The sequence below is a fragment of the Bradyrhizobium frederickii genome (genome assembly GCF_004570865.1).
Classification (GTDB): domain Bacteria; phylum Pseudomonadota; class Alphaproteobacteria; order Rhizobiales; family Xanthobacteraceae; genus Bradyrhizobium; species Bradyrhizobium frederickii.
Window position 1 is genome coordinate 1 of record NZ_SPQS01000008.1, and the last position, 111,849, is coordinate 111,849.

The window sequence follows — 111,849 nt, forward strand, 5'->3', positions numbered from 1 at the left end:
ACGGTGGGTTCGGCGATCCGACTCCCGCCGCCCGGACCGAAAACATCGGCAGCGCTGCCTTCGAGCTGGGCCTTCCACGATGTGATCTGATTGGGGTGAACGTCGAACTGCTCCGCCAGTTGCGCCAGCGTGCGGTCACCCTTGACGGCGGCAAGTGCCACCTTCGCCTTGAAAGCCGGAGTGTGGTTCCGCCGTGCTCGTCTGCTCATCGTCTCTCCTGATTCGCGGGTCAATCTTGCCCGCCGTCAGGCAGAAACTCCACTTATCGCGCTGTTCAGATTTGCGGGACCAGCTCACAGCACCTACCTCGGTGCGGCTGGTGATCAGTTGGGATCGGCCGGCGGCGCTCAAAGCCACACGCTCTCCACCTCGGAAATCCCGTCTCACAATCACACTCTGACAGATCCTGGTCACGGTCACACCATTTCTCCTCCACTCTTCCGCGGCTTGGCGCCTGCAAATTCCGGCTCTTTTGCTTGGCCCGCCGGATCTACGGCTTCTGCCGATCTCGCGCTCTCAAACAACACAACCGGAATCTCGATTGCTGCGGCTGGTGGCGGAGGCGCCCACAACAACGTTCAGCCAACGATCGTTGCCAACAAGCTGCTGAGGATCATCTAGATCGCTAACAGATCCCGCGCGGTGCTACGGCTGGCATTGGTCGATCATCAAATGCGGCTGGGCTCGGCTTCCGTTCGTGTCTTATTCCGGCAAGCGCGTTCTTTGGTATGCCGGATGGCGCCCGCAAGCGGCGGGCTGGGCATAAAATTTATCATTCATCTGAATTGACTACTTGCGGCGCCGAAACGGCAACACCCGTCCGGCTGAGTTCGATGGCGGTCTGGGGGGAGGATCGGGCTCGGGTGTTTCGGGATCAATGCCGTACAGATCAACCAGCGAGTGACCTACCTTTCGCCAGCGAGCCTTTTTGTAGAAGCCTTCATAGTACCAGAGTTCGGTAAACCGAGCATCTTTCCACGGAACGTCGCTGCTTTCTTCCTCGTCATCGTCGTCATCGTCCTTGCTTCTCGGCAGGGGGATTTTCACAGCCGGCCCGTCCCAGATCACTCCCCCGGGACCTAGCAGGCGATATTCGCAATGCTCGGGGTCTAGGACTTCATCAATGAGGTAAGCCAATTCAAGCGTATTCGACGCGAAGAACACGCCTACAAGGTCATGCTCCTTGATTGTTCGGACGAGGTACGCAGGCATAACCAGCTCCAAAAGGCCGGATCATTCCTCAGAAGAGGAGGCAAATCAATCTGGCCTCGCCTACGACCCTTCGGATATTTCCGAAAGTTCGCCTGCTACCCGGACAAATTGCGTACAATGTGGAATGCGGAGGGGGACGATGATCTATAGAATCGCATTGGCAATCTTTTCGACCGCGGCAACCTTTATAAGCGGGCCGGTGAAGGCGGACACGCTTCGCTGGGTTTGCAAGTACGATGTAATGGCCTCGCCGGCAGGAGTGCAGCGAGAAAGTTTTAGGCTCGAGTTTGCCTTAGACAGTTTGACGAAAAAGGCCGTCCTGATCGGCAATGCCGGAATGTCCGATGTTGCCGTGCTCAACGGTGATCAGGCCATAACATTTGCAGAGACATTGGGTACAGGCGTAATTCAGACGACTTCAATTAGTCACAGGGACGGAAAGTCGGTGCACAGCCGACATTCCATCTTGGGAGGCAGCTTCGTTCCTTCCCAATACTACGGCGTCTGCAAATAACGCCCACGCCTACAGTTCGCGCGCCATGGCTGGATGGCTGCGATTCTTTACTTTGATCCAGAACTTCTGCCGTCCGCCGCGGTATGGCCGATCGCGGTGTTTGGAAACAAGCCCTTCAAGTCCCATCCGGCAAGCGGCGCGGAATAGGTCTGGCCCGATCTCACCACGCTCAAAAGGCGCAACGGTGATACCGTCCGGACGGCGCGCCAACAATCGCTGCAAGTTCGTCTTGCGGAGGTGAAGCGGCAGATCGCGCAGATCGTCGCCTGCCATGGCGAGCACGTCGAAAGCATAAAGCTGGACTTGGTGGTCGTGCTTGCGGGAGTGGAGTGCATTGAAGTCCGAGACCCCATCCACGCCAAGGATTACCGCTTCTCCATCGATGACAAATTGCTTCTGCCGATTTTTCAAGGCGGCCTCAGCGACCCAGGGATAGCGCTTGGTCCAATCGCTCCCGTTGCGAGAGAGCAGACGCACGCGATCGTTCTCCCGGATGACCAGCATCCGGTAGCCGTCGTGCTTTACCTCATGGATCCAGTCCGGTCCTGACGGGACCTGCTTGCCGGCGGTGGCCAGGCAGAGCTCGTACGCCATACGCATAAACCGAAGATAGGCACTTCGGCTGCATTTTACGAATCAGGAACAAGCAGCAATGGCGCGCGTGGTTGGGGCACTCGCAAATGCAACGGCCCCAGCCATCTAAGGCTGAGGCCGTTTTTTATATTCCGTTCGGAACGACTCTCAACCTCGCGAGTCGTATCCAAGCTCCCGATCAACCCCAAGTCAAAAGCCCCCCATCGGGAGTAAACCTTCCCCAAGGTTGGCGACCTCTGCGTCCCCACGCGGAGGTCGTTTGCGTGGATACAAATAGAAAAAGGCCACCCGAAGGCGAAACGCTGGCCGCGCTTTCGGTAAAATGGTGTGCTGCGCCGACGTGGCCATCCAAAGTGCGGGTGGTGACCATCTCGCCGCAGAAACAGCGCGCGTCCCGTCCGGGCGTTGAGTCGGCAACGGCATAGGGGCTTCAGTTCCTTCTTTCAGCGCGTGAGCGCGCCGAAGATTAGAAACTCGCACTCGACAACAACAGAACTGCACCGATTGCCACAAGTAGAATGCCCGGCCAGTTTGCGCCAAGCCCCAGGAATCGCACGCCCCGCCTTGAGGGCTCGAGAGTGTCGGGAACCGGTCCGGAGGAACGTGGGCGGCTGAGCGATCCCGACCAAATAGCACTGCGCGCCATATATAAGATGCCGCCGAGAACGAGCAGCGCGCCGAACACCAGCAGGATATCGCTCATAACCCGAAACTCCCGGGTTCGTGGTCGCCCCGATCACAACCTCCCTCAACGCGCGCGGCACTTCAAAGGTCCTACGCGGCAACATCAGCACATCATCGACGAGCTCGCGCGCATCTGAGATCGGAGCACGATTGATCTTATGAAGGAGAAGCTTGAATGCGCCTGATCCAGCTCCTCACCTGGACGCTCAAGCTCAAGGCGTACCGCTATCTGCTCAAGGCCAGCATGTCGCTGGCGCTACTCCTTTGAGCCCTAAAGATTGAAAAGGGCGCTGCCGGACTCCAAATGCCAGTCCCTCCGGCAGCGCCTTGTCTCAAACTGAGTTCTGAAATCCCAGTTCGTTTCGACTGGGCAATGGTCATGCCACAGGCTTCTGACAGCGCCCGCCGGTTCACGCTGGCGGGCCATTGTTCTCCGTTGCTAGAAAGTTCCTATTCGGGGCTGGGTACTGTCCGTATTTAACCCCCAGTGTCCTAAGTTGAATTTGGGGGTGTCCTAATTCGCAATCGGGAACCGAACCGTTGATGTGCATCAATCGTTTCCGACTACAACCGGCCGCGATTGATGCATGGGCAAGGAAACCCCGAACGCACCCAAGGACCCGAACGCCGATCAAGAGAAGGCGACGGAGGACCTTAAGCAGGTTGTCCGCGAGGACATCGAGGAGCAGCGCGCCCTTATTGAGAAGCTACGTCGCAAGATGCAGTAAGGCCGGCACAACCGGATAAATCGCTTTTAGGTTGTTTACAGAACAAAAAAAGCCGCCTCAGTTGGCGGCCTCTTTCATCAAGCCCGTAGTTCTCCGCTCGGAGAACAAAACCCCGTGCCCCGTAATTCTCCGGCCCAGAACAGATGGTGAGGAATAACGCACCCGCTTTGTTCTTTCTGTGTGTATTTATAAGCGGAACACTGAGCTAAGGCCGCCTCGGTGGCGATAGGAACGACTCTTCAGCCGAGAGAATTGAGATTTCGGTCTGTGGCGCGACACTCCAGATGTTGCGACATCCACCCGGGACGGCCCATCGTCCGAACGCGCGTTTGGCGGTGGGTCGGTTCTCGCGGCTAGTTGGCTCTCTTTCCCACTCCGGGAACTAGCGGCAATCGGGTGGATTGGTGCTGTGCTCCGGTTCAAAGCCCCCTTGGTGCCGGAGCGTTTCCAACGGCCCCAGCCGCCGCCCCCTGCTGGGGCCGTCGTTTGTGCGCAGCGCTCCGCTGATCCGGCGGTTCACGCTGGCGGGCCAACGAAAAAATGACCCAGCCGCTGTCTGGACGGCTGCGAGCTACCGAAGGAGGGTCACCAGTTCTTCGGCAGACGTGAGAGGCCAACCGCCGCGAGGAGGGCACGTTCCTAGACGAGTGCTTTGCCGCGCGAAGCGTTGTCGCCACTGTGATTTGGGCCGGTCGGCGACCTATGGTAGTATGACAGCGGTTCTCACCTATAGTTATTTTTGGCAACGGAGCCCGAAATGATTACCGCCGCAGCCTGCCAAGAAGCAGCAGAGCGCTACAAAGCACTTTCCACAAATCCAGGTATTTCAGCCTCGCGGGCTTCCCTTTTGAAGAACATCGCAAAGAGCTTCGCCGGCTTGGCCACCCAATTGGACAGACTAGCAGCACTCACAAGAGACGAAGGTCGTCGCTCTGTAAACGGTCCGCCTTAGTGGGCGGTGTCTTTCGCGCCCATGATCGCAAGCCGTGGGTTGCCCCGATCAAAGTCAGGCCGCACGTCCGCACCGCGGCTGCCGCACCCCTGACAGACGAACTTGGGCTCGATATCAGACAGCCGCACCGCGTCCGGCCACGGGGCGGCGTCCAAGGCGACATGGTGGCCGCAATGGCAATAGACCAAGACTCCGGACAGACCCATTGAGCGCATCTCGCCAAAGGTGATCTTCATTGGCCGCCCGTCAGGGTGGGTAGGTGTAGGGCGTCGGCGGGGGAGGGGCATACAAGTAACGAATCCACGTTCTGAGTCGAGATCCGATGTCAGTAAAATGATACCTCCCGGGCTCAGTCATTCTTCCACGTTGGCTTGTTCAGCTTTGCAAGGTAATTACGCTGGTTGTGCCGCCTGGGGGCCGGGGGATAATGATAACCATTGATCTGAACGCGCGAATTTTAACGGAAGAGCATAATGTTTACGTCGTCCGACCAGGAAAGGGGTTCCGCCTTTACCGCGAGTTTCGAGAAAACAGTAGCCTCATAGCCGAACTACCGGGGCTCAAACTAGAGCCCGACGCACCGCTCAATGATCAAAACCTGAGGCGGCGTGTCAACCGCTCCAGGGCCTTTCGCGCCTGGTACAGGCGCGGCCAGCCGGCCGATGATCGTCCGTCCGGCAAATTGGGTGATTACGGCGACGGGGGCGGCAACAGTGCGGCCCAGCTAGAGGGGCTGGTTCGGACATACTACGAGAAAATAAAGCGGGGCGATCTCGTCATCGTACCCCCGAGGGCCTATATGGATGAGGTCCTGATCGGGGAAGTCCGCTCTTCTGGTTCCAAGTACGAGACCGAGAAGGTGCCTCGCCTGTTTGGCAACGAAGACCTTCCGGCGCGAAATGTTCGTTGGTTGGCTAGGCTGCCCAAAACCGAGCTTCCTTTTGCAATCTTGGATGCGCTACAAAAGCCGAACGCCGCGTTCATTGTGGAGCGCTCTCTACGAGGACAGTTCTACAAGCTGGCGTACGGCAACTACTCGATCAATGATCTCTATTCGGCTCGCTTCGAAGTAACCAGCGCGGATTTCGATACCTTCGATGACGCCTTGCTTCAAGGCTTTTTCAATTTCGCTGCGGCGAATACGAAGGCGATTGCCGAGGATAGAGAAGATGAAGTCAAACACTTTGAGCAAGCTGCCTTCATTGATTCAGGCGACTATCTTGCTCAGCTGCAAACAAATATTAATTCGCCCGGATTTATTTCTCTCATTGGGCAGAGAATTACTCCTCTCGTTACGTCCGTTCTGTTCATTATCGCGATCGACATCGGAGCGGACGCAGTGGCCCAAACCGAGGCGGGTAATATGATCATGACAAACTCGAAAGCTGCCGCCAACGATTCCTGCACGGCAGAAGTGGCGAAGCAGGCATTTCGGCAGATCCAGCTTCTGGGTCTCGACGGATGGCCGGCCGCATGCGAGCGAGCAAGAGAAGTGGCCAAGCGAACCGGCCTCAGGAGTCCAGCAACTGTTAAACGGGATAACTAGCCATGATCGAAGCGATCAAAAAGCTCTTTAGAGAGCATTGGTTGGCTGCGCTCACAGGCGTGATCGGCCTGTTGATCGGCGGCCTGTCATCCGACTACGCCAACTTTCGGGCCGCGAACCGTGAGGCACTCAAGAAGCAGATTGAGGCTAGCGAGAAAGCTGATCATGACATGAACTTGGTGCTTCAGAAGTTTGCCGACAAGGCTCTAGGCAAGAGCGCAACGTCGCCTGAGGACTTGCAGGCGCTCAAGTCAACTGTTCAAGATTCTTTTGCCGCTGCTGAGCGATTGAGAAATCACTTCCCAAATGCGAAGCATGAAGTAGACGAGTTTGCCGACGCTCTGGTGCGCCTACAGAAATCAGCGGAAAACCTTTCTGGTCCCGCCAACGGCAAGGACTTCGTTGAGTCCGTGTCAAAGTACTATGCGTCTAAACAAAACCTCTCGAGCCGAATTGTTGATGCTCAAACAAAGTGGCGACCGATTTAAGACCTCTGCCACGACGGTAAGTCGGCAACTGCCGGCGGCAGATCGTGCCCCCGCTCGTAAACCAGATCCCAAAGCTCCCAAGCGACCGCATCATTGACGTCTGCGAGCTTTGCGCCCACTGCCTTTGTGAATGTCCCGTCAAAGGGTGGCCTGCTGCGGATGATCCGGTAGCCACTTAAGTAGGGATTCGTCGGCATTGGCATCGACGTACTGAGCCGGATGCAAATCAGCGCGGCGAGCTCGTTCGCTTTGAGGGGCGAGAGCCTGGCGTCATCCCGTAAAATTTGTGAAACGATGCGCTCAATGCGGGCGCTATCCAATCGGATTTCAGGCACGATCATCTCCAATTTCGCATTCTGAACGTGGGAAATTCACCAATCCCGTCAATGCGTGAACGGATCGGGAAAGTTCAGAATGAACGTTGGCGATGCTTAGGGACTGGGCGGATTTCGATTCCGAGGGTCGGAGGTTCGAATCCTTCCGAGCGCGCCAGTCCTCATTTTGTCCAGCCCGTTCCAGATATGTTCCGAACCGGCGCTGAGGCCGGCGCCGTCGCAAGGGCTCGCTGGGTCAGTCAGCCCTAGCGGACACCGCTTTGCCGTCCACGGGCCAGCGTGTCGGAGGGCGTCTCGTGGAAGATCGCGCGGTAAGCTGCGGCAAATTCACCCAGATGGTGGAAGCCCTGGGCGCGCGCGCATGTGGTGACGGTGGCGCCGCCGCCCTTGAGGAGGCGGGCGCGGGTCGCCCACAGCCTCTTGAGCCGGATGTACTGATGCAGGCTCATGCCCCGCACCTTGCTCACCGCGCCGCCGAGCGTCCGGATCGAGACGCCGAACTCGCCGGCGAGATCAGCGGTATAGATCGCAGCGGTCGGATGGGCCGCGACGTAATCGTCGATCCGCTGCACCAGCTTGATCGAACGCTCGGCCTGGGCCGAGGCGCTCAGGTCCGACATCGAATCGGTTTGAAACAAATCGTCGAGCGCGAGCAGCAGGCCTTCCTGGAGATGGAGCGCAACCTCGGTGGTTTCGAACAGGAGCGGCTGCACCGAGGCGGTCCGCAGGATGTCGAGCAGGAGTTGCCGCGTGTGGAGCAGAGCCGGCCGGTTCGCGACATGGGCCCGCAAATCGTCGGCGCGATCGAACCGGCCCCGGTCTTTCAGCCCGGGGGAGAAGATGATCATTGCGTAATGATTGGTCTGCGGCTCGACGAAATGGCATTCATCGTTGCCGCGGAGCGTGACGAAGAAGCGCGCATCGAGATCCAGGCCCTTGAGGTTGACCTGGAGGTCGTTGGTCATGGACAGGATCACCATCCCGCCCGGCATCCGATAGGCCGCGTCCAGGATGCGCGCGAACGATCTCATCACGATGATGCGGCACGCCGGAAGGGAGACGACGGCGCGGGCCGCGGCGAAGTTCGGGATGTCGAGCGGAATGCTTCTGGCATCCTCCATCGACTCGATCGGTCGAAACGCGTCGACGTCGGCAAAGCCGATCAGCTGAAGCGCGGAGGACGGAGTGAGAGCGTCGAACAACATGGGTCTGACCGGCTGCTGAAAAGTGACAATCACATGAACGTCGATGCAGTGCCATCAATGGCGAAACATCGCGTTCCAGTAAACCGAATTTCAGGCCGTAGTATTGCGGACATCATGCCATGATGTCCGTCGGATCAATGTCGCGTCCACGCTCCCCGCTCATCGGCTTTCCGGAAGCGAGGTCGATGAAGTGCAGACGTGGGCAGACGGGGCAGGCAAAGGACGCAAAGCTCCGCCCCTCTGTTCTCTCCTGCTTCTCCAGATGCGTCTGCACGTTCATGCCCGTCTCGGGGCATCGAAAGACGATCAACTCGGCCATCACCGCAGAATGACGGTGTGGGCGGTTTCATCTTTGATCTAGATCAGTTCTTGGAATCGCTTCAGGCCGGCGACAACGGCGCAAGACGTGATCTCGCAAGAGCGAGGGGCCCGGAGGGCCCCTTCACATGTTACCAGCCGCGATAGCCGTAATAGCCATAATGGCGCGGGCCGTAATAGCGCGGCGGCCCATAATATCGAGGGCCGTAATACGGCCGGGGCCTGTAATATCCATAGTAGTTCGGGCGCCACCAGCAGCGCCCCCAGGCGTCGCAGACCATGCGCACCTGCTCGACGCCGGCGATATCGGCTGTTGCAGGCGCGGGCGCGATAGGCATGGCGGACGCCGTCGGCGAGGCCGCCAGAGCACCAAACATGGCACTGAACAGGCCTGCGGCGACGAGGCCAATCTTGCGAGTCATGATGTCTTCCTCCGCTTACGCAAAACAGGATATCGAAGTTGTTCTGATCAAATTGTGGCGGAGCCGAAATGTAATGCTGATGAACAGATCTTCAGCAAATCCGCCCACCGGGCTGGGCTTGGCCGCATGCCTAATGCCGTGCCGACCTTGATCCTGCGCAATTCGCAAATCCGCCTCGGCTCATAGTGTTGCTGTGTGGCGGCAGCATGGGGCTCGCTGCCGGGCAAGGTGAACTGGATGCGAGTCATTCCAAATCTGTCGATCTCGCCGGAGAAAGTCTTCTTCGTCATCTCGAAATCGCGCCGGTCCGACAGCGAGGCGGCCGGAGGCGGCGTCATCCTGGAATCCGGCGACGATGACATGAGCTATGGCCGCAACGGGCGCGGCGGGACCACCGACCGTGCGGAGCTCACGGGCTTCATCCGCGATCTCAATGTCGACGAGCAGATCGATCTGGTGGCGCTGGCCTGGCTTGGTCGCGGCGACGGCGATCTCTCCAATTGGCGCGAATTGCATGCCCAGGCCGCGCAGGCGCACAACGCGCGCACAGCTTCCTACCTGATCGGCACGCCAATGCTCGCCGACTATTTGGAGGAGGCGATGGCGCAGTTCGGCAAGTCTTTCGAGGAATTCGAAGACCATCTCTGATGCTGGATGCGCGTCCATAAGTTTCAAGGAGAGTTGCAATGGATAAAATGAGAATCGACAAGGGCGACTGGCTGGTGGTGTGCGACGGGCGCAAGGCGCTGATTCTGGAGAACCTCGGCGACGAGATGTTTCCCAACCTTCACACCAAGGAGGTGCACGAGCAGCCGAATCCGTCGACCAGCGCGCAAGGGAGCGACGCGCCGGGGCGAGTGCATGCCGCTGCCGGCGGCGCCCGCAGCTCGGTCGAGCAGACCGATTGGCACGACGAGGCCGAGCGCGCTTTCCTGCGAAGCCTGGCCGGCCGGCTCAATGCCGCCGTCAGCTCCGGCGAGACCACGGCCCTGACCATGGTGGCCTCGCCGCGTGCGCTTGGCATGATCCGCGCCGACTACTCGGACCTCGTGCGCAAGGCGCTTCAGGGCGAGGTCGGCAAGGATCTCGTCAAGCTGCCGGTCTACGAGATCGAGAAGCAATTGCTGCTGTCGGGCGCCGCCAAATAGAGGCGCCCGGAAACAGGCCGCGGCCGGCGTCCCTCAGTAGCAGGGGTGCCGGCGGCGGTCCTGACCGAGATAGGCGGCCGCGCTCTGGTAACAATGGTTGGTCGAGGGGCCGTCGTAATAGGCGAAGGTGCCGGGGGTGATGCCGGGACCGTAATTGTGCAGGTAGCTGATCGGGTAGGGAAGCGGGTTGGCGTAGGCGCGGTGGTGCCGGTGATGGCCCCGCGCCTCCGCCAGGCCAGGGGCTAGGATTGCGGCCGACAGGGCCGCAACCGCGGCGACTAGCGTCAACTTGCTCATCTCGATTCTCCGGGACCCGCGCGAATAGGTCAGCCCTTTATAGCCATTTCGAGCCGCCGGGACACCCGTCCGGCGCCCGGAAATCCGGGGTAAACCCGCAGATTCCCGGGTGGGTGTGACAGAATTGCCCGAAGTGGCGGCAGGCCTGCCCATTTTTGGCCTTGTCGGGATGCTTAACGAATTCCCCACACAAGTATGACCAAAGACTATTCGGTAAAGAATCCTGTCGCCGGCCTTTTGGGGGTCCTTCGAGGCCGGTGCATTCCTGAAGGCTAACGCCGTCACCTCGCCATGCGCATCACGCTCCTGAGCCTGCTGTTGCTCTGTCTCGCCGCCGCTACGCCGGCGCGGGCCGAGCTGCATATCACCCGCGACCACGGCGGCTATGTCGAGGAATACAAGGCCAAGTACAAGCGGGTCCGCGAAAAGGGCGAGCGCGTCATCATCGACGGCATCTGCAATTCGGCCTGCACGCTGGTGCTCGGCATCGTGCCGATGAACAAGATCTGCGTGACGCCGCGCGCAAGCCTTGGCTTCCATCAGGCCTATTACGACAAGGCCTTCACCTTCGGCATCAAGGTCACCAGCTCCGAGGGGACCTCCGACCTGATGTCCTACTATCCCGATACGGTGAAGGACTGGATTCGTCGCAATGGCGGGCTCACCACCGACATGAAGAAGATCAAGAACGGCGTCGAGCTCTGGAAGATCATCGACCCCTGTCCGGAAGAGTGGTGAGCGGCTGCGCTGAGTCGCAAGCCTCCATCGCAACGCAGCATCGTCCGGACGAAATTCGCATTGCCGCATAGCCCCCGGTGGGGCAATGAGGGCGGCAATGAACGATAATCAAGAAGCCCTGACCGCCCGCGCCGCGCCGATCCTGTTCGTCCTGCTCTGGAGCACCGGCTTCATCGGCACCAAATACGTCGTCAACAACGCCGATCCCTTGACCTATCTCGCCATCCGCATGGCGATCGTGGTCGGCCTGATGGCGATCATCGCCGGCCTCGCGCGGCCGAAATGGCCTGACAGCACCGGCATCGCGCACAGCGCGGTCGCGGGCATTCTCGTCCATGGCTTTTATCTTGGCGGCACCGCGATCGCGATCGCGCATTCGATTCCCGCCGGACTCTCCGCGCTGATCCCGGGCCTTCAGCCGATCCTGACCTCGACCATCGCCAACCGCTGGCTCGGCGAGAAGGTGACGCCGGTGCAATGGGCCGGGCTCGTGCTCGGCCTCGGCGGCGTGATGATGATTCTGCACAACCGTCCCATGACCGGGGACGCCGGGCTAGGCTGGCTCGCCTCGGTGGTTTCGCTGATCAGCATCACGCTCGGCACGCTCTATCAGCGCCGCTATTGCAACCAGATCGACTGGCGCGCCGGCAATCTCGTGCAGTATGTCGCGGTCACGATCTTCTTCGCGATCGGGGCCTTCCTGTTCGAGGAGCGTGTGGTGCATTGGACGCGGGAGTTCGTGCTCGCGCTCGCCTGGCTCGCTGTGGCGCTCTCGATCGGATCGATCGGGCTGCTGTACTGGCTGATCCGCCACGCCGCGGCGACCTCGGTCGCGAGCCTGTTCTATCTGGTGCCGGCCGTGACTGCGCTGATGGCCTACCTGCTGTTCGGCGAGAAGCTCGACGCACTGGCGATCGCCGGCATGGCGATGTGCGGCGCTGCGGTGTTCGTGGTCAACCGCCGCTTCTAGGTCGGAATCCGGAAAGAGCGCGGCGGGACAGGGTCTCCGGAGGCGCTCGCATCCGGAGACCCGTCTGAGCGGCTCGATCAGCGCTTCGCCTTCCTGGCTTTCTTCTTCTTTGCAGCTTTCTTGGCGGTCTTCTTCACGGCCTTCTTCACGGTCTTCTTGGCCGCTTTCTTCGAGGATTTCTTGGTGGCCTTCTTGGCGGCCTTCTTCGAACCCTTCTTCGCGGCCTTCTTGGCCTTCTTCTTGGAAGCCTTCTTCGGCGCTACTTTCTTCGCGACCTTCTTGGCGGCCTTCCTGACCTTCTTGACGGCGGTGACTGCCGCGTCCTTGGTCGCTTCCACGGCATTGGTGATCGTTTCCATCGCCTGTTCGGTGATCGGCTTGTCGTCGTCCATATCGTGTCCCCCACGGTTTGTATGGAGCGACGACGATAGCGCGTTTCATAATTGTGTCAAAGCAACGCTCAACCTTTGCGGATCTTCGCGTAGGCTGCGAGCGCACGTTCGCGTCCACTGGCATGATCGACGATCGGGTGCGGATAGGTCTCGCCGAGCGTGCCTGCGCTCGCGAGCTCGATCGGCGTTGCCTGCCAGGGGCGGTGGATCAGCTTGGCCGGCATCTGATTCAGCTCCGGCACCCAGCGCCGGACATAGGTTCCATCCGGATCGAACTTCTCGCCCTGCAGCTGCGGATTGAACACTCGGAAATAGGGCGCAGCGTCGGCGCCGCAGCCGGCGACCCATTGCCAATTGGCGGGATTGCTGCCGGCGTCCGCGTCGACCAGCGTGTCCCAGAACCAGGCTTCGCCCTCGCGCCAGTCGATCAAGAGGTGCTTGACCAGGAAGGAAGCCACCACCATCCGCACCCGGTTGTGCATCGCTCCGGTGTGCCAGAGCTGGCGCAGGCCGGCATCGACGATCGGATAGCCGGTGCGGCCGCGCTGCCAGGCGGCGAGCGCCTTGATGTCGCGCGTCCAGGGGAAGCCGTCGAAATTCGCTTGCAGGTTTCTGGTGGCGAGGTCGGAGTGATCGTGGAGGAGGTGGCGGCAGAACTCGCGCCAGCCGAGCTCGCTCAGGAATTTCTCGATGCCGGGCCGGAGTGCCGGGTCTTCGTCCGCCGCGAACCGTGCCGCGTGCCAGATCTGGCGCGGGCTGAGTTCGCCGAATCTCAAATGCGGCGAGAGCCGTGAGGTGCCGTCCCGGTCCGGACGGTCGCGGTCGCCGACATAGGCGCGCGCGCTGTGCCTGAGGAAGTCGCGCAGGCGCTTCCGGGCCGAGGCCTCGCCCGGGGTCCATGCTTCGCGCAGGCCGCCGGCCCAATCCGGCTTGGCCGGCTCCAGTCGCCAGCTCTCCAGCACATCGCCGGCGATCTTCGGTGCGGGGCGCAGCTGCTTCGGAGCAGGCAGCGGTTTTGCCGGATCGCCGAGCGACAGCAGGCGCCGCCAGAATGGCGTGAACACGCGCAGGCCGCGGCCCTCCTTGGTACGGATGGCCGAGGGCGGGGCCAGCAGATCGCCGGGGAAGCTTTGCGAATCGATGCCGAGCTTTGCCAGCGCCGCCTCAAGCTGGCTCTCGACGGCCTGATGCGGTGCCTGTGCAATTCCATTCCAGTAGACGGCGCGGGCACCGCTTTCGCGCGCCACGTCCGGGATGATCCTGGCCGCCGGTCCCTTGCGCAGGACCAGCGATCCGCCGCGCGCAGCGATTGCGGCACCGAGCGCCCGCAGCGACTGCGCCAGCCACCAGCGCGTCGCGGCGCCGGGCGGTCGGGCGAGGCCGTCGTCGAGCACGTACAGGCAGACCACCGGCGCACCGGTCTTCGCCGCGGCGTGCAGAGCAGGATGGTCGGCCAGGCGAAGGTCGTCGCGGAACCAGACGATGATGGACGGCACGCTCGGCGCGGTCAGGGGATCCTCGTTTACGATTTGGAAAGCATGCCGGGGACGGCGGTAGGGAACCGTCGTTAATGGGACTGTAATACCACTGCAGGATTATGCAGGGATTACGGGGGTAGTTCCATTCATGTCCAAGGTTCTGACCGGGAAGTTCTTGCCGCAGTTCAAGCTGGGCACCAAGGCGGTCCTGTGCGCCGTGTTGCTGATCGCCGTGAACACGGCACTCGTGGTCGGCGCCGGCTATTGGTCGCTGACCTCCGCCTTCAATGACCGCGCTTTGCGCGACATCGAGGTCAACCTGCGCACGCTAGCACTGGCCTTCACCGAGATCGTTCCGGCCGCCAAGATCACGATGCGGGATGGCGCGGTGGTGCGCGCCGAAATCCCCAACATGCCCGACTTCAAGGATCATGCCATCGTCGACCGCGCGGTGTCCTATGTCGGCGGCAATGCAACACTGTTCGTGTTCGACGATGCGAGCGGGCAGTTCGTCCGCCGCTCCACCAACGTGAAAAAGGAAAACGGCGACCGCGCCGTCGGCACCCAGCTTGCCGCCGACCATCCAGGACAGGCGCCGCTGCGCCGTGGCGAGGCCTATAAAGGTCCGGCCACGCTGTTCGGCAAGACCTTCATGACCGCCTATTTCCCCATCGCGGACGCGGCCGGCAAGGTCGTCGGCATTCTCTATGTCGGCATTCCCATGGTCCAGTACGAGAGCATGCTGGCCCACGCGATCGAGAGCATGGCCGCGGCCGCCGGACTTGCCGCGCTTCTGGTGCTGGGCCTGACCCTGCTGCTCGTCCGCCGCGTCACCCGACCGCTCACCTCCGTCACGCACTCGCTGACCGCACTTGCCAACGGCCAGAGCGACGTCACGATCGAATGCGAGGATCGCGCCGACGAGATCGGCGAGATCGCCCGCACGGTCGCCGTGTTCAAGAGCAATTCGCTGGAGCGTGCGCGCATGCGCAGCGAGCAGGCGGCGGCCTCGGCCGCGGCGGCCGAGCAGCGCAAATCCGACCTGCGCAACTTCGTCGAGGAGTTCCGCGGCAGCGTCGGCGGCATCCTCGACAAGGTGCTGACATCGTCGGGCGAGTTCGAGCGCGTGGCGCGGCAACTGACCGACGTCGCACGCTCCACCGCCGATCTGTCGGCGCAGTCCGCGGGCGCTTCCGAAACTGCCTCCGAGCACGTGCGTTCGGCGGCATCGGCCTCCGACGAGCTGTCTCAGTCGATCTCCGAGATCACCCGGCGCGTGCAGGAATCGAACGAGATTTCCGCCGAGGCCGTCCGGCAGGCCGAGGCCACCGACCAGCGCATCGCGCAGCTCTCGGAAGCCGGCGCGCGCATTGGCGACGTCGTCAAGCTGATCACCTCGATCGCCGAGCAGACCAACCTGCTGGCGCTGAACGCCACCATCGAGGCCGCGCGCGCGGGCGACGCCGGCCGCGGCTTTGCGGTGGTGGCCCAGGAGGTCAAGACGCTGGCCGGCCAGACCGCGAAAGCGACCGACGAGATATCGAACCAGATCGAGAGCATGCAGCTTGCGACCGAGGAATCGGTCGCCGCCATCAAGGCGATCAGCGAGACCATCGAGCGCATCAGCGGGATTGCCGGCTCGATCTCGGCTGCGGTCGAGCAACAGAAAGGCGCTACCCACAACATCGTGGCGAGCGTTCGCGCGGCGGTCTCAGGCACGGCCGAGGTCGCCATCAACGTCCGGCACGCCGCCAAGGGCGCCAGCGAGACGGGCGAGACCTCGAGCCGGATGTTTGCCTCGGCCCAGGCGCTGTCCGGCGAGAGCCTGCATCTGAAGGCCGAGGTCGACGGTTTCCTCGACCGCGTGCGGGCGGCCTAGTCGCTACGGTCATTCCGGGGCGGTCCGGAGGACCGAGCCCGGAATCTCCAGATCCTCGCGGGCGCAATTGCGCACCACGGTTCGATGCTAACGCATCGCCCGGGATGACAGCGTTGTTATTTCGGCTGCGGCACGATGCGCAGATAAGGCTTCGGCTCCTTCCAGCCCTGCGGATAGATCGTCTTGGCCTCGTCGTTGGAGACCGAGCCGGCGATGATGACATCTTCGCCCTGGGTCCAGTCGGCCGGGGTCGCGACGCGATGCTTGGCGGTGAGCTGGAGCGAGTCGATGACGCGCAGGATCTCCTGGAAGTTCCGCCCCGTGGTCATCGGATAGACCAGCACCAGCTTGATCTTCTTGTCCGGCCCGATGATGAAGACGTTGCGGACGGTCTGGTTGTCGGCCGCGGTGCGCTTGAGGGGATCGCCGGAGATCGCGGCCGTCAGCATGCCGTAGAGCTTCGAAACGTTGTAATCGGTGTCGCCGATCATCGGATAATTGGGCGCTGCGCCTTGCGTCTCCTTGATGTCCTCCGACCAACGGGCATGGTTGTCGACCGGGTCGACCGAGAGTCCCATCAGCTTGACGCCGCGCTTGTCGAATTCCGGCTTCAGCCTGGCGAGGGCGCCGAGCTCGGTCGTGCAAACCGGCGTGAAGTCCTTGGGGTGCGAGAACAAGAGCGCCCAGCTGTTGCCGATCCAGTCGTGGAACTTGATCTTCCCTTCGGTGGTCTCGGCTTCGAAGTCGGGTGCGGTGGTGCCGATCGGGAGTGTCATGATGTTACCTCATCGCATTGAATCTACTGGGGAATTTTTCTCTGGCCGTCATCCTCATTATAGGGCCTTAACAAGCCAAGTGAACGCCCGCTGAACCGGTTCAAGTAAAATGTGAATTTCTTCCTTGAAGGCCCGATTTCCTAGCAACTTATTGTTACAGCGGCACCTGCGGCGAAACATCTCCACCCGGGGTCGCACGGTCTCGCTCGCCCCTATTATGCCTTTTATGACTTCCATCACGCTCGCCCGGCGCGTGCTGGAACCAAAACGGTTCTGACAGCGACCAATTGGCAACCATCTCGAAAAGTCGCGATCGCCGTATCGAATCGTTAACCACCCCTTTACGCCGGCATGAAAATGCTGGCCGATCAGAAGAAGTCTGGAAGTGAACTATGTCTGCCGCTGCGCCTAAATCTGTCGAGTCCTCGTCCCTCGAACCGTCCTGCCGCGACACCGCGGCCCATGCACTCTCCATCGTGCGCGACGGTGTGATCACCGGCGAAGGCCCGACCACCAAGGGAAGGGTGCACTTCTCCCGTTCGCTCGATGCCGATGACACCGCCTGGTGCACGCGGATCCTGACGGCCACCGCCGTCAACGATCAGCCGGTCAGCCGCGCTGAGGCCGAGGTCCTGTTCGAGATCAACGAAGCCGCGACCGAGCGCAGCGATGGCGGCCGCTTCGACGACCTGCTCGCCAAGGCCGTTGCCCATTATGCCGCGAGCGCCTCGGGCCTGAAGGTGCCGCCGCGCAGCGTTGCGCTGTCGGCCGACACCGAGATCGAGAGCTGGGCGCCGTCCTACGCCTCCAAGGTCAACAGCGAGATGCTGGAATGGATTGCCGGCCAGATGCGCGGCAAGCGCCACAACAACCGTCGCCTGATGGCGATGGTGGCGACCTTCCTCGGCGCCACCGCGCTGCCGCTGGCGGGCCAATTGCCGAACGTGTTCGACATCGGCATGTAAGACTTGGGCCCGTAAAGACTTGGGCATGTAACATCTAAGCGTCCCTGATGCGGACGCGATCGAACGGCGGGGTCATTTCCCCGCCGTTTTTTGCTTGCCGGTCTCCGGCTCGAGGCCGAGCGTGCGGCCCGGAAAACCGGCGGCGTCGAAATAGCGCTGGCTGCCGACGCGCTGGAAGTTCAGCACGGTGATCAGGCCGCCCTCGGCGGGCTTGGACTTCACCGTACCGACATAGGCCTTCGGCACGGCGCCGTTGGGCAGGGCTTCCGACATCACGCGACCGACCAGCTCTCCTTTCTGGGTGGCGCGCAGGCCCATCAGCCGGGCGGCCGTCATGCCGACGTCGGCATTGCTGACCGGCAGCTCGTCGACGAAGCCGGTCTTGAAGTCCGGACCGATCGCGGCCATGAAGTTCATGGTGTCGCCGCGGCTGAAGCTGCCATGCATGCCCTGGCCCTGGCGCAGCACGGTGTCGGCGACCTGCACCGAGCAATTGGTCGGCGCCTCGCCGCAATCGCTGGCATAGGAGCGGAAGTTGACGACGATCGACGGCGTCGGCGTCGCCGCCTTGCCGCGCAGATTGATGCTCGACAGCGGCAGCGTGCCCGGGAAGCGGCCGAGCGACTCCTCGACGAACAGGCCGGAGACGTAGTCCTGCGTGAGCAGCGCCTTGATGGTCTTCGCCGCCAGCTTCTTGTCCTTGTTCGGGAGATAGATGAGGTCCGAGCCGCCGTTGGTGGCGACGATGAGATCGGGCTTCTCCGGATCCTTGCCGAGCACGCCGTTGCCGAACTTGGGATGCTTGTTGCCTTCGATCTTCGCGTTCTTGTCGTTGGGATCGAACAAGGGCAGGTCGAGCGCCTTGGCGAGATCGAGCGCCAGAAACCCCATGGGCAGAAAATCCTTCGGCGTGTCGTCGTAGCTGACCTTGGCCGAGGGGCTGGTCTTGCTCTCCTTGGAGATGGTGGAGAAGCCGTGGTCGGCCGAGATGATGATGTTGGTCGAGGCGGCGAGCCCGAGCTCGTCGAGCGCCTTGCGGAGCTGGGCGAGGTTGTTGTCGGCATTCCTGATGCCGGCCATCGAGGTCGGGCCGTTGATGCCCGGCATGATCTGGTTGAGGCTGTCGCCAGTGTTGTGCTGGCTGCCATCGGGGTCGCGCGACCAGAACACCAGCACGAACGGCTTGTTGCGGGTCTTGAACATTGGCAGCACCACCTTGGCGGCGACGTCGGCGAAATAGGCCTGCTGCGCGACGTTGGCGACATTGGTGCCCGGCGTCTTGGCATCGCCCGCCTTGGAATTGTCGCCGCGCGGCGGCGGAACGGCGGGCAGGCCGGCCTTGGTCAGGGCGTCCTTCACCTCATCGGACAGGGCGACCCCGTGCTTGCCGCCGGTGGCGTCGTCGAACACGATCGAATGCAGGCCGGGCTTTTCGGGCTTGTCGGTGTGGTCGAACTGATAGGTTGGACCATGCTTGCCGAGCGCGGCGGTGCTGTACCCCTTGTCGCGCGCCAGCTTCAAGATGGTGTCCTCGTTGAGGTAGTTGCCGCTGAAATGCTCGTCGATGTCGCCGAGCACGGCATCGTTCTCGATGAAGGGAACCACGGTATCGCCGGCGGGGGCAGAGGTGTAGCTGGTCCAGATCGTGTTGGAGAACACGCCGGTGTCGCCGAGATAATGGCCGGTCGACATTGCCGAGCCGTTGGCCATGGTGAAAGTCGGGAACAGCGAGTGCGGATTCTTGAAATTGACGCCCTTGTCGCGGACCTCGGCCATGGCGGGTGCCGTCTCGGGGGTCACCTTCAGCGCGCGCAGGCCGTCCGGAATGAACAGGATCAAATTGCGGGGCGTGTTGTTCTCGGCGGAGGCAAATCCGGTGGACAACATCGTCAATCCGGCGGACAGCAACAGCAGCGAACGGCGCATCAGATCTCTCCCTGCGGTGAGGCGGCATGGCCGCACTCCGCGGCCCCGGTTTCGTTTAGTTTCGCTGCATGACGGTTGTGTTACAAGGCCTGCCGCCGATGCAAGAGGGCCGGGGAGGGATGCGTCACTCTCTCGTGTCCCGGACGCGCCGCAGCGTTCTTACGCTGCTGCGCAGAGCCGGGACCCAGCGGGCCGCGGCACTCGCTGCTGCATGGGCCCCGGCTCAGCAGCGCACCGTCGAAGGGACGCTGCGCTGCGTCCGGGGCACGAGAGCGGGGTGTCGCGTACGAAGGCGCAAGCAAGCCAGACTCTTTCCGCAGAGACAGTATCAATCCCGTCATCCTGAGGTGCGAGGCGTGCGATGCGAATGCATCGCATGCGGAGCCTCGAAGGATGCGCGGCCGAGCTGGTGCAGCGGGGCCGTCGCCCTTCGAGGCTCTCCACGCGACGCGTTGCGTCGCATGGAGAGCGCCTCAGGGTGACGGGGATGGGCGGCGCCGATCCGCAAGCAAACTGACACAGCATCGCATCCTCGCGGCTTGTTTCGCCCGAGTTTTGCCTGGTCGTCTCACCCTCATTGAAAGAGGGCGCAGGGAAGGCCGGGAGCCGGTTGGCTCCCGTGGACCGCCATGCCAAGAGCAGACTGCGTGTGCTTCATGCATAGCGGAGAACAGGGCAACCGGGGACATCCCGGCCTTCCCTGCGCAGTGGTTTGACGGCTTATGTCGTGCTCTCCCCGGGGAGCGATGCACTATTGCCCCCGTCGCCTTGCGGCTGATCGATGCGCGTGCCCGGTCGGGCCGCCGCATCACCGCAAGACTTGACGCCAGACCCCGGGCGTCAGGACCACACGATTTTGCCGTACGCCGATCGCACCGGTCGTGTGCGCGAGACGTTTCGCTCACGGTTACCCGCCCTGCAAAACCCTTCGCGCCGATGCCATCGGCGTCCACCGCCGCCCGGCCCGCGTTCGTGACGATCGCGATACGCCCCTCTTCCTTGGGCCGGGTTGCACGACACATACGTCATTTCCGAATTTCGGTAAAGCGGAATGTTTTCGGCGATGGGCGTTGACCTAGGCCTCGGGTGTTTTGCCGTCGGGTAACGCAACGGATTGTGAGAGAGCGGCTCCACCAGCGATAGCGGCCGGTCAGGGTGCCGGCGTTGTCCCCGTCAGGGCCGACGTCGCTCTGCGGGGCGGAACGAGCCAGAAGGCGGCAATCGGGCGCGCTTTGCCGCATCGGTTCCCCGGTTAATCCCGTGCCTTAACCAAAGATTAATTATACGTTTGCGGGTGGGCGACGGCCCGGCCTAGCGTAGCTGCGGGGAGCCGCAGAAGCCAAACGAGTTGGTGCGTATCATGACCTACAGAATGCATGGGGCCTTGCTCGCCTCGCTCAGCGCAGCCGCGCTGCTCCTTAGCCTCAGCGATAGTTCTGCACGACCCGGCGGCGCCGCGCCGCACGGGGTGACCGCGGCGCCATCCGGCGCAATCGCGCGTCCGTCCATCGCGCCGGGCGCCCGGTTCCACCGGCGCAACAACCAATTCGTCTACTGGCCCGGCGGCGGCGGCTTCTTCCACGACAGCGCCGGCTACAGCCAGCCCTTCGTCGATCCAGCCCAGCCGCTCTCCGCCGACGTGCGCTACACCTACACTTATGACGTTCCGTGGGATTGGACGCATCGTTTCCCGCCCAACGTCGTGCCGTCCGACCGGCCCTACGTGCCGAGCTGCCCGACGGAGCAGGTGACGGTGCCCGGACGCGGTGGCAGCGAGCACACCGTCAACATCACGCGCTGCTACTGAGCGGCGCTAAAGCGCGATGCGATCAGGATGAATCGTCATCGCGCTTTAGGCTGTTGTCTAAGCATGATCTTTTCGGAAAACCGCTGCGCACTTTTCCGGATCATGCTTTAGCCGAGCTCGAAGCTGGTCACGCCGAAGACGCGATCGATGCGCAGCGGCGGGATCGCGCCCGTGTACATCCGCGCCGTCTCGAACACCGGCTTGAGCCCGAGCGCCTCCGCGAGCACGATGGCCTCGCGATTGACGGCGGGGACGTCGAGAAACACCTCGCCATCCGCGCTGGCCAGCAGGGCTTGCACGATCGCCTCCGCCGCCGTGCGGTCGTCGGCGACCAGCGGGCCGATCTTGTAACCGGTCCGGCACGGCCGGATCACGCCCCAGGCGGCGAGCTTGCCGTCGCGCAATAGCGCACGGCCGACATGGCCGGGCGTATTGATCCAGGTCCGCAGGAAGGCGCTGCGCCGGACCGGGAAGACCGTGGTGTCGTCGGCGTCCACAAGCGCGAACGGGATCGTGTCGAGCGCGACGACATCGGCGGGTGAGCTCGCCGGCGCGGCGACGACGCCGCCGTAGCGGATATTGGCGTAAGCAAGCTGGAAACCGGACTTCCTGTAATTGTCCTGCTGCGCCACCACGCCGTCGAGCCCGATCACGCGGGAGCCCGCATGGGCGATCGCCCCGTTCCAGATCCGCAGGCCGTGGCCGGAGCCGCGAAGGTCTGCACGCACGATGTAGAAGCCGAGGAAGGCGAAGCGATCGTCGTAATTGACGCAGGAGACGGTCGCGGCCGGCTTGCCATCGATCTCGCCGACGAAGAAGCCTTGCGGGTCGGGGATTGCGAAGCAGGCGGCATCGCAGTGGCCCGGATTCCAGCCCTCGGCCGCGGCCCAGTCGATGACGAGGGAGATTTCCTCGGGGCGCAGATTGCGGATCAGCAAGTCACTCATCGCGCGTTGCTCATGGGATGCATCCTTCGACCATGGACCTGCCGACAGGTCTGGCTGTAGAAGGCCGCATGATAGGCCGAGCCTGCGGCTCGCCTCAACTCAAAGGGATGATCGGTCATGGCAGCAGAGAAGGTTGCGCTCGTTACCGCCGGCGGCAGCGGCATGGGGGCAGGGGCTGCGCGGCGGCTGGCAGCGGACGGGTTTCGCGTCGCGATCCTGTCGTCCTCCGGCAAGGGCGAGGCGCTGGCCGCCGAGCTCGGCGGGCTCGGCGTCACCGGCTCGAACAAGGAGAACGACGACCTGAAGCGTCTCGTCGACGGTGCCATGGCGAAATGGGGACGGATCGATGTACTGGTCAACAGCGCCGGCCACGGACCGCGCGCTCCCATCACCGAGATTACCGACGAGCAGTGGCACAGCGGCCTCGACACCTATCTCCTGAACGTCATCCGCCCGACGCGGCTGGTGACGCCGCTGATGCAGGCGCAGAAGGGCGGCGCCATCATCAACATCTCGACCGCCTGGGCCTTCGAGCCGAGCGCGATGTTCCCGACCTCGGCGGTGTTCCGCGCCGGCCTTGCCGCCTTCACGAAGATCTTCACCGACACGTATGCCGCCGACAACATCCGCATGAACAACGTCTTGCCGGGCTGGATCGACAGCCTGCCGCAGCAGGATACGCGCCGCGACAGCGTGCCGATGAAGCGCTACGGCAAAGTGGAGGAGATCGCGGCGACGATCTCGTTCCTGGCCTCCGACGGCGCCGCCTACATCACCGGCCAGAACATCCGCGTCGACGGCGGACTGACGCGCTCGGTCTGAACGCCGCCTCAATGTGAAGCGACAAGCCGCGCGAGTTCCGGCAGGATCCTGTAGCGAGCGATCTCGTGCGGATATTCGCCGCGATTGGCCAGCAGGACGATGGCGATCCGCCGCGCCGGCACCAGGCCGATATAGCCGGAGGCATTGTTGAGGCCGCCGGGCTTGTCGATGATGGTGACGCCTGGAAGATGCACGGTCTCCCAGGCCATACCCTGTCCGAATTTTTCGTCGACGCGGAAGGCCTCGCGCTGCGTCATCCGCAGCGCCTCGCGCAAATGCGGATTGATCGCGCGGCCGTCGACGCAGGCCGCCGCGAAGATCGCCAAATCCCGCGCGGAGCCGAACATCTGGCCCGTGCCGGGAAAGTCAAAATAGCTCTGCTGATTGCCGATCGGGCCGATGGCCATGCCCTGGTCGGAATAACCCTGGACCACGCGCGGCATCAAGGCCCGGTCCGTGACGGCGCGATTGTCCGCGCCGCGCTCGGGGACGAAAGTGGAGTCGATGGCGAGGGGGCGGAGAATGCGGTGCTGGATCAGCACATGGATCGGCATGCCGTAGCAGCGCTCGAGCACGAGCTGAAGCAGCACGTAGCCGGCATGGGTGTAGATGCGTTGCCGGCCGGGTGCGATGCCGGGCGCCGGCGTGAAGGCGTTCAGCAAGGCGATGAAATGCTCGCGCGTGTACTCCTCGTTCGGCCAGGGCGGATGGTCGGTCGGCAGCAACAGGCCCGACGTATGCGTCGCCAACTGCCCAACAGTGACGTTGCGGATGTAGTTGCCGTTCAGCTCGGGCAGGTATTTCGGCAGGCGGTCGTCGAGCCGCAGCTCGCCGCGCGCCGCGCCGAGCGCCACCAGCGTGGCCTCGAACGGCTTGCGCAACGAGGCGAGGTTGAACAGCGTGTCCGGCGTCACCTTCCGTTTGGTGGCATCATCGGCAAAGCCGTAGCTGAAGAACTCGACATGGCGCCCGGCATAAAGGGCCGCGGCGAGGCCGCCGGCATGGTCCGGCGTCGCGGTCGGCGCCAGCTCGCTCGCGACGATGTCGCGCATCTGCGCGATCATGTCGGAATCCGCAAGGGCGCGGCGCGGGCCAAGCGCGATCGCAAGGGGAACGAGGGCAGCGCGCGTGAAGATTCGCCGGGTGATCGGGGATGGGGTGACAACAGGGGGCACTTGCTCTGATCAACGATGTTGATGCGCCCCCGATCTGCTCTATCCGGAAACCTCCCGCGGCCCAATTCACAATTGCGCGCTGTAGGTTCCGCATCGCCACGCGCCATCAAAATCACTTAGCTTGTGAGCTAACAATTGTTGACGCGGTTGGCCAAGTCGCCTATAGTTAGCTTCATGGCTAACCAATTGACCCGCCTCGACCAGGTTTTCGCAGCGCTTGCCGATCCGACCCGGCGGGCGATCGTGATGCGGCTGTGCGCCGGCGAGGCTTCGGTCGGCGAGCTCGCCGATCCCTTCGACATGGCGCTGCCGAGTTTCATGAAACACATTCAGGTGCTGGAGACGAGCGGACTGCTGATGTCGGAGAAATCCGGCCGCGTGCGCACCTGCCGCCTCAGCCCGGATGCGCTGCTCGGTGCGGAGGACTGGTTCCAGCGGCAGCGCGCGATCTGGGAGGCACGGCTCGACCGCTTCGAAGCCTATGTGATGAAGCTCAAGAAAGAGAAGGAGAGGGCGGCCGTCAAGCGGCCGTCCCGAACAACCAAACGGAAAGGTTCTGAGCGATGACGAATTCTGCCAATCCCGCACTGTCGCAATGGTCGCTCGACCGCGAGATCGTGATGTCGCGCGTGATCGACGCGCCGCGCGATCTGGTGTTCGAGGCCTGGTCCGACCCGAAGCATCTGCCGCAATGGTTCGGGCCGAAGGGATTCAAGATCGAGACCTTCGAGATCGACGTGCGCGTCGGCGGCGTCTGGCGCTTCAACATGATCGGCCCCGACGGCACGGTCTATCCGAACCGCATGCGCTTCCGCCGCATCGAGCGGCCGTCCCTGATGGAGATGGATCACGGCCTCGACCAGGACGAGGATCCCGGCATGTTCCGTTTCACCGTCACCTTTGCCGAGCAGAGCAACGGCAAGACCGTGCTGATGATGCGCCAGCTGGCCTCGAGCGCCGAGCAGCGCGACGGCATGATCGGCTTCGGCGCGGTCGAATACGGCTATCAGACGCTCGACAAGCTCGCGGCCTATGTGGCGGGCATGAAGCGTTGATGTCAAAGCGGTCCCGGCGAAGGACTCGCCCGGACCGCTTTCGCGTCTCGCCGCCTCACTCCTTCGCCTGGTCCGTCACGACGTCTCCGAGCTTCTGCCAGCGCTGGCCGTCGAACTGCACCATCTGGAACTGCTTGTTGACGCGATAGTCGGTCGGCGTCGTCGTGACGGAGATTCCGGGAAGCGTCAGATCGAGCACGACGTTCTTGAGGCTCGCTGCCTGCCGCATCACGTTCTCGCGGGTCAGATCGTCGCCGCATTGCTTCAGCACCTGCACCAGCAGCTGGGCCGTGATGTAGCCATAGACGTTCAGGTTCGATTCCTTGTCGCCCTCGGGATAGTATTTCGCCATGAAGGTGAGGTAGCGCTTCATGCCGGCATCGTCCTTCCATTCGGGATCGGCGGCATCCTTGACGTAGCCGACGCTGACGACGCCCTTGGAATTGTCCAGACCCGCCGGCTTCAGCACGGCGCTGAGCGAGGAGGCGTTGATGTCGATGATGTGCAGCGGCTTCCAGCCGATCTCGGCGACCTTCTTGATCGCCTGCGCCGCCTGTTTCGGCGTCGTGGCGCTGAACAGCACGTCGGCGCCGGCGTCCTTCAACCGCAAGATCTGCGAGTCGATGGTCGGCTCGGTGATCTCGTAGGAGGTCTCGGCCACGATCATCTTCGCCTTGTCGCCGAGGCCCGCCTTGAGGCCGGCAAGATAGTCCTTGCCGAGATCGTCATTCTGATAGAGCACGCCGATCCTGGCGTTCGGGTGGTTCTTCAGGAGATACTGCGCGTAGATCCGGCCCTCGACGAGGTAGGAGGGGTTGAAGCCCATGGTCCAGGGGAAGTTCCTGGGATCGGTGAAGCGTGCCGCGCCGGTGGCCGCGAACAGCTGCGGGATCTTCCTGGCGTTGAGATATTTCTGCACGGCGACGTTCGGCGCGGTGCCGATGATCTGGAACGTCAGCAGCACCTCGTCGCTTTCGACCAGCTTGCGAACCTGCTCGACCGTCTTCGGCGGCGAATAGGCGTCGTCATACTGGATCAGCTCGACCTTGCGGCCGTTGACGCCGCCCTCGTCGTTGATCATCTTCATATAGGCCGCCTGGGTCTTGCCGATCACGGCGTAGGCCGAGGCAGGACCGCTCAGCGGCACGGTCTGTCCGACCTTGATGCGGTGTCGGAAGCGCCGGGATCATATTTCTTCTGCGCGTGAGCCTGTGTGATCGACAGCGCCAGAGCGAGTGCGGAGGCTGTGATGCGTTCAAGAAGGCGGTTCTTCATTCTGATTCCCTGTTCGCACACGGTCATTCGCCCTTGAGCCCGGCATCGCGGATCAGCTTGGTCCATTTCTGCGTTTCGCTGTCGATGAACCGGCCGAACTCGGCGGCACTGCCGGCGCGCACTTCGAGGCCTTGTGCTGTCAGCTTGTCCCTGATGGCCGGCTCGGCGAGCGCGCGCAGGACTTCGGCTTGGAATTTGTCGACGATCGCGCGCGGCGTCGTGGAAGGCGCCATGAAGCCGTACCAGCCGGCGGCCGCGACGTTGGGAAAGCCCTGCTCGCGCAAGGTCGGCGCCTGCGGGTAGAGCGCGCTGCGCTCGGGCGAGGCGACGCCGAGGACGATGAACTTGCCGCTCTGGATGTAGGGCAGGGCGGTCGGCAGCGCCGTCAGCGTGGCATCGACCCGGCCGGCGAGCAGCTCGGTGTAGGAGGCGGCATCGCCCCGGAACGGGATATTGAGACCCTTGACGCCGGCGTCGCGGAACAGCAGCTCTCCGGCAAGATGTGGCTGCGAGCCGGCGCCGGGAGAGGCGAAGGTCAGCCCATCGGGCTTCGATTTGCCGTAGGCGATCAGCTCGGGAAGCGTCTTGAACGGCGCGTCCGCGCTGATGATGAGAAACAGCGGCGCGATCACGGCCATTGCGACCGGCTGCAGCTCCTTGCGGTCATAGGTCAACTTGCCGAACAGCGCCTCGGCGGTGGCGTAGGGAGCCGCGACGTACAGAAGCGTGTAGCCGTCGCCGGGCGCATGGGCGACCATGTCGTTGGCGATGCGGGTGCCGGCGCCCGGCTTGTTCTCGACGATGAACTGCTGACGCAGACTGCGGCCGAACTCTTCGGCGAGCAGGCGCAGCGAGATGTCGTTGGAGCCGCCGGGCCCGTAGGGCGAGATCAGCCGCACCAGGCGCGAGGGCCATGCATCCTCGGCCCGTGCCGTCAGGTCCGAGCCGGCGACAAGGCCGCCTGCGATGGCGCCCAGCAGGGCTCGGCGTGTGACTTCGAGCGATGCCACTGTGGTCTTCCTCCCGTTTTTTATCGTTGGTCGTCTTCCATCACCGCGGCGAGAACCTTCAATCCTTCGCGCGGCCCAGCCATGTCATGTTGCGGCGCTTGTGACCTTCCTGGTTTTGCGCGGCGGCGCGAGCTCTGCCTGCCCGACGATGGCGCGGATGCTGTCCGCGAGCGCCGCGATGCGCGGACCGATCTCGCCTTCCAGTTGGCCCGGCTGGAGGCGGAACGCCGGGATGCCGCAATTGATCGAGAACGATTGCTTCGATTCGCCGGCGTGAAACAGCGGCGCCGCGACCGCATGGATGGACGCCATGTACTCGCCCCAGCAGGTGCAGAAGCCGCGGCTTTTGCATTGCGCGATCCCGGCGCGGTACTTGTCACGAAAGGCCGACCACAGCTCGGCGTCTTCGGCGGCGATGTTCCGCTCGAGCCGGTCGGCATCGGCCGGCGGCAGGGTCGCCGCCGCGGCGCGTCCCATCGCGGTCAGCACCACGGGAATCGGCATGCCGATGTCGGGCACGTGCGGTCCGACGTCGCCGGAGCGCGCGGTCTCGACATAGATCATCGAGGTGGCGTCGAGCAGGCCGATCGAGACCGTGCCGCGGACGCTGAGCGCCAGCTCCTGCATCATCGGCCGCGCCACTTGGCGGAACTGCATTCCTGCGAGCAGAGGATGCGCGATCCGCAGCGCCCGCGCACCGACACGGTACTTGGCCCGCTCGGCGTCGTAGCGGAGGTAGCCGATCTCGGCCAGCGTGTGGGTGAGCCGCGCGACCGTCGGCCGCGGGATGCCCGTCAGCGTCGACAGCTCCATGTTGCCCAGCAGCGGGCTCCCGGCCTTGAACGCTTCGAGCACGACGAGCCCCTTTGCCAGCGTCGTGGCGAAGGCGGCGTCATCGACGCTCTCCGCCAGCACGGCGGCGGCGGAGGAGAGCGGATGTCGCGGCTTGGAGGAGTTTGTCGGGGCCATAACCGAACTATCGGACGGGGGCACCCATTATGTCCAATAGATTCGAATGAAGGCAAACAATTGTCCGATATGTGGACAGGCGCGCCGAACCCGCGTTTCGCTGAAAAGCGCGCGCGGCAGCACCCAGCACACAGATTTTTGTCGTGATTGGATGCAGTCTCGTGACAGGATTATTACGACGACATGTCAGATCGAATTATTTGCGGAGCGGCTCAATGTTGCAGTGGCAGGCGCGGTCAAACCCCCTCGCGTGGTGGTGGGGATCTCTCACGCTTGTCAGCAGCGCCAATATCCTGGTCTGGTTCATGTTGTACCGCGAGTTCTACCCGACGCCGTCGGGCAATCTCAGCGGCGGCTCCGGCATCGGGCTGATGTTCCTGCTCTGCGCCGGCTATGTGTTCGGCTGCGCGTTCCGGTCGTTCCTGCCGCGCGCCGACGTGCAGCGCATCTGCCTGTTCGACACCTGGCTGTCGAGCGTCGTGGTCGGCCGGACGGTCGCGACCGTGGCCGAGCTCTGCTTCGTGGCGCAATGGGCCATCATCCTGCATAAGCTGGGTCACATGACGGGTGCGGAGACCGCGGTGAACATCGCGCTCGTGATCGTGCCCATCATCATCCTCGCGGAGTGCTTCTCCTGGTACGCGGTGGTGACGACCAACTTCCTCTACAACGCGATCGAGAACTCGCTGTGGGCGGTGACCTTCTTCCTCGCCGGCATCGCATTGTGCCGCCTGGTGCCGGAATTCCAGGGCGTGGTGCGCTGGGCGCTGATGTCAGGCGTCGTCGGCATCGCCTGCTTCCTCGCCTTCCTCGTCACCGTCGACGTGCCGATGTATCTCAGCCGCTGGCGGGCAGGGCACGCCGAGGGCAATACGTTCATGGGCTTCCTCGAAGGCCTGCATGACGTCTCGACGCGCTGGGTGGTGACCCACGACATCGCGCATTGGAAGGGCGAGCTGACCTGGATGTTCCTGTATTTCAGCGCCGCAGTGTGGTCGAGCCTGGCGCTCTGCGCGCTCTATGCGATGCAGGGCTATCTGGCGCACTATCTGGCGTGAACGTCTTGATTGGAAGGCGTGGTCAGGCCGGTTCGGCGATCACCTTGTTGCGCAAGACGCCGATGCCGGAAATCTCGACCTCGACGGTGTCGCCCGGGCGCATCCACAGGGGCGGCGTGCGCTTGGCACCGACGCCGCCGGGCGTGCCCGTCACGATGACGTCGCCGGGGTCGAGCGGGCAGATCGTGGAGATGTAGGCGATCAACTCGGGGATGGCGGTAATCAGAAGGCCGGTGGTGGTGTCCTGCACCACGGTGCCGTTCAGGCGCGTCTGCAAGCTGAGGTTTGACGGATCCGGTACCTCGTCCGCCGTCACCAGCCACGGACCGAAGCTGCCGCTCTCGGCAAAGGTCTTGCCGGAAAGGAACTGGCTGGTGTGGCGCTGCCAGTCGCGGACGCTGCCTTCATTGTAGCAGGAATAGCCGGCGACGTGCCCGAGCGCACGGTCAGGTGGGATGTGGCGCCCTTGCTTGCCGATGACCAGCGCGAGCTCGCCTTCATAGTCGAAATCGTCGCTGACCTTCGGCTTCACGATCGGCCGGAGATGGCCGACCTGGCTACAGGCGAAGCGCGCGAAGAGCGCCGGCTTCTCGGTGACGGTGCGGCCGGTCTCCGCGACGTGGTCGCGATAATTGAGGCCGACGCAGATGATCTTGCCGGGATCGGGGATGACGGGGAGGAAGGTGATGCGCTCGAGCGGATGATCGGGCGCGGTGGACGCGACCAGCTTGGTCGCCTCGGCCACGCGGCCGGTTTCGAGCAATTGCCGCAGCGTCGTGCAGCCCGTCATCCGCACGCCGAGATCGACGACGGCATTGTCCTTGACGGCGCCGAAGGAGGAGCGGCCGTTGGCGATGAAAGAAAGCAGCTTCATGTGATCATCCCTGAGAAATGTTCGGTCAGGCCGCGGACGGCACGCAGGCTAAAGGCTGGATGGCGGCGATCAACTGGTCGAGTTCGGCCTCGTTACGGGCCGTGCCGCGCACATAGCGGTCGGGGCGAACGAGCGCGGCGATGATGTCGTGCTTGCGCAGCCAGTCGCCGATGGCCGGCGCGTCATCGCTGTTCAGGATCTTGAGTCCTGTCTGGACAAGGGCCGGGCGCAGGGAGAGAGCGGCCGCGTTTGCGACGAACAGCACATGGCTGTAGCCGACCTGGTCGTCGCTGCGGCTGCCGTCTCGCAGCTCGAACTGCGGCGCCAGATCTCCGGCGAGAGGCAGGTCGCAGGGTGCCAGCCCGGGGCCGAGCAGGGGCTTCTTCACCTCGAGCTTCACCGGCGCATTCTCGCGGGGCTCGCCCGCAGCCAGACCGGCTTCGATCGCCTTGGTGTTGATCAATCCGCCGAGGCGAATGGCGAGCTCGATGAATTCGCGCACATGCGGCAGGCGCTCGCTCTGATAGGTGTCGAGCAGTTCGGAGCTGGCGCCGCCCCGGATGATGGCGTCGAGCTTCCAGGCAAGGTTCGCGGCATCGCGGATGCCCGCGCACATCCCCTGGCCGAGGAAGGGCGGGGTCTGATGTGCGGAATCGCCCGCGAGCAGCAACCGTCCATTCCGCCATTGCTGGGCGATCGCGGAATGAAAAGTGTAGACCGCAGCACGCTCGATCTCGGCATCGTCGGGCGTGATCCAGCGCGACAGCAGGTTCCAGACTTTGGCTGGTTGCGCGACCTCCTGGGAGTCCTCGTCCGGAAGAACCGTGATCTCCCAGCGCCGCCGCGTGCCGGTGCCGCGCACATACGTCGCCGGGCGCGCCGGATCGCAATGCTGCAGGCTGTAGTCGCCAAGATCGTCGCGCGCGCGCTTGAGCAGCACGTCGATGACCAGCCAGCGCTCGTGGAAACCGAGATCGTCCATGCCGGAGCCGATGAAGCGGCGGACCAGCGAGCGTGCGCCGTCGCAGCCGATCACATACGCTGCGTGGACTTCAGTGAGCTTTCCGTTCGAGAGGTCTTCATAGCGGACGCGCACGCCACGTTCGTCCTGATCGAGCGCGAATACGTCGCACCGATTGCGCAAGGCGACGTGTGGCCAGCGGGAGAGGCCGCCGATCAGGACATCCTCCAGTTCGGGCTGGTGGAAGCGGTAGCTGAGATGCCAGCCCATCGGGGTCAGCGTCTGCGGACGGGACCAGTCCAGCAGCATGCGGCCGTCGGCGTCGAGAAACAGCATCCCGGGGCTCAGGATCACGTGCGGCAGGATGGCGTCGGCCAGGCCGATGGTCTGGAACACGCGCATGCATTCGTCGTCGAAATGCACCGCGCGCGGCAGATGATAGGCCCGCGCCTCGCGCTCCAGCACCAGCGTGCGCACGCCGCACAGGCCGAGCAGGTTGGCGAGCGTGGCGCCGACCGGGCCGCGGCCGACGATCACGACGTCGAAATTTTCGGGCGTGGCGTTATCTTGCATGGAGCTATCTCTTCCCCAAGCTGCGCCGCAGCATCAACGCCGCTGGCCGAAGTGTCCGCCCAGCGGACGCCGGTCCCGGCTTCCGCCCACTGTCCACCAGCCGGACGATTCGACGATCGCACTAAGCACTTCAGGCTCCATGTGGCTAAGGAGGATCAGTGCAATAGCAATAAAGTGCAGGCTGCCCGCGAGGCGGCCGACGGGAGGAGATGGCGATGCTGCGAACGATGCTGGGCGTGTGCCTTGCGGTGCAACTCTGCGCCGCGCCGGGTTTTGCTGCCGATATCAACGTCGGGATCATCCTCTCGGCAACCGGACCGGCCGCAGCGATCGGCAATGCCGAGCGGAACGGCACGGCTTTCGGCCCGACTGAGATTGCCGGCAGGAAGGTCAACTATCTCTTCCTTGACGAAGCCTCCGACAGCACCGCGGCGGTCAGCGCGCTACGGAAGCTCTACCAGGAGAGCAAGATCGACATCCTTGTCGGGCCGACCTCGACGCCCGGCTCATTTGCCGTGATTGATCCGGCGGTCGAATACAAGCTGCCGGTGATCACGCTTGCGCCCGTCAATGCCTTGGTGGCCCCGGTCGACGCCAGGCGGCGCTGGATATTCAAGACCACAACCAATGACGATCACGAGGCGGCGCCGCTGTTCGCGAACATGAAGAAGACCGGCGTCAAGAAGCTCGCGCTGATCGGCTTTGGCGATTCCTATGGCGATGCCTGGAGCAAGGTCAGCGCCGACATGTGCGCGAGCGCCGGGATCGAGCTCGTCGCCGACGAGAAATACGCGCGGACAGATACCACGGTGGTCGGGCAGATCCTCAAGATCATCGCAACCGGGCCGGATGCGGTTCTGATTGCGGCCTCGGGCGCACCGGCAGCCCTTCCGCTGATGCAATTGCGGGAGAAGGGATATGAGGGGCAGATCTACGGGACGCTCGGTGCCACATTCGGCGACTTCCGCAAGCTGACGGGCACGCAGGGCGACGGCATCTTCGTGCCGCTGAGCCCGGCCGTGGGCGCTGCGTCTTTCCCGGACGATTATCCCGCGAAGAAGGCGGCGCTCGCGTTCATCCAGCGCTACGAGGCCAAGTTTGGACCCGGCAGCCGCAACATCTTTGCAGGTTCGGCCTACGACGCGTTGATTCTGATCGAGCAGGCGGTGCCCGCGGCATTGCGGACGGGAGAGCCCGGAACCGCGGAATTTCGGGAAGGTCTGCGAAGCGCGATCGAGGGGCTGAAGGGCATCGCGGGATCACGCGGCATCTACAATTACGGGCCGACCGACCACACCGGACTGGACCCGAGCGCGCTGACGCTGGGCAAGCTCGACAAGGGCGAATGGATCGCAGTGCGCTGAGCGGCAGAACGGAGCGGGATCATGCCTGTGACGGAATGTCCGGTCTATGACGTCGATCTCTACGCCGACGACGTCCTGCGCCAACCTTATCGGCACTATCGCGCGTTGCGCGATCTGGGGGCAGCCGTTTGGCTCCCGCGCAACGGGCTCTACGCGGTCGGCCGTTTTGAGGACGTCCGTGCAGCCTTGCGCAATTCCGGCCTGTTCTCCTCGGCCGAGGGCGTTGCCGCCAACGATCATGTCAACGAGATGTCGAGAGGCACGACGCTCGCGAGCGATGCGCCTTTGCACGATCGCTTGCGTGCGATCATCGCAGCTCCCTTGCTGCCGAGAGCGCTGGAGGAGATCGGACCCGAGATCAGGGCGGAGGCGCGGCGACTCGTCGAGGATCTCGTGAGCCGGGGGCGGTTCGACGCCGTGACGGATCTGGCGCAGCATCTGCCGCTGACCATCGTATCCAAGCTCGTGGGTCTGGAGGAGTATGGGCGCGGCAGCATGCTGCGATGGGCGTCAGCGACGTTCAACGTGCTCGGAGCGATGAATGATCGCGCCTGCGCGGCCATGGCCGATGTGCAGGAGATGCGTCACTATCTCGGCGGTTCCGCCATCCGCGAGCGCCTGCGGCCGGGCAGCTGGGGCGACAGGATTTTCGCGGCCGCGGACCGTGGAGAGATCGAGCCCGAGCGTTGCCCGGTGCTGATGCGCGATTATCTGGGGCCGAGCCTCGACACGACGATCTTTGCGACGGCGAACCTGATCCTGTTGTTCGGCAAACATCCCGATCAATGGGAGCTTGTGCGGCAGGACCCCGCCTTGATCCCGGGCGCGATCAACGAAGCATTGCGCCTGGAATCTCCGATACGGGGATTCACCCGCCATCTGACCGATCACGCGACGATCGGGGACATTAGTGTCCCGAAGGCCAGTCGCGTGCTGCTGCTCTACGCATCGGCCAATCGCGACGAGCGGAAGTGGCAGGATCCGGAGCGCTTCGACGTGCGTCGGCGTGCCAGCGATCATCTCGGGTTCGGCAATGGCAGCCACATGTGCGCGGGCCTGCATCTGGCCCGGTTGGAGATGACCGCGCTGCTCGAAGTTCTGGTCGAGAAGGTCCGGCACTTCGATATCGGCGAGCCCGTCCTGGCGCTCAACAACGTGTTGCGGGGCCTGGCATCCTTGCCGGTGCGGGTGAGCTAAAGCGCGATGCGATTAGGATGAATCGTCATCGCGCTTTAGGTTATTGTTTAAGCATGATCTTTTCGGAAAACCGCTGCGCACTTTTCCGGATCATGCTTTAGGCGCCGACCGGGATCGCCTCGGAGGTATCGCGCATCGGGCCGACAAACTGCGCAATCGCGTCCTCGATCGCCAATGCCGAGCGAATCCAGATGATGGAGATGCAGCCGAACACCGCGCCGCCCCGCACGATCGGCACGGCGATCGACGCGGTCTTCGCATTGTACTCTCCCTCGCTGCGGATGGCGTAGCCGCGCGATTGCGTCTCGGCAATCATGCGGTCGAGCCGACCTGCCTCGAGGAAGGGGCGGTCGTCCGCCTCGTCGATGCGGCGCAGGTGATTGAGGATCAACTCGCGCTCGTGGTCGGGGCAGGCGGCGAGATAGGCGCGGCCGGCCGAGGTGCGCAGCATCGGCAGGCGCTTGCCGATCATGCCGCGGTCGATCGAGAGCGGGCTGCGTGCGTGAGTGGTCTCCTGCACGACCATCGCGGCGTTCTCATATGTGGAGAGATCGACCGGCCAGATCAGGGTCTTGCTGAGCTCGGCGAGATAGGGTGCCGCCGCCTGGCAGATCACGACGCCGGGATCGTAGCCGTCGCCGAGGCTCAGCGCCCGCCGGGTCACGCGAAAACGGTCGTCGCTGGCGCTGCGGGCGATGTAGCCGAGTTCCTCCAGGGTTTCGAGCAGGCGATAGACCGTGGGGCGGGGCAGGTCGAGCGCGCGGGCGACGTCGCCGGCACGGATGCCGCCGGAGCGGTTGACCTCCCGCAGCACGTCGAGCCCGCGCTTGAAGGCGCGGACGCCTTCCGACTGCCGCGGCGCCCTCGGCCCCGTCCGCTCCTTGGACACTTCGCATTTCCTCCCTTGTGGTGCACGGTCCCGCGATTATCGTTGCGAGCGCGAAGCGATTGCGGAACGCCACCGTAGGATCGTGCGCGGCCGGTATCAAGTTCGCCGCATTGCGGCACACGCGATGCCTTCGGGAGGACTTCGATGGAAATCACCGCGCTCGGCTATATCGGAATCAATTCATCGCAGCTCGACCAATGGGGCCGGATGGCTACGGGGCTGCTCGGCATGCAGCAGGTCGACCGCGGCGGCAAGATGCGCGCCTTCCGGATGGACGATCGCAAGCAGCGGCTGATCGTCGATGGCAGCAGCGATGCCGGCCTTGCTGTGATGGGGTGGGAAGTTCCCTCGCGCACCGAACTTGACCGTCTCGCCGGCCGGCTGGAAAGCCACGGCGTCAAGGTGACGCCTGGATCGCGCGCGCTTGCCGATGAGCGGCATGTCACCGAGCTGATCTCGTTCGCCGATCCGGCGGGCAATCGGCTCGAGGCCTTCTGCAAGCCGGAGCTTGCGACCGAGCCCTTCAGGCCGGGCCGGCCGATCTCGGGTTTTCGCACCGGCGCGCTGGGCATGGGGCACGTCGTGCTCAATGTGGAGGATGTCGAACTGCTCTTGCCGTTCTATCGCGACGTGCTCGGCTTTCACGTCTCCGATTTCGGCCTGAAGCCCTATGGGCTGTACTTCTTCCACATCAACGGCCGCCACCACAGCTTTGCGATGGTCGGCTCCGGGCGGAAAGCGATGCATCATTTCATGGTCGAGCTCGGCAGCCTCGACGATGTCGGTCAGGGCTACGACCTGGCGCAGCTGGACGAGGGCCGCGTCGCCTACACGCTGGGCCGGCATACCAACGATCACATGACGTCGTTCTACGTGAACACGCCCTCCGGCTTCTTCATCGAATATGGCTGGGGCGGGCGCGTGATCGATCCTGAGACCTGGCAGCCGCACGAGACCTTCGACGGGCCGTCGCTGTGGGGCCATGAGCGGCTCCATATGCCGGAAGAGCAGCGCAAGCGCTTGCGCGACATGCGGCTGGATGCGGCCGCCCGTGGCGTTCGCGTCGCCGATCCGCGCGTGCCGCCGCTGAACTGCGCGTGGCTGGACCAGGTGGTCGCGCGCGAATGATCCGCGGTGGCGCGAGGACGATCAGGCCTCGCCGAGATCGGGCTCCGTCAGCAGGCCCTGGCGGAGCGCGAGGCGGACCAGTTCGATGTCGGAGCCGACGCCGAGCTTGTCCTTGATCAGCGAATGCAGGTTCGCCACCGTCTTCGGGCTGACATGGAGCGTTCCGGCGATCTCGTCCGTCGTCTTCTCGGCGAGCAGCAGCCGCAGCACCTCGAACTCGCGGGCGGTGAGGACGTCGGCGGCCGAGCTTTCGCCGCCGAGCCGGCTTAGCGCGAGCTCGTGGTCGATGTCGGGACTGATGGCGATCTTGCCGGCGAGCACGTCCATCACGGCGCGCACCAGGGTTTCCGGCGGGCTGGTCTTGGTGACGTAACCCCTGGCACCAGCGCGGATCGCCTGCACCGCGAAACCTGCATTCTGGTGCATGGTGAAGATGAGGATCCTTGCACCCTTGTCCCATTGCCTGATCCGCCTGACCGTCTCGATGCCGCCGATGCCGGGCATGCTCAAATCCATGATGACGAGATCGGGCGCCTCCAATTTGTACAGCCGGTAGGCCTCGGCGCCGTCGGCCGCTTCGGCAATGACGCGCAGGCCCGGCTGCTTCTGGAGCACCGAGCGATAACCCTCCCGGACGACGGAATGGTCGTCGACCAGCAGGATCGACGCATCGGCCGCGCTCATGCCGCATGCTCCAGCACCTGCGGCCCGGTGCCGGCGAGCGGAATGACGACGCGCAGCGCCGAGCCGCCGTTGGGGCCGACTTCGAAGCTCATCCGGCCGCGCAAGGCGGCCACGCGCTCGCGCATGCCGAGCAGGCCCATGCCGGATTTGCTCGAGGCATCGCCGGGGCGGCCGTCGTCATCGATCGCCAGTGCGATCTCCTCTCCGGCCATCGTCAAATGGACCCCGACCTTGGTGGCGCCGGCATGCTTGGCGGCGTTCGTGAGCGCCTCCTGCACGATGCGGTAGAGATTGGCGCTGATCGCGGCGGGCAGGGTCTCGAGCGCGCCGTCGAACTGGATCGTGAAGCGCGTCTCGCCGCGGCTGCGGCCGTTCCAGCCGGCGACGAGGCCTTCCAGGCTCGCAACGAGGCCGAGCTCCTCGACGTCGGGCGGCCGTAGCCGGAACAACGCGCCGCGCAGCGTCTCCATCATGCCGGTCGCGGTTCGTGCGATGCCGTCGCATTCGGACAGCAAAGCAGGGCAGTCCTGCGCCGCGGTGTGGCGGGCAGAGGAGGCCAGCGCGCGGATGGCGGCCAGCGACTGACCGAACTCGTCGTGCAGCTCGCGGGCGAGATGGCGGCGCTCATCGTCCTGCAGCGCGATCAGCTTGCGCGTCAGCTCGCTGCGTTCGGCCAGCGCATTGTCGAGGCTTTCGGCGAGATGGTTGAAGCCGTCGCGGATCGCGGACAGTTCGGCGAGATCGAACGGCGGCAGCCGCGCCGTGAGGTCGTTGGCCGCGATCCGTTCGAGGCCGGTGCAGATCAGGCGGGTCGGGCGCAGCGCGCGTGCCAGCGCGGCGTAGACCAGGAGGCACAACAGCGGCAGCGCGATCGCAAGCGCGATCGTCAGACGGCCGGCGTCGTGCCAGGCCTCCGCCGTCCGCACCGCCGGATCGACCGACACCACGATCTCGCCGAGCTTGGCTCCGCGCACCATCACGGGCCGTGCGGCCTCGCGGCCCGGATCGAACAGGCTGCGATAGAAGGCCGCGAAGGCCTGCGGCGGCGGGCTCGCCGGGGCCGGCGCACCGCTGCAGAAGCGCTGGAGCATCTCGCCGCTCGCACCGCGGAATGCCAGGCACAGGCCGGGCGTCATCACATAGGCCGCGACGGGGTCAAGGTTGGGAAAGTCCGAGCGCGGACCGGGCAGCCATTGGATCTTGCCTTGTTGCAGCTCCAGCGACTTCGCCACGATCGCGGCGATGCCGTCGATGCGGGCATGGGCGTCGCGGTCGGCGGCGATCAGGAAATAGGCGGAGATCGCGGTGAAGCAGGCGGCGGTTATGGCGGCCACGCGCAACGTCAGACGGACCTTGAGATCGAATCTCGGGCGGTTCCACATAGGGCACCTTGCGCGAACGGTTTTGTCGCCTCCGCATTAAACGGCAGAACGCCGGCCGCGGAAAGCGCCGCGCGTTACCGCAGTGCAACGTCGTGAAATTTTCCCGGGGCTCGCCGGGACGGTCGCCGTTGCAGAGGCCTCGGCCTGCCGCCGAGATTTGCCAACCGCTTGTTCTGGCGAGGCCCTTCTCATGCACTTTTCCCGCTTGATCCTTGCTGCTGTTCTCCTCTTCGTCCTGCCTTGCTCGCCAGTTGCCGCAGAGGCCGCCATGGGCGTTGCCATGGAGGATTTCAGCTATACCGACACATCCGCCGAGCCGACCAACCAGATTGCTGCCCACGAACGCCGCCTTCAGGCATTCATGGCCGCGCTCAGGCGGGATATCGGCGAGGGTGGGCGCTATCGGCTGGTGCCCTCTGCCGAGGACGGGGCCGCGTTCAAGATCATCGGTGGCATCCAGAAGACGAGCACGCTGGTGCAATGGGCCAAGGTCGCGGTGATCGACGTCGGCGCCAAGAGGCTTGTGATGGACAAGCTCTACAGCTTCCGCGGCGACAATGATGAAGCCTGGGAGCGCGCCGAGATCTTCGTCTCCCGCGAGATCATGGCTGCGCTCGCAGCGCCCGCGCCGATTGCGCTCGCCGTGTTCGAGTTCGAGCTCGAGGATACGACCGCAGCCTCGGTGGGCGCGTCAGCCGCGTCGGACGCATCGCACCTCGCAGAGGTCACCGGCGCGGTGCGCGAGGCGCTCGGCCAATCCGGCCGTTACCGCATCGTCGAGGTCGGCCGGGAGGCGGCGACGGCGGGTGCGCTGCGCGACTGCGGCGGTTGCGAGGCGGCCATTGCGAAGGCGCTCGGGGCCGATCAAGCGCTGATCGGCGTGGTGCGGCGGGTCAGCCGCACCGAATACACGCTCGGCTTCCAGCTGCGCGACGCCGGCACCGGGGCAGTGCTGGTGCGCGGCGACAGCGGCCTGCGCCTCGGCGCGGACTATTCCTGGAAGCGCGGCGCGGTGCGGCTGGTCAGCGACCGGCTGATCGAGAGCCAGTAGCGCGGTTCAGAACGTAAGCTGCACCTTCATCGACTGCGAGCGGTCGCTGGCGAGCTCGAAGGCGGCGACGGCGTTGTCGAACGGCATGGTGGCCGTGATCAGCGGCTTGACGTCGATCAGGCCGTCGCCCATCAGGCGCACCGCCAGCTCGAACTCGGGGTCGAAGCGGAAGGTGCCGCGGAGCTGCAATTCCTTGGCGACGATGGAGTTGATCGGCAGCGTCATCTCGCCGCCGAGGCCGAGCTGCACCAGCGTGGCGCCGGGGCGCAGCACATCGAGCGCGGTACGGAGCGCGGCCTGGTTGCCGGAGGCTTCGAACAACGTGTCGAACACGCCCTTGCCGGCGCGCCAGGGATCGAGCGCGGTGGCATCGGCCGCGACGTTGATGGCGTGACTGGCACCGAGTTTTCTCGCGACCGCAAGCGGCGCCTCGGCGACATCGGTCACCACGATCTCGGCCGCGCCGCCGAAGCGCGACACCAGAATCATCAGCGCGCCGATCGGGCCGCAGCCGGTGATCAGCACGCGCTTGCCGAGCAGGGGGCCGGCCTGCTTGCCGGCATGAAGGCAGACCGCCAGCGGCTCGGCGACCGCGGCTTCCGCGAGCGAGAGCTTGTCCGCGATCGGCACGGCTTGCGTGGCGTCGACCGTGATGAACTCACGGAAACCGCCTTGCACGTGGGGAAAGCGCATCGCGCTGCCGAGGAAGCGCATGTCGAGGCACTGGTTGCGCATGCCCTCCTGGCAATGCAGGCACTTCCCGCACGGTCTGCTCGGATTGACCGCAACGCGCGTGCCCGGCTTCACGGTGCTGACGCCGTCGCCGACATCAGCGACCACGCCGGCGATCTCATGCCCCAGCGCCATCGGCTGCTGGATGCGCACGACGCCGAAACCGCCGTGATGGTAGTAATGCAGGTCGGAGCCGCAGATGCCGCCATTGGCGATCTTGACGCGGACCTCGCCCGGGCCGGGCGCCGGATCGGGGTAGAGGTCGATCCGCAAATCCTTCGGGGCGTGAATGACGACGGCACGCATGGGCTGCTCCTGGTTCGCGGTCACATCGCGGCGATCATGCCGCCATCGACATAGATGATCTGGCCGTTGACGTAGGTGGAGGCGTCCGAGGCGAGGAAGATCGCGGCGCCCACCAGCTCGTCCGGCTTGCCCCAGCGCTTCGAGGGGATGCGGCCCATCAGCCAACTATTGAAGTCGGGATTGTTGACCAGCGCCTCGTTCATGTCGGTCAGCATGTAGCCGGGGCCGATCGCGTTGGCCTGGATGCCGTGCTGGGCCCATTCCACCGCCATCGAGCGGGTCAGGTTCTTGATGCCGCCCTTGGCCGCGGTGTACGGCGCGATGGTGGGGCGGGCGAGCTCGCTGCCGAGCGAGCCGATATTGATGATCTTGCCGTGCTTGCGCGGGATCATGCGCTTGGCCGCCTCGCGGCCGATCACGAAGGCGCTGGTGAGGTTGGTCTCGATCACCTTGCGCCATTCGTCGGTGGTGAACTCGACCAGCGGCTTGCGGTGCTGGATGCCGGCATTGTTGACGACGATGTCGATCGCGATGCCCTTTTTGTCGAAGTCGTTGAACGCGGCGACGATGGCGGGCTCGTCGGTGACGTTGAACGCGGCGCCTTCGGCCTGATGGCCGGCGGCACGGAATTCGGCGACAGCCTGCTCGACTCGCTTGGGGTCAACGCCGTTGATGATGATCCTGGCGCCGGCCTTCGCCATGCCCTCGGCGATGGCGCGGCCCAGGCCGCGAGACGAGCCGGTCACGAGCGCGGTGCGGCCGGAGAGATCGAACAGGGAGGTGCTCATGTCGGAAGTCCTTTAGACGTTGGAGCGGCGCACGGTGAGGTCGGAGCGGTCAAAGACATCAGGCAGGAGGTCGACGCCGAGGCCGGGACCCTCCATCGGATAGACGAAACCGTCCTTGATCACCGGCATCGTGGTGACGAGCTCATTGTACCAGCCCTTGTAGAAGGCGCGCACCGATTCCTGGATCAGCGTGTTGGGCTGGCTGAACGACATGTGGATGGCGGCGATGAAGCCGATCGGGCCGATGCAATCGTGCGGCGCGAAGGGCCGGTGATAGGTCTCGGCCATCGCGGCGATCTTGCGGCCTTCCGTGAGGCCGCCGGTCCAGCACAGATCGGCCATCACCACGTGCATGGCGTCGCGGTCGAGCATGTCCTTGTAGGGGAAGCGCGAGCCCAGCGTCTCGCTGGCGCAGACCCAGACGTCGGTCGAGCGGGCGTATTCGGCCAGCGCCTGCGGCGAGTTCATCCGGATCGGGTCCTCGTACCAGGTCGGTTTGTAGGGCTCGAGCGCGCGCGCGATCTGCTTGGCGGTCGGCAGGTTCCACAGCGAGTGGAGCTCGACCATGATCTCCATCCTGTCGCCGACGGCTTTGCGGATCTTCTCGAACGGCTCGATCGCCTGCTTCATCTGGGCGGCTGTGATGTAGAGCCCCTTGTTCTCCTGCGCCGCCGGATCGAACGGCCAGATCTTCATCGCCGAGATGCCGCTTTCGAGCAGGCTTTCGGCCAGCGCGTCGGCGCGGTTCATGAAGCCGTCGAGGTCTTCGTAGGGCCCCTTGGCGGCGCCGAGATTCCAGTTCGAGACCGGGCTGATATTGGTGGAGCGGACATATTGCGTGCCGGCGCAGGTGTTGTAGATGCGCTGCTTGTCACGGCACAGGCCGCCGAGCATCTGGTGCACCGGCTGATTGCAGACCTTGCCGAACAGATCCCACAGCGCGATGTCGATCGCGGAGGCCGCGCGATATTCGACGCCGGTGGAGGACTGTGCCATCGGCAGGTTGAGCATGTCGCGATGGATCGCTTCGATGTGCAGGGGATTGCGGCCGAGCAGGCGGCCGGCAAAGGTATCGTGGATCTGCGCCTCGACCGCGCCCGCGCCGTAGAAGGTTTCGCCAAGCCCGATCACACCTGTGTCGGTGTGAACGCGCACCCAGATGACGTTGGAAAATTCCTCGGTACGCAGCGTCTCGATCGACGTGATCTTCACGGCAATTGTCCTCCCATCACAGACGTCGCGCGTCCGTCGTCTCATTTTGCGCTGCAACATGTTGCAGGCCGTGCGGGAGTCTTACGCCGGCTTGTAATATATCACAACATGTTTTAAGGCTCGCACAAACAGGGCGCCATCCAGCAACGAGAGCGCGGGCCGACGGGAGAGAACGACATGGCAAAGCGCAAGCGCGCGCTCGAGGTGGTGAGAAACGACGACGACGGCGAGGGCAAGCTCTCGCGGCGCAACCGGCTCAATTTCTTCGAGCTGGCCTACCAGAAGATCGAAGAGCTCCTTGTTCACTGCGAGCTCAAGCCCGGACAATTCATGACGATGCTGGAATTGCAGCACATCACCGGCTTCGGGCGCACACCGGTGCATCACGCCGTCAATCGCCTCTCGGCCGATACCCTGATCATCATCCGGCCCCGTCACGGCCTGCACGTCGCGCCGATCGATCTGGCGCGCGAGCGCATGCTGCTGGGGCTGCGCCGCGACATGGAGCGTTTCGTGATCCGCCTCGCCGCCGATCGCGCCAGCCTGTCGCATCGCAATCAGGCGCTGCATATCGAGCGGCTGCTGCGCGAGCGCCGCGCCAGTCTGACCCTCGACGAATTCAATCATATCGACCGCCGCATCGACGCGCTGGTGCTGGAGGCGGCCGGCGAGCCGTTCCTGGTGCACACGATGCGGCCGCTGCACACGCTGTATCGGCGCATCGGCTACATCCACCATCGCTTCATGCCGGGGCAGGCGGATCTGTCAGGCACGATCGATCATCATCTCGCCATTCTCGCGGCCGTTGCCAACCGCCGCGTCGAGGACGCGGTGAGGGCGAGCGACGCTCTGATCGACTACATGGGCGAGATGTTCACGGGCATGGAGGCCGGGATCGACCCGCGCCTGCTCGATTGCAGCATCGAGCCGCTGCTCGGCGCGTAGAGAGTTTCGAAGAGAGGACCCAAGAAAATGTCAACGATGGCAATGCCACAACCGACCGCGAGCGAAGCCGCGGTCCGCTACCTCATCACGAACTACAGCCCCAAGGGCAACAAGGTCGGCTGGCTGATGATGGCCTCGATCCTGGTCGAGGCCTGGGATCTCTATTCGATCGCCTTCGTGCTGATCTTCATCAAGGAACAGTATAACCCCACTGCACTGATGCTCGGGCTTGCTGCGGCCGGCACGCAGGGCGGCGCGCTGATCGGCGCACTGCTCGGCGGCTGGCTCTCCGACAAGATCGGCCGCCGCGTCATGTTCCTGGCCACGATGGTGCTGTTCATCGTGCTGGCCCTGGCGCAGGCCTTCGTGCCCGATATCACCTGGCTGATCGTGATCCGTTTCCTGCTCGGTATTCCGCTCGGCTCGGACATCTCGACCGGCTACACCTACATCATGGAATCCATGGCCAAGGGTGAGCGCGAGGTCATGGGCAACCGCTGGCAGTTCATGTTCGCGGTCGGCGAGGTCCTCACCATCGGCGTCATCGTGATCTTCCTCCTGATCGACATGAACCACGAGATGCTGTGGCGGGTGACGCTCGGCCTCGGCGCGGTGCCGGCGCTGATCATCCTGATCATGCGGCACGACGTGCCGGAGACGGCGGTATGGCTGGTGCAGAAGGGCCGCTACCGCGAGGCCAAGCAGGTCGCGCGCGAGATGTTCAACGACAATCTCGACATGCTGCCGGACCGGGACGTCGAAGTGCCGAAGGTCTCGACCCGCGCATTCCTCGCCGATCTCAGGAAGGATCCGATCCGCTGGCGTGCGACGATCTACGGCTGGATCGCCTGCTTCGTGCAGGCCAGCGAGTTCTCGACCTTCGCGTTCTATCTGCCGGTCCTGTTCGTCATGGTCGGCGTGTCGAGCGTGCTCGGCATCAATCTGGTGACGATGGCGCTGTTCTCCTTCGCCGCATTGTCGGGCTGGGTCGGTCCGCTGCTGACGCCGAAGATCGGCCACCGCGGCATCTCGATCGCGGGCTTCTCGATCGTGCTGGCCGCGCTGCTGGTCGCGGCCTTCGCGCTCTACACCGACAACAAGATCCTGCTGCCGTTCGCGGCCGCTGCGATGTTGTGGGGCCATTATTGGGACGCGTCGAACTGCATGACGATCCCGACCATGGTCGCCAAGCCCAAATATCGCGGCACCGCGAGCGGCTTCGCCTACATGTTCGTGAAGCTGCCGTCGTTCCTGGCGATCTTCCTGTTTCCGACGGTGTTCGCCGCGATCGGCCAGGCCAATGCCACGCTGATGGTCGCGATCTTTCCGCTGATCGGATTGCTTGCCGCGATCTTCATCCTGCCGGAAGTCTACGGCTACGAGAACGACTGAGAAAAGCTGCCCGGTCGCGGCGTCGGCGCCGCGATCGGGAGATATTTTCGGAGTGCTGCGCGCCGGCGACTACGGACCCAAGAAGACCGGATCGATTCCCGTGCCATGGCCGAGCAGGCCGATCGCCTGAAGCTGGGCCGAGTGGAGGTCGATCTCCACGATGGCGAACAGGGTGAAGAGCACCAATGCGGTGATGACCAGCAGGGGGTGGGCCGTCTCGGCGCCGCTCTCGCTCGCTGCGGTGAGGCGCCGGAACGCGCGGCGCAGAAGGGAGCCCTGCGGCAACGCCTTCGATTGGATTGGCATGATGAACCTTCCTTGCCGCGCGATATCCATCCGATTTGCGCGACACTCGATTCTTAGCCACGGCGCCGCCACCGGCATTGACGCACCGCAAACAGCTTGCACTTCATTTCGAAAGTTGGGCCTTACCTGATGGCCGCCGCCAGCGCCCCGATCAATGCGGGCGGCGTCACCAGGAGGCCGAGCTTGAGGAACGGCCAGGCGCCGACCTCGATCTTTTCCCTGCGGAGCGCGACCAGCCAGAGGATGGTGGCGAGCGATCCGGTGACCGACAGATTGGGGCCGAGGTCGACGCCGATCAGGATGGCGCTGACGACGGGTGCGGGCAAATGATCGGCGGCGGCGACCGAGCCGGCGACGAGGCCGACCGGCAGGTTGTTGGCGATGTTGTCGGCGAGCGCGGTCGCAATGCCGACGCTCCAGGCCGCCTGGGGAGCCGATTGCGCCACCGCCTGGTGCAGCAGTGCGCTGAGCTGCGCGATCACGCCGGTCCTGATCAGCGCTTCCACCATGACGAAGAGCCCGCCGACCAGCGGCAGCACGCTCCAGGATACGCCCCGCAGCACCGGCAAAGGCGACTGCCTGCTGAGCAGCAGCACGATTGCGGCCGTCACGCCGCCGCAGATGAAGGTCGGCAGGCCCAGTTGCTTGTCCAGCGCCGACGCCGTGACCAGCACGACGCCGATCGCGACGATGCCGACGGCCGTCAGCTTGCCGCCGCGGCCGAGCTTGGGATGCGGCACGCGGCGCGCAATCGTTTCCTCCTTCAGCGCGCGGTGCTGGGTCAGGCGCAGCAGGATGTAGGTCAGCAGGATCGAGGCCATTGATGGCAGCGCGAACAGGCGCAGCCATTCGGTCAGCGGCGGCATGCGCGCGCCGAACACGACGAGATTGGCCGGATTGGAGATCGGCAGCACGAAGCTCGCGGCATTGGCGATGAAGGCGCAAACGAAGAGATAGGGCAGCGGCTTTGCGCCGGCCGCGCGCGTCGCGGCATAGACGGCGGGCGTCAGCACGATCGCGGTGGCGTCGTTGGAGAGCAGCACCGTCACGAGCGTGCCGACGAGATAGATCAGCAGGAACAGCCGCTGAGGCGAGCCGGCCGCGTATTCCACCGCGAGCGCGGCGAGATAGTCGAACAGGCCCTCGAGCCGCGCGAGCTCGGCGATCAGCATCATGCCGATCAGGAAGAGGTAGACGTCGAGGCCCTTTTCGATTCCAGTGAGCGCGTCCTGCCATGGCAGCAGGCCGAGTAGCACCAGCGCGCTTGCGCCGATCACGGCCCAGACCGCCTCGGGCAGGCGAAACGGACGGATGATGACGCCTGCGGTCGCGACGACGATGATGCTCCAGGCCCAGATGGCGTCAGACGGCGGGGTCGGCAAGTCGATCTCCAAAATCCGCCCCTGACTACCGTGCCCGGGACTGATCCGCCAGCCTCAATAGGGCGCCGCCCATGTGGCGGGCAAAACCTGCAAAACCCGGATCGGCGCGCGCTTGAGGCGCGCGTGTCCGGGACGACAGCGGTCTGGCTGGCTCACATCTACCGCGCCACCGACAGCTTCTCCGTGATCGCCTTGCGCAGGATGCGCGACAGCGATTCCACCGAATACGGCTTCTGGATCAGTTCGAAACCGCGATGGGCGTTTTCGGCGAGCACGTTGCTGTAGCCGGAGGTGAGCACCACGGGCAGGCCGGGATAGCGCTCGCGGATGATGCCGGCGAGCTCGACGCCGTTCATGCCGGGCATGATGACGTCGGAGAAGACGAGGTCGACGGCGAATTCGTTCTCGCCGAGGATGGCAAGGGCCGCATTGGCGTTGGCGACGCGGCGGACGACATAGCCGAGATCTTCCAGCAGCTCGGTCGAGAACTGACCGACATCGTCATTGTCCTCGACCACGAGCACGCGGTAGCCGCGCCCGGTGGTGGCGGCTTCGTGGGTCAGCGCCGCGGCTTCCTTCTCGGCGACAGGGCTCTGTGCCTGCGGCAGGTAGATGGTGAAGGTGGCGCCTTTGCCTTGCATGCTCGTCACCGCGATGTCGCCCTCGGACTGCTTCGCGAAGCCGAAGGCCTGGCTGAGGCCGAGGCCCGTACCCTTGCCGACCTCCTTGGTGGTGAAGAACGGCTCGAAGATCGATTCGAGATGTTCCGGCGCGATGCCGCTGCCGGTGTCGGCAACGGAGATGGCGACGTAGTCGCCGCCGCGCGCAGACTGCGCGCGCAGGCTGGGGATGCCGGAGACCTTGCGCACGGCGATGGTGAGGCGGCCTTCGCCGTCCATGGCGTCGCGGGCATTGATGGCGAGATTGATCAGCGCGGTCTCGAACTGGGCGATGTCGGCGACGGTGAAGCAGTCGGCGTCGTGAATCTCCACCGCGATGTCGATACGGCCGCCGACCAGCGGCCGGACCAGTTGCGCGACGGCCTCGACCTGGCTGCTGACGTTAAATATCTGGGGCTTCAGCGGCTGCCGGCGCGCGAACGCCAGGAGCTGCGCGGTCAGCTTGGAAGCGCGTTCGACCGTCTCGGAGATGGCATCGACATAGCGGCGGCGGCGCTCTTCCGGCAGCTCGCGGCGGCGCAGGAAATCGGTGGCCGAGCGGATGATGGTGAGGAGGTTGTTGAAGTCATGGGCGACGCCGCCGGTGAGCTGGCCGATCGCTTCCATCTTCTGCGACTGCCGCAAGGCTTCCTCGCCGCGGCGCCGCTCGGTGATGTCGACGGCCTCGGGCACGGCGCCGGTGATGTTGCCCTGGCGGTCGAGCACGGGGCGCATGCCGAAGTCGAAATCGCGCTCGCCGATGGGAAGGCGCAGGCGCATCTCCAGCCGCACGGGCTCGCCCTTGAGCACGGTGTCGAAGGCCTCGCGCACGGCGGCGCTCATGCCCTCGGTGCCGGTGAACCAGGGCGTGTCCCAGAACGGCTTTCCGATCACGTCCGCGGCGCTCGCCTTGATGCCGTCGAGCGCGGTGCGGTTGGCATAGAGCAATTCGCCCTCGAGGTTGACCAGGCCCTGATATTGGTTGCTGGTGGCCAGGATGGCGCGGAGCCGGGACTCGTTGGACTCGAGCTCGGCAGTGCGCTCGGCGATGCGCTGTTCCAGCGTCTCGTTAAGTTGTCGCAGCTCGATCTCGGCCTGCTTGGCGACGGTGATGTCGTGGGCCACGCCGATGAAGCCGATATGCTTGCCGGTCGGATCCCAACGCGGCTGCGATTCCGAGCGCAGCCAGCGCCATTCGCCGCTGGCGTTCCTGTAACGCGCTTCCAGCACGAAGGGCTTGAGCGACGCTTCGCCCTCAACGGATTGCTGCAGCACGTGCGGCAGGTCGTCGGGATGCAGCACCTTGCGCCAGTCGAAGTCGATGGCCTGATCGTAGGGCAGGCCGACGAAGTCGACATAGGCCTGGTTGGCGAAGGAGCGCTTGCGGTCGAGCTTGGTCACCCAGATCGGCACCGGCGCGCTGTCGGCGATCAGGCGGAAGCGCTCCTCGCTCTCGCGCAGGGTCTCGCGGGCGAGCATCTGATCGGTGACGTCGATATGGGCGCCGACGAGGCGGTTGGCGCGGCCATCCTTGTCGCGTTCGATCTTGGCGACGACCCGGATCCAGCGGGTCTCGCCGTCATTGGGGCGGATGATGCGATATTCCGCCGTGTAGTCCTCGCTGGTGCCGGCGAGCGCATCGATGAAGTGCTTGACGGCGGCGTCGCGGTCGTCGGGATGGAGACGATTGACCCAATCCTCGTGCGACTCCTGGGCAGCTTCCGACGGCAGGCCATGGATGATCAGATACTCAGGCGAACGGCGATTCTTGAAGCCCTCGCGAAAGTCGACTTCGACGCCGCCGACCTTGCCGATGCGCTGGATGCGTGCCAGCTCGGCCTCGCGCTCCTGGAGCGCGCGATAGGCGTTGTCGCGCTCGCGCGCGACGTCTTCGAGGTGCTGGCGCAGCCTTTCGGCGGCGATGGTCTCGGGCAAGGGATCATTCAAGGCATCGGCCGTTGTCATGCGGGAGCGCACGTGCCGGACCGATATTCACACAGACGGAGCGTGATGGCCATTGCCTACAAGGGAGCGCGTCGCGGGAAAATGAGGACTTGCGCGGACCGCAAAGACTACGTCATGCCAATGCCCGGTCTGGCAATTTGTTCCAGAGACTGGAACGATCAGCCGGCGGACGCGTCGTCGCGAGGCGCAATGACCAGCTTCCATGAAGCTCTCCTTTCCGAAGAGGCTAGATCTTGAAGCTCTTTCTCTGCCAGACCTGCGGCAACGTGCTGTATTTCGAAAATCGCGCCTGCGAACGCTGCGGCCATCGGGTCGCTTTCCTGCCGGAGCAGGAAACGATGTCGGCGATCGAGCCGGACGGAGAGGCCTGGAGGATGCTGGCCAGCAAGGGCGAAAGCCGGATGCTGTGCCGGAACGCCGGGTACGACGCCTGCAACTGGCTCACGGACGCGGACGACGCCACCGGCTATTGCCGCGCCTGCCGCCACAATGGGATGGTGCCGAACCTCGCGGATCCGGCCCAGCTCGCCGGCTGGCGCGAGTTGGAGGTGGCGAAACACCGTCTGTTCTATTCCCTGATCCGCTGGAAGCTGCCCCTCCGGACGCGGCAGGAAGACCCCAGGCATGGTCTGATCTTCAATTTCCTCGCCGACGATCCAAACAGCGGCGAGAGGATCCTGACCGGGCACGACAACGGTCTGATCACGATCGCGCTCACCGAAGCCGATACCATCGAGCGCGAGCGGCGCAGGCTCGAGATGGGCGAGCCGTACCGCACGCTGCTCGGGCATTTCCGTCACGAGGTCGGGCACTATTTCTGGGACGTGCTGGTGCAGGGCGGCGGCAAGCTCGAGGAATGCCGCGCGGTCTTCGGTGATGATTCCATCGATTACGGCCAGGCCCTGCAGCGCCATTATGCCGATGGCCCGCCGCCGGATTGGCAGCAGACCTACGTCTCGGCCTATGCCACGACCCACCCCTGGGAAGATTTCGCCGAGACCTGGGCGCACTATGTCCACATCGTGGATGCTCTGGAGATGGCCGGCGAGTTCGGCATGGAGGTGCGCCCCAAGGTCGACCGCGACGGGGAGTTGACGGCGCGCATCCGCTTCAACCCCTACGAGGCCCGCGATGTCGAAGCGCTGGTCAACGCATGGCTGCCCTTCACCTTCGCCATGAACAACGTCAACCGCGCCATGGGCCTGCGCGACCTCTATCCGTTCATCCTGTCGCCCGCGGTGGTCGGCAAGCTGGGCTTCATTCACGGCCTGGTCCGGGACGTGGCCAAGTCCGCGTCCAGGCCCGGGAAGGCGTAGGGCACAAGGGGGCTCGGCAGCCCCGTTCCCAAACCGGTTTCGGTCTTGCGCTGGTACGCCAGAAGCGGGCCGGATTTAGACCGTTGCCTCCAGCCCATTTTGATGTACCACGGAAGCCACACGGCCCGTCCCCCATAGGCCCCAACGGTCAGGGAAGGGTCCCGCCCAAGGTCGAAACTCAAGAAAAAGCATGTTCAAACGCATTCTGATCGCCAATCGCGGCGAAATCGCCTGCCGGGTCATCAAGACCGCTCGCCGCATGGGAATTCAGACGGTTGCCGTCTATTCCGAGGCCGACCGCGACGCCCTGCATGTCGAGATGGCCGACGAGGCCGTGCTGATCGGCCCGCCGGCAGCCGCTGAGAGCTATCTGGTGATCGAGAAGATCGTGGAGGCCTGCCGCAAGACGGGCGCCGAGGCGGTGCATCCCGGCTACGGCTTCTTGTCCGAGCGCGAGTCGTTTCCGCGCGCGCTGGAGGCGGCCGGGATCGTCTTCGTCGGTCCCAACCCCGGCGCGATCGCGGCGATGGGCGACAAGATCGAGTCGAAGAAGGCGGCCGCCAAGGCCAAGGTCTCGACCGTGCCGGGCCATCTCGGCGTCATCGAGGACGACAAGCACGCGGTCAAGATCGCCGACGAGATTGGCTACCCCGTGATGATCAAGGCCTCCGCGGGCGGTGGCGGCAAGGGCATGCGCATCGCGCATTCGAAGGCCGAGGTCGCCGAAGGCTTCAATCTCGCCAAGGCCGAGGCCAAGGCCTCGTTTGGCGACGACCGCGTCTTCGTCGAAAAGTTCATCGTCGATCCCCGCCACATCGAGATCCAGGTGCTGGGCGACAAGCACGGCAACGTCATCTATCTCGGCGAGCGCGAATGCTCGATCCAGCGCCGCAACCAGAAGGTCATCGAGGAGGCGCCGTCGCCGCTGCTCGACGAGGCGACGCGCCGCAAGATGGGCGAGCAGGCGGTCGCGCTGGCGAAAGCCGTGAACTATGATTCCGCCGGCACCGTCGAGTTCGTCGCCGGGCAGGACAAGAGCTTCTATTTCCTGGAGATGAACACGCGCCTCCAGGTCGAGCATCCCGTCACCGAGCTCGTCACCGGCATCGATCTCGTCGAGCAGATGATCCGCGTTGCCGCCGGCGAGAAGCTCGCCCTCGCGCAGAAGGACGTCACGCTGACGGGCTGGGCGGTGGAATCGCGTCTCTATGCCGAAGATCCGTTCCGCAACTTCCTGCCCTCGATCGGGCGGCTCGTGAAGTATCGCCCGCCGGCGGAAGCAAGCCAGGACGGCATCACCATCCGCAACGACACCGGCGTGCAGGAGGGCGGCGAGATCTCGATCCATTACGATCCGATGATCGCCAAGCTCGTCACCCACGCGCCGTCGCGCGCGGCTGCGATCGAGGCGCAGTCGACCGCGCTGGATTCGTTCTATGTCGACGGCATCCGTCACAACATCCCATTCCTGTCGGCGCTGATGCATCATCCGCGCTGGCGCGAGGGGCGGCTGTCGACCGGCTTCATTGCCGAGGAATTTCCCAGGGGTTTTGCGGTGCGCGTGCCGGAAGGCGAGGTCGCACGGCGCATCGCCGCGGTCGGCGCCGCCATCGATCACGTGCTGGGGGAGCGCAAGCGGCAGATCTCGGGCCAGATGGGCGGCCGCGTCGTGCAGCGCGAGCGGCGGCGCGCGGTCTGGCTCGACCGCCAGGAGATCCAGCTCGAGGTCGCGCGCGAGGGCGAGGCGATCGCGATCCGCTTCGTCGACGCGGAGGGCAAGGCCGGCAACGCGCATCTGCTGGCCTCGCCATGGAAGCCGGGTGATCCGGTCTGGCAGGGCACCATCGACGGCCAGTTCATCGCGGTGCAGGCGCGGCCGATCCCGAACGGTATTCGCCTCGCGCATCAGGGTGTCGAGGTGCCGGTCTATGTCTGGACCGAAGCGGAGGCGACCTCTGCGCGGCTGATGCCGGTGACGACGGCCTCCGACAGCGGCAAGAAGCTGCTCTGTCCGATGCCCGGCCTCGTGGTCTCGATCGCGGTGAGCGAGGGGCAGGAGGTCAAGGCCGGCGAGACGCTGGCGGTGGTCGAAGCCATGAAGATGCAGAACGTGCTGCGCGCCGAGCAGGACGGCACGGTGAAGAAGATCCACGCCAGCGCCGGCGCGACGCTGGCGGTGGACGCGCTGATCCTGGAGTTTGCGTGAAGCGCTTCAGGCACAACAGAAGACCCTCACCCTGAGGAGCCGCGCCTTCGCGGCGTCTCGAAGGGCGAGGCCACCAGCCGGGCCTGCATCCTTCGAGACGCGCGAAGAGCGCGCCCTCAGGATGAGGAATTTGGAGTGAGGCACCCATGGCCTTTCGTTCCCGCCGCGAGCAACTTCGCTCCATCCTGTCGGGCGCAACTTGCGTCCATCCCGGCTCGGTCTACGACGCCATCTCAATCCGTATCGCCGAGGATCTCGGCTTTCCGCTCGGCATGTTCGGCGGTTCGGTTGCCTCGCTTGCCGTGCTCGGTGATCCCGACGTCACGCTGATCACGCTCACCGAACTCGCCGAGCAGATGCGACGGATGTCGCGCGCCTCCGCGCTGCCAGTGCTGGTCGATGCCGATCACGGCTACGGCAATGCGCTCAACGTGCGCCGTACCGTGCAGGAGCTGGAGGCCGCGGGCGCCGCCGGCCTCACCATCGAGGACACGCTGCTGCCGGCTGCCTTCGGCGAGGCGAAGACGCAGCTGATCCCGCTCGAGGAAGGCGTCGGCAAGATGAAGGCCGCGCTCGGCGGCCGGGGCGATCCCTCGCTGGTCATCATGGGCCGCACGGGAGCGGCTTCCATCACCTCGATCGAAGATGCGATCCGCCGCGCCAAGGCCTATGAGGCCGCCGGTGTCGATGCGCTGTTCTTCACCGGCATCAAGTCGCGCGCCGAGCTGGAGGCGGTGAGCGCTGCGACGCGCCTGCCGATCGTGCTCGGCGGCGCGCCCGAGGACTTGAACCCGCTCGATTACCTCGCGGGTCAGCGCGTCCGCATCGCGCTGCAGGGCCATGCGCCGATCGCGGCCGCGACACAGGCCGTCTACGAGACCCTGAAGGCGCTTCGCGAAGGTGCTTCGCCGAAAAGCCTCAGAGGGCTCGCATCCTCGGAGCTGACGGCCCGCATCATGCGCGAGGCCGATGTCAGGGTGCGCAGCGCCGACCTCCTCGGATTGAAAAAATGAGCCGGGCGATTCTCCAGGTGATGATCCGCGGGCGCGTGCAGGGCGTCGGCTACCGGGCCTGGGTCGAGTATCAGGCGACGGCAAGCGGCCTCGAAGGCTGGGTTCGCAACCGCCGCGACGGCAGCGTGGAAGCGCTGTTCGCCGGCACGCCGAAGCATGTCGCCGACATGGTCGCACTGTGCCGCCACGGCCCGCCATCCTCACGCGTCGACAGTGTGACGAGCGAGACCGCCGGTGCGGATGAGCTGAACTTGCGCCGGGCAGGGGAGGCGTTTTCGGTGTTGCCGACGGTGTAGGTGGCTCTGAAGAAGAGTCGTCATGCCCGGGCCTGTCCCGGGCATCCACGTTCTTATGCCGAGCGGCGAGGCGTGGATGGCCGGGTCAAGCCCGGCCATGACGCAGTGAGGGGCGGGGAGAGGTGAAGAAGAAAAAGTTCACCTCGGCAGCTTGGCGATGGCCTCGCTGAGCTCGTGGATCTCATACGGCTTGCGCAGGATCGGGAAGTCGCCACGCACGCCGGCGGCGACCTCGCTGTAGCCGGTGGCGAGCAGGATGGGCAGGCCGGGGCGAATCTGGCGGAGATGATAGGCGAGGGTGAGGCCGTCCATCTTGCCGGGCATGACGATGTCGGAGAACACGAAGTCGACGCCGTTGGTCTCGATCTCGCGCAAGGCGGCTTCGGCGTCGGCGACCCGGCGCACCTGATAGCCGAGCTGCTCCAGCAGGCCAATGCTGACGAGGGCGACGTCCGGATTGTCCTCCACCAGCAACACCGTGCCGCTGCCCCGGAACGCCGGCTCCCCGGTCGTGTCCTGCGATGGGGCAGCTTCTCCGCGCGGCAAAAGGACGGTGAATGTGGTGCCCTTGCCGAGTTCGCTTGCGACCTTCACGGTGCCGCCGGCCTGATGCGCGAAGCCGTGCACCTGAGAAAGGCCAAGGCCCGTGCCCTTTCCGATCGCCTTGGTCGTGAAGAACGGTTCGAAGATCTTGTCGAGCACGTCGGAGGGGATGCCGAGCCCGGTATCGGTGACGTCGATCGCGACGAAATCGCCGACGAGCGGCGCTTCGTCCAGCACGACATTGCGCGCGCCGATGGTCACCGTGCCGCCATCGGGCATGGCGTCGCGGGCATTGATGACGAGGTTGAGCAGCGCGGTCTCGAGTTCGGAAGCGTCGGTCTTGATCGGCCAGACGTCGCGGCCGATGTCGAATGCCAGCCGGACGGAGCTGCCGACGCCGGCATCGAGCACCTCGCGGATGGCGGCGATGCGTTCGGCGAAGTCGATCGCCTGCGGGTTGACGCTCTGCCGCCGCGCGAAGGTGAGCAGCTGGTTGGTCAGCGCCGCGCCGCGCCTGGTGGCGGTCTCGATCGCCGAGATCGCGCGCTGAAGCTTGGCCGCGTCGTCGGCCCCTCGCTTCAGCATGTGGAGGCTGCCGCTGATGATCATCAGGAGGTTGTTGAAGTCGTGGGCGACCCCGCCGGTGAGTTGACCGAGCGCGTCGAACTTCTGGGACTCGGCGAGCTGCTTCTGCATCGCCTCGAGCCTGATCTGGGCATTGCGGCGTTCGGTGATGTCGCGCGTGATCTTGGCGAATCCGACCAGTTCGCCGTCCTCGTAGATCGGATCGATCACGACGCTGGCCCAGAAGAAGGTACCGTCCTTGCGGACGCGCCAGCCTTCCTCCTCATAGCGGCCCTTTTCCCTGGCGATGCCGAGCGCACGGGCCGGCTTGCCGTTGGCGCGGTCGGTCTCGGTGTAGAAGCGGGAGAAATGCTGGCCGAGGATTTCCTCCGGTGAATAGCCCTTGATGCGCTCACCGCCGATGTTCCAGCTGGTGATGATCCCCTTGGGATCGAGCATATAGAGGGCGTAGTCCGCGACTCCCTCAACCAACAGCCGGAAACTGCGTTCGCTCTCGAACAAGTCTCTCTGTTGACTGAACTTTTCGATCATTCCCGGGACCCCGCCTCGACCGGAACAAACGCCGCAGGCGAGGGATGGTTCCCTAAGGGTGTGACATTTTTGGGCAGGGGGGCCCGTTAAGGGTCGCCAAAACGCCCATATCGTCGGGCCGCCACGCTTCGGAACGTCGCCGCCACCGCGCGTAGCGCCGCAAGCTTGGCGGGGTCGCTGACCTTCGAATGCAGCATCACTTTCGAGCTGCCGAGCTTGGGCAGCTTGTGCGGAGGGCCGATGTCGACCAGGCCGGGAGGCGCGATCCGCCGGGCCAGCGGTGCGATGGCAAGGCCGGCGAGCGTCGCCGCGACCACCGCTGTGACGCCGCCGCCGACAAAGCGCTCGCGCCAGGCGATGCCGGCCTTGTCGAGCGCGCGCACGGCGACGGCGCGGACGCCGCAGGGCGGGGCCAGGGTCGCCAGCGGCAGCGGCTCGCCTTTCGCCAGGGTGAAGCGCCGTGCGGCGAACCAGCCGAACTCGTCCTCGGTCAGCTTCTCGCCGCCGCGGCGGCTGCCTTCCTGGCGCACGATCACCGCATCGAGCTCGCCTGCGTCATAAGCATCCTGCATCTCGCGCGAGAAGCCGATGGTGACGGCGAGGGTGAGGTTTGAGGACATTGCGTGCAGCCGTTCGAGCAGCGGCACCAGTTCGGGGCCCGCCGCATGATCGGAGATGCCGAGCGAGAGCGATTGCGCGGCCGGCGCCTCATCCGACAGCGCGCGGTCATGCGCCGCGATCAGCAGACGGGCACGTTCGAGGAAGCTGGCGCCGTCGGCGGTCAGCCGGACCGCGCGCGGCGAGCGCTCGACGAGACGTTTTCCCAGCAGCGTCTCCAGCCGTTGCAGCTTCAGGCTGACCGCCGCTTGCGTCGTGCCGAGCGCTTCGGCGGTGCGCGTAAAGCTCTGGAGGTCGGCGACCAGCAGGAAGGCCTGGACGGTGGCGATGTCGAGTGTTGGCGTCATTATGAATTCTTATCATTGATATCAACAGAGATAAGATACCAAAATGACGAGCGGAGGTCTAGCTTCTCACCAACGCCGCCTGACCGGCGCAGCATCTTAAGGAAAGCCACAATGCCCCTGATCACCGTGTCCTTCACCACCTCCCGCCAGTCGCCGTCCCTGAAGGCCGACATCGCGAACGCCGTGTCCGAGCTCACCGCCGAGATCCTGCACAAGGATCCCAAGGTGACCGCCATCATCGTCAAGTCGGTGGACGCCGATGACTGGTTCGCCGGCGGCAAGTCGCTGGCCGAGCAGAAGCTTGCAAGCTATTGGCTCGACATCCATGTCAGCGAAGGCACCAACACCAAGGACGAAAAGGCGGCCTATCTCGCGGCCATGTTCAAGCGCATGGCCGAGATTTTGGGCCCGCTGCATCCCGAGACCTATCTGCATGTCGACGAGGTCAGGGGCGACGCCTACGGCTTTGGCGGCCTCACTCAAGAGCGGCGCTACATCGCCGGCAAGCTCGAGGTGGCGCTGAAGGCGGCGTAAGGCTGCAAGCCGCCGGGTGAGCGGTCTCACCCGGCGGCCTGATCGTCAGCTCGCCGCCCGGAACTGGACTTCGGAATTGTTCAGGAAGCACGTCTTGTCGAACAGCGTCAGGTCGAGCGGGTTGGGCAGCCTGATATCGTCGAGGCCGGGGCAGGGCTTGACCGAGGGATCATAGGATCGGTCGATCTGCGAGATGAAGACGACGATCAGCCCCTGATCGCATGCGAACGATTTCAGCGCGCGCACCTGAACATTGAGGTCGGGATTTTCGCGTCTCTGGTCGAGCAGTTGCAGATAGTCGATCACCACGAATGTGCCGCGGGGCGCCGCGGCCATTTGCTTGACGACGTAATCGGCGCTGATGGCGTCGGAGCAATCGACCTCGAAGAGCTTGTCGAATTGCGCGGGCTCCACGCCGATCGCGCGCAAGCGATCCAAAACGTCCTTCGCGGTATATTCGAGCGAGAAGAACGCGGCGCGATGGCCCGACCGCATGGCCTCCACGGCAAGTTCGAGGCTCATCAAGGTCTTGCCCTGACCCGGCCGCGCGCCGACCAGCACCAGATCGCCCGGCCGGAACTGCGGGAACAGCCTGTTCGCGGGCGTCAGCGCGGCGGCTTTCGCTGCGAGCATGCTCCAGGCGGAAAACCCTTCCGTCGTGGCGACGCGGTCAAGCGCGTCGTGCAGCGGAATGCCTTCCTCCCGGGACAGGCGCTTCGCTTTTCGCTTCAGATGATAGATCGGCGCAGAGAGTCTCATCGTCAAAACCTCCCATTGCGAGCATGATCGCAATCCCTTCCTTATGCCAGGCGCTCGAACAGTCGGTCCGATGGTCTCATCGCCCGGCATGGTCTGTACTTTCCCGACGGAGGGGGGAGGCGTGGGCGTGGCCGCGCCGAGACATAGCCGATTCGGCGGCGGCGGAGAACGCGGAGGCACCGCGTCCAACGGGAAAGGTCAGATCGCCGCTTCCGGCAGCAACGCGCGGGTCGGTCCGAACAGCTGTTCGAACGCCTGGCGTAGCGCGATATCGACGTCGGCCATGGTCACGAGCTGGCCGAGATCGACCAGCGAGGTGACGCCGTAGCGGGGATCGACGACGCCACACGGCACGATGCCGGCGAAATGCGATAGCTCCGGCTCGACATTGATCGCGATGCCGTGGAACGAGACCCAGCGCTTCAATCGCACGCCGATCGCCGCGATCTTGTCCTCGTGGTCCGCGCCCTTGTCGGGCCGCTTGACCCAGACGCCGACCCGGTCTTCGCGTCGCTCGCCGCGGACGTTGAAGGCGGCGAGCGTGCGCAGGATCAGCTCCTCCAGGCTCGCGACATAGGCCCGGACGTCCGGCCGGCGGCGCTTGAGATCGAGCATGATGTAGGCCACGCGCTGGCCGGGCCCATGATAGGTGAGCTGGCCGCCGCGTCCCGTGGTGAAGACCGGGAATCGGGGATCGCGCAGGTCGGTGTTCTTGCCCGAGGTGCCGGAGGTGTAGAGCGGGGGGTGTTCGAGCAGCCAGACCAGCTCCCCGGCTTCGCCCGCCGCGATGGCCGCGACGCGGGCTTCCATCGCGGCCACCGCCTCCGGATAGGGCACCGGTGCGTCCGAGATTCGCCACTCGACCGGTTCGCCGCCTGTAGCGGAAAACGGCGTCAAATCGAGCTCTTCACGCTGGTTTTGGCGAGGGTTCTGCGGCGAATTAACCATTGGCTAACCATAACGTGGTGATCATCTCGGGGGCAAATGCCAAGTCCAAGTCCCTTGGTCGGTCCCACATTCCAAGTCCCAAGTTGCGGCGGTCCTGACAGTGCCCACTCTCGATAAAGTCACCGTGGATCTCATGGTCGTCCTCGGGACGACCACGATGCCGATCCATCAGGTATTACGTCTTTCCCGCGGCGCCATCATCGAGCTGGACGCAACCGAGGCCGACGAGGTCAAGGTTTTGGCCAACAACCTGCCGGTCGCCTCCGGCGTCGTGCTGGTGGATCGCAACCGAATCGCGGTCGAGGTCAAACAGATGCTGCCGCGTTCACCGGGCACCCGGTAGCGGCCCGCCCAGCCGGTAGCGGCCTGGACAGCGGGGATAGGGCCGATTCGGCGAGGGGCCCGAACTTTCGTGCAAAGCTTGTGGAATTCAGGGCCTTTGCAGGCTTGTACCCCTCTGATGGATTTGTTAGATCGGCGCCGTTGATCCGGCCGGCCTTCAAGCCTCAAGCCGGCATCCCCAAAGCGCTCGTGGCGGAACTGGTAGACGCGCTGCCTTGAGGTGGCAGTGAGTAAAATCGTGGGGGTTCGAGTCCCTCCGAGCGCACCAGACGCGTAACTCATTCAAATATCAAGCTTATTCATAAAATTGCCCGAGGGCGGACCTTCTGCCGGCGCAACTCGTCGAGATTCTTGGCGGCGTCGTTCAGAAATGAAGGCCGCTCGCTTCTCCTCAGCGCGTTCCGCTACGGTCGCCGGTGCAGCATCTTCACGGCGCCAAGCGATCTAGTCCCAGATGACTTCCTTCCCGGGTGGAAGGACGGTTTTGCAGATCGCAACAACAGCTTCGGGTGAAGCTCTCCCCGTGACGTGTGGGGGAATCGGTCTTCATCTTCAGTCAGTTGGAAGTACGGCCACCGGATGCGTAAGCGCTGATCAAAACCGCGCAGCCATCGTCCCCAGTCGCCGATACGCCGCCTCGCGCGCAGCGTGGATTGGCTCGGTCGGCCCCGTCGTCGGTCCGATCGGCACGAAGCGCACGTCGCTGACGCCGATGAAGCGAAGCGCCTCGCGCAAATAGGGCGTCGCCATGTCGATGCGGCCGCGATTCATACCGGTGACGAAATCGCCGCCGGAGGCGAGGATGACGATGGTTGGCCGGTCCGTGAGCAGCGGAAGATAGCCTTGCGCTGGATCGAACCGAAATGTCAGGCCGGGCTGGATGACGATGTCGAACCATTGCTTCAGCTTGTAGGGAATGCCGAAATTCCACATCGGCGTCGAGATCAGCACGCGATCTGCCAGCGAAAAGCGCAACGCGATCCGCTCCGCCTCGGAAAAGCTGCGGCGCTGCGCGTCGTCGAACGGCTGCGACTTCATTCGCGCATATTTGGCCTCGACGATGGGACCGATGAATTCCGGCAACCGCTCGCGCCAGAGGTCCATCACGTCGATGTCCCAGTCGGGCCGCGCTTGCCGAAACCCGTCAAGGAAGACGCGCGCGCCGGCGCTCGATTCGGAGTCGGGGCGGGGCGAGCAGGACAGATGCAGGAGCTTCGCCACCGGTCATCCCAACGCCCGGATGACGGCGTCCGCCCGGGTGACGATCGCGACGTTCTGCATGGCGAAGTTGATCGAGGCGTTGTGCCAGTCGGCATTCATGGTCGAGCAGCAATCCTCGGGCACGATCATGAAATAGCCCTTGTCGGCGCCGGTGCGGGCGGTGTGCTCGATCGACATGTTGGTCCAGGCGCCGGTGTTGATGATCATGTCGCGGCCGGTCGCCTTCAGGATCGTCTCCAGCCGCGTGCCCTCCCAGGCGCTCATCCGAATCTTCTCGACCACGAAATCGCCGGGCCTAGGCTCGAGACCGGACACGGGCGCCGCGCCCCAGCTGCCGCGCACCATCGCCTTGCTGTCGACCAGGCCTTCGAACAGAGGGGCGTTCAGCGTCACCCCGGGCGCGCCCGGCTCGACGACGAACCAGACATGGATGATGACGACGCCGCGGGCGCGGGCGGTCTCGGCAAGACGGCGAACGTTCTCGACGACGTGCTGCTGCCGTGCATGCTCCGGCGCTCCGGACTCGGCAAACGCGCCGCCGGCCATGATGACGTCATTCTGAAGGTCCTGGATGATCATGGCGCAGCGCTGCGGATCGAGATGCATCTCGCCATCGGCAAGGATGGGGGCAGCAGGTGAGGAGCCGGCAGCCGTGATGCCGCTGGCAGGCCTGGCGTTCATATATGGCTCATGGCGTGGGCCGACCTTGGTCGGGATAGCGTAGACCGAGTGCGTCGAGGTCAGATACAGCGTGCGGAAATCCGGGCCGCCCCAGGCGAGGTTGGCGACCAGCTCGGGAAGGCGGACCTTGCCGAGCAATTCGCCGCGCGGCGAATAAACCCAGACGCCGCCCGGCGCGGTGACCCAGACATTGCCGTGCTGGTCGCACTTCATGCCGTCGGGCAGTCCGGGCTCGAGCTCGGAGCGGATGCCGCTGGCGAACACGCGCGCATTGGACAGCGAGCCGTCGCCAGCGACCTCGAACACGCGGATCAGCGCCTGGACGGTGTCGTTGACATAGAGCATCTTCTCGTCCGGCGAGAAGCACAATCCGTTCGGCTGGTCGAACAGGGTGCGGTCCACCACGAGCTTCGGCTCGCCGCCGGGCACGACGCGATAGACGCCCTGGAAGCCGAGTTGTCGCGGTCGCTCGACGCCATAGACCGGCATGCGGCCGTACCAGGGGTCCGAGAAATAGATCGCGCCGGAGGAGTGCACGCAGACGTCGTTCGGGCTGTTCAGCTCCTGACCCTGGAAGTGCGAGGCGAGCACCTCGCGCCGGCCGTCCGGTCGCTCGCGGATGAGCTGCGAGGTCGCGTGCTCGCAGACGATCAGGTTGAGCTCGGCGTCATAGGTCATGCCGTTGCATTTGTTCGACGGGCGCTTGACCTCGGTGACGCCGCGCCGCGGGTCCCAGCGCCGCCGCACGTCACCCGGCATGTCCGAGAACAGCAGATAGTGGTCGATCGGATGCCAGACCGGTCCCTCCGTGAAGTCGAAGCCGGTGCCGACCTGCGCGACCGGCGCGTAGGGGTCGATCAGGGACTCGAATTCGCTCCGCAAGGTGACGTGGGTCATCGCTCGATCCTCAAGTCACGTTACGCCGGAAACCAGTTGCGTGCCGGCAGCGATTGCACGATCGGTCCGGGGACCTGATCGTGCAGGCGCCCGACGACGTTGCCGCCTTCGATCTTGGCCGGACGGTCGTGCACGGGCAGCAGATAGCGCGAATTGCTGAGCAGCTTCTTGATCGAGGCCTTCTCCGCCCGCTTGCTGGTGCCGTGGTTGCCGGTGGTGCGCGGCTCCCAGTCGTGGATCTCGTTGAAGGGCGTGACGATCTGGTCGTTGAAGTCGTAGATCACGTCGCCGCAGATGGTCGCGATGCCGTCGGCGGTCTCGACGATGACGTTCATTGATCCCTCCGTATGCGCATTGGCGGCGTCGCAATAGACGCCGGGCATCAGCTCGATCGGACCGGTGATCTCGAGATCAAGGAAACGCAGCGCGCTCTTGGTATGCAGGCGGTCGATCAGGTGCTTGATGTCGGGCGCCGGGTATTGCGGATGCATCAGGCCGGAGACGGAATATTCCAGCTCCTTGCGGTTGAGCACCACGGTCGTGTTCATCGGAAACAGGTCGTCCTTGCCGGCATGGTCGATGTGCAGATGGGTGTGGCAGACGAAGCGGACGTCGCCCATGCGCACGCCGTGGCGCGCCAGCTGATTCTCGATCATGTTCTCGTGGTATTGAAGGCCACGCATGCCCAGCGTTTCCATGATCTGGTTGGAGCGGTAGCCGGTGTCGACCACGACCGGATATTTCCCGCCGAGGATCAGGAAGCCGAGGGTGAGGACGCGGCGGGTGCGGCCGCAATCGCGGCCGAGAACCAGAAAGCTCGATTCCAGTTCGATATCGCCATAGTCCAGGATCTTGATCTCCAGCGCCATTCGTTGCTCTCCCTATCCTGTCCCTTGCCTGTCAAAGCCGGTAGACGCGCATTGCCGTCGTCTTGAAGATCGCGTCCTGCTGCTCGGCGCTCAGCGGCGCAGCGGCTGCGCGAAACGCATCGACGAGCTCGCGATAGCTGGTCCACAATTTCTCGATCGGAAAATTGGAGCCGAACAGGCAGCGTTCGGCGCCGAAGATCGCGACCGTGTCAGTGACGACGGCGGCGATATGCGCGGGGTCGTTGCGATGGATGAAGGTGCCGAGCCCCGACAGCTTTGAGACCACGTTCGGACAGGCTGCCAGCCGCGCGACGCCGGCGCGCCAGGCTGCGCGGCCGGCGGGCGAGAGGTCCTCGAGCATGCCGGCATGCTGGAGGATGAAGGTCACGTTGGGGCAGGCTTCTGCGAGCGCAGCGGCCTGCGGCATTTGCGGCGTGAACACCTGCAAATCGAAGCTCCACCCATGGTCGGCAAGGTGCGCAATGTTGCGCTGGATCATCGGATCGGCGCAGAGATCGGCGCGGGCCGCAAAGCGGTAGAGCGGGTTCTCGTGCCAGTGCAGCTGCATCCGGACGCCGCGCACGAGGGGATAGCGCTTCAGGCGGTCGAGTTGCGGGCGCACGTCGTCCACGGCGAAATTGGCGTAGGCGACAATGGCATGGGGCCAGCCATGCGCGTCGGCGGTTTGCTGGACCCAGGCGGCTTCGTCCTCGAAGCGGTCGTTGGCCCAGTTGGTCTGGACGTAGACCGAGCGGGTGACGCCGGTACCTTTGAGGTCGTCGAGATATTCCTGGATCGGATAATCGCGCCGGATTGGCTCGTAGGGTCCGAAGATGCGGGGCTGCATCGGGCCGACCAGCCAGGGCAGGTCGGTCTGCCGCCAGATGTGGTGATGCCCGTCGATCATATCGGTCACGCAGCTCTCCTTCGTCCCAGCGCCAGAATGTGCGCGACGATCGACGCGCTCGAGCCGCCGTCGACGAGGTCGTCGACGAAGCGCTCGATGGCCATGAGGGCCTCGGTTTGGGGGCGGAAGCCGGGGCTTGTCGCCAGTGGGGTCAGCCAGCTCACCCGCCAGGCCCGCCGTGACAGCTTTGCGACCGCATCGCGCAGCGCATCGGGCTCGCCGCGCTCCAATCCGTCCGAGATCACGACCACCGCGGCGCCGCGAGCATAGCCGCCGAAGCGGGGCACGGCGAGGAAGGCCTGGAGTGCATCGCCGATGCGGGTGCCGCCGTCCCAGTCGCTGACCAGATGGGCGGCCGCGTTCAGTGCCTGCTCGCGGCGCTTCAGCCGCAACGGACGGGTGACGCGGGTGAGCCGCGTGCCGAAGGTGAACACCTCGACATTGGGCGCAGCCTGCACCAGCGCATGCGCGAGCTTCATGTTCTCCTCGGTGCGGCTCTTCATCGAGCCGGAGACGTCGATCAGCAGCAGCATCTTGCGCGGGCGCTGACGCCGCTTCATGTGGCCGAGCCGCAGGATCTCGCCGTCGCTGCGAACGCTGTCACGCAAGGTGCGGCGGAGATCGGCAAACGGACCGCGGCGGGTCCGCATGCGACGGTGACCGCGCCGTCGCGGCAGGCGTCGTGGAGCCTCGCGCGCCAGGCGGCGCAGTGCGTCGGTCGTGGAGAGTTGCGCGAAGCGGCGCTCGACGAGCGCCTCGGTACGTGTGGCAGTCAGGCCGGATTCATTGGCGTCATCGGACAGCAATGGCTCCTCGTCGCCGCGGCCTTCCTCCTGAAGCCGGACGGTTTCGTCCTCTTCGCCGTTGTCGGCGCGCTCGATAGCCTCGCTGCCGCGGAAGTGCAGATCGAACAGCCGGTCGAAAGTGGTGCGGCGCTCGGGCGGCGGGGCGAGGGTGGCGAGCGCCGCCTGCCTGATATCCTTGAGGTCACGCGGGCCGAGCAGCTCGATCGCGGCGAGGAACGCGGTGGTCTGCTCCGGCGCGACGGCAAAATTGTTGGCACGCAGCAGCGCAACGAAGGAGACGAAGACGCGGGCGGCGCGCGGAAGCCGGGGCTCGGTACTCATGCGGTTGCCTCCGCGAGCATGGCGTCGAGCCGGGGCGAGATGAAGTGCAAATCCTCCTCATCCTTCAATGCCACGCCGATCGACCGCTTGAAGGCGTCGGGCCAGCGCGCGCCGCCCTTGTTGAGGAGCGTCGCGGCTTCGGCCCAGTCGACGGCCTCGGCGATGCCGGGCGCCTTGCTCAGGGGCTCGCGCCGCAATCTTTCCACGGCGGCGACGACGGCGCGGGCCGTGGCCTCGGCGACGCTGGAGGCGCGCATCATGATGATCCGTGCCTCGCGCTCCGCGGTCGGATAGTCGATCCAGTGATAGACACAGCGCCGCCGCAGGGCTTCGTGAAGATCGCGCGTCCGGTTCGAGGTCAGCACGACGACAGGCCGCTCGGCGGCGCGCACGGTGCCACGCTCGGGAATCGAGATCTGGAAGTCCGAGAGGAATTCCAGCAGGAACGCCTCGAACTCCTGGTCGGCGCGGTCGATTTCGTCGATCAGGAGCACAGTCGAATCGGGTGCGCGAAGCACGGCCAGCATGGGACGTTCGATCAGGAAGGCCTCGCCATAGATATCGATGCTCTCGTCCCCAGCCTGGCGGATCGCCAGCATCTGGCGCGGATAGTTCCACTCATAGAGCGCGGCAGAGGCGTCGATGCCCTCGTAGCATTGCAGGCGGATCAGGCGGCGGCCGAGCACGGCAGCGATCGCTTTTGCGGCTTCCGTCTTGCCGACGCCGGGCGCGCCTTCCAGCAGCAGCGGCTTGCCGAGTGCGAGGCCGAGATAGGCGGCGGTCGCAAGTCCCTCGTCGGCGAGGTAATAGGCCGCACGCAGCGCTTTCTCCAGCGCCTCCGGGCTGTCGATACCGACGATGTTGCTGCGGACCGCCACGGCCTAACGTCGCGCCTGCGGCCGCGCGCCACCCTGGGCCTTGATCGCGCGCAGCACCTTTTCGGGCGTGATCGGCAGGTCGTCGATGCGGACGCCGACGGCGTTGAAGATCGCATTCGCAACGGCCGGCAGCACCGGATTGGCGCACATCTCACCAGGTCCCTTGGCCCCGAAGGGGCCATCGGGCGCCGGACGCTCCAGCACCGCGATATCGTGCGGGCAGATGTCGCCGGGGCCGGGCATCAAATATTCGACGAAGTCGCGGGGCCCATGAACGGGATCGGGATAATAGGGCTCCGGGGTCTCGTAGAGCGCATGGCTGACGCCCATCCAGGCGCCGCCGACCAGTTGCTGTTCGACCAGGCGGGGGTTGAGCGCGCGGCCGAGCTCATAGGCGGAATCCATCCGGACCATCGCGACCTCGCCGGTCTCGTCATCGACCTCGACTTCTGCGACGAGACAGGCATGGGCGTAACAGGTCGCCGGCGACATCTCGCCGGTCTCCGGATCGACATCGGAAAGCGGGACCAGAAAGATGCCGCGGCCCGAGATGGTCTTGCCCTGCCTGAACTGCGCGGCAATCGCGACGTCCTTGGTTGAAATCGAACGGTGCGGCGCGCCCTTGACGTGGATGTTGCCGCGCCCGTCGGTCTCGAGGTCGGCGGCGTTGACCTCCAGCTCCTCGGCGGCCGCCTCCATCATCACCCCGCGCGCTTCGCGGGCGGCGGCCATCACCGCATTGCCGACGCGGTGGGTGCCGCGCGAGGCGAACGAGCCCATGCAGTGCGGGCCGGTGTCGGAATCGGCGGTGTCGACATAGACGTCCTCGACGGGAACGCCGAGCGTTTCGGCGCAGATCTGCCGCGTCACCGACTTCATGCCCTGGCCGAGGTCGATCGACGACAACGCGACCGTGAACTTGCCGCTGGGATTGGAGTGAACCAGGGCCTGGCTCGGATCGCCGCCGAGGTTCATGCCGATGGGATAGTTGATCGACGCCATGCCGCGTCCGCGATGCCGGGTCATGTCAGCGTCTCCTGGTCCCGAACACGGATGAGAACCGCGTCGCGCCGTGCGACGGCGCGGCCGGGCGCGGCGGGGGAGGCGGCGGCGCCGGCGGCGCCGGCGGCGGTGGATCGCGCGGCGGCTCCCGTGTCGCGGTCACCGGCGCGCGCTCATAGCTCGTGCGCTGCTGGACCGGCGTCGGCCTTGCGCGCGAAGAATCCGTCGGCGTCGGCGGAATCGCGGCGCGGCTGCCGCCGCCGTCCTTGCGCGAGGAGGCGCGCTTGAACTCGTCGCGGATCGGCCATTTGGCCTTTTCGGCCGCGACCTGGACGCATTCGATGAGAGCCGTGTTCTTCGCCTCGCGTCGATGTGCCTTCATGTCGCCGTCGCGATAGGCGTTGAGGATGCGGAACTCCATCGGATCCATGCCGACGAGATTTGCGAGCTTGTCCATCTGGCACTCGATGGCAAAATCCATCGCGGTGACGCCGAAGCCGCGCATCGCGGTCGCCGGCGTGCGGTTGGTGAAGACGCAATAGACGTCGCCGTAGACGTTGGGGATGGTGTAGGGGCCCGGCAGATGCGCGGCGCATTTCACCGCGGCGTAACTGGACAGCCTTGTATAGGCGCCGCTGTCGAAATAGGCCCGGATCTTGCGCGCGACGATGCGGCCGTCGCGCATGACGCCGTCCTTGATGTAGATGCGCTCGGCGCCGCGCGGCGGGCCGTACTGCATCTCCTCCTCGCGCCCGAACACGTAGCGCACCGGTCGCCCGGTCAGGATGGCGCCGAGAATGGCGAGCGGCTCGGTCAAGGTATCGACCTTGCCGCCAAAGCCACCGCCGACGGTGCCGCCGATGAAGTGGAAGGTGTTGGAGGGCACATCCAGGATCTTGGCGCAGGTGTCGACCGAGAAGAACAGCGCCTGGGTCGAGGTGTAGACGACGTAGCGTCCGTTGGTGTCCGGCGCGGCAATGGCGCCGTTGGTCTCGGTCGGCGCGTGCTCGATCGGCGACATCTGGTAGCGCTGTTCAAGCACGTGATCGGCGGTCGCAAGCGCTGCGTCCGCATCACCGAAGCGCAGGCGCTGATGGTCGTAGACGTCGTGATAAATGAAGGCGTTCTTCGGATAGGTCTCGTTGACCACGGGGGCGCCGGGTTTCAGCGCGTCCTCGACGTCGAACACCGTCGGCAGAGGCTCATAGTCGATCCTGACCTTTGCGATAGCCTCGAACGCTTCCCGCTCGCTGTCGGCGACGATGGCGAGGATCGGCTCGCCCTTGTAGCGCACCTTGTCCACCGCGAGCGAAGGCTCGTCGTCCTTGCCGAAATTGATCAGGCTGAGAAGCGTGTTGAGATTGACCGGAACGTCGGCGCCGCGAATGATCCGGCGGACGCCGGCCGAGCGTTCTGCGTCCGTGGTATCGATGCGGCGCAGCCGTGCATGGGCCTGTGCCGAGCGCACGACCTTCAGGTGCAACATGCCTTGCAGTTGATGGTCGTTAAAATAGCTCGATGTGCCCGTGATGTGCCCGAGCATGTCCTGGCGTTGGGTGCCCTTGCCGATTTCCTTGAGGTTATCGTCGCGCTCGTCGGCGAAGATGTCCTTGCGCAGTTCCAGCATGGCGCGGCGTCCTTCAGGCGCTGACCCGGCCGCCTGCGGCGGCGAGAATGGCATTGATGATCGGCTCATAGCCGGTGCAGCGGCAGATGTTGCCGGAGATGGCCTCCACGACCTCGTCGCGGCTCGGCGAGGGATTGCGGTTGAGCAGGGCCTTTGCGGCCATCAGCATGCCCGGCGTGCAATACCCGCACTGGGCGGCAAAATGGTCGGCAAAGGCACGCTGGAGCGGATGCAGGTTCGGGCCCTGCTTCATGCCGTCGAGCGTTTCGATCGAGCGGCCGGCGACCGTCTCGGCGAGCGTCAGGCAGGACAGGTGCAGCTCGCCGTCGACCAGCACGCTGCAGGTGCCGCAGCCGCCCTGGCCGCAGCCGAATTTCGGCGTCATGTCGCCGATCAGCTCGCGCAGCGCGACCAGCAGATTGGTGCCGCCCTCGACGAAGATCGCGACGTCGCGGCCGTTGTGACGAAATTGAAGCGGAATTTTCGACATGGGCTTTAGTCCTGTCCCGACAGCAGGCGCCGCAGATGGACGCCGACGATCTCGCGGCGATACCAGGCGCTGCCGAGCGCGTTGTCAGATGGCGATGTTCCTTCGGTCGCTGCGGATGCGGCCGCCGCGATGGTGGCGGCATCGAGCGAGCGGCCCTCCAGCGCCCGCTCGGCGGCACGGGCGCGGATCTGCGTCGGTGCCATCGATCCCAGCGCGATGCGAGCGCCCGCGATCCGGCCGCCGCTGATCGGCAGATACGCGGCCAGCGTGATGACCGAGCCGCCCTTCGGTTTGATGCGGGCGATCTTGCGATAGCGGAACGTCTCGGCGCTGCCTGGCCGGGTGCAGGACACCGACAGCACGAGTGTCCCGGCCTGCCGGTCGCGCGCCTGCAGGAACTCCTCGATCGGAATGTCGCGCGCACCAAAGCCGCCTTGCACGGCCACGGTGGCATCGAGCGCCAGCAGCGCGACGGTGAAATCGCCATAGGGAGTTGGCGCAAAGAGGTTGCCGCCGACGGTACCCATGTTGCGCACGGCTGGACCGCCGATCGAGCGGGCAGGAGCATGCAGGAAGGCGAGGTCGCGTTCGGCGAGGATGCGGGCGAAGGTGACGCCGGCACCCAACGTGATGCGCGGACCCGATGCGTCGATCCGGGTGAGGGCCTGATCCTGCGCGCGGACGACGGTCGAGATCGACACGTCGCCCTCGTTCAACGCGCGCATCACCAGCGTGCCGCCGCCGAGATAGCGCGCGCTGCGATCCGAAGACAGCGCGCCGGCCGCTTCGCTGGCGCTTGTAAAGGTCTTGACCGTCACGGCCATGATTATGCGGCCTCCCTTAGGTGTCGGCGGATCGCATCGAATCCGGCTTGATAGATGTCTTCGGCGACCATATGGGTGATGCGGTCCTTGTCCTCGGGCTTCGTGGTGAAGCGGGACTCCCAATGCCAGAAGGTGCGGTCACCGTCGGTGACGGGCAGCAAGCGGACATGGGCGACGTAATTGAACATCGGGATCGGGGTATCGAGCAGGCAATAGCTGAAGGTTTGCTCGAGGTCGGACAGCGCCAGCAGCTGCTCGCGCAGCTCGGAGCCGTCCTTGAGCTTGAAACGCCTGACGCAGCCGACCTTGTCGGAGGACTGCGCGCGCTCGATGGAGGAGGTCGCGACCGCCGGATGCCAGCGATCATGCCCGTTGAAATCGCGCAGCATGGCCCACGCCGCATCGGTCGGCGCGTCCAGAATCGTGCTTTTGACGATATGCGGCACGGCTAGCCCTCTGTTGTTCTCTTCACCTCTCCCCGCGAGCGGGGCGAGGGGGCGCAGTGAGCCTCGATCGAAACAGGTCTGGTCACGTCAGCCTCCGAATACGCGCTTTAGCGCGTCGAACCCACCCTGGAACACGCCGCCGCCGATATTGCCGACGAGCTCGGTCTCGCGCTCCGGCGCGCAGTCGAACTCGGCGGTCCATTCCACGAAGGTCTGGTCGCCGTCGGTGACGGGGGTCAGCCGCAGCGTCGCGACGTAGTTCTCGACGCCCATCGGGGATTCCAGGATCGAATAGGTGCAGAACATGTCGTAGTCGGAGAGGCCCAGGAGCTTCTCGCGGATGCGGTCGCCGTTGCGCAGGCGGAAATCTCTGACGCAACCGATTTTGTCCGAGGGCTCCCCGCCTTCGATGCGGCTTTCGGCGATGGCCGGATGCCAGTTCGGCAGACCGTTGAAATCGCGCACCCGCGCCCAGACGCGGTCGTTGCGGGCGTTGACGACGGTGGAGACATAGACGCGGGCCATGGTGCGACCTCAGCTCTTCTTCCGTTGCCCACGCTCGGTCGGCGGTTCGCCACCCTCGGCCGCAGGCGGGGAGGCGGCCGGCTTGTCGCCGCCGCCGCCGCCGCCGCCCTTGCGTGCGGAATCCTTGATGCCCTGCATGTCGCGCGCCTCGCGGATCAGGCCCGGCATTTTCGAAAGACTGCCGCCCTCGACGCCGATGTCGGCCAGGATCGAGTCGATCAAGGGCGCCTGAACCCGATAGCGCAGCGCGGAATCGATGACCTCGTCGGTGGCGCTGCGGCCGCCATTGCCGTTTCCGTGGCCGTTGAGGCCGTCGACCTGGAGGATGCGGATGCCCTCGATCTTCTCCATCGGCTTGACGCTTTCGCGTACGATGCCCTCGATCCGGTCGAGCAGTTTTCTGCGGAACAGAGAGTAGCGCGCCTGGTCGGTGAGCACGTTCTCGGCCTCGTTGAGCATCCGCTGCGCCTCGGCTTCGACGGCCGCGCGCACGCGCTCGGCCTCCGCGGCGATGCGGGTCTCCTCGGCCTGCTTCTCGGCGAGCAGCACCTCGACGGTCTTGCGGCGTTTTGCGATTTCGCTCTCGCGGGCGGTAATGACGCGCTCGGTCGCTTCCGTCGCCCGCATCCGCGCCTCCTCGGCCATGGCCTTGGCTGCGGATTCTTCCAGCGACTTCTGGTGGATGGCGATCGCCTTCTCCATCAGGACCGTCTCGACCTCCTTTTCGCGGTTGACCTCGAGCTTGCGCAGCTCGCGCTCGCGACCGACGCGAGCCTCGTCGAGGCCGCGGTCGGACGCGATGCGGGCGCGCTCGACCTCTTCGCGGGAGGCGATCTCGGCCTCCTGCAGCGACTGGACGCGGGCGACCTCGAGCTGCTCGATGGCGCGGCGGCGCTCGAGGCGAGCGGCTTCCAGCGCCTGCTCGCGCGAGACGTCCGTGGTCTCGACCTCCTTGCGGGCAACGATCTCGGCCTGCCGGACCTGGCGGTCGGCATCGATCCGCTCCGACTTCTTCGCGGAGAGCGCGATGACGCGGTCTTCGTCGGCAATCTCGATCGCCTTCTTCTGCTCGATGTTGAGCACCTCGCGCTTCTTGGACGAGTTGATGCGCTCGGCTTCGAGCGCGAGATCGACCGTAATGCGTTGGCGCTCGATGGCATCGCGCCGCTTCAGCTCGGCGGCCTCCAGCACGCCGGTGCGCTCGATTTCCAGCGAGCGCGTGTCGCGCTCGGCCTGGATGCGCTCGGCCGCGACGGCCTTCTCCTGGGCGATGCGCGCCGCCTCGATCGCCTCGCGAGAGGCGATGTCGGCTTCCTCGACGGCCCGGTTGCGGGCGATCTCCAGCGAGCGCACGCGCTCCTCCTGGGCGATGCGCGAGGCCTCGGTGGTCTCGCGCGCGGCGATGCCGGCGACTTCGAGGGCCTGGTTGCGCTCGATCTCCAGCTGCCGGGTATTCTGCTCGGCGGCGATGCGCTCGGCGGCGAGCGTCCGTTCGCGGGCGATGCGGGCGGCTTCGACGGCGCGCTGCGCCTCGATTTCGGCCTCCTGGATGGTCCGCACCTGGTGGATCTCCAGCGCGCGGGTACGCTCGTCGGAGGAGATGCGCTCGACGTTGACGATCAAGGTCTGGGCGATGCGTGCCTTTTCGGTGGCCTCGCGGGCGGCGATCTCGGCCTCGTCGACGGCACGGGTGCGTTCGATCTCGCGGCGCCTGGTCTCCTCCTCGTTGGCGATGCGGGCATCGGTGACGACGCGGTCCTGCTGGATGCGGGCTTTCTCGATCGCCTCGCGGGCCGCGATCTCGGCTTCCTCCACGGTGCGCATCCGCTCGATCTCGCGCTGGCGGACTTCGCGTTCCGACGCAATCCGCGTCGTATCGATCGCGCGCTGGTTGGCGATCCGGGTCTTCTCGATCTCCTCGCGCGCCAGCAGCTCCTTCTCCTCGATGGTGCGGGTGCGCTCGATCTCCTTCTGGCGAGTCTCGCGCTCGGAGGCGATTCGGGCCTCCGCGATCGCCTGCTCATTGGCGATCCGCGCACGTTCGATCGCCTCGCGCGCCGAGATGTGGGCCTGCTCGGCCTCGGTCTCGCGCAGCGCGCGCTCGCGGGCGACTTCCGTGCGCTGGAGTGCGCGGCGCATTTCGATGTCGCGTTCCTGCTCCAGCCGCGCGGTCTCGCTCTCGCGCTCGATGTCGAGCGCCTGACGTTCGGCCTCCAGATTGCGAGTGCGGATCTTGATCATCGAGTCCTGCTCGATGTCGTTGCGCAGCTTGCGCCGGGCCTCGATGTCCTCCATCAAGCGGGTCAAGCCTTCGGCGTCGAACCGGTTCGAGGGGTTGAAGAATTCGAGGTCGGTCTGGTCGAGATCGGTGATGGCGACCGATTCCAGTTCGAGACCGTTCTGGGCGAGGGCTTCTGCCGCATTGGTCTTGACCCGCTCGACATAGTCGCCGCGCCGCTCATGCATCTCCTCCAGGGTCATTTCCGAAGCGACCGAGCGGATCGCAGAGATGAACTTGCCGGCCAGCAGCGCGTGCAACTGCTCCGGTTCCATGGTGCGGCGGCCGAGCGTCGCGGCCGCGATCGAGACGGCTTCACGGGTCGCCCGGACGCGGACGTAGAAGTCGGCCTCGATGTCGACCCGCATGCGATCGCGGGTAATGACCGCATCCTGCTTGGAACGCACGATGCCCATCGGCAGCACGTTCATGTTGACGGAGGTGTAGTCGTGGATGAAGGGCAGCACGAAGGCGCCACCGTTGATCACCACGCGCTCGCCGAGGAAGCCGGTCCGGACGAACGACACCTCCTTGGATGAGCGGTGGTAGAGCCAGTTGACGATGTAGACGCCGACTACGATGACGACGACTGCGACGATCAGCCAGAGGATGAGCTCGCCGACCAGGATCCCTGACATGTTTCTCTCCCTCGATCGTTCCGGCGTTATCGCGCGCCGATCGCCTTGAATTTGCGTACCTGGTCCGTCAAGGCTCGCTCGACCGGCAGCCGCTCCATCGAAGAGGCGCCGTAGAAGCCGTGGCAGTAGCGGGTGTTCTTCATGATGAAATCGGCATCCGCGGGATCCGCGATCGGACCGCCATGAGCGAGCACCAGGATATCGGGATTGACGCTGAGCGCGGCGGAGGCCCAGATGTCGATGCGCTCCGGGCAGTCCTTCAGCTTTGCTGCGGTCTGCGCCCCGATCGTGCCGCCGGTCGTGAGGCCGAGATGGCAGACGATGATATCGGCGCCGGCGATCGCCATCGCGGCGGCTTCCTTCTCGCTGAAGACGTAAGGCGTCGTCAGGAGGTCCTTCTCGCGCGCCTTGGCGATCATGTCGATCTCCAGCGCGTAGGACATGCCGGTCTCTTCGAGGTTGGCGCGGAAGACGCCGTCGATTAGACCGACTGTCGGAAAATTCTGCACGCCGGCAAAGCCGAGCATCTTTAACTGGTCTAGAAAGACGTCCATGTCGCGGAACGGGTCGGTGCCGTTGACGCCGGCGAGCACGGGCGTCTTGCTGACCACGGGCAGTACTTCGCCGGCCATCTCCAGCACGATGGCGTTGGCGTCGCCGTAAGCCATCAGCCCCGCCAGCGAGCCGCGACCGGCCATGCGATAGCGGCCGGAATTGTAGATGACGATGAGGTCGACGCCGCCGGCCTCCTCGCACTTGGCCGACAGGCCGGTGCCGGCGCCGCCGCCGACGATCGGCTCGCCGCGCCTCGCCATCTCGTGGAATCGTTTCAGGAGTGCAGCGCGTTCAAACCGGGCCATCGGTCACCTCGCTAGTCTCCGCCGCGCCCCGGTGCGGCCGAACAGGGTTCGGAATGCACTGACGATGGCGGCGGCGAAATCGGGATCGTTGATGTTCTTGGGGATGCGGATGAGCCGGCGGCTGCTGGTCTGCCGCACATCGCGCTCCAGCGCGCGGAACAGGGCGGCGTCGGCGTCCGGATCCCAGAATGGCTGGCCCCGCGCGTCGAGTGCGGAGACGCCGCCCTCGGGCAGGAAGAAGCGCACCGGCCCATCCATCTGGTTGAGCCGCTCGGCGATCCAGCGGCCCATGCGCTCATTCTCTTCGACAGTCGTCCGCATCAGCGTTACCTGCGGGTTATGGACGTGGAATTTGCGGCCGCGATACCGCTCCGGGATGGTGTCGGGCGCGCCGAAATTGACCATGTCGAGCGCGCCGACCGAGCCGACATAGGGCAGGCGGGTGCGGACGATCGCGCCGAAGCGATCCTCGGTGGCGGGAAACACGCCGCCCATCAGCAAGTCGCAGATTTCGGTTGTCGTAATATCGATGACACCCGCGAGCTGGCCGGATTCGACGAGCTTCTCCATCGAGCGGCCGCCGACGCCCGTGGCGTGGAAGACGAGACATTCGAAGTCCTCGCCCAGATCTGCGGCGATCTTCTGGACCGCCGGGGTCGTCACGCCGAACATGGTGATGCCGACCGCAGGCAGTCCTTCGCTGGTGGCGCGCTGCCTGGCCTCGCGCTGATCGAGGCGTGCCTTAACCATGCCTGCGATCGCATTGGCGCCGTTCGACAGCACTGCACGCGAGATCGAGTTCAGTCCCTGAATGTCGGTGACCGAGTGCATCATGGTGATGTCGGCGGGGCCGACATAGGGCCCGACATCGCCAGAGGCGACGGATGATATGATCAGTTTGGGCACGCCGACCGGCAGGGTGCGCATGCCCGGGGCAACCAGCGAGGCCGCGCCCGAGCCGCCGGCGGAGATCACGCCGGCGACATTGCCCTGGCGCCGCAGCCAGCTGGCGAACGCGTCCGCCATCGCCGTCACGGCCGCGCCGCGGTCGGCGCCGAACACCGCAGCCCCGCCGCGGCCGTGGTTCAGCGCGATCTCCTGCGCCGAGACATCGCAGCTGGAGTGCTTGCCGCTGGTGGAGACGTCGACCAGCCGGGTGCGCAGGCCGCTTTCGGCGATGATATCGCGGATGAAGCGGAGTTCCGTCCCCTTGGTGTCGAGCGTGCCGACGACCAGCACGACCGGCGGCCCTGACGACTGGGACGTCACCGGCTCGCGCTTGCGCCGTGCCGTCTCGTCGAGGCGCGATATTTGCGTCGAAAGCGTGCGTGCCGCCGCTTCGATCCGTGCGATCGGCGCGGGTTGGGACCAGCGTGTCGGCGGTGTCGGGTTGGAGATGTAGATCCGGATCGGGCCGCTCGGTCGGGTGGCCTGCGGCGCCGACTTCGCCTCGGAGCCCGGAGCCGGCACGTCGAGATCCGGCGTAAGCTCGGCATGCAAGCCGACGCCGAGCAGCCGCTGCTGCAACTCGCGGTCGGCGGCGAGCCGCGCCGAGTCGATGATGCGGTTGATGCGGCCGTTGACCATGATCGCGACATTGCGCGAGATCGCGGTCGCCACGCCGATGTTCTGCTCGATCAGGAGCACGGACATGTCGCCGTCCTCACCCAACCGCAGCAGCATCTCCTCGACCTGTGCGACGATGACGGGCGCGAGTCCTTCGGTCGGTTCGTCCATGACCAGCAGTTGCGGGTTGGTCAGCAGCGCGCGCGCGATCGCCAGCATCTGCTGCTCGCCGCCGGAGAGCTGGCCGCCGCCATGGTCCTTGCGCTCGGCGAGGCGCGGAAAGGTGTCGTAGATGCGCTCGACGGTCCAGGCACCGGACCGCATCCCGCCGGCAAGTCGGAGATGCTCGTCCACGCTGAGCGAGCGCCAGAGCCGGCGGCCCTGCGGCACATAGCCGACGCCGAGGCGCGCGATGTGAGCCGGCGGCCGCCGCGTGATGTCCTCGCCGCGGACCCGGATCGAGCCGCCGCTGACCGGTACGAGGCCCATGATGGCCTTGCACAGCGTGGTCTTGCCCATGCCGTTGCGGCCGACGACGGAGAACACGCCGCTCTCCAGCGTGAGATCGACGCCCTGGAGCGCATGCGAATGGCCGTAATAGACGTCGAGGCCGCGGACCTCGAGCGCAACGGTAGCGCGGCGGGCCTCATTCATGGCCGCCTCCGAGATATAGCTCCTGCACTTCAGGATCGGACTGTATCTCTTCCGGCAGGCCTTCCTTGAAGATGCGGCCGTTGTGCATCATCGTCACGCTCTCGACGACGCGCAGCGCCACGTCCATGTCGTGCTCGATGATGATGTAGCCGATATGGGCCGGCAGCGAGGTCAGGATCTCGATCAGCTCGGCGCGCTCGGTCGGCGAGAGGCCTGCGGCCGGCTCGTCGAACAGCACGAAGCGCGGGGCGCCGGCGAGCGCCAGTGCGATCTCGAGCTGGCGCTGCTGCCCGTGCGCGAGCTCGGCGACGCGCTGGTCCTTGACCGCAGTCAGATGCACGGCCTGCACCAGATTGTCGGCGGCGTGCATCAGCGCGTCGTTCGGGCCGGGGCGCAGGAACGAGAACCGTCCGCGCGAGACGCCGCGGCAGGCGAGGTAGACGTTGTCCTGCACGGTGAGGCCGGGAAACAGCGCTGAAATCTGATAGGTGCGCCGCAGCCCCCGGCGGATGCGCTCGTAGGGCGGGAAATGCGTGACGTCTTCGCCGAAGAAGCGGATCGTGCCTGATGTCGGCGGGAAGTCGCCGGTGATGCAGTTGAACAGCGTGGTCTTGCCGGCACCGTTGGAGCCGAGCACCGCGCGGCGTTCGCCGGGACGCACGGTGATGGTGACGTCGGTCAAGGCCGCCAGCGCCCCGAATAGCCGCGTCACGCCGCGCAGTTCCAGCGCTGCGCCGGCGCCGACAGCGGAGAGGCGCTGGGCGACGCTATCCATGGCCGCGCCCTCCGCCTTGGCGGTTCGCCTCGCCAAGCTGGCTCTGGCGCCAGCGCTGCCAGAGGCCGATCACGCCGTCCGACGACCAGAACACGATGGCGAGGAAGCCGAGGCCGATCAACAGGCGGAAACGGTTGCCGTCGAGCCCGATCTTGACGAGGAAGTCGAGCGCGAAGGTGCGCAGCAGCACGAAGACCAGCGCGCCGATATAGGGACCGACCGGGCGGGTGATGCCGCCGACGACGGCGATGATGAGGATGTCGATGCAGGCGCCGACGCTGACCGAGCCGGGCGAGATCTGGCGGTAGTTCCAGACCTGGAGCACACCTGCAAGGCCCGCGATGAAGGACGCCACCGCATAGGCCGCGACGCGGTGGGCATTGACGTTGAAGCCCAGCGCGGACATGCGGCGCGGATTGTCGCGCACGCCCTGGAGGGCGAGACCGAATGGCGCACGGGAAATGTAGTCGACGGCAAAATAGCAGAGCCCGGCTGTCGCAAGCACGACATAGTAGAAGGGAATGTCCGCCCGCCAGTCGACACCCCAGAAACGCGGCGTCGAGACGTTGTTGATGCCGGTGTGGCCGTTGAAGATCGCCCAGTTCTGGTTGGTGAAGTAGTAGAACGCGGCGCCGATCGCCAGCGTGATCATGATGGTGTAGATGCCCTCGGTGCGCACCGCCAGCGCGCCGCCGAGCGTGCCGAACATGACTGCGAGCGTCAGCGCCATCGGCACCGCCAGCCACCACGGCCAGCCGAGGCTGATATTGGCGTTGCCGCTGACACCGAACACCGCGACCATGTAAGCGCAAAAGCCCGCGATGCTGAGCTGCATCAGGCTGACCATGCCGCCATATCCGGCCAGGAACATCAGGCTGAGCGCGACGGTGCCGAGGATCAAGGTGGTCGCAAAGATCTCGATCAGGAAGAAGCCGTTGGCGATCAGCGGCATGATCAGCAGGATGGCCGCCACGATCCAGGCCGCGGGATTGTTGATATCGGGCCAGCCGCGCGCAGCCGGTCGTTCCACCGTTGACGCGGGCCTGTGAACCTGAACGCTGACGTCGTGAGTGACGGACATCTCAGCGCCTCGCCAGCAGGCCCTGCGGCCGAAGCGCCAGCACCAGCACCATGATCAGGAAGGTCACGACGATGGCGTAGGTGGGGATGTAGACCGAGCCGAGCTGCTCGGCGAGGCCGATGATCAGCGCGCCGAGCGCGGCGCCGGGAATCGAGCCCATGCCACCAACGATCACGACGACGAGCGAGGCGAGCAGGAAGCGGATGTCCTCGCCGGGCGAGAGCGACTGGAAAGTGCCGCCGACCACGCCGGCGATGCCGGCAAGCCCGGCGCCGAGTGCAAAGACGAGCACGAAGACGACCTGGATGCGGACGCCGGTCGCGGCGAGGATGTCGCGGTCGTCGACGCCGGCGCGGATGATCATGCCGATCCGGGTGCGGTTGAGCGCGAGCCACATCGCGATGCCGATGGCGACGGAGGCCAGGAAGATCACGAGCCGGACCAGCGGATAGCGCAGGTAGACCGGCTCCCCCGAGGATTTCACCGCGGTGAGCAGCGGCAGCTCGATCGGGCCGATCAGCCAGTTCGGGGTCTGGATCTGGTAGAAGTCGCCGCCGCAGGCCCACAGCATCAGATCAGCGAACACGATCGAGAGCCCGATCGTCACCATGGTCTGGCGCAGATCCTGGCCCTCCATGCGGCGGAACACGAGAACCTGGAGTAGCACGCCGACCAGCGCGGTCAGGACGAAGGCGACGATGAACGACAGGACCCAGGAGCCGGTGGAGGCGCTGATAGCGTAGCCGACATAGCCGCCGAACAAATAGAGCGAGCCGTGCGCGAGGTTGACGTTGCGCATCAGGCCGAAGATCAGCGTGAAGCCGCTGGCGACGAGGAAATACAGACCTCCCAGCGTGATGCCGTTGAAGACCGCGTTGAGGAACACCCGCTTGCGGCCGACGGCCTCTTCGAGGCCCGGCGGCCACACGGCGAAGATCAGCCACAGTGCCACCGCGACCGCGATGATGACGATCAATGCCCAGGCGGGATGGCGCTCGATGAAGCGGGTCATGATCGCCGCTCCGTCTCCACGTCAATCCGACCCTCTCCCTGCAAGCGAGGTGAGGGGGCGCGCAGACCGTCACCGGCTGCAAGCCCTGCCATGTACGTGTGCTCCCTGTCGACCGCGATCCTCTTGTCGGGACCGCGTTCCGCACATCCTAATGGGGCTGACGGGGGCGCATTTGATCGTGAGTATCTTTTCGCGCGCCCGTCAGGCGCGCAAAACCTTGGCGGCGCGGCGATAATCGGTCGGGGCCATCCCGACATTGGCGGCGAAAAAACGCGTGAAACCGCTTTGCGAGGAGAAGCCGAGATCGAAGCCGATATCGGCGATCGGCGCCTCGCTCGCCACCAGTGCCTCCAGCGCCTGCTCCATCATCAGCGTGTTGAGATAGAGGTGCGGCGTGACGCCGGTCTGGGTGCGGAACAGCCGGTAGAAATGCGGTCGCGACAGGCCGGATTCGCGCGCGATGGTGTCGAGCTCGATCTCGGCGCCCGGACTTTCCGACATCATCTTGATGCACTTGCGCACGCGAAAATCGGTGACGGAGCCGTTCGCGCGCGGATCGCGCGCGGTCTCCGCCTGTTGCCAGCTCTCGTCGTAGCAGATGTCGATCAGCCTTCTCAGCTCGCCATCGAGGCTATTGAGCGAGGGTGCGCCGCACACGAGGGCGGCTGCGTGCCTGATATGCTTGTCCAGCGCGACCGACCTCGTGAACTGGGTGCGGCCGAAGCGCAACCGGTCTGTGCCGGGCGCGTCGGGGGCAAACCACTCGGCATTGACGTAGAGCACGAAGAAAACGGCGCCGCCTTCGAGGTCGGACGGCAGAAAATTATGCGGTTCCCATGGATTGACCGCGACGACGGAACCTTCGGTGAGATCGTAACGTCCGTCGCTGACATCGATGCATGCGGGACGCCCCCCGACATGGAAGATCAAATGACCTTCACGATGCGCGTGGATGTTGAAAGGGCGGTTCAACTGATAGACCGTCGCCCGGCCGAAGCGGCCGTGGAAGACGGCGAGCGCCCGGCTCATGCCTTCCCTCCCAGAAGCTCTTCTTTTTTTCGATAGCGTTCAACAACCGGGGAGAGAATGCAAGTGCGCACGCGTCGCGCCCCTTACAAATCTCTCCCCGGTCAGTCATCGCCCGCAACGGGACTACGTCAGTACTTCTTACATTCCGGTACTGTACGGCTTGGCAAACCGATCTTTGCGAACACTGCAGGGTCATAGCCCAGCGTCTGGTTGACGTTGGGAATCACCTTCACGACCTTCGAGAACAGCGCGCCCTTGCCGTCGTCGACGACTTCGGTGACGAAGTTTGTGCCGATCGCCTGTCGGTTGGAGTCGAGCTTGATCTTGCCGTTAGGCGCGTCGATCTCGATCTTGGCGAGGGCTTCCTTGTACTTGGCCTGGTTGTTGGAGAGATCGCCATTGACCTGACGCAGCGCCAGGATCAGCGCCATGGTCGAGTCGTAATAGTTGGTGGCGAGCAGCGACGGGCTCGGGAAGCGCTTGTTGGGCGGGAAGGCGTCCTGATAGGCCTTCACGAATTTCTGCCAGCCCGGATCCTCCCAGGTGTCGGCCTGGCCGCTCGCCGCGATGGTGCCGATCAGAGCGTTCTTGGCGTTGCCCTTGGACGACAGGATGGTCTGGTCGATCATGATGGAACCGCCCATCAGATGCGCCTTGCCGCCGGCCTGCTGGTACTGGTTGAGGAAGTTGACGGCGTCGGCGCCGCCGAGGCCCAGATAGATCGCATCGACATCATCGGGCAGCGCCGCGATGACCGAGGCAAAGTCCTTGGTGCCGAGCGGCACCCATTGCCGGTTGGTGACCTGTCCGCCGGCGCCGCAGAATTCGAGCACGAGGCCGAACACCTGTGTGTAGATGAAGGAATAGTCCTCGCCGACGGTCGCGATCTTGCGATACTTCTTCTCGTCATAGGCGTATTTGCCGAGGCCCACCTGCCACTGCGCACCGTCCATGTTGTAACGGAAGAAGTTCGGGGCGGGATCGACATAGGTCGTTTCCTGGGCGCCCGAAGCGGCGTTGATGAAGGTCAGCTCCGGATGAGTCTTTGCGAAATTCTTGACGGCGATGCCTTCGTCACCAGACAGCGGAGACAGCAGGATCTGCACCTTGTCCTGCTCGATCAGCTTTCGCACGGCACGGACCGCTGAGTCGGGCGTCGCGTCCGTGGAGGCGATGATGAATTCGAGCTCCTTGTCGCCGACCTTCTTGCCCAGCACGTTGAGCGCGGTCTGGTGGCCGCGGATGCCGTCCTCGCCGAGCACGGTGTAGGTGCCTTCGAGGGTCGCGGTGACGCCGACCTTGATCTTCTCCTGGGCGATTGCTGCGCCCGAAAGAAACAAGCTGCTCAGCGCGAGCAGTCCCACACTGCATTTCAACATTATGCTCCTCCCTGTGTCGCCGCTTTATTGCCGCGCGACGCCCGTGGCTCTCGAACGGCCCGCGGCTTTGGAGGGAAGCTAGCCGAAGTCGGATGCGGGTGCCTGCGTGAGCGCCTCGTCCGGTTTGACGGGCAGTCTCATTTTTGAATGCTGCGGCGCAAGTTGTTTTGCAGTGCAAGCGACGACCGGGCTGTGCCTCGATGCACCCGCGGTCCTCGGCATCTCACACCCAGCCGCCATCCACGATGTAGTGCTGGGCGGTGCAGGCGGAGGCCTCGTCGGACGCAAGAAAGACGGTGAATTTGGCAACCTCGTCCGGCATGAGCCTGCGCTTCAGGCATTGTCGCTGCTGCAGCTCGATCTCGCCGGCCGGCGTCATCCATTTCTCGAGCTGCCGCTCGGTCATGATCCAGCCCGGCGCGATCGCGTTGACGCGGATGTTGTAAGGGCCGTAGTCGCGCGCCAAGGAGCGCGTGAGACCGATGACGCCCGATTTGCTGGCCGTGTACGCAGCCATGCCGCCCTGTCCGGCGATCCACGACACTGATCCGAAATTGATGATGGCGCCGGCATTCGCCGCCTTCATGTCCGGCAACACGGCCTGTGACGCAAAGAACTGGTGCTTCAGATTCACTGCGATGCGGTCGTCCCAATAGTCCGGGGTCATCTCCTCGGTGTTGTGCCGTTCGTCATGCGCGGCATTGTTGATCAGGATATTGATAGGCCCATGAGCCTTGCGTGCCTCGACGACGCCGACACGGAGCGCGGGGATGTCGGTGAGGTCGATGTGCTGGAAATGCGCGGCCATGCCCTGGTCGGACAGCTCACGCGCCAGTCGCTGTCCCTCGTCGACCTTGATGTCGAAGAACACCACCTTGGATTTCTGCTCCGCGAAGCGCCGCACGATCGCAGCGCCGATTCCCGCTGCACCTCCGGTGACGAGCACGACCTTGCCGGCGAGGTCGGAATAGATGGCAGCCATGGGCACCTCGGTTTGTTGCGGCCGGCGCGGCGGGCCGCCACCGAACCTTTTTCTAAACCTTAGCCATTTCATCGGTGAGGTGCATAGATCAGAATTTTAGTTGCGTACCTCAAAAATCGAAGGCAGGATTGCGATCAAAGAATAAGAGCCGGTTGGGAGGAATGTGATGAGACTGCTCGGGAAGCTGGTACTCGCCGCCGCCGCCTGTCTGCTTTGGGCCAATTCCGCGGCAGCCGACACCACGATCAAATGGCTGCACATCGAGGTCAACCCGGCCCAGGTGAAGATCTGGGAGGAGGTCGCACGCAGCTATGAGGCGTCGCACCCCGGCGTGAAGGTCGAGATGCAGTTCCTCGAGAACGAGGCTTACAAGGCCAAGCTGCCGACCATCCTGCAATCGAAGGACCGGCCGCACATCATCTATAGTTGGGCCGGCGGAGTGCTGAAGGCGCAAGTCGAGGCGGGCGTGCTGGAAGACATCACCGACTCTGTGAGGAGCGGCGGCTACAGCGACACGATCGCACCGGCGGCGCTCGCCGCCTTCACCCAGAACGGCCGCGTCTTTGGACTTCCGATCGCGCTATCGCAGGTCGGCTTCCTCTACAACAAGGATTTGATGGCCAAGGGTAACGTCGATGCAAGTAGGATCAAGACATGGGACGATCTGCTCGGCGCGGTGAAAACGCTGAAGGCCGCGGGTGTTACGCCGATTGTGGTTGGCGGTGCCGATAAATGGCCGCTGCATTTCTACTGGACGCATCTCGCAGTGCGCGTCGGCGGCAAGCCGGCCTTCGATGCAGCGCTGAAGGGTGAGAATGGTGGCTTCGCCGGGGAGACCTTCCAGAGATCCGGCGAGCTGTTCAAGCAGCTGGTCGATCTACAGCCGTTCCAGAATGGCTTCCTCGGCTTCAAGAACCCGCAGGCCGTCGGCTATTTCGGTGACGGAAAGGCCACGATGATCCTGGCCATCTCGTCCTTCTATCACACCCAGCGCGCACTCGCCGCCGACAAAGTCGGTCTCGGCGACGACAAGCTTGGCTGGTTCGATTTTCCGGTCGTACCCGGCGGCAAGGGTGAGCCGTCAGACACGCTCGGCGGCATCACCGGCTGGTTGATCACCAAGGGGGCGCCCAAGGAAGCCACCGACTTCTTGAAATTCTTTATCTCCAAGGACGTGCAGGCGCGGCTTGCCGCCGGCAACTTCATCGTTCCCGTCGTCAAGGGCGGCGAGGCCGGCCTCAACAGCGCCTTCATGAAGCAGATCGCGGCCAATCTGGCGAAGTCCAACTATCACCAGAACTTCTATGACCAGAGCCTCGGGCCTTCCGTCGGCCGCGTCGTCAATGATGTCACGGCGGAAATCGCCGGGGGCAGCATGAACCCGCAGGACGCTGCGAAAGCGATCGAGGCGGCGTGGAAGCAGGGCAATTGAGGTGGCGCGACGGATCGCGATCGCCTCGCCGGTCGGCGCTGCCGGTGAGGCGGCCCCCCAGGTCGCGGTGCGCGGCCCGAGCTGGGATGGACGCTTCACGGTCCTGATCCTGTTCCTGCCGCCCGCGCTGCTGCTGTTCACGCTGTTCGTGGTGCTGCCGATCGGCGAAGCCGCCTGGTACTCGGGTTTCAACTGGAACGGGTTCGGCAGGCCGACCAACTGGATCGGATTCGACAATTACCGTTTCGTGCTGGAGACGCGCGCCTTCTGGCTCGCGCTGCGCAACAACGGGCTGATCATCGCGGTCTCGCTCGCGATCCAGCTGCCGCTTGCGCTGACGCTGGCCCTGATCCTCGCCGAGCGCTTTCGGGGGGCCGTGGCGCTGCGCATGCTGTTCTTCATGCCCTACATCCTGGCCGAGATCGCGACCGGGCTGATCTTCTCGTTCGTCTATGACGGCGACTATGGCCTGGTCGCCTCGATCTGGCGCACCTTCGGCGCCGAGCCGCCGCATCTTCTGGCCTCCACCGACACGGCGATGCTGGCGGTGCTGATCGTGATCGTCTGGAAGTACTTCGGCTTCCACATGATGCTGTTCATCGCGGCGCTCCAGGGCCTCGACAAGAGCCTGGTCGAGGCGGCGAGAATCGACGGTGCAACGCGCTCGCAAGCCCTGCGTCACGTCGTGATCCCCTTGCTCTACCCGACGATCCGGCTCTCGGTGTTCTTCGCCATCGTCGGCTCGCTGCAGCTGTTCGACCTGGTCATGCCGCTGACGCGCGGTGGCCCTGCGGATTCCTCCAACACGATGGTGAGCTTCCTCTACAACAACGGCATCTCGCGCATGCGGGTCGGCTATGGCAGCGCCATCGGCGTGATCCTGTTCGTGATCTGCGTGACCTTTGCCTTCACCTACAAGCGATGGTTCATGCGCGATGAGTAGTGCCGAAACCGCCCGGGCGCCATTCGATCCCGCCGTGCCGCTCAAGACGGTGTTCCTCGCCGTCGTCGCCGTCTTCGTGCTGGTGCCGCTGCTCGCGACCCTGCTCGGCGGCTTCAAGTCGCTCGGCGAATTGCGCGTCAATCCGTTCGGCTGGCCCGCGCACTGGGAATGGCAGAACTATGCCGATATCCTGTTCTCAGCGCTACTGGCAGCTCCTGCGCAACTCGCTGATCATCTCGACGCTCACAGTGACGTTGACCCTGATCGTCGCATCGATGGCGGCTTTCGCCTTCGCCCATGTCAAGTTCTACGGCAGCTCAATGCTGCTGAGCTACCTCACTCTCGGTCTGCTGTTTCCTGCGGCGACCGCCGTGCTGCCCTTGTTCATCAAGGTGCGCGATCTCGGACTGCTCGATACCTATTTCGGCGTCGCCCTGCCGCAGGTGGCCTTCGGCCTCGCCATGAGCGTGCTGCTCCTGCGACGCTTCTTCAAGGACATTCCCCACGAGCTGCTCGAAGCGGCGCTGGTCGATGGCTGCAGCTATGTCAAATTCTTCCGCTACGTGACACTGCCGCTGTCTCGGCCGATCCTGGCGACCGTCGGCACCATCACCTTCGTCAACAGCTGGAACGCCTATCTGCTGCCGCTCGTGATGCTCAACACCGATGCGCTCTATCCCTGGCCGCTCGGCATCATGGTGTATCAGGGGGAGTATTCGTCCGAATGGCACCTGATCCTGGCCTTCATCACGCTGACCATCCTGCCGACGATCATTCTCTTCCTTATCGCGCAAAAGCACATCGTCGCCGGCCTCACCGCAGGCGCGGTCAAGGGATGAGCGGTACCTCACGGAGATCATAATGAGAAAAGTCGGCATCGGAATCATCGGCTGCGGCAATATCAGCACGGCCTATCTGAAGGCTGCCCAGCGTTTCCCCGTCATGGAGATCAAGGCGCTTGCCGACATGCGCAGCGACGCAGCCGAGCGTCAGGGCGCGGCCTTTGGGCTGCCGGCGATGCGGGTCGATCAACTGCTCAAACGTGACGACGTCGAAATCGTCATCAATCTCACCGTGCCGCTCGCCCACACCGACGTCAGTCTGGCGGTGCTGAATGCCGGCAAGCACGTGCACTCCGAGAAGCCGCTCGGCATCAACGTCGCGGAGGCCCGCAAGGTGATGGATCTCGCAGCGCAGAAGAGCCTTCGCGTCGGCTGCGCGCCCGACACGTTCCTCGGCGGCGGACACCAGACCGCGCGCAAGCTGATCGACGACGGCGCGATCGGCACGCCCGTGGCGGGCAGTGCTTTCTTCGGTTGCCCGGGCCATGAGCGCTGGCATCCGGCGCCGGGGTTCTACTACCTGCGCGGTGGCGGCCCGATGCTCGACATGGGCTCGTACTACATCACCGACCTCGTGCAGCTGCTCGGTCCGGTCGCAGCCGTGATGGGCTCGACCGCGCGCCCGAAATCCGAGCGTCTGGTCACCAGCCAGCCGATGAACGGCAGCTTGATCCCGGTCGAGGTTTCGACCCATGTCGCAGGCACGCTCGAATTCGAGAGTGGGGCAGTCGTCTCGATCGCGATGAGCTTCGACGTGCCGAAGCACCGGCATGCGCCGATCGAGATCTATGGCGACAGCGGCAGCATGCTGGTGCCGGACCCGAACCGCTTCGGCGGCGAGGTGCAGGTCGCCAAGACCGGCGGCGAATGGGAGGCGGTGCCGTTGACACACGGTCATGTCGAGGGCGAGTTCCGTTCCATCGGTGTCGCCGATATGGCCTCCGCGATCCTCGACAACCGGCCGCATCGCGCCAGCGGCGCGCTCGCCTTCCACGTGCTGGAGGTGGTGGAGGCGTTCCAGACTTCCGCCGACGAGGGACGCCGCGTCAAGATCGAGAGCCGCGTCGAGCGGCCGGCGATGCTGCCGGCCGGACGTGAAACCGGACAGATCGACTGAGGACGGAAACATGCGCAAGGCAATGATTGTTTGGGGCGGTTGGCCGGGACACGATCCGGATCTGTGTGCCTCGATGATCCGCGGCTGGCTCAGAGCGGAAGGTTTTGAGGTCCGGATCGAAACGACGACGGAAGCGTTCGGCGATCCGGCGATCCATGATCTCTCGTTGATCATCCCGATCTACACCATGTCGAAGATCGAGAAGGCGGACGCACTGAATCTCTGCGCTGCGGTGCGCGGAGGTGTCGGCCTCGCCGGCCATCATGGCGGCATGTGCGATGCATTCCGCGAGTCCGTCGACTACCAGTTCCTGTGCGGTGGGCAGTGGGTTGCTCATCCCGGCAACATCATCGACTACAAAGTCGACTTGACGAAGCCGGACGACCCAATCATGAAGGGCTTGAAAAGTTTCGAGCATCGTTCCGAGCAGTACTACATGCATGTTGACCCCGCCAACGAGGTGCTGGCGACGACGACTTTTACCGGCGAGCACGCATCCTGGATCGAGGGCGTGGTGATGCCCGTGGTCTGGAAGAAGCGCTACGGCGCGGGCAGGGTGTTCTATTCCTCGCTCGGCCACCGCGCCTACGAGCTCGACGTGCCGGAGATCCGAACGTTGATGACCCGCGGCATGCTGTGGGCGGCGCGCGAATGAGCGCTGGCGCGACGCAGCCGCCGGTTCGCGCTACCCTGGAAGACGTCGCGCGTGCGGCGGGCGTTTCGCTCGCGACCGTCGACCGCGTCGTCAACCGGCGCGACGGCGTGCGCGCCAAGACCGTCGCGCGTGTCGAAGCCGCCGTCGCCAAGCTCGGCTACCGCGCCGACGTGGCGGCGGCGCGGCTCGCACGCGGGCAGAGTTTTCGCTTCGCCTTCGTGCTGCCGTCCGGCAGCAACAGCTTTATGACCAACCTGGCCGAGCAGGTCCAGCGCACCGCAGACTGGCTTGCCGGCCAGCGCGGCTTCATCGATATCCACCATGTCGATGTGTTCGATCCCGATGTGTTGGCCGGCACGCTGGAAGACTTGTCGCCGGCCTATCAGGGCGTCGCCGTCATCGCGCTCGACCATCCCAGAGTGCGCGCCGCGATCGACGAACTCACCGCGCGCGGGGTCGCCGTGGTGACCCTCGTATCGGACGCGCCGAGCTCGCGCCGCCTGCATTATGTCGGCATCGACAACCCGGCCGCGGGACGAACGGCCGCAACGCTGCTGGGACGCTTCCTCGCCGGCCGCGAGGGGGCCGTCGCCGTGATCGCCGGGTCGTTGTCGCTGCGCGATCATACCGAGCGGCAGTTCGGCTTCCACCAGATCCTGTCCAGCGAGTATCCGAACCTGCGCGCGCTACCGGTCATCGAGGGCCGCGACGACAGCGCACGCACGCGGGAGCTTACCGCCACGCTGCTCGCGCGCCATGCCGATCTCCGCGGCATATATTGCTGCGGCGCCGGAAATCGCGGCATCGCCGATGCGCTCGAAGCCTCTGGCCGCGCGCGCGAGGTGGTCTGGATCACCCACGAGCTCACCCACTATACACGGCGTTTCCTGGTGCGCGGCACGCTCGATGCCATCATCAACCAGGATCCTGGCCACGAGGCGCGGTCTGCGGCGCGGGTCCTGCTCGCGCATTGTTCGGGGGAGCCGATCAGCCCCGATCAGGAGCGTATCCGCATCGATATTTTTCTGCGGGACAATCTGCCGTAACATTCGCCGCGGTCGCAAGGCTAGCTCAGCGCCTTGTAGGTCATGTAGAGCGCCATCAGCGAAACGAGAGCGATCATGGCCTGGCGCAGCACTGATCGGCTGACGCCGTTGGCCATGCGTGCGCCGAGGTCGGTGCCGACCCAGAGGCCGGCGAGAATGCCTGTGATGGCGGGCCAGCCGACCATGAGCCCATTGCTCCAGTAGATCCAGGCCGCCGGAAGGTTGGTTGGGATCACCGAGAAAACGAGGCTGACGAGCTGCGCCTGATGTTGTGGCACGCGAAATCCGGCGGCGAGACCGACGGTGATCGCGAGGCCGCCGCCGATGCCCATGAAGCCGGAGGAGAAGCCCGCAACCGCGCCGATCAGGAGCAGGGGCAGCCAGTGAAGTTCACCGCGCTCGCCGGCGTCGTGGCTGCCGTCCTTGCGTTCGCGGCGCAGGATCAACAGGGCGATCAGCGCGACGAGATAGACGACGTAAGTCCATTGCAGGACGGAGTCGGAAACCAATGTTGCAGCATGACCGCCGCCGGCGCCACCGATCAGAAATCCGAAGCCGATCCAGATGATCCACGGCAAGGGGCTGCGATTGCCGCCTTGCCAGTAGCGGCGTATGCCGGCAAGACCCGTCGGCGGAATTTGAGTAATCAGCGAGGTGCCCTGGGCAACGTGTTGCTCGGCCCCGAGCAGCAGCACGGAGAAGATCACGAGGCCGCCGCCCGGGCTGGTCCCCGTGAAGCCCGCTGCCAGGCCTGCGGCCAGACCGACACCGCCACCGGCGAGAAGGTCGTGAAGCCAGGACATCGCTTACGTCCGGGTCCGTCGCTTGGTCTCGGACCTGGTCGTGCGCAAGCCGTCGATCATGCCGGCCACGGCCGCCATGCAGGCGTCGACGTCAAATTCGTCGCCCCAGCATTTTTGCAGCACAAACCCCTGGAAGATCGCGATCAGCGTGCGCGCGATCGCGTCCGCACCGAGGTCGCGGCGGATGAGGCCATCATGCTGGCCGCGTTCGACCAGCGCCACGATCAGAGCGCGCGGCATGTCGATGCCTTCGACGACGCCGGTGCGGACGCGGCGGTTGCGCAGGGCTTCGGCCCAGCCGTGGATGCCGACACGGCGGCGGGCTTCGCCGGCGGGATCGGTCAGCCATTGCGCGTAGACGCGGATCAGTGCGTGAAGTCCTTCGATCGGGTCGCCCGATCCTTGCGCGACCGAATTGAGCACGGCTTCGCGGCGGTGCCGGTCGTCGGCGAGCGCCTCGATCAGGTCGTCCTTGCTCTGGAAGTAGAGATAGACCGCGCCATGGCTCAGTCCGGACCGCTTCACGATGTCGGCCATCCCGGTCTGGTGAAAACCGTCTTCGGAGAAGCAGGCGAGGGCCGCTTCGAGAATCTGCTGCCGCCGGCTTTCGCGTTGCTTGTCGCTGATCTTGGGCATCCGGCGGCCTCAAATAACTGACAGATTGATCGTTTTCGGCTGGACGCCGATTTGGCCGAAAGAGGCTGGTTTCAATAAAAAGCGATCAGTCAGTCATTTTTATAATCGAATACGGATCCGGTCAAGTCCGGACCGGCCGAAGAGAAACAGAAGGATTTGCTGCAAGCGCGCCGGCGCAAGCGACGCGGCAGCCTCGGACCGCGCGGCTAGAACAGCCGTCCGCCGTTCGGCACCGGCTGGCTCGGCTGCATCAGCACGACCTTGCCGTCGGCATCGGGGAAGCCGAGCGTCAGCACCTCCGAGATGACAGGTCCGATCTGGCGCGGCGGGAAATTGACCACGGCCGCGACCTGTTGGCCTACCAGCGTCTCGAGCGGATGGTTTTCGGTGATCTGGGCCGAGCTCTTGCGCACGCCGATGGCGGGTCCGAAGTCGATCCAGAGCCGAAACGCCGGCTTGCGCGCCTCGGGAAACGGCTTGGCGTCGACGATGGTGCCGACGCGGATATCGACGGCCAGGAAGCTGTTGAAGTCGATGGTCGGCGTGGCGGCGGCCGCGGGATCGTGAGTGACGTGCATGGGATATCCGTTCGGCGAGATGGCGTCGTTGGCAATATTGTCGCGCGAAGCGGAGTTTCGTACAACGCCGCGTCCACCACGATACGTCATGCGCGAGGAACGCCTTGCCCAACATCATCTACGGCATCAAGAACTGCGACACCATGAAGAAGGCGCGCGCCTGGCTCGATGCCCATGACGTGCCTTACGCGTTTCACGACTACAAGGCGGCGGGCGTGGAGCAGGACAAGCTCAAGCAGTGGAGCGCCAAGGTCGGCTGGGAGACGCTGCTCAATCGCGCCGGGACGACGTTCAAGAAGCTCCCCGAGTCCGACAAGGACGGCCTCTCCGAGAAGAAGGCGCTGGCCTTGATGCTAGCGCAACCATCGATGATCAAGCGGCCGGTGCTGGAAATCGGCGGCAAGCTGCTGGTCGGCTTCAAGCCGGAGATCTATGCCAAGGAAGTCGGCGCCAAATCGCGCTGACGCCAAATCGCGCTGAGAGCATCATCGCGCCTTGGCTTGTCGTTTGAGCATGGTCTCCGCGCAAACGCGTTCCGCGTTCTAGTTCAGCTCGATGATCTCGTTGGCGACGCCCGGAGCCGGCTGGTCCGCGAACTCGACCAATTCGGCCGTCGCGATGCGGCCGGGCGCCCGATGGAAGAGTTCGCGGTCGATCAGGGCGCGCAGTTTCGGACGCGGCAGCGCGTCATTTCCGCGCATCAGATTCTTGATCTCGAAGCCGCCGTCCTCGCAGAAGGTCTTGACCGATGCGATGACGTGACAGACCTTGCCGTCGGTCTGGAATGGCAGCAGCAGCCGTTCATAAGCGACGATGTGCCCGTAGATGTCGTCGACGTCGGCAACGCTGTAGACCGGCAGCCCGCGCGCCACGCATTCGTGATAGATCGGCATCACGAAGGGCGCGAGCCGCGGCCCGAGATACTCCTCGAGCAGAACGCCCTTGCCGGTATGTCCATAGGCGCGCGAGATGCGCGTGTTTGCGCTCTGGATGGTCAGGCGCGGGGCCGGCGTGGAAGTATCCACCGTATAATAGATGAGATCGGACAGCTCTTCCTCGAGCCGCGCAGGCTGATATTCCCAGACCGCCGGCGCGATCTGCTGGCGCGCATAAAGTCGCAGCCACGTGTTCAGGAGATCACGCTGTCTGATCGACTTGACGACGGAAGGAGCGGCGCTGGCGAAATCCAAGACAATATTCCAGACCATCAAAAACCCGCGCACGATGCCATGTGCGGGAAAATTTTTGATGAAGGCTGGCGCACGGAACGAAAGACCGTTAACGACGGCTTGACGACCGGTGTCTTGCGAACCGGGAGGCCGGGCAGGCGCGACATCACACACCTCCGACTAAGGGAGCATTTGTATCCCAGCCGGAGACCTGATCTGCTCAGCTTTCCGCCTTGCCTAACCCCCGTCACCTCCGGCATATTCCGCGCCCGGAGGCGGCGTTCCGGAGAGGCTTCAAGGATAGGCTCCAAGGCCTCCGGAAAGCCGAAGCAACAAGGATAGCCACGCGCGACGCGGGCAGGGGGAAATCTGTTTGGCCGATGAGTTCATTCTCGAAACGGAAGGCTTGACCAAGGAGTTCGCGGGCTTCTTCGCCGTCCGCGACGTTGCGCTCAAGGTTCGCCGTGGGAGCATTCACGCGTTGATCGGCCCGAACGGGGCCGGCAAGACGACCTGCTTCAATCTTCTGACCAAGTTCCTCAAACCGTCTGCCGGAAAAATCCTGTACAAGGGGCAGGACATCACCGCGATGGCGCCGGCCGACGTGGCCCGCCTGGGGCTTGTCCGTTCGTTCCAGATTTCGGCGGTGTTTCCGCATCTCACCGCGCAGGAGAACGTCCGTGTCGCGCTTCAGCGCCAGCACGGCTCTTCGTTCGATTTCTGGCGCTCCAAGTCGGTCCTCAACCGTTTCAACGATCGCGCCCGCGAGCTCCTCAACGATGTCGGTCTCAGCGAGTTTGCCAACACGCCCGCGGTCGAGATGCCCTATGGACGCAAGCGCGCACTCGAAATTGCAACCACGCTTGCGCTCGACCCGGAGATGATGCTGCTGGACGAGCCGATGGCCGGCATGGGTCACGAGGACATCGACAAGATCGCGGCGCTGATCAAGCGCATCTCCGCGAAATATACCATCCTGATGGTCGAGCATAACTTGAGCGTCGTGGCCAACCTCTCCGACATCATCACCGTGCTGACGCGCGGGCAGGTGCTCGCGCAAGGTCATTACAGCGAGCTCACCAAGGACGAGCGCGTCAAGGAAGCTTACTTGGGAGCCGGGCATGCCTGACACTGCGATTGCCGAGGCTCCGGCCAAGGTTGCGACCGGCGGAAACCTCCTTCAAGTCCGCAACCTCGAAGCCTGGTACGGCGAGTCCCACATCCTGCACGGGATCAACTTCGACGTGAACGCGGGCGAGGTCGTCACCCTGCTCGGGCGTAACGGCGCCGGCAAGACGACCACGCTGAAGTCGATCATGGGCATCATCGGCAAGCGTACCGGCTCGGTGAAGTTCAACAACGAGGAGATCATTCGCGCGACCTCCGACAAGATCGCGCGCATGGGCATCGCATTCTGCCCGGAGGAGCGGGGCATATTCGCCAGTCTCGACGTGCGCGAGAACTTGATGCTGCCGCCGGTGGTCCGCGAAGGCGGATTGCCGCTCGATCAGATCTTCGAGCTGTTCCCGAATCTGAAGGAGCGGCTCAACAGCCAGGGCACCAAGCTGTCCGGAGGCGAGCAGCAGATGCTCGCGATTGCGCGCATCCTGCGCACCGGCGCGAGCTTCCTGATGCTGGACGAGCCGACCGAGGGTCTCGCGCCCGTCATCATCCAGCAGATCGGCCACACCATTGCGCGGCTCAAGAAGGAGGGCTTCACGATTCTCCTGGTCGAGCAGAATTTCCGCTTCGCGTCCACCGTCGCCGACCGCTACTACGTGGTCGAGCACGGCAAGATCATTGACGGATTTTCCAATGCCGAGCTTGCCGCCAACATGGACAAGCTCCACACCTATCTCGGCGTGTAGCGGTGCTAGGCCGGACCATCGAGAGTAACTGTCAAAGCAATACTGGGGAGCGGATTATGAAGCACGGCATTTCGGCGATGTTGCTCGGCACAGCCCTGGCCTTCGGTGCGGCAGGCGCCGCGGTCGCGCAGGACAAGAACATCAAGATCGGCGTACTGACCGACAATTCGGGACTCTATGCCGACCTCGGCGGCCCTGGCTCGACCGTCGCCGCGCAGATGGCGATCGAGGATTCCGGGCTCGCGGCCAAGGGTTGGAAGCTCGACCTGATCTCTGCGGACCATCAGAACAAGCCCGACATCGGCTCCACGATTGCCCGGCAATGGATCGACGTCGAGAAGGTCGACATCTTCATGGATGTCCTGAACTCCGGCGTTGCGCTGGCGGTCAACAACATCGTCAAGGAGAAGAATTCCATCCTGATCGACACCGGTGCAGCGACGTCGGATCTCACCAACGCGCAATGCTCGCCGAACACGGTCCACTGGGTCTACGACACCTACATGCTGGCCAACAGCACGGGGCAGGCGCTGGTGAAGGCGGGCGGCGACACCTGGTACTTCTTGACCGCGGACTACGCCTTCGGCCATGCCCTCGAGCGCGACACTGCCGCGGTCGTGGTGAAATCGGGCGGCAAGGTGATCGGCAATGTCAAGCATCCCCTGAACACCGCCGACTTCTCGTCGTTCCTGCTTCAGGCGCAGGCCTCCAAGGCCAAGATCATCGGCATGGCGAATGCCGGCGGCGACACCACCAACACGATCAAGCAGGCGGCGGAGTTCGGCGTCGTCTCGGGCGGCCAGAAGCTTGCGGGCCTGCTTCTCTTCATCACCGACGTGCACGCGCTCGGGCTGAAGGTGGCGCAGGGCCTGAACTTCACCGAGACCTTCTATTGGGACCTGAACGACGGTACGCGCGCGTTCTCCAAGCGCTTCTCCGAGCGCATGAAGAACAAGGCGATGCCTTCGATGGTGCAGGCCGGCGTCTATTCGGGCCTGCTGCACTATTTCAAGGCGCTGGAGGCCATGGGCGGCAATCCGCATGACGGCGCCAAGGTCGTCGCCAAGATGAAGGAAATGCCGACGGACGACGCGCTGTTCGGCAAGGGCACGATCCGCGCTGACGGCCGCAAGCTGCATCCGGCCTATCTCTTCGAGGTGAAGAAGCCCGAGGAATCCAAGGGGCCGTGGGACTATTACAAGCTGATCGGCACGACCCCCGGCGAGCAGGCCTTCCGGCCGCTGTCGGAAAGCGCCTGTCCCCTGGTGAAGAAGTGAGTTGGCCGCGCCCGCGGGCGCGGCAGAATGAAATGGCATAACGAGACCGGGTACGAGATTGATCGATGCAGGCTCTATACGCTCAGCTACTGGTGGGACTGATCAACGGCTCGTTCTACGCGCTGCTCAGTCTCGGGCTTGCCGTGATCTTCGGCATGCTCAACATCATCAATTTCGCCCATGGCGCGCTCTACATGATGGGCGCCTTCGTCGCCTATTTCCTGCTGAATATCGGCGGCATCAACTATTGGTGGGCGTTGCTGCTTGCGCCCATCATCGTCGGCATCTTCGGCATGATCCTCGAGCGGACCATGCTGCAATGGCTGACCGGGCTCGATCATCTCTACGGACTGCTGCTGACCTTCGGCATCGCGCTGATCGTGCAGGGCGTGTTCCAGAACTATTTCGGCTCGTCCGGCCTGCCTTACGCCATTCCGGACCAGCTCAGGGGCGGCATGAATCTCGGCTTCATGTTCTTGCCCGTCTATCGCGGCTGGGTGGTGGTGTTCTCGCTGATCGTGTGCCTTGCGACCTGGTTCCTGATCGAGAAGACCCAGCTCGGCGCATACCTGCGCGCCGCCACTGAAAATCCAACGCTGGTGCGCGCCTTCGGCATCAACGTGCCGCGCATGATCACGCTCACTTACGGTCTCGGCGTCGGCCTCGCCGCGCTCGCCGGCGTGCTCTCGGCGCCGATCAACCAGGTGCGGCCGCTGATGGGCGCCGACCTCATCATCGTCGTGTTCGCGGTGGTCGTGATCGGCGGCATGGGATCGATCATGGGCTCCATCATCACCGGCTTCGCGCTCGGGGTGATCGAGGGTCTGACCAAATATTTCTACCCCGAGGCCTCCAACACCGTCGTGTTCGTGCTGATGGTGCTGGTGCTCCTGGTGAAGCCAACGGGATTGACGGGAAGGGCGGCCTGATATGACAACCCTGACGGACAACACGCTGCCGGTGACCCCTCGCGCGATGCGCGACGAGATGATCGTTTTCGTGGTGATGGCGCTGCTGCTCGCGGCGGTGCCGTTCACGGGCGTCTACCCGTTCTTCGTCATGCAGGCGCTGTGCTTTGCGCTGCTCGCCTGTGCCTTCAACCTGCTGGTCGGCTATGGCGGCCTGTTGTCGTTCGGCCACGCGATGTTCCTGGGCACCGCCGGCTATTGCAGCGCTCATGCGTTGAAGGTCTGGGCCTTGCCGCCCGAGCTCGGCATCCTCGTCGGCATCGCCGCGGCTTTCGTGCTCTCGATCGTCACGGGCTACATCTCGATCCGCCGCCAGGGCATCTACTTCTCGATGATCACGCTGGCGCTGTCGCAGCTCTTGTACTTCATCTACCTCCAGGCCCCGTTTACCCATGGTGAGGACGGCATCCAGGGCATCCCGCAGGGACACTTGTTCGGCATCTTCGATCTGTCCAAGCCGACGGTGCTCTATTACGTCGTGCTGGTCGGATTCCTCGCCGGCTTCCTCCTGATCTTCCGCATCATCAACTCGCCGTTCGGCGAGGTGCTGAAGGCCATCCGCGAGAACGAGCCGCGCGCGATCTCGCTCGGCTACCGGACCGACCAGTACAAGTTCCTGGCCTTCGTGCTTTCAGGCACGCTGGCCGGTTTCGCCGGTGCGCTGAAAGTGTTCGTGGCGCAGAACGCCTCGCTCACCGACGTCCATTGGTCGATGTCCGGTGAGGTCGTGCTGATGACGCTGGTCGGCGGCCTCGGCACCATCTTCGGCCCCGTGGTCGGCGCCTTCGTGATCATCGCCATGCAGCAATACCTGGCGGGTTTCGGCCAGTGGGTGACGGTGATCCAGGGCTCGATCTTCGTGATCTGCGTGCTGACCTTCCGCCGCGGCGTCATCGGTGAAATCGCGCATTACTTCCGGAGATCGCTCTAAATAATTGATATCGCACCAGTTTTATTGGTGCGATAATCCGGTGGATGATCCGGCGCCGCAGGCGTGAGATGACACGCGCGCGGCTCGAAAATGGTCTATGACAGTTTCATGACGGCCCCTCGGGCCGGGCCATTTTCCAACCGGTAGCCTATCCCCATGATGCAATGGTTTCGTGCATTCCTGCCCAAGGAAGAGCGGTTCTTCGACCTGTTCGACCGGCATGCCCAGACAGTGATCCAGGGCGCGATCGCGCTCCAGGGCATGCTCAATGGAGGCGAGGAGACGCCGGTCTACTGCCAGCGCGTCAACCAATTCGAAAATGATGCCGACAACATCACCCGCGAGGTGCTGACGGCGGTGCGCCGCACCTTTATCACGCCGTTCGACCGTGGCGACATCAAGAACCTGATCACGTCGCTGGACGATGCCATCGACCAGATGCAGCAGACCGCCAAGGCCGTGATGCTGTTCGAGGTCCGTACCTTCGAGCCGCCGATGCGCGAGATCGGCGGGCTCCTGATCGATTGCGCCAATCTGGTCGGGCGTGCGCTGCCGCTGATGCAGTCGATCGGCCCGAACGTCGCCATGCTGACCGCCATTACCGAAGAGCTGGGCAAGCTGGAGGGGCGGGTCGACGATCTCCACGACATCGGGCTGAAGGAGCTGTTCCTGAAGCATCGCGACGGCAACGCGATGGACTTCATCGTCGGCGTCGAGATCTACGACCACCTCGAGAAGGTGGCTGATCGTTTCGACGACGTCGCGAACGAGATCAACAGCATCGTCATCGAGCAGGTCTAGGGCCGTGGATGCAGCGTTGGGTCTTCCCATCCTGGTCGGCTTGATCGCCGTCGCGCTGCTGTTCGACTTCCTGAACGGCCTGCACGACGCCGCCAATTCGATCGCGACCATCGTCTCGACCCGCGTGTTGCGGCCGCAATATGCGGTGTTGTGGGCCGCGTTCTTCAATTTCATTGCCTTCATGGTGTTCGGGCTGCACGTCGCCCAGACCATCGGCACCGGCATCATCGATCCCGCGATCGTCGACGCCCAGGTGATCTTCGCCGCCCTGGTCGGCGCCATCGTCTGGAACCTGGTGACTTGGGCGCTCGGCATCCCGTCCTCGTCCTCGCACGCGCTGATCGGCGGGCTGGTCGGCGGCGGCATGGCCAAGGCCGGGATCTCGGCCGCGGTATGGAGCGGATTGTCCAAGACAGTGCTGGCAATCGTGCTGTCGCCACTGGTCGGCTTCCTGCTCGCGATGATGCTGGTGGCGATCGTGTCGTGGGCCTCGGTGCGCTCGACGCCATTCGCGGTCGATCGCGCTTTCCGCATCCTGCAATTCGCTTCCGCCTCGCTCTATTCGCTCGGCCATGGCGGCAACGACGCGCAGAAGACCATGGGCATCATCGCGGTGCTGCTGTATTCGCAGGGCCATCTCGGCAGCGACTTCTCGGTGCCGTTCTGGGTGGTGCTGTCATGTCAGGCCGCGATGGCGCTGGGCACCTTGATGGGCGGCTGGCGCATCGTCCGCACCATGGGCCTGCGCATCACGAAATTGACGCCGATGCAGGGCTTCTGCGCCGAGACGGGAGGCGCGGCGACCCTGTTCATGGCGACCTTCCTCGGAGTTCCCGTCTCGACCACGCACACCATCACCGGCGCCATCGTCGGCGTCGGCGCGGCCCGCCGCGTCTCGGCGGTACGCTGGAACGTGGCAAGCTCGATCGTCTATGCCTGGGTGATCACGATCCCGGCCTCGGCCATCGTCGCGGCGCTGACCTGGTGGATGGTCCAGATCTTCGTCAAGTGACGAGCTTCAGCCCGACGATCCCGGCGACGATCAGGCCGATGCTGGCAAGACGCAGGGCCGTGGCCGGCTCGCCGAACAGGACGATGCCCAGCGTCGCGGTGCCGACCGCGCCGATCCCGGTCCACACCGCATAGGCGGTTCCGACGGGCAGCGATTTGAGCGCGAGGCCGAGCAGGATGACGCTGCCGGCCATGGCCGCCAGCGTGACGATTGACGGAACAAGCCTGCTAAAACCCTCGGTGTATTTCAGGCCGATCGCCCAGGTGATCTCGAGAAGCCCGGCGACGAACAGGATGCTCCAGGCCATGGCGACCCTCCATTCAAGGCAGGGTCGTCCCCGCGGGCTGATATGCTGATGAGCGGGAAGGCCGTCCTTCCCCAAGATCGATGATCAAGCCGATATGGGGCTGGCCGAATGGCTCCGCAATCACCAAATGAGGCTTGATCAGGCCCGTTTTCCCTGCCACACGCTCCCGCCATGTCCGACATTGCCATCACCACAGCCGAATCGCCGGCCCGTTCCCCGCTTGCCGCGGAAGTCGCGCGGCGGCGCACCTTTGCGATCATCTCGCATCCTGACGCCGGCAAGACCACGCTGACCGAGAAGCTGCTGCTGTTCGGCGGCGCCATCAACCTGGCTGGTCAGGTCAAGGCCAAGGGCGAGCGGCGCAACACGCGCTCGGACTGGATGAAGATCGAGCGCGAGCGCGGCATCTCGGTCGTGACCTCGGTCATGACCTTCGAGTTCGAGGGCCTCGTCTTCAACCTCCTGGACACGCCGGGCCACGAGGACTTTTCGGAAGACACCTATCGCACGCTCACCGCGGTCGATTCCGCCGTCATGGTGATCGACGCCGCCAAGGGCATCGAGGCGCGCACCCGCAAGCTGTTCGAAGTGTGCCGCCTGCGGGATATTCCGATCATCACCTTCATCAACAAGATGGACCGCGAGAGCCGCGACGTGTTCGAGCTGCTCGACGAGATCGAGAAGACGCTGGCGCTCGACACCACGCCGATGACCTGGCCGGTTGGCCGCGGCCGCGACTTCCTCGGCACCTACGACGTCGTCAATGGCGGCGTGCGCCTGCTCGAAGGCGGCGGCGCCAAGACCGGCGCAGCCCAGCAGATCGAGATCGAGGAACTGGCCAAGCTCAACGCCAATCTCGACGTGTCTGCGGTGAAGGACGAGCTCGAGCTCGTCACCGCGGCCTCGAAGCCGTTCGAGCTCGAGGCGTTCCGCGAAGGCCATCTGACCCCGGTTTATTTCGGCAGTGCGCTGCGCAATTTCGGCGTCGGCGACCTTCTGGAAGGTCTCGGCAAGTTCGCGCCCGAACCGCGCGCGCAGGACAGCGACCAGCGCAGGGTCGAGGCCACCGATCCGCGCATGAGCGCCTTCGTGTTCAAGATCCAGGCCAACATGGATCCGAACCACCGCGACCGCATCGCGTTCGCGCGCCTCTGCTCGGGCAAGCTCAGCCGCGGCATGAAGGCCAAGCTGGTGCGCACCGGCAAAAGCATGCCGCTGTCGAGCCCGCAATTCTTCTTCGCCCAGGACCGCTCGGTCGCGGACGAAGCCTTCGCCGGCGACGTCGTCGGCATTCCCAATCACGGCACGCTGCGCATCGGCGACACCCTGACCGAGGGCGAGGATTTCAACTTCGTCGGCGTGCCGAGCTTCGCGCCGGAAATCGTGCGCCGCGTCCGTCTCACCGACGCGATGAAGGCGAAGAAGCTGAAGGAAGCGCTGCAGCAGATGTCGGAAGAGGGGGTGGTGCAGGTGTTCCGCCCCCGCGACGGCGCGCCCGCGCTGGTCGGCGTCGTCGGCGCGCTGCAGCTCGACGTGCTGAAGGCGCGGCTCGAGGCGGAATATTCATTGCCGGTCGAGTTCGAGGTCAGCGAATTCCAGCTGGCGCGTTGGGTCTCCTCGGAGGACCGCAAGAAGCTCGACACCTTCATCGCCGCCAACACCTCCAGCATCGCCGACGACGTCGACGGCGATCCCGTCTATCTCGCCCGGAACGAGTTCTATCTCGGCTACACCAAGGAGCGCGCCGAGGGCATCGAGTTCACCAACGTCAAGGACGTCAAGAAGAAGGGGTAGGGTGCGGCGGTTCCGTTATGGCGGCTCTGCCGCCATATCCGCCGCTGTCATGCCCCGGCTTGACCGGGGCATCCAGTACGCCGCAGCTCCTCGGCTCGACAATGAACGCCTCTGGAATACTGGGTCGCCCGGTCTGGCCGGGCGACGACAATGTGCATTGAACGCGAGCACGTGAACGGCGATAGGCTTGACGGTGTTGGAGGCAATGGCACCTTCAACTCGTGTGACATCGCGAGTTCACTCTATGTGGCGCGGCATTCCCGTTCTTCTGTTGCTGACGATCTCGACGACCGCCGCCGACGCGCGGCCGCGCCAGATCAATCCGATTCCGTTTGCGCATGAGCCGTGCAGCGTGCTCGACGACCGGCCCTGCACGCCGTCCTATTGCAGCCCGCTCGAGCCGGGCCCCTGCATTCCCGAGATTGACTACCCCTACGGCCAGAACCTCCAGCTCACCATCCAGAGCGTTCCGTCGGAGGCGGACCGCGCCAAGTACCAGAAGCCGGATCACGATCTCGATACGATCGGCGACCTCTTCGCCGCGTTGCGCGGCTGCTGGTCGCCGCCATCGGACAATGCGCGCGTGGGCATGCAGATGTCGGTGCGCTTCAGCTTCAACAAGGCCGGAGGCCTGATCGGCCCGCCGCGCCTCACCTATGCGACCCCCGGCGTGCCCGCAGAGACCCGAACCACCTATCTCAACGCGATCAACTCCTCGCTGAAAGCCTGCCTGCCGCTGAAATTCACCGGCGGTCTCGGCGGCGCGCTGGCAGGCCGGCCGATCGCCATCCGTTATGTCGACAATCGCGAATTTGGAAAATAGCTCTATCTCCTCATCCTGAGGAGCGCGTTCTTCACGCGCGTCTCGAAGGATGAAAGGCCGAGCTGTCGCGAGAGCCGGGGCCTCTATGGTTTGCCCGGCCATGCGCAGCATCGTCCGGCGGCGCTTTCGCGCCTCCTCACCATGAGGCGGAAGAGTTGCGGCCCGCAGCCAATCGATGATACGCCATTGGCGGGGGCTGCTTCGCGGGGGAGGATGTCATGGGTCTGCTGGTCATGATCCTGGGGCTGGTGCTGTTCTTCGCCACCCATGTTTTCACGACGAAACGTGAGGCGCGTGCGCAGGCAATCGCGCGGCTGGGCGAGGGGACCTACAAGATCCTCTACACGCTGGTCTCGCTCGCGGGGCTCGTGCTGATCGTCTGGGGCTTTGGCCATTACCGCAGCTCCGGCTGGATCGACGTCTGGTATCCGCCGAAGGCGATGAAGCACATCGCGGTCGCGCTGATGCTGCCCGCGGTGATCCTGGTGGTCGCCTCTTATCTGCGCGGCCGCATCTACGCGACGCTGAAGCATCCGATGCTGGCCGGTCTCAAGCTGTGGGCTGCGGCGCATCTTTTGGCCAACGGCGATCTCGGCTCCATCATCCTGTTCGGCTCGTTCCTGGGCTGGGCTGTCTATGACCGCATTTCGCTGAAGCATCGCACCGACCCCGGCGGCCCGCCTATACCGGTGGGCGGCGTCACCAACGATCTGATCGCGGTCGGGGTCGGCCTCGTCGCCTATGTGGCTCTGGCGTTCGCGTTCCATCCGGTCGTGATCGGCGTGCCGGTCGTGGGGGTGTAGCGCAGCCGCTCAGCGCAAGACCATTGCGCGCAGCCGTGCGCGGAACGTGACAAAAGCAACAAGCCGAGGGCGTTCCGATGGACTGGTCGCAATCTCAGATCCCGCCGATGCGGCTCGAGGCGCGGTTTGGCGATCGGCTGGTGCCGGCCTTTTGCGATCGGCCGGCGAGCCTGTGGGCGATGATCGCGGATGCCTGCGCCCGTAATGCCAATGGCGAGGCTTTGATCGCAGGCAATGTCCGGCTGAGCTGGCGCCAGGCCGTGGAGCAGGCGACGCGGATCGGGGCGGGTTTTCGCAAGCTGGGCTTGCAGCGCGGCGACCGCGTCGCGATCCTGCTCGGCAACCGCATCGAATTTCCGCTGCTGCTGTTTGCCGCCGCGCATGAGGGGCTGGTGACGGTGCTGCTCAGCACGCGCCAGCAGAAGCCGGAGATCGCCTATGTGCTCGCCGATTGCGGCGCGAAGATCCTGATCCACGAAGCCTCGCTCGCCGAGCGGCTGCCTGACGCGCAGGATGTGCCCGATCTGATCCACCGTATCGCCGTCGACGAGGAGCCGGCCCGATCGCGCTTCGCCTTGCTCGCCGACAACGCGCCGGCACCGGCGCCGGTCGAGGTGAGTGAAGAGGACACCGCGATGATCCTCTACACCTCGGGCACGACCGGTAAGCCGAAGGGCGCGATGCTGGCCCATTGCAACATCGTGCATTCCTCGATGGTGTTCGTGTCCTGCCTGCAATTGACGGAAGCGGACCGCTCGATCGCCGCGGTGCCGCTCGGCCACGTCACCGGCGTCGTCGCCAACATCACCACCATGATCCGCTGCGGCGGCGCGCTGATCATCATGCCCGAGTTCAAGGCCGCCGATTACCTCAAGCTCGCCGCGCGCGAGCGCGTCACCTACACGGTGATGGTGCCGGCGATGTATAATCTCTGCCTGCTGCAGCCCGATTTCGACGGCTACGATCTGTCGAGCTGGCGCATCGGCGGTTTTGGCGGCGCGCCGATGCCGGTCGCGACCATCGAGAAGCTCAAGGCGAAGATTCCGGGCCTGAAGCTGATGAACTGCTACGGCGCGACCGAGACGACGTCACCTTCGACGATCATGCCGGGCGAGCTGACCGAGAGCCATATCGACAGCGTCGGCCTGCCGTGCCCCGGCGCGCGCATCGTGGCGATGGATCCGGATGGGCGCGAACTGCCGCACGGCGAGATCGGCGAGCTCTGGATCCACAGCGCCTCCGTCATCAAGGGCTACTGGAACAATTCGAAGGCGACCGCCGAAAGCTTCACTGGCGGGTTCTGGCATTCCGGCGATCTTGGTTCGGTCGATGCGGAGGGGTTTGTCCGCGTGTTCGACCGGCAGAAGGACATGATCAATCGCGGCGGCCTGAAGATCTATTCGGCCGAGGTCGAATCCGTGCTGGCCGGCCATCCCGCAGTGGTCGAGAGCGCGATCATCGCCAGGGCCTGCCCGGTGTTGGGCGAGCGCGTCCATGCCGTGGTGGTGACGCGGGTGCCGGTGGCCGACAGCGACTTGCGGGCCTGGTGCGCGGAGCGGCTGTCCGACTACAAGGTTCCCGAGACCATGGCGATCACGGCCGACCCGTTGCCGCGCAACGCCAACGGCAAGGTATTGAAGCGGCAGCTGCGGGAGCTGCTCGGAGCTTGAATCGGGCCGAGGCCTCCGGACTGTCCCGGGTGGTTAACGCCTTGATCGGGCTCGCTTTGCCTTGCCACCGCCATATCGTTAGGGTACCTCGCCGCCACACGGGGGACGGGATTCCTGACGCGGACGCTTCGGCGCGCGCACCCGCACGGGCATGGGATTAGCATAAGTGTCTGAATTATTTGACGAAGTCGACGAGGAAGTACGTCGCGAACAGTTCAAGAGACTGTGGGACAAGTATTCGATCTACTTCATCGCCCTGATGGTGCTGGTCGTGGCCGCGGCGGCTGGCTGGCAGGGTTATAGGTACCTGGAGGCCAAGAAGGCCGCTGAGGCCGGTGGCGCCTTCGAGAAGGCCGTCGAGCTGTCCGAGCAGGACAAGCACGCCGAGGCTGAGGCCGCCTTCACCGAGCTCGCCGCCAAGGCGCCGTCGGGCTATCGCACCCTGGCACGGCTGCGCGCCGCCGCCGAGGCTGCCGCGCGCGATCCTAAGGCCGCCGCGAAGATGTATGATGATCTTGCTGCCGATCGCAGCGTCGGCGGTGAGTGGCAGGATCTGGCGAAGATCCGCGCCGCCGGCCTCGTGCTCGACAGCGCCAGCTATGCCGACATGCTGCAGCGGCTGGAGCCCTCCGCCGCGCCCAAGGCGACCTTCCGCCACAGTGCCCGCGAGATGCTGGCGCTGTCGGCTTGGCGCAACAACGACATGACCGCGGCCCGCAAATGGCTCGACGCGATTGCCGAGGACGGTGAAACCCCGCCCGGTCTGCGCTCGCGCGCCGAGGCGCTCCAGGCCCTGTTGCCGCCCGTCGCCAAAAGCTGACCAAGAGCTGACAACTGACGGGCCCTCTGACGTAAACGAGACACAAGATGCGCCGTACGCCACGCTTGATCGCAGCCGCCGTCCTGATCGCCTTCACCGGCGTCCTGGGCGGCTGCTCCAGCTTCGATCCAAGCGACTTGCTCGACTTCCTCGACACCAAGAAGAAGCTGCCCGGCGACCGCAAGCCGGTCTTCCCGGAAGGTGTGCCCGGCCTCGAGCAAGGCGTGCCGAAGGATTTGTACAAGGGCGCGCAGCAGCAGCCCGATCCGAACGCGCCCGCCGTGGCGGCTTTGCCTGCGGAGCCGCCGCCCGAGTCGGCCAAGTCGGCGAAGGGCGCCAAGGCGAAGCGCACCAGGCAACCGGCAGCCGCAGCGGTTGCGCCGGCTGAAGCGCCTGCCGGCGAGGTCGACGGCGAGGCTCAGCCGGAGGCGGCGCCGCCCACGGCCGCTCCGCCGCCCAAGCACAAGATCGTCCGCAAGCGCACCACCGCGCCGCCGCCGGATCAGCCGGTCCAGCAGGCGCAACCGACCCAGACCACGCAGCAGCAATCGCAGGGCGGTTTCCCGGCGCCGCTGCCGAGCGGCAGCTTCTCGCGCTGATCATTCATTTCATTGACACGCGCAGCCCCGGCAGCGCACGAATGACCGATGTCCTTCACGATCGCCATCATCGGCCGGCCCAATGTCGGCAAATCGACGCTGTTCAACCGCCTGGTGGGACAGAAGCTCGCGCTCGTCGATGATCTGCCGGGCGTCACCCGCGACCGCCGCGAGGGCGAGGCCAGGCTTGGCGATCTCCACTTCACCATTATCGACACCGCCGGCCTCGACGAGGGCGCCAAGGGCTCGCTGACCGCGCGCATGCAGGAGCAGACCGAGGCGGCGATCGCGCAAGCCGACGCGCTGTTCTTCGTTGTCGATGCCCGCATCGGCCTCACGCCCACCGATCGCGCCTTCGCCGATTTCGCCCGCAAGGCCAACAAGCCGGTGCTGCTGATCGCCAACAAGAGCGAGGGCAAGCACGGCGATGCCGGCGCCATGGAAGCCTTCGCGCTCGGCCTTGGCGATCCCATCCAGATCTCGGCCGAACACGGCGAGGGCATGGGCGAGCTCTACGGTGCGCTCGCCAAGCTGATGCCGGAGCCCGTGGACGAAGACGAGATCGAGGATGACGCGCCGCTCTCCGAGGAAGAGGCCGCGACCCGCCCGATCCGGGTCGCCATCGTCGGCCGGCCCAATGCCGGCAAGTCGACGCTGATCAACCATCTGCTCGGCGAGGAGCGGCTGCTGACGAGCCCGGAGGCCGGCACCACGCGCGATTCCATCGCGGTCGAGATCAACTGGAAGGGCCGCGATTTCCGCGTATTCGACACCGCCGGCCTGCGCCGGCGTTCGCGCATCGAGGAGAAGCTGGAAAAGCTCTCGGTCGCCGACGCACTGCGCGCGGTGCGCTTCGCCGAAGTCGTCGTGCTGATGATGGATACGCAAAACCGCTTCGAGGAGCAAGATCTGCGCATCGCCGATCTGATCGAGCGCGAGGGCCGCGCCATCGTGCTCGCCGCCAACAAATGGGACCTGATGGAGACCAAGGGCGGCGGCGCGATCTCGGGTCTGCGCCGTGATGCCGATCACTTGCTGCCGCAGGTCAAGGGCGTCCCGATCGTCGCCGTGTCGGGCCTGATGGGAGAAGGCATCGACCGCTTGATGCAGGCCATTCAGGACGCCTATGCGGTCTGGAACAGGCGGGTGCCGACCTCGGCGCTCAATCGCTGGTTCGAGCAGGCGGTCCAGGCCAATCCGCCGCCGGCGGTGTCGGGCCGCAGGCTGAAGCTGAACTACATCACGCAGAACAAGGCGCGCCCGCCGAGCTTCGTGCTGTTCTGCTCGCGCGCCGACGCGGTGCCGCAATCCTATTTGCGCTACCTCACCAATTCCATGCGCGAGACCTTCGATCTGCCGGGCACGCCGGTGCGCATCACCCTGCGCGAGAAGGCCAATCCGTTCGCGCACAAGCGCAAGCGCCCGTCGTGAGCGGCGGTGCCGGAGAGGCGACGGCGCAAGGCGCTGTGCCGGCGAGGGGCGGCGCGGTCGCTTTCATCTTCGTCACCATCCTGCTCGACATGCTCGCGCTCGGCGTGATCATGCCGATCCTGCCGAAGCTGATCGAGAGCTTCGTCGACAACGACACCGCGCACGCGGCCCGCATCTTCGGCCTGTTCGGCACCGCCTGGGCCTTGATGCAATTCGTGTTCTCGCCGCTGCTCGGCGCGCTGTCGGATCGTTTCGGGCGGCGGCCGGTGGTGCTGCTGTCGAATTTCGGCTTGGCCGCCGACTACGTGCTGATGGCGCTGGCGCCGTCGCTGGCCTGGCTGTTCGTGGGCCGCGTGATTTCAGGCATTACTTCGGCCAGTATCTCGACGGCCTTCGCCTATATCGCCGACATCACGCCGCCGGAGCGGCGCGCGGCGGTCTTCGGCAGGATCGGCGCGGCCTTCGGGGCCGGCTTCATCTTGGGGCCGGCGCTGGGCGGCCTGCTCGGCGACATCGATCCGCGCCTGCCGTTCTGGGCCTCGGCGGCCCTGAGCTTCGCCAATGCGCTCTATGGGCTGTTCGTCCTGCCGGAATCGCTGGCGCCCGACAAGCGCGCGCCGTTCCGCTGGAGGAGTGCCAGTCCGGTCGGGGCACTGCATCTGTTGCGATCCAACGCGGTGTTGGCCGCCTTGTCGGTCGTGAATTTCATCGCGCAGGTCGCGCATGTCGTGCTGCCCTCGACCTTCGTGCTCTACGCGACCTATCGCTACGGCTGGGATTCCAAGACCGTGGGATTGACGCTGGCGATGGTCGGCATCTGCGCCATGGTGGTGCAGGGGCTCGCGATCGGCCCGATCGTGCGTGTGCTGGGCGAGCGGAACGCGCTGCTGCTCGGCCTGTGCTGTGGCGCGCTCGGCTTCTTGGTCCTGGGCGCGGCGCCGACCGGGCCGCTGTCCTGGCTTGGTATTCCCATTCTGGCGCTGTGGGGCATCTCGGGTGCCGCCTCGCAATCCCTGATGACGCGGCTGGTGACGCCCGATCAGCAGGGCCAGCTTCAGGGCGCGACCGCGAGCGTGCAGAGCGTCTCGCAGCTCGTCGGCCCGTTCCTGTTCACGCTGACCTTTTCCTATTTCATCGGCACCAGCGCGCCGCTGCATCTGCCCGGCGCGCCGTTCCTGCTTGCGGCGGTGCTGATGGTGCTGTGCGTGGCGATCGCCGTGCGGACGCTGGCGTCCACAAAGACGGTCTCGTAGGGTGGGCAAAGCGAAGCGTGCCCACCGCTGCTTCGTCAATTCGCGGACGGAAGGTGGGCACGGCGCTTGGGCGCCTTTGCCCACCCTACGAAAGCGTTGGCTGGTCTACTTCTTCACCAGCGGACAATCGCTGTCCTTGAGCGGCTTGGCCGCGTCCTCGGGCGCGATGGTGGCAACCAGCTTGTAATAGTCCCACGGTCCCTTCGACTCCTCGGGCTTCTTCACCTCGAACAGATAGGCCGGGATGAGGCGGCGTCCGTCCTGGCGCAGCGGGCCCTTGCCGAACAGCGGATCGTCAGTCGGCAGCTCCTTCATCTTGGCGACGACCTTGGCGCCGTCATGCGGATTGCTGCCGAGCGCTTCCATCGCCTTCAAATAATGCAGGATCTCGGCGTAGAGGCCTGCGACCGTCATCGAGGGCATCGAGCCCTTGGGCGAGACCTTCTGGAAGCGCTTCGACCATTCGCGGGTCTGGTCGTTGAGGTCCCAATAGAAGGATTCGGTGAAGGTCAGGCCCTGCGCGGTCTTCAGGCCGAGCGAGTGCACGTCGTTGATGAACAGCAGCAGCGCGGCGAGCTTCTGACCGCCCTGGACGATGCCGAACTCGGCGGCCTGCTTGATCGCGTTGGTGGTGTCGCCGCCCGCATTGGCGAGGCCGATGATCTTGGCCTTGGAGGACTGCGCCTGAAGCAGGAACGAGGAGAAGTCCGCCGTGTTCAGCGGGTGCTTGACGCCGCCGAGCACCTTGCCGCCGGTGGCCGTGACGACCGCGCCGGTGTCGCGCTCCAGCGCATGGCCGAAGGCATAATCGGCGGTGAGGAAGAACCAGCTGTCGCCGCCCGCCTTGGTCAGCGCCTTGCCGGTGCCGTTGGCGAGCATGTAGGTGTCGTAGGTGAACGAGACGGTGTTGGGCGTGCAGGCCTTGCCGGTGAGATCGGCGGTGGCCGCACCCGAGTTGAGCAGCACCGCGTTCTTTTCCTTGACGAGGTTGCTCACCGCGAGCGCAACGCCCGAGCTCGGCGTGTCGGCGATGGCATCGACCTTGTCGGCATCGATCCACTGCCGGGCGATGTTGACGCCGATGTCGGGCTTGTTCTGGTGATCGCCGGAGAGGACCTCAACGGTCCAGCCCTTGGCCTTCAGGCCGGAATCCTCGACCGCCATCTTCACCGCCGCGACCGAGTTCGGGCCGCCGATGTCGGCATAGAGGCTCGACATGTCGTTGAGCACGCCGATCTTGACGGTCTTGTCCTGCGCGAAAGCGGATGTTGCAAAACCGAAGGCGGCACAGGCCAGAAGGGCCGCGGAGCGGCGGGCGAACGTTGTCGTCATAAAAGGTTTCCTCCATTGTCAAATATGCGGACGGCTCTTTTGAGGAGTCTTGGTCCTTCCGATGGCTCTAGCCTGTCCGAGCGCCGGCGGCAATGCGCCTAAAGCCGGACGATGCTGCGTCGTAGCGTCATCTCTCGGTTAACTTTTGGGCAAAATGCGTCAAGACGCTATTTCAGCGCGTCCGATGTCAGCCTGAATTTCTGGATGCGCTTTCCGGTATCGACCTCGGCGGTATAGACGTTACCCTTGGCGTCGATCGCCATGGCGTGCACCCAGTGGAATTGACCGGCGTTGCGGCCGCTATGCCCGAAGCTGCCGACCACGCTGCCGTCCTCGCGCTTGATCACCCTGATCTCGTTGTTCTCGCCGTCGGCGCTGAGCAGATAGGTCTGCTTCGGATCGGGCCAGAGCGCGATGTCCCACACCGCGCCGTTGCCGAGCGTGTTCTTCTCGAAGAAGAACTCCTTCACGAAGCTGCCGTCCTTTTTGAACACCTGGATGCGGTTGTTGATGCGATCGCAGACATAGACGAGGCCGTCATTGGCGAGCTTCACGCAATGGACCGGATTGCCGAACTGCTGAGCAACCGGAGCCTTGGGGTCGTAGGGACCTTGCTTGGCATCGTCGGGCTTGTTGCCATAGGCGCCCCAATGCCGCTTGTAGGCGAGGCTGGTCGCGTCGAACACGATGACGCGGCGGTTGCCATAGCCGTCGGCGACGTAGATCTCGTTCGCTTCCTTGTCGAGCGCGGTTTCGGCGGGCTTGCCGAGCTGGGTCGTGTCGTTGCTGCCAAGGCTTGGCGCGAACTTGCCGATCTGGGCGACGAACTTGCCGTCGAGCGTGAATTTCAGGATCGCGTTGTCGTTGTCGGCATTGCCGCCGACCCAGACGAAGCCGCGCTCGTCGACCTCGATGCCGTGCTCGCGGCCGACCCATTCGTAGCCCTGGCCCGGGCCGCCCCAGGACCGCAGCAGATTGCCGTCGGCGTCAAATTCGAGCACGGGCGGCGCCGACACGCAGCATTTCGAACGCGGTGGATTGAGGCTTGCGCCCTTCTCGTCGTCGGTGAGCGAGCGCGGGCGGTGGATCACCCAGATATGGCCCTGCCCATCGACGGTGATACCGCCGACCTGGCCGAGGATCCAGTTGTTGGGCAGCTGCTTCGGCCAGGACGCATCGACTGCGAAGGTCGGGACGTCGCCGGCTCGCGCCGTGCCCGGAACCATCAAGGCGATGGCGGCGATCAGGATGGAGATGGCGTGAGAGACATTTGCGAGCGCGCGCGCAAAGCCTGCGCGATCATGCCATGATGCCATGGCGACCTCCCTTGTTGTTGGCTTGGCGGCTTGCTGCCGCCTGAGCGCGGGCAGTCAATCGCGGGGAGGCATTCGAGTCAATCAGGCCGGCGCGCGGAAGCTCATCAGCGTGCGGGTCTTGTAGTCGTAGAACCTGCCGGTCTCGGTCCAGTCGGGCGCGCACATCGGCACGATCAATTCGGCGACTTGCTCTGGCGCGTCGAGCGTCGCCGGATCCTCGCCCGGCATCAGCGTGGCGCGCATGCGGGTGCGGACCGGGCCGGGATTGAACAGGTTGACGCGCAGCTTGGTGTTCGCGGTCTCCTGCGCCCAGGCGCGCGCCAATGTTTCCAGCGCGGCTTTCGAGGCGGCATAGGGGCTGA

The 111,849-nt window shown here is 64.8% G+C and carries 110 protein-coding genes, 1 tRNA gene and 2 pseudogenes (1 of these 113 only partly in view); 50 read left to right on the forward strand and 63 right to left on the reverse strand.

Annotated elements, in window-relative coordinates; translation table 11 throughout:
* Together E4K64_RS15135 and E4K64_RS15140 are read right to left on the reverse strand one after the other, a co-directional pair.
* On the reverse strand, window positions 1-209 hold a 209-nt coding region (locus E4K64_RS15135; protein WP_135162981.1), incomplete at its 3' end, for a transposase.
* Window positions 210-789: 580 nt separating this feature from the next.
* Complete coding sequence (locus E4K64_RS15140) at window positions 790-1,212, reverse strand: hypothetical protein (RefSeq protein WP_135164246.1); 423 nt, start codon at window positions 1,210-1,212, stop codon at window positions 790-792.
* Window positions 1,213-1,351: 139 nt separating this feature from the next.
* On the opposite strand from E4K64_RS15140, the gene E4K64_RS15145 reads away from it, so the two are divergent.
* Window positions 1,352-1,726 (forward strand): hypothetical protein, encoded by a 375-nt coding sequence (locus tag E4K64_RS15145; RefSeq protein WP_135164247.1) that lies wholly within the window; start codon window positions 1,352-1,354, stop codon window positions 1,724-1,726.
* Between the two features lie 9 nt (window positions 1,727-1,735).
* Here E4K64_RS15145 and E4K64_RS15150 read toward each other — a convergent pair whose 3' ends face one another.
* Both E4K64_RS15150 and E4K64_RS15155 read right to left on the reverse strand, forming a co-directional pair.
* Complete coding sequence (locus E4K64_RS15150) at window positions 1,736-2,320, reverse strand: ATP-dependent DNA ligase (RefSeq protein ID WP_135164248.1); 585 nt, start codon at window positions 2,318-2,320, stop codon at window positions 1,736-1,738.
* Window positions 2,321-2,786: 466 nt separating this feature from the next.
* Window positions 2,787-3,023 (reverse strand): hypothetical protein, encoded by a 237-nt coding sequence (locus tag E4K64_RS15155; protein WP_135164249.1) that lies wholly within the window; start codon window positions 3,021-3,023, stop codon window positions 2,787-2,789.
* A gap of 568 nt (window positions 3,024-3,591) precedes the next feature.
* Between E4K64_RS15155 and E4K64_RS40335 the strand changes: the two genes are divergently transcribed.
* Window positions 3,592-3,732 carry a hypothetical protein gene (locus E4K64_RS40335; protein ID WP_167772021.1) on the forward strand — a complete coding sequence of 47 codons (141 nt, stop codon included), beginning with the start codon at window positions 3,592-3,594 and terminating at the stop codon, window positions 3,730-3,732.
* Between the two features lie 948 nt (window positions 3,733-4,680).
* On the opposite strand, the gene E4K64_RS15165 is transcribed toward E4K64_RS40335, so the two are convergent.
* Window positions 4,681-4,971, reverse strand: a complete 291-nt coding sequence (locus E4K64_RS15165; RefSeq protein WP_135164251.1) for a hypothetical protein — start codon at window positions 4,969-4,971, stop codon at window positions 4,681-4,683.
* 140 nt (window positions 4,972-5,111) lie between these two features.
* Here E4K64_RS15165 and E4K64_RS15170 point away from each other — a divergent pair, with 140 nt between their 5' ends.
* Both E4K64_RS15170 and E4K64_RS15175 read left to right on the forward strand, forming a co-directional pair.
* Window positions 5,112-6,230: a hypothetical protein gene (locus tag E4K64_RS15170; RefSeq protein WP_135164252.1), complete on the forward strand. Its 1,119-nt coding sequence runs from the start codon at window positions 5,112-5,114 to the stop codon at window positions 6,228-6,230.
* 2 nt (window positions 6,231-6,232) lie between these two features.
* A complete protein-coding gene (locus E4K64_RS15175; RefSeq protein WP_135164253.1) occupies window positions 6,233-6,718 on the forward strand; it encodes a hypothetical protein in 486 nt (161 codons plus the stop codon).
* Here the strand turns inward: E4K64_RS15175 and E4K64_RS15180 are convergent.
* From E4K64_RS15180 to E4K64_RS15200, 4 genes are all read right to left on the reverse strand, one after another.
* On the reverse strand, window positions 6,715-7,059 hold the full coding sequence (locus tag E4K64_RS15180) for a hypothetical protein (protein WP_135164254.1): 345 nt from the start codon (window positions 7,057-7,059) through the stop codon (window positions 6,715-6,717). The two genes, E4K64_RS15175 and E4K64_RS15180, sit on opposite strands and share 4 nt — an antisense overlap.
* A gap of 239 nt (window positions 7,060-7,298) precedes the next feature.
* On the reverse strand, window positions 7,299-8,258 hold the full coding sequence (locus E4K64_RS15190) for an AraC family transcriptional regulator (protein ID WP_167772022.1): 960 nt from the start codon (window positions 8,256-8,258) through the stop codon (window positions 7,299-7,301).
* A 112-nt stretch (window positions 8,259-8,370) separates the two neighbouring features.
* Window positions 8,371-8,538, reverse strand: a complete 168-nt coding sequence (locus tag E4K64_RS15195; RefSeq protein WP_347338625.1) for a hypothetical protein — start codon at window positions 8,536-8,538, stop codon at window positions 8,371-8,373.
* Window positions 8,539-8,707: 169 nt separating this feature from the next.
* Complete coding sequence (locus E4K64_RS15200; protein WP_135164256.1) at window positions 8,708-8,998, reverse strand: hypothetical protein; 291 nt, start codon at window positions 8,996-8,998, stop codon at window positions 8,708-8,710.
* 237 nt (window positions 8,999-9,235) lie between these two features.
* Between E4K64_RS15200 and E4K64_RS15205 the strand changes: the two genes are divergently transcribed.
* Together E4K64_RS15205 and E4K64_RS15210 are read left to right on the forward strand one after the other, a co-directional pair.
* Window positions 9,236-9,646: a DUF3775 domain-containing protein gene (locus tag E4K64_RS15205; protein ID WP_135164257.1), complete on the forward strand. Its 411-nt coding sequence runs from the start codon at window positions 9,236-9,238 to the stop codon at window positions 9,644-9,646.
* A 38-nt stretch (window positions 9,647-9,684) separates the two neighbouring features.
* Window positions 9,685-10,146, forward strand: a complete 462-nt coding sequence (locus tag E4K64_RS15210; protein WP_135164258.1) for a host attachment protein — start codon at window positions 9,685-9,687, stop codon at window positions 10,144-10,146.
* Window positions 10,147-10,179: 33 nt separating this feature from the next.
* Here the strand turns inward: E4K64_RS15210 and E4K64_RS15215 are convergent, their stop codons facing one another.
* Complete coding sequence (locus tag E4K64_RS15215; RefSeq protein ID WP_135164259.1) at window positions 10,180-10,443, reverse strand: hypothetical protein; 264 nt, start codon at window positions 10,441-10,443, stop codon at window positions 10,180-10,182.
* A gap of 291 nt (window positions 10,444-10,734) precedes the next feature.
* Between E4K64_RS15215 and E4K64_RS15220 the strand changes: the two genes are divergently transcribed.
* Window positions 10,735-11,181, forward strand: coding sequence for a hypothetical protein (locus E4K64_RS15220; protein WP_011088070.1), 447 nt, complete (start codon window positions 10,735-10,737; stop codon window positions 11,179-11,181).
* A gap of 97 nt (window positions 11,182-11,278) precedes the next feature.
* Window positions 11,279-12,151, forward strand: a complete 873-nt coding sequence (locus E4K64_RS15225; RefSeq protein ID WP_135164260.1) for a DMT family transporter — start codon at window positions 11,279-11,281, stop codon at window positions 12,149-12,151.
* Window positions 12,152-12,228: 77 nt separating this feature from the next.
* Here the strand turns inward: E4K64_RS15225 and E4K64_RS15230 are convergent, their stop codons facing one another.
* Together E4K64_RS15230 and E4K64_RS15235 are read right to left on the reverse strand one after the other, a co-directional pair.
* Entirely contained in the window at window positions 12,229-12,543 is a 315-nt protein-coding gene (locus E4K64_RS15230; RefSeq protein WP_135164261.1) for a histone, read from the reverse strand.
* Window positions 12,544-12,611: 68 nt separating this feature from the next.
* Complete coding sequence (locus E4K64_RS15235; RefSeq protein WP_235884687.1) at window positions 12,612-14,000, reverse strand: cryptochrome/photolyase family protein; 1,389 nt, start codon at window positions 13,998-14,000, stop codon at window positions 12,612-12,614.
* Between the two features lie 169 nt (window positions 14,001-14,169).
* Here E4K64_RS15235 and E4K64_RS15240 point away from each other — a divergent pair, with 169 nt between their 5' ends.
* Window positions 14,170-15,900, forward strand: coding sequence for a methyl-accepting chemotaxis protein (locus E4K64_RS15240; RefSeq protein ID WP_135164262.1), 1,731 nt, complete (start codon window positions 14,170-14,172; stop codon window positions 15,898-15,900).
* Between the two features lie 116 nt (window positions 15,901-16,016).
* On the opposite strand, the gene E4K64_RS15245 is transcribed toward E4K64_RS15240, so the two are convergent.
* Window positions 16,017-16,676 (reverse strand): peroxiredoxin, encoded by a 660-nt coding sequence (locus E4K64_RS15245; RefSeq protein ID WP_135164263.1) that lies wholly within the window; start codon window positions 16,674-16,676, stop codon window positions 16,017-16,019.
* A 392-nt stretch (window positions 16,677-17,068) separates the two neighbouring features.
* Between E4K64_RS15245 and E4K64_RS15250 the strand changes: the two genes are divergently transcribed.
* Window positions 17,069-17,641 carry a hypothetical protein gene (locus tag E4K64_RS15250; protein ID WP_135164264.1) on the forward strand — a complete coding sequence of 191 codons (573 nt, stop codon included), beginning with the start codon at window positions 17,069-17,071 and terminating at the stop codon, window positions 17,639-17,641.
* A gap of 72 nt (window positions 17,642-17,713) precedes the next feature.
* Here the strand turns inward: E4K64_RS15250 and E4K64_RS15255 are convergent, their stop codons facing one another.
* Window positions 17,714-19,567 (reverse strand): alkaline phosphatase family protein, encoded by a 1,854-nt coding sequence (locus E4K64_RS15255; protein WP_135164265.1) that lies wholly within the window; start codon window positions 19,565-19,567, stop codon window positions 17,714-17,716.
* A 1,360-nt stretch (window positions 19,568-20,927) separates the two neighbouring features.
* Here E4K64_RS15255 and E4K64_RS15265 point away from each other — a divergent pair.
* Window positions 20,928-21,374 (forward strand): hypothetical protein, encoded by a 447-nt coding sequence (locus E4K64_RS15265; protein ID WP_167772023.1) that lies wholly within the window; start codon window positions 20,928-20,930, stop codon window positions 21,372-21,374.
* A 107-nt stretch (window positions 21,375-21,481) separates the two neighbouring features.
* Here E4K64_RS15265 and E4K64_RS15270 read toward each other — a convergent pair whose 3' ends face one another.
* The gene (locus E4K64_RS15270; RefSeq protein WP_135164267.1) at window positions 21,482-22,321 is read right to left on the reverse strand and encodes a GNAT family N-acetyltransferase; all 840 of its coding nucleotides are present in this window, start codon (window positions 22,319-22,321) and stop codon (window positions 21,482-21,484) included.
* 117 nt (window positions 22,322-22,438) lie between these two features.
* Here E4K64_RS15270 and E4K64_RS15275 point away from each other — a divergent pair, with 117 nt between their 5' ends.
* On the forward strand, window positions 22,439-23,143 hold the full coding sequence (locus E4K64_RS15275; RefSeq protein WP_135164268.1) for an SDR family oxidoreductase: 705 nt from the start codon (window positions 22,439-22,441) through the stop codon (window positions 23,141-23,143).
* Window positions 23,144-23,151: 8 nt separating this feature from the next.
* On the opposite strand, the gene E4K64_RS15280 is transcribed toward E4K64_RS15275, so the two are convergent.
* The gene (locus tag E4K64_RS15280) at window positions 23,152-24,207 is read right to left on the reverse strand and encodes a serine hydrolase (protein WP_167772024.1); all 1,056 of its coding nucleotides are present in this window, start codon (window positions 24,205-24,207) and stop codon (window positions 23,152-23,154) included.
* 285 nt (window positions 24,208-24,492) lie between these two features.
* Between E4K64_RS15280 and E4K64_RS15285 the strand changes: the two genes are divergently transcribed.
* Both E4K64_RS15285 and E4K64_RS15290 read left to right on the forward strand, forming a co-directional pair.
* Complete coding sequence (locus tag E4K64_RS15285; protein ID WP_167772025.1) at window positions 24,493-24,885, forward strand: ArsR/SmtB family transcription factor; 393 nt, start codon at window positions 24,493-24,495, stop codon at window positions 24,883-24,885.
* Entirely contained in the window at window positions 24,882-25,373 is a 492-nt protein-coding gene (locus E4K64_RS15290) for an SRPBCC family protein (RefSeq protein ID WP_135164271.1), read from the forward strand. The genes E4K64_RS15285 and E4K64_RS15290 overlap by 4 nt, the downstream gene beginning before the upstream one ends.
* A gap of 55 nt (window positions 25,374-25,428) precedes the next feature.
* Here E4K64_RS15290 and E4K64_RS15295 read toward each other — a convergent pair.
* From E4K64_RS15295 to E4K64_RS15305, 3 genes and pseudogenes are all read right to left on the reverse strand, one after another.
* A pseudogene (locus E4K64_RS15295) lies at window positions 25,429-26,648 on the reverse strand (ABC transporter substrate-binding protein).
* Between the two features lie 23 nt (window positions 26,649-26,671).
* Window positions 26,672-27,658 carry a Bug family tripartite tricarboxylate transporter substrate binding protein gene (locus tag E4K64_RS15300; protein WP_135164272.1) on the reverse strand — a complete coding sequence of 329 codons (987 nt, stop codon included), beginning with the start codon at window positions 27,656-27,658 and terminating at the stop codon, window positions 26,672-26,674.
* Window positions 27,659-27,742: 84 nt separating this feature from the next.
* Window positions 27,743-28,627: an IclR family transcriptional regulator gene (locus tag E4K64_RS15305; protein WP_135164273.1), complete on the reverse strand. Its 885-nt coding sequence runs from the start codon at window positions 28,625-28,627 to the stop codon at window positions 27,743-27,745.
* A gap of 215 nt (window positions 28,628-28,842) precedes the next feature.
* On the opposite strand from E4K64_RS15305, the gene E4K64_RS15310 reads away from it, so the two are divergent.
* Window positions 28,843-29,685 (forward strand): hypothetical protein, encoded by an 843-nt coding sequence (locus E4K64_RS15310; protein ID WP_135164274.1) that lies wholly within the window; start codon window positions 28,843-28,845, stop codon window positions 29,683-29,685.
* A 22-nt stretch (window positions 29,686-29,707) separates the two neighbouring features.
* On the opposite strand, the gene E4K64_RS15315 is transcribed toward E4K64_RS15310, so the two are convergent.
* A complete protein-coding gene (locus tag E4K64_RS15315) occupies window positions 29,708-30,559 on the reverse strand; it encodes a fumarylacetoacetate hydrolase family protein (RefSeq protein WP_135164275.1) in 852 nt (283 codons plus the stop codon).
* A 25-nt stretch (window positions 30,560-30,584) separates the two neighbouring features.
* Window positions 30,585-32,093 (reverse strand): bifunctional 3-(3-hydroxy-phenyl)propionate/3-hydroxycinnamic acid hydroxylase MhpA, encoded by a 1,509-nt coding sequence (gene mhpA / locus E4K64_RS15320; protein WP_135164276.1) that lies wholly within the window; start codon window positions 32,091-32,093, stop codon window positions 30,585-30,587.
* Window positions 32,094-32,308: 215 nt separating this feature from the next.
* Here mhpA and E4K64_RS15325 point away from each other — a divergent pair, with 215 nt between their 5' ends.
* Together E4K64_RS15325 and E4K64_RS15330 are read left to right on the forward strand one after the other, a co-directional pair.
* Entirely contained in the window at window positions 32,309-33,457 is a 1,149-nt protein-coding gene (locus E4K64_RS15325; protein ID WP_135164277.1) for an ABC transporter substrate-binding protein, read from the forward strand.
* Between the two features lie 21 nt (window positions 33,458-33,478).
* The gene (locus E4K64_RS15330; protein WP_135164278.1) at window positions 33,479-34,654 is read left to right on the forward strand and encodes a cytochrome P450; all 1,176 of its coding nucleotides are present in this window, start codon (window positions 33,479-33,481) and stop codon (window positions 34,652-34,654) included.
* A gap of 97 nt (window positions 34,655-34,751) precedes the next feature.
* On the opposite strand, the gene E4K64_RS15335 is transcribed toward E4K64_RS15330, so the two are convergent.
* The gene (locus E4K64_RS15335; RefSeq protein ID WP_135164279.1) at window positions 34,752-35,543 is read right to left on the reverse strand and encodes a DNA-binding transcriptional regulator; all 792 of its coding nucleotides are present in this window, start codon (window positions 35,541-35,543) and stop codon (window positions 34,752-34,754) included.
* A gap of 144 nt (window positions 35,544-35,687) precedes the next feature.
* Here E4K64_RS15335 and E4K64_RS15340 point away from each other — a divergent pair, with 144 nt between their 5' ends.
* Window positions 35,688-36,671 (forward strand): VOC family protein, encoded by a 984-nt coding sequence (locus tag E4K64_RS15340; protein ID WP_167772026.1) that lies wholly within the window; start codon window positions 35,688-35,690, stop codon window positions 36,669-36,671.
* A 21-nt stretch (window positions 36,672-36,692) separates the two neighbouring features.
* Here the strand turns inward: E4K64_RS15340 and E4K64_RS15345 are convergent, their stop codons facing one another.
* Window positions 36,693-37,355, reverse strand: coding sequence for a response regulator (locus E4K64_RS15345; protein ID WP_135164280.1), 663 nt, complete (start codon window positions 37,353-37,355; stop codon window positions 36,693-36,695).
* Window positions 37,352-38,737: a sensor histidine kinase gene (locus E4K64_RS15350; RefSeq protein ID WP_135164281.1), complete on the reverse strand. Its 1,386-nt coding sequence runs from the start codon at window positions 38,735-38,737 to the stop codon at window positions 37,352-37,354. The genes E4K64_RS15345 and E4K64_RS15350 overlap by 4 nt, the downstream gene beginning before the upstream one ends.
* Before the next feature lie 190 nt (window positions 38,738-38,927).
* Between E4K64_RS15350 and E4K64_RS15355 the strand changes: the two genes are divergently transcribed.
* Window positions 38,928-39,788, forward strand: coding sequence for a DUF3280 domain-containing protein (locus tag E4K64_RS15355; protein WP_135164282.1), 861 nt, complete (start codon window positions 38,928-38,930; stop codon window positions 39,786-39,788).
* A gap of 6 nt (window positions 39,789-39,794) precedes the next feature.
* Here E4K64_RS15355 and E4K64_RS15360 read toward each other — a convergent pair whose 3' ends face one another.
* Genes E4K64_RS15360 through E4K64_RS15370 form a run of 3 tightly spaced genes read right to left on the reverse strand, consistent with a single transcriptional unit; the run spans window position 39,795 to window position 42,826 of the window.
* Window positions 39,795-40,826 carry an L-idonate 5-dehydrogenase gene (locus tag E4K64_RS15360; RefSeq protein ID WP_135164283.1) on the reverse strand — a complete coding sequence of 344 codons (1,032 nt, stop codon included), beginning with the start codon at window positions 40,824-40,826 and terminating at the stop codon, window positions 39,795-39,797.
* Window positions 40,827-40,846: 20 nt separating this feature from the next.
* Window positions 40,847-41,614 (reverse strand): SDR family oxidoreductase, encoded by a 768-nt coding sequence (locus tag E4K64_RS15365; RefSeq protein WP_135164284.1) that lies wholly within the window; start codon window positions 41,612-41,614, stop codon window positions 40,847-40,849.
* A gap of 12 nt (window positions 41,615-41,626) precedes the next feature.
* Window positions 41,627-42,826 carry a mandelate racemase/muconate lactonizing enzyme family protein gene (locus E4K64_RS15370; protein ID WP_164718681.1) on the reverse strand — a complete coding sequence of 400 codons (1,200 nt, stop codon included), beginning with the start codon at window positions 42,824-42,826 and terminating at the stop codon, window positions 41,627-41,629.
* A 177-nt stretch (window positions 42,827-43,003) separates the two neighbouring features.
* On the opposite strand from E4K64_RS15370, the gene E4K64_RS15375 reads away from it, so the two are divergent.
* Both E4K64_RS15375 and E4K64_RS15380 read left to right on the forward strand, forming a co-directional pair.
* Window positions 43,004-43,771 carry a GntR family transcriptional regulator gene (locus E4K64_RS15375; RefSeq protein ID WP_135164286.1) on the forward strand — a complete coding sequence of 256 codons (768 nt, stop codon included), beginning with the start codon at window positions 43,004-43,006 and terminating at the stop codon, window positions 43,769-43,771.
* Between the two features lie 27 nt (window positions 43,772-43,798).
* On the forward strand, window positions 43,799-45,163 hold the full coding sequence (locus E4K64_RS15380; RefSeq protein ID WP_135164287.1) for an MFS transporter: 1,365 nt from the start codon (window positions 43,799-43,801) through the stop codon (window positions 45,161-45,163).
* Between the two features lie 69 nt (window positions 45,164-45,232).
* On the opposite strand, the gene E4K64_RS15385 is transcribed toward E4K64_RS15380, so the two are convergent.
* The 3 genes from E4K64_RS15385 to E4K64_RS15395 form a co-directional block, all read right to left on the reverse strand.
* On the reverse strand, window positions 45,233-45,469 hold the full coding sequence (locus tag E4K64_RS15385) for a hypothetical protein (RefSeq protein ID WP_167772027.1): 237 nt from the start codon (window positions 45,467-45,469) through the stop codon (window positions 45,233-45,235).
* Between the two features lie 122 nt (window positions 45,470-45,591).
* On the reverse strand, window positions 45,592-46,851 hold the full coding sequence (locus tag E4K64_RS15390) for an arsenic transporter (RefSeq protein ID WP_135164288.1): 1,260 nt from the start codon (window positions 46,849-46,851) through the stop codon (window positions 45,592-45,594).
* Between the two features lie 158 nt (window positions 46,852-47,009).
* Entirely contained in the window at window positions 47,010-49,487 is a 2,478-nt protein-coding gene (locus E4K64_RS15395; protein WP_135164289.1) for a hybrid sensor histidine kinase/response regulator, read from the reverse strand.
* 221 nt (window positions 49,488-49,708) lie between these two features.
* Here E4K64_RS15395 and E4K64_RS15400 point away from each other — a divergent pair, with 221 nt between their 5' ends.
* The 4 genes from E4K64_RS15400 (at window position 49,709) to E4K64_RS15415 (ending at window position 54,306) form a co-directional block, all read left to right on the forward strand.
* On the forward strand, window positions 49,709-50,791 hold the full coding sequence (locus tag E4K64_RS15400; RefSeq protein WP_135164290.1) for a zinc-binding metallopeptidase family protein: 1,083 nt from the start codon (window positions 49,709-49,711) through the stop codon (window positions 50,789-50,791).
* A gap of 190 nt (window positions 50,792-50,981) precedes the next feature.
* The gene (locus E4K64_RS15405) at window positions 50,982-52,997 is read left to right on the forward strand and encodes an acetyl-CoA carboxylase biotin carboxylase subunit (RefSeq protein ID WP_135164291.1); all 2,016 of its coding nucleotides are present in this window, start codon (window positions 50,982-50,984) and stop codon (window positions 52,995-52,997) included.
* Between the two features lie 146 nt (window positions 52,998-53,143).
* Window positions 53,144-54,010 carry an isocitrate lyase/PEP mutase family protein gene (locus tag E4K64_RS15410; RefSeq protein ID WP_135164292.1) on the forward strand — a complete coding sequence of 289 codons (867 nt, stop codon included), beginning with the start codon at window positions 53,144-53,146 and terminating at the stop codon, window positions 54,008-54,010.
* Window positions 54,007-54,306, forward strand: coding sequence for an acylphosphatase (locus tag E4K64_RS15415; protein ID WP_128918091.1), 300 nt, complete (start codon window positions 54,007-54,009; stop codon window positions 54,304-54,306). Before E4K64_RS15410 ends, E4K64_RS15415 begins: the two co-directional genes overlap by 4 nt.
* A 138-nt stretch (window positions 54,307-54,444) precedes the next feature.
* On the opposite strand, the gene E4K64_RS15425 is transcribed toward E4K64_RS15415, so the two are convergent.
* Both E4K64_RS15425 and E4K64_RS15430 read right to left on the reverse strand, forming a co-directional pair.
* A complete protein-coding gene (locus E4K64_RS15425; RefSeq protein WP_135164294.1) occupies window positions 54,445-55,965 on the reverse strand; it encodes a PAS domain-containing sensor histidine kinase in 1,521 nt (506 codons plus the stop codon).
* A gap of 86 nt (window positions 55,966-56,051) precedes the next feature.
* Window positions 56,052-56,930 carry a LysR substrate-binding domain-containing protein gene (locus tag E4K64_RS15430; protein ID WP_135164295.1) on the reverse strand — a complete coding sequence of 293 codons (879 nt, stop codon included), beginning with the start codon at window positions 56,928-56,930 and terminating at the stop codon, window positions 56,052-56,054.
* A 111-nt stretch (window positions 56,931-57,041) separates the two neighbouring features.
* Here E4K64_RS15430 and E4K64_RS15435 point away from each other — a divergent pair, with 111 nt between their 5' ends.
* Window positions 57,042-57,464 (forward strand): tautomerase family protein, encoded by a 423-nt coding sequence (locus E4K64_RS15435; RefSeq protein ID WP_135164296.1) that lies wholly within the window; start codon window positions 57,042-57,044, stop codon window positions 57,462-57,464.
* 45 nt (window positions 57,465-57,509) lie between these two features.
* Here E4K64_RS15435 and E4K64_RS15440 read toward each other — a convergent pair whose 3' ends face one another.
* Both E4K64_RS15440 and lipB read right to left on the reverse strand, forming a co-directional pair.
* A complete protein-coding gene (locus tag E4K64_RS15440) occupies window positions 57,510-58,223 on the reverse strand; it encodes a DNA helicase (RefSeq protein WP_167772028.1) in 714 nt (237 codons plus the stop codon).
* Window positions 58,224-58,421: 198 nt separating this feature from the next.
* A complete protein-coding gene (gene lipB / locus E4K64_RS15445; protein ID WP_135164297.1) occupies window positions 58,422-59,171 on the reverse strand; it encodes a lipoyl(octanoyl) transferase LipB in 750 nt (249 codons plus the stop codon).
* 100 nt (window positions 59,172-59,271) lie between these two features.
* On the opposite strand from lipB, the gene E4K64_RS15450 reads away from it, so the two are divergent.
* Entirely contained in the window at window positions 59,272-59,514 is a 243-nt protein-coding gene (locus E4K64_RS15450) for a FliM/FliN family flagellar motor switch protein (protein ID WP_018647371.1), read from the forward strand.
* A 182-nt stretch (window positions 59,515-59,696) separates the two neighbouring features.
* Window positions 59,697-59,781 (forward strand) — tRNA-Leu (locus tag E4K64_RS15455).
* Window positions 59,782-60,107: 326 nt separating this feature from the next.
* On the opposite strand, the gene E4K64_RS15460 is transcribed toward E4K64_RS15455, so the two are convergent.
* From E4K64_RS15460 to E4K64_RS15560, 21 genes are all read right to left on the reverse strand, one after another.
* On the reverse strand, window positions 60,108-60,734 hold the full coding sequence (locus E4K64_RS15460; protein WP_135164298.1) for an FMN-dependent NADH-azoreductase: 627 nt from the start codon (window positions 60,732-60,734) through the stop codon (window positions 60,108-60,110).
* Window positions 60,735-60,737: 3 nt separating this feature from the next.
* Window positions 60,738-62,312: an isochorismatase family protein gene (locus E4K64_RS15465; protein WP_135164299.1), complete on the reverse strand. Its 1,575-nt coding sequence runs from the start codon at window positions 62,310-62,312 to the stop codon at window positions 60,738-60,740.
* 20 nt (window positions 62,313-62,332) lie between these two features.
* Complete coding sequence (locus E4K64_RS15470) at window positions 62,333-63,181, reverse strand: N-acyl homoserine lactonase family protein (protein WP_018318076.1); 849 nt, start codon at window positions 63,179-63,181, stop codon at window positions 62,333-62,335.
* Window positions 63,182-63,212: 31 nt separating this feature from the next.
* The gene (locus tag E4K64_RS15475) at window positions 63,213-64,097 is read right to left on the reverse strand and encodes an amidohydrolase family protein (RefSeq protein ID WP_135164300.1); all 885 of its coding nucleotides are present in this window, start codon (window positions 64,095-64,097) and stop codon (window positions 63,213-63,215) included.
* A complete protein-coding gene (locus E4K64_RS15480) occupies window positions 64,094-65,215 on the reverse strand; it encodes a vWA domain-containing protein (RefSeq protein WP_135164301.1) in 1,122 nt (373 codons plus the stop codon). The genes E4K64_RS15475 and E4K64_RS15480 overlap by 4 nt, the downstream gene beginning before the upstream one ends.
* Window positions 65,212-66,093, reverse strand: a complete 882-nt coding sequence (locus E4K64_RS15485; protein WP_126258215.1) for an AAA family ATPase — start codon at window positions 66,091-66,093, stop codon at window positions 65,212-65,214. The genes E4K64_RS15480 and E4K64_RS15485 overlap by 4 nt, the downstream gene beginning before the upstream one ends.
* A 3-nt stretch (window positions 66,094-66,096) precedes the next feature.
* On the reverse strand, window positions 66,097-67,119 hold the full coding sequence (locus tag E4K64_RS15490; protein ID WP_126258216.1) for a xanthine dehydrogenase family protein molybdopterin-binding subunit: 1,023 nt from the start codon (window positions 67,117-67,119) through the stop codon (window positions 66,097-66,099).
* A gap of 1 nt (window position 67,120) precedes the next feature.
* Window positions 67,121-68,722, reverse strand: coding sequence for a xanthine dehydrogenase family protein molybdopterin-binding subunit (locus E4K64_RS15495; RefSeq protein ID WP_135164302.1), 1,602 nt, complete (start codon window positions 68,720-68,722; stop codon window positions 67,121-67,123).
* Between the two features lie 13 nt (window positions 68,723-68,735).
* Entirely contained in the window at window positions 68,736-69,212 is a 477-nt protein-coding gene (locus tag E4K64_RS15500) for a (2Fe-2S)-binding protein (RefSeq protein ID WP_135164303.1), read from the reverse strand.
* 5 nt (window positions 69,213-69,217) lie between these two features.
* A complete protein-coding gene (locus E4K64_RS15505; protein ID WP_126258219.1) occupies window positions 69,218-70,036 on the reverse strand; it encodes an FAD binding domain-containing protein in 819 nt (272 codons plus the stop codon).
* A 2-nt stretch (window positions 70,037-70,038) separates the two neighbouring features.
* Complete coding sequence (locus tag E4K64_RS15510) at window positions 70,039-70,482, reverse strand: SRPBCC family protein (RefSeq protein ID WP_135164304.1); 444 nt, start codon at window positions 70,480-70,482, stop codon at window positions 70,039-70,041.
* 87 nt (window positions 70,483-70,569) lie between these two features.
* On the reverse strand, window positions 70,570-71,007 hold the full coding sequence (locus E4K64_RS15515; protein WP_080134478.1) for an SRPBCC family protein: 438 nt from the start codon (window positions 71,005-71,007) through the stop codon (window positions 70,570-70,572).
* A gap of 9 nt (window positions 71,008-71,016) precedes the next feature.
* On the reverse strand, window positions 71,017-73,923 hold the full coding sequence (locus tag E4K64_RS15520) for a flotillin family protein (protein ID WP_135164305.1): 2,907 nt from the start codon (window positions 73,921-73,923) through the stop codon (window positions 71,017-71,019).
* Window positions 73,924-73,949: 26 nt separating this feature from the next.
* The gene (locus tag E4K64_RS15525; RefSeq protein ID WP_135164306.1) at window positions 73,950-74,783 is read right to left on the reverse strand and encodes a phosphoenolpyruvate hydrolase family protein; all 834 of its coding nucleotides are present in this window, start codon (window positions 74,781-74,783) and stop codon (window positions 73,950-73,952) included.
* Window positions 74,784-74,786: 3 nt separating this feature from the next.
* Window positions 74,787-77,003, reverse strand: a complete 2,217-nt coding sequence (locus E4K64_RS15530) for an ABC transporter permease (protein ID WP_135164307.1) — start codon at window positions 77,001-77,003, stop codon at window positions 74,787-74,789.
* Window positions 76,996-77,778, reverse strand: coding sequence for an ABC transporter ATP-binding protein (locus tag E4K64_RS15535; protein ID WP_126258225.1), 783 nt, complete (start codon window positions 77,776-77,778; stop codon window positions 76,996-76,998). Before E4K64_RS15535 ends, E4K64_RS15530 begins: the two co-directional genes overlap by 8 nt.
* Window positions 77,771-78,859 (reverse strand): branched-chain amino acid ABC transporter permease, encoded by a 1,089-nt coding sequence (locus tag E4K64_RS15540; protein WP_135164308.1) that lies wholly within the window; start codon window positions 78,857-78,859, stop codon window positions 77,771-77,773. The genes E4K64_RS15535 and E4K64_RS15540 overlap by 8 nt, the downstream gene beginning before the upstream one ends.
* A gap of 1 nt (window position 78,860) precedes the next feature.
* Window positions 78,861-79,871: a branched-chain amino acid ABC transporter permease gene (locus E4K64_RS15545; RefSeq protein WP_135164309.1), complete on the reverse strand. Its 1,011-nt coding sequence runs from the start codon at window positions 79,869-79,871 to the stop codon at window positions 78,861-78,863.
* A gap of 201 nt (window positions 79,872-80,072) precedes the next feature.
* The gene (locus E4K64_RS15550) at window positions 80,073-80,900 is read right to left on the reverse strand and encodes a helix-turn-helix transcriptional regulator (RefSeq protein ID WP_126258228.1); all 828 of its coding nucleotides are present in this window, start codon (window positions 80,898-80,900) and stop codon (window positions 80,073-80,075) included.
* A 128-nt stretch (window positions 80,901-81,028) separates the two neighbouring features.
* Window positions 81,029-82,279 (reverse strand): ABC transporter substrate-binding protein, encoded by a 1,251-nt coding sequence (locus tag E4K64_RS15555; protein ID WP_135164310.1) that lies wholly within the window; start codon window positions 82,277-82,279, stop codon window positions 81,029-81,031.
* Window positions 82,280-82,502: 223 nt separating this feature from the next.
* Window positions 82,503-83,261 (reverse strand): SDR family NAD(P)-dependent oxidoreductase, encoded by a 759-nt coding sequence (locus E4K64_RS15560; RefSeq protein WP_135164311.1) that lies wholly within the window; start codon window positions 83,259-83,261, stop codon window positions 82,503-82,505.
* A gap of 166 nt (window positions 83,262-83,427) precedes the next feature.
* Here E4K64_RS15560 and E4K64_RS15565 point away from each other — a divergent pair, with 166 nt between their 5' ends.
* From E4K64_RS15565 to E4K64_RS15590, 6 genes and pseudogenes are all read left to right on the forward strand, one after another.
* Entirely contained in the window at window positions 83,428-84,693 is a 1,266-nt protein-coding gene (locus E4K64_RS15565) for an extracellular solute-binding protein (protein WP_135164312.1), read from the forward strand.
* 1 nt (window position 84,694) lies between these two features.
* Window positions 84,695-85,636, forward strand: a complete 942-nt coding sequence (locus E4K64_RS15570; protein ID WP_135164313.1) for a carbohydrate ABC transporter permease — start codon at window positions 84,695-84,697, stop codon at window positions 85,634-85,636.
* Window positions 85,629-86,475: pseudogene (locus E4K64_RS15575) on the forward strand (carbohydrate ABC transporter permease). The gene E4K64_RS15570 and the pseudogene E4K64_RS15575 overlap by 8 nt, the downstream one beginning before the upstream one ends.
* Before the next feature lie 22 nt (window positions 86,476-86,497).
* On the forward strand, window positions 86,498-87,595 hold the full coding sequence (locus E4K64_RS15580) for a Gfo/Idh/MocA family protein (RefSeq protein ID WP_135164314.1): 1,098 nt from the start codon (window positions 86,498-86,500) through the stop codon (window positions 87,593-87,595).
* Window positions 87,596-87,605: 10 nt separating this feature from the next.
* Window positions 87,606-88,250, forward strand: a complete 645-nt coding sequence (locus tag E4K64_RS15585; protein ID WP_126258235.1) for a ThuA domain-containing protein — start codon at window positions 87,606-87,608, stop codon at window positions 88,248-88,250.
* A complete protein-coding gene (locus tag E4K64_RS15590) occupies window positions 88,247-89,296 on the forward strand; it encodes a LacI family DNA-binding transcriptional regulator (RefSeq protein ID WP_135164490.1) in 1,050 nt (349 codons plus the stop codon). Before E4K64_RS15585 ends, E4K64_RS15590 begins: the two co-directional genes overlap by 4 nt.
* Window positions 89,297-89,316: 20 nt before the next feature.
* Here the strand turns inward: E4K64_RS15590 and E4K64_RS15595 are convergent, their stop codons facing one another.
* From E4K64_RS15595 to E4K64_RS15605, 3 genes are all read right to left on the reverse strand, one after another.
* A complete protein-coding gene (locus E4K64_RS15595) occupies window positions 89,317-90,099 on the reverse strand; it encodes a sulfite exporter TauE/SafE family protein (protein WP_135164315.1) in 783 nt (260 codons plus the stop codon).
* Window positions 90,100-90,102: 3 nt separating this feature from the next.
* Window positions 90,103-90,735, reverse strand: coding sequence for a TetR/AcrR family transcriptional regulator (locus E4K64_RS15600; RefSeq protein WP_135164316.1), 633 nt, complete (start codon window positions 90,733-90,735; stop codon window positions 90,103-90,105).
* A 206-nt stretch (window positions 90,736-90,941) separates the two neighbouring features.
* Window positions 90,942-91,313 (reverse strand): tRNA-binding protein, encoded by a 372-nt coding sequence (locus E4K64_RS15605; protein WP_135164317.1) that lies wholly within the window; start codon window positions 91,311-91,313, stop codon window positions 90,942-90,944.
* A 104-nt stretch (window positions 91,314-91,417) separates the two neighbouring features.
* Here E4K64_RS15605 and E4K64_RS15610 point away from each other — a divergent pair, with 104 nt between their 5' ends.
* Window positions 91,418-91,777, forward strand: coding sequence for an ArsC family reductase (locus E4K64_RS15610; protein WP_135164318.1), 360 nt, complete (start codon window positions 91,418-91,420; stop codon window positions 91,775-91,777).
* A 78-nt stretch (window positions 91,778-91,855) separates the two neighbouring features.
* Here E4K64_RS15610 and E4K64_RS15615 read toward each other — a convergent pair whose 3' ends face one another.
* Window positions 91,856-92,521, reverse strand: coding sequence for a PAS domain-containing protein (locus E4K64_RS15615; RefSeq protein ID WP_135164319.1), 666 nt, complete (start codon window positions 92,519-92,521; stop codon window positions 91,856-91,858).
* Between the two features lie 334 nt (window positions 92,522-92,855).
* On the opposite strand from E4K64_RS15615, the gene E4K64_RS15620 reads away from it, so the two are divergent.
* The 7 genes from E4K64_RS15620 (at window position 92,856) to E4K64_RS15650 (ending at window position 99,339) form a co-directional block, all read left to right on the forward strand.
* Window positions 92,856-93,611, forward strand: a complete 756-nt coding sequence (locus E4K64_RS15620; protein ID WP_028136885.1) for an ABC transporter ATP-binding protein — start codon at window positions 92,856-92,858, stop codon at window positions 93,609-93,611.
* A complete protein-coding gene (locus E4K64_RS15625; RefSeq protein ID WP_126258240.1) occupies window positions 93,604-94,350 on the forward strand; it encodes an ABC transporter ATP-binding protein in 747 nt (248 codons plus the stop codon). The genes E4K64_RS15620 and E4K64_RS15625 overlap by 8 nt, the downstream gene beginning before the upstream one ends.
* Before the next feature lie 56 nt (window positions 94,351-94,406).
* Window positions 94,407-95,627 carry an ABC transporter substrate-binding protein gene (locus E4K64_RS15630; RefSeq protein ID WP_135164320.1) on the forward strand — a complete coding sequence of 407 codons (1,221 nt, stop codon included), beginning with the start codon at window positions 94,407-94,409 and terminating at the stop codon, window positions 95,625-95,627.
* A 65-nt stretch (window positions 95,628-95,692) separates the two neighbouring features.
* Window positions 95,693-96,556 (forward strand): branched-chain amino acid ABC transporter permease, encoded by an 864-nt coding sequence (locus E4K64_RS15635; protein WP_135164321.1) that lies wholly within the window; start codon window positions 95,693-95,695, stop codon window positions 96,554-96,556.
* 1 nt (window position 96,557) lies between these two features.
* Window positions 96,558-97,526 carry a branched-chain amino acid ABC transporter permease gene (locus E4K64_RS15640; RefSeq protein ID WP_135164322.1) on the forward strand — a complete coding sequence of 323 codons (969 nt, stop codon included), beginning with the start codon at window positions 96,558-96,560 and terminating at the stop codon, window positions 97,524-97,526.
* A gap of 156 nt (window positions 97,527-97,682) precedes the next feature.
* Window positions 97,683-98,327, forward strand: a complete 645-nt coding sequence (locus tag E4K64_RS15645) for a DUF47 domain-containing protein (RefSeq protein ID WP_135164323.1) — start codon at window positions 97,683-97,685, stop codon at window positions 98,325-98,327.
* A 4-nt stretch (window positions 98,328-98,331) separates the two neighbouring features.
* Window positions 98,332-99,339: an inorganic phosphate transporter gene (locus E4K64_RS15650; RefSeq protein WP_135164324.1), complete on the forward strand. Its 1,008-nt coding sequence runs from the start codon at window positions 98,332-98,334 to the stop codon at window positions 99,337-99,339.
* On the opposite strand, the gene sugE is transcribed toward E4K64_RS15650, so the two are convergent.
* The gene (sugE, locus tag E4K64_RS15655) at window positions 99,332-99,646 is read right to left on the reverse strand and encodes a quaternary ammonium compound efflux SMR transporter SugE (protein WP_126258245.1); all 315 of its coding nucleotides are present in this window, start codon (window positions 99,644-99,646) and stop codon (window positions 99,332-99,334) included. The two genes, E4K64_RS15650 and sugE, sit on opposite strands and share 8 nt — an antisense overlap.
* Window positions 99,647-99,817: 171 nt before the next feature.
* On the opposite strand from sugE, the gene E4K64_RS15660 reads away from it, so the two are divergent.
* From E4K64_RS15660 to E4K64_RS15695, 8 genes are all read left to right on the forward strand, one after another.
* On the forward strand, window positions 99,818-101,440 hold the full coding sequence (locus E4K64_RS15660) for a peptide chain release factor 3 (protein WP_135164325.1): 1,623 nt from the start codon (window positions 99,818-99,820) through the stop codon (window positions 101,438-101,440).
* 244 nt (window positions 101,441-101,684) lie between these two features.
* A complete protein-coding gene (locus E4K64_RS15665; protein WP_167772029.1) occupies window positions 101,685-102,263 on the forward strand; it encodes a hypothetical protein in 579 nt (192 codons plus the stop codon).
* Window positions 102,264-102,481: 218 nt separating this feature from the next.
* A complete protein-coding gene (locus E4K64_RS15670; RefSeq protein WP_135164327.1) occupies window positions 102,482-103,066 on the forward strand; it encodes an NnrU family protein in 585 nt (194 codons plus the stop codon).
* Window positions 103,067-103,143: 77 nt separating this feature from the next.
* A complete protein-coding gene (locus E4K64_RS15675) occupies window positions 103,144-104,736 on the forward strand; it encodes a class I adenylate-forming enzyme family protein (RefSeq protein WP_135164328.1) in 1,593 nt (530 codons plus the stop codon).
* A 166-nt stretch (window positions 104,737-104,902) separates the two neighbouring features.
* Window positions 104,903-105,556, forward strand: a complete 654-nt coding sequence (locus E4K64_RS15680) for a tetratricopeptide repeat protein (protein ID WP_126258250.1) — start codon at window positions 104,903-104,905, stop codon at window positions 105,554-105,556.
* A gap of 47 nt (window positions 105,557-105,603) precedes the next feature.
* Complete coding sequence (locus E4K64_RS15685) at window positions 105,604-106,155, forward strand: hypothetical protein (protein ID WP_135164329.1); 552 nt, start codon at window positions 105,604-105,606, stop codon at window positions 106,153-106,155.
* 48 nt (window positions 106,156-106,203) lie between these two features.
* Window positions 106,204-107,586, forward strand: coding sequence for a ribosome biogenesis GTPase Der (der, locus tag E4K64_RS15690; protein WP_135164330.1), 1,383 nt, complete (start codon window positions 106,204-106,206; stop codon window positions 107,584-107,586).
* Window positions 107,583-108,839, forward strand: a complete 1,257-nt coding sequence (locus E4K64_RS15695) for a TCR/Tet family MFS transporter (RefSeq protein WP_135164331.1) — start codon at window positions 107,583-107,585, stop codon at window positions 108,837-108,839. Before der ends, E4K64_RS15695 begins: the two co-directional genes overlap by 4 nt.
* 105 nt (window positions 108,840-108,944) lie before the next feature.
* Here the strand turns inward: E4K64_RS15695 and E4K64_RS15700 are convergent, their stop codons facing one another.
* From E4K64_RS15700 to E4K64_RS15710, 3 genes are all read right to left on the reverse strand, one after another.
* Entirely contained in the window at window positions 108,945-110,171 is a 1,227-nt protein-coding gene (locus E4K64_RS15700) for an ABC transporter substrate-binding protein (protein ID WP_135164332.1), read from the reverse strand.
* 167 nt (window positions 110,172-110,338) lie between these two features.
* On the reverse strand, window positions 110,339-111,487 hold the full coding sequence (locus tag E4K64_RS15705; protein WP_135164333.1) for an NHL repeat-containing protein: 1,149 nt from the start codon (window positions 111,485-111,487) through the stop codon (window positions 110,339-110,341).
* A gap of 81 nt (window positions 111,488-111,568) precedes the next feature.
* On the reverse strand, window positions 111,569-111,849 hold the end of the coding sequence (locus E4K64_RS15710; protein ID WP_135164334.1) for an SDR family NAD(P)-dependent oxidoreductase. The gene runs 460 nt beyond the window's last position; 281 of the gene's 741 nt are visible here — the last part of the coding sequence; its start codon lies off the right edge, out of view — the gene reads right to left on this strand; the stop codon is at window positions 111,569-111,571.

Coding starts and splice junctions, on each gene's coding strand:
- E4K64_RS15140 (WP_135164246.1), bottom strand. CDS start 1,212: ATGCCTGCGTACCTCGTCCGAACAATCAAGGAGCATGACCTTGTAGGC.
- E4K64_RS15145 (WP_135164247.1), top strand. CDS start 1,352: ATGATCTATAGAATCGCATTGGCAATCTTTTCGACCGCGGCAACCTTT.
- E4K64_RS15150 (WP_135164248.1), bottom strand. CDS start 2,320: ATGGCGTACGAGCTCTGCCTGGCCACCGCCGGCAAGCAGGTCCCGTCA.
- E4K64_RS15155 (WP_135164249.1), bottom strand. CDS start 3,023: ATGAGCGATATCCTGCTGGTGTTCGGCGCGCTGCTCGTTCTCGGCGGC.
- E4K64_RS40335 (WP_167772021.1), top strand. CDS start 3,592: ATGGGCAAGGAAACCCCGAACGCACCCAAGGACCCGAACGCCGATCAA.
- E4K64_RS15165 (WP_135164251.1), bottom strand. CDS start 4,971: ATGCCCCTCCCCCGCCGACGCCCTACACCTACCCACCCTGACGGGCGG.
- E4K64_RS15170 (WP_135164252.1), top strand. CDS start 5,112: ATGATAACCATTGATCTGAACGCGCGAATTTTAACGGAAGAGCATAAT.
- E4K64_RS15175 (WP_135164253.1), top strand. CDS start 6,233: ATGATCGAAGCGATCAAAAAGCTCTTTAGAGAGCATTGGTTGGCTGCG.
- E4K64_RS15180 (WP_135164254.1), bottom strand. CDS start 7,059: ATGATCGTGCCTGAAATCCGATTGGATAGCGCCCGCATTGAGCGCATC.
- E4K64_RS15190 (WP_167772022.1), bottom strand. CDS start 8,258: ATGTTGTTCGACGCTCTCACTCCGTCCTCCGCGCTTCAGCTGATCGGC.
- E4K64_RS15195 (WP_347338625.1), bottom strand. CDS start 8,538: ATGAACGTGCAGACGCATCTGGAGAAGCAGGAGAGAACAGAGGGGCGG.
- E4K64_RS15200 (WP_135164256.1), bottom strand. CDS start 8,998: ATGACTCGCAAGATTGGCCTCGTCGCCGCAGGCCTGTTCAGTGCCATG.
- E4K64_RS15205 (WP_135164257.1), top strand. CDS start 9,236: ATGCGAGTCATTCCAAATCTGTCGATCTCGCCGGAGAAAGTCTTCTTC.
- E4K64_RS15210 (WP_135164258.1), top strand. CDS start 9,685: ATGGATAAAATGAGAATCGACAAGGGCGACTGGCTGGTGGTGTGCGAC.
- E4K64_RS15215 (WP_135164259.1), bottom strand. CDS start 10,443: ATGAGCAAGTTGACGCTAGTCGCCGCGGTTGCGGCCCTGTCGGCCGCA.
- E4K64_RS15220 (WP_011088070.1), top strand. CDS start 10,735: ATGCGCATCACGCTCCTGAGCCTGCTGTTGCTCTGTCTCGCCGCCGCT.
- E4K64_RS15225 (WP_135164260.1), top strand. CDS start 11,279: ATGAACGATAATCAAGAAGCCCTGACCGCCCGCGCCGCGCCGATCCTG.
- E4K64_RS15230 (WP_135164261.1), bottom strand. CDS start 12,543: ATGGACGACGACAAGCCGATCACCGAACAGGCGATGGAAACGATCACC.
- E4K64_RS15240 (WP_135164262.1), top strand. CDS start 14,170: ATGTCCAAGGTTCTGACCGGGAAGTTCTTGCCGCAGTTCAAGCTGGGC.
- E4K64_RS15245 (WP_135164263.1), bottom strand. CDS start 16,676: ATGACACTCCCGATCGGCACCACCGCACCCGACTTCGAAGCCGAGACC.
- E4K64_RS15250 (WP_135164264.1), top strand. CDS start 17,069: ATGTCTGCCGCTGCGCCTAAATCTGTCGAGTCCTCGTCCCTCGAACCG.
- E4K64_RS15255 (WP_135164265.1), bottom strand. CDS start 19,567: ATGCGCCGTTCGCTGCTGTTGCTGTCCGCCGGATTGACGATGTTGTCC.
- E4K64_RS15265 (WP_167772023.1), top strand. CDS start 20,928: ATGACCTACAGAATGCATGGGGCCTTGCTCGCCTCGCTCAGCGCAGCC.
- E4K64_RS15270 (WP_135164267.1), bottom strand. CDS start 22,321: ATGAGTGACTTGCTGATCCGCAATCTGCGCCCCGAGGAAATCTCCCTC.
- E4K64_RS15275 (WP_135164268.1), top strand. CDS start 22,439: ATGGCAGCAGAGAAGGTTGCGCTCGTTACCGCCGGCGGCAGCGGCATG.
- E4K64_RS15280 (WP_167772024.1), bottom strand. CDS start 24,207: ATGATCGCGCAGATGCGCGACATCGTCGCGAGCGAGCTGGCGCCGACC.
- E4K64_RS15285 (WP_167772025.1), top strand. CDS start 24,493: ATGGCTAACCAATTGACCCGCCTCGACCAGGTTTTCGCAGCGCTTGCC.
- E4K64_RS15290 (WP_135164271.1), top strand. CDS start 24,882: ATGACGAATTCTGCCAATCCCGCACTGTCGCAATGGTCGCTCGACCGC.
- E4K64_RS15305 (WP_135164273.1), bottom strand. CDS start 28,627: ATGGCCCCGACAAACTCCTCCAAGCCGCGACATCCGCTCTCCTCCGCC.
- E4K64_RS15310 (WP_135164274.1), top strand. CDS start 28,843: ATGTTGCAGTGGCAGGCGCGGTCAAACCCCCTCGCGTGGTGGTGGGGA.
- E4K64_RS15315 (WP_135164275.1), bottom strand. CDS start 30,559: ATGAAGCTGCTTTCTTTCATCGCCAACGGCCGCTCCTCCTTCGGCGCC.
- mhpA (WP_135164276.1), bottom strand. CDS start 32,093: ATGCAAGATAACGCCACGCCCGAAAATTTCGACGTCGTGATCGTCGGC.
- E4K64_RS15325 (WP_135164277.1), top strand. CDS start 32,309: ATGCTGCGAACGATGCTGGGCGTGTGCCTTGCGGTGCAACTCTGCGCC.
- E4K64_RS15330 (WP_135164278.1), top strand. CDS start 33,479: ATGCCTGTGACGGAATGTCCGGTCTATGACGTCGATCTCTACGCCGAC.
- E4K64_RS15340 (WP_167772026.1), top strand. CDS start 35,688: ATGGAAATCACCGCGCTCGGCTATATCGGAATCAATTCATCGCAGCTC.
- E4K64_RS15345 (WP_135164280.1), bottom strand. CDS start 37,355: ATGAGCGCGGCCGATGCGTCGATCCTGCTGGTCGACGACCATTCCGTC.
- E4K64_RS15350 (WP_135164281.1), bottom strand. CDS start 38,737: ATGTGGAACCGCCCGAGATTCGATCTCAAGGTCCGTCTGACGTTGCGC.
- E4K64_RS15355 (WP_135164282.1), top strand. CDS start 38,928: ATGCACTTTTCCCGCTTGATCCTTGCTGCTGTTCTCCTCTTCGTCCTG.
- E4K64_RS15360 (WP_135164283.1), bottom strand. CDS start 40,826: ATGCGTGCCGTCGTCATTCACGCCCCGAAGGATTTGCGGATCGACCTC.
- E4K64_RS15365 (WP_135164284.1), bottom strand. CDS start 41,614: ATGAGCACCTCCCTGTTCGATCTCTCCGGCCGCACCGCGCTCGTGACC.
- E4K64_RS15375 (WP_135164286.1), top strand. CDS start 43,004: ATGGCAAAGCGCAAGCGCGCGCTCGAGGTGGTGAGAAACGACGACGAC.
- E4K64_RS15380 (WP_135164287.1), top strand. CDS start 43,799: ATGTCAACGATGGCAATGCCACAACCGACCGCGAGCGAAGCCGCGGTC.
- E4K64_RS15385 (WP_167772027.1), bottom strand. CDS start 45,469: ATGCCAATCCAATCGAAGGCGTTGCCGCAGGGCTCCCTTCTGCGCCGC.
- E4K64_RS15405 (WP_135164291.1), top strand. CDS start 50,982: ATGTTCAAACGCATTCTGATCGCCAATCGCGGCGAAATCGCCTGCCGG.
- E4K64_RS15410 (WP_135164292.1), top strand. CDS start 53,144: ATGGCCTTTCGTTCCCGCCGCGAGCAACTTCGCTCCATCCTGTCGGGC.
- E4K64_RS15415 (WP_128918091.1), top strand. CDS start 54,007: ATGAGCCGGGCGATTCTCCAGGTGATGATCCGCGGGCGCGTGCAGGGC.
- E4K64_RS15425 (WP_135164294.1), bottom strand. CDS start 55,965: ATGATCGAAAAGTTCAGTCAACAGAGAGACTTGTTCGAGAGCGAACGC.
- E4K64_RS15430 (WP_135164295.1), bottom strand. CDS start 56,930: ATGACGCCAACACTCGACATCGCCACCGTCCAGGCCTTCCTGCTGGTC.
- E4K64_RS15435 (WP_135164296.1), top strand. CDS start 57,042: ATGCCCCTGATCACCGTGTCCTTCACCACCTCCCGCCAGTCGCCGTCC.
- E4K64_RS15440 (WP_167772028.1), bottom strand. CDS start 58,223: ATGAGACTCTCTGCGCCGATCTATCATCTGAAGCGAAAAGCGAAGCGC.
- lipB (WP_135164297.1), bottom strand. CDS start 59,171: ATGGTTAATTCGCCGCAGAACCCTCGCCAAAACCAGCGTGAAGAGCTC.
- E4K64_RS15465 (WP_135164299.1), bottom strand. CDS start 62,312: ATGACCCACGTCACCTTGCGGAGCGAATTCGAGTCCCTGATCGACCCC.
- E4K64_RS15470 (WP_018318076.1), bottom strand. CDS start 63,181: ATGGCGCTGGAGATCAAGATCCTGGACTATGGCGATATCGAACTGGAA.
- E4K64_RS15480 (WP_135164301.1), bottom strand. CDS start 65,215: ATGAGTACCGAGCCCCGGCTTCCGCGCGCCGCCCGCGTCTTCGTCTCC.
- E4K64_RS15490 (WP_126258216.1), bottom strand. CDS start 67,119: ATGACCCGGCATCGCGGACGCGGCATGGCGTCGATCAACTATCCCATC.
- E4K64_RS15495 (WP_135164302.1), bottom strand. CDS start 68,722: ATGCTGGAACTGCGCAAGGACATCTTCGCCGACGAGCGCGACGATAAC.
- E4K64_RS15500 (WP_135164303.1), bottom strand. CDS start 69,212: ATGTCGAAAATTCCGCTTCAATTTCGTCACAACGGCCGCGACGTCGCG.
- E4K64_RS15505 (WP_126258219.1), bottom strand. CDS start 70,036: ATGGCCGTGACGGTCAAGACCTTTACAAGCGCCAGCGAAGCGGCCGGC.
- E4K64_RS15515 (WP_080134478.1), bottom strand. CDS start 71,007: ATGGCCCGCGTCTATGTCTCCACCGTCGTCAACGCCCGCAACGACCGC.
- E4K64_RS15520 (WP_135164305.1), bottom strand. CDS start 73,923: ATGTCAGGGATCCTGGTCGGCGAGCTCATCCTCTGGCTGATCGTCGCA.
- E4K64_RS15525 (WP_135164306.1), bottom strand. CDS start 74,783: ATGGCCCGGTTTGAACGCGCTGCACTCCTGAAACGATTCCACGAGATG.
- E4K64_RS15530 (WP_135164307.1), bottom strand. CDS start 77,003: ATGAATGAGGCCCGCCGCGCTACCGTTGCGCTCGAGGTCCGCGGCCTC.
- E4K64_RS15535 (WP_126258225.1), bottom strand. CDS start 77,778: ATGGATAGCGTCGCCCAGCGCCTCTCCGCTGTCGGCGCCGGCGCAGCG.
- E4K64_RS15540 (WP_135164308.1), bottom strand. CDS start 78,859: ATGTCCGTCACTCACGACGTCAGCGTTCAGGTTCACAGGCCCGCGTCA.
- E4K64_RS15545 (WP_135164309.1), bottom strand. CDS start 79,871: ATGACCCGCTTCATCGAGCGCCATCCCGCCTGGGCATTGATCGTCATC.
- E4K64_RS15550 (WP_126258228.1), bottom strand. CDS start 80,900: ATGAGCCGGGCGCTCGCCGTCTTCCACGGCCGCTTCGGCCGGGCGACG.
- E4K64_RS15555 (WP_135164310.1), bottom strand. CDS start 82,279: ATGTTGAAATGCAGTGTGGGACTGCTCGCGCTGAGCAGCTTGTTTCTT.
- E4K64_RS15560 (WP_135164311.1), bottom strand. CDS start 83,261: ATGGCTGCCATCTATTCCGACCTCGCCGGCAAGGTCGTGCTCGTCACC.
- E4K64_RS15565 (WP_135164312.1), top strand. CDS start 83,428: ATGAGACTGCTCGGGAAGCTGGTACTCGCCGCCGCCGCCTGTCTGCTT.
- E4K64_RS15580 (WP_135164314.1), top strand. CDS start 86,498: ATGAGAAAAGTCGGCATCGGAATCATCGGCTGCGGCAATATCAGCACG.
- E4K64_RS15585 (WP_126258235.1), top strand. CDS start 87,606: ATGCGCAAGGCAATGATTGTTTGGGGCGGTTGGCCGGGACACGATCCG.
- E4K64_RS15590 (WP_135164490.1), top strand. CDS start 88,247: ATGAGCGCTGGCGCGACGCAGCCGCCGGTTCGCGCTACCCTGGAAGAC.
- E4K64_RS15595 (WP_135164315.1), bottom strand. CDS start 90,099: ATGTCCTGGCTTCACGACCTTCTCGCCGGTGGCGGTGTCGGTCTGGCC.
- E4K64_RS15600 (WP_135164316.1), bottom strand. CDS start 90,735: ATGCCCAAGATCAGCGACAAGCAACGCGAAAGCCGGCGGCAGCAGATT.
- E4K64_RS15605 (WP_135164317.1), bottom strand. CDS start 91,313: ATGCACGTCACTCACGATCCCGCGGCCGCCGCCACGCCGACCATCGAC.
- E4K64_RS15615 (WP_135164319.1), bottom strand. CDS start 92,521: ATGGTCTGGAATATTGTCTTGGATTTCGCCAGCGCCGCTCCTTCCGTC.
- E4K64_RS15625 (WP_126258240.1), top strand. CDS start 93,604: ATGCCTGACACTGCGATTGCCGAGGCTCCGGCCAAGGTTGCGACCGGC.
- E4K64_RS15630 (WP_135164320.1), top strand. CDS start 94,407: ATGAAGCACGGCATTTCGGCGATGTTGCTCGGCACAGCCCTGGCCTTC.
- E4K64_RS15635 (WP_135164321.1), top strand. CDS start 95,693: ATGCAGGCTCTATACGCTCAGCTACTGGTGGGACTGATCAACGGCTCG.
- E4K64_RS15640 (WP_135164322.1), top strand. CDS start 96,558: ATGACAACCCTGACGGACAACACGCTGCCGGTGACCCCTCGCGCGATG.
- E4K64_RS15645 (WP_135164323.1), top strand. CDS start 97,683: ATGATGCAATGGTTTCGTGCATTCCTGCCCAAGGAAGAGCGGTTCTTC.
- sugE (WP_126258245.1), bottom strand. CDS start 99,646: ATGGCCTGGAGCATCCTGTTCGTCGCCGGGCTTCTCGAGATCACCTGG.
- E4K64_RS15660 (WP_135164325.1), top strand. CDS start 99,818: ATGTCCGACATTGCCATCACCACAGCCGAATCGCCGGCCCGTTCCCCG.
- E4K64_RS15665 (WP_167772029.1), top strand. CDS start 101,685: ATGTGGCGCGGCATTCCCGTTCTTCTGTTGCTGACGATCTCGACGACC.
- E4K64_RS15670 (WP_135164327.1), top strand. CDS start 102,482: ATGGGTCTGCTGGTCATGATCCTGGGGCTGGTGCTGTTCTTCGCCACC.
- E4K64_RS15675 (WP_135164328.1), top strand. CDS start 103,144: ATGGACTGGTCGCAATCTCAGATCCCGCCGATGCGGCTCGAGGCGCGG.
- E4K64_RS15685 (WP_135164329.1), top strand. CDS start 105,604: ATGCGCCGTACGCCACGCTTGATCGCAGCCGCCGTCCTGATCGCCTTC.
- der (WP_135164330.1), top strand. CDS start 106,204: ATGTCCTTCACGATCGCCATCATCGGCCGGCCCAATGTCGGCAAATCG.
- E4K64_RS15700 (WP_135164332.1), bottom strand. CDS start 110,171: ATGACGACAACGTTCGCCCGCCGCTCCGCGGCCCTTCTGGCCTGTGCC.
- E4K64_RS15705 (WP_135164333.1), bottom strand. CDS start 111,487: ATGGCATCATGGCATGATCGCGCAGGCTTTGCGCGCGCGCTCGCAAAT.